Annotated in this window: 103 protein-coding genes and 2 riboswitches (1 of these 105 running past the window's edge); of the genes, 68 read left to right on the top strand and 35 right to left on the bottom strand. The window is 73.3% G+C overall.

Going from position 1 to position 115343, the window contains the following annotated elements; genetic code table 11:
- Positions 1–288, top strand: partial view of a PspA/IM30 family protein gene (locus IE305_RS05680; protein ID WP_190128329.1) — the 3' portion only. It extends 510 nt beyond the left edge of the window; only the last 288 of its 798 coding nucleotides appear in the window; its start codon lies off the left edge, out of view; it ends in the stop codon at positions 286–288.
- A gap of 35 nt (positions 289–323) precedes the next feature.
- A complete protein-coding gene (pspAA, locus tag IE305_RS05675) occupies positions 324–602 on the top strand; it encodes a PspA-associated protein PspAA (RefSeq protein ID WP_190128328.1) in 279 nt (92 codons plus the stop codon).
- 75 nt (positions 603–677) lie between these two features.
- Here the strand turns inward: pspAA and nadA are convergent, their stop codons facing one another.
- Positions 678–1856 (bottom strand): quinolinate synthase NadA, encoded by a 1179-nt coding sequence (gene nadA / locus IE305_RS05670; protein WP_190128327.1) that lies wholly within the window; start codon positions 1854–1856, stop codon positions 678–680.
- A 260-nt stretch (positions 1857–2116) separates the two neighbouring features.
- On the opposite strand from nadA, the gene erpA reads away from it, so the two are divergent.
- Positions 2117–2473 carry an iron-sulfur cluster insertion protein ErpA gene (gene erpA / locus IE305_RS05665; protein ID WP_190128326.1) on the top strand — a complete coding sequence of 119 codons (357 nt, stop codon included), beginning with the start codon at positions 2117–2119 and terminating at the stop codon, positions 2471–2473.
- A 73-nt stretch (positions 2474–2546) separates the two neighbouring features.
- Here erpA and IE305_RS05660 read toward each other — a convergent pair whose 3' ends face one another.
- Entirely contained in the window at positions 2547–4142 is a 1596-nt protein-coding gene (locus IE305_RS05660; protein WP_190128325.1) for a hypothetical protein, read from the bottom strand.
- 108 nt (positions 4143–4250) lie between these two features.
- Positions 4251–4499 carry a hypothetical protein gene (locus tag IE305_RS05655; protein WP_190128324.1) on the bottom strand — a complete coding sequence of 83 codons (249 nt, stop codon included), beginning with the start codon at positions 4497–4499 and terminating at the stop codon, positions 4251–4253.
- Between the two features lie 197 nt (positions 4500–4696).
- Here IE305_RS05655 and IE305_RS05650 point away from each other — a divergent pair, with 197 nt between their 5' ends.
- Positions 4697–5671: a carbohydrate kinase family protein gene (locus IE305_RS05650; protein ID WP_190128323.1), complete on the top strand. Its 975-nt coding sequence runs from the start codon at positions 4697–4699 to the stop codon at positions 5669–5671.
- 25 nt (positions 5672–5696) lie between these two features.
- On the opposite strand, the gene IE305_RS05645 is transcribed toward IE305_RS05650, so the two are convergent.
- A complete protein-coding gene (locus tag IE305_RS05645; RefSeq protein WP_190128322.1) occupies positions 5697–7091 on the bottom strand; it encodes a cysteine desulfurase/sulfurtransferase TusA family protein in 1395 nt (464 codons plus the stop codon).
- A 267-nt stretch (positions 7092–7358) separates the two neighbouring features.
- Here IE305_RS05645 and ctaC point away from each other — a divergent pair, with 267 nt between their 5' ends.
- From ctaC to IE305_RS05625, 4 genes are all read left to right on the top strand, one after another.
- On the top strand, positions 7359–8330 hold the full coding sequence (gene ctaC / locus IE305_RS05640) for an aa3-type cytochrome oxidase subunit II (RefSeq protein WP_190128321.1): 972 nt from the start codon (positions 7359–7361) through the stop codon (positions 8328–8330).
- On the top strand, positions 8327–10060 hold the full coding sequence (gene ctaD / locus IE305_RS05635) for an aa3-type cytochrome oxidase subunit I (RefSeq protein WP_190128320.1): 1734 nt from the start codon (positions 8327–8329) through the stop codon (positions 10058–10060). Before ctaC ends, ctaD begins: the two co-directional genes overlap by 4 nt.
- Positions 10057–10455, top strand: coding sequence for a cytochrome c oxidase subunit 4 (locus IE305_RS05630; RefSeq protein ID WP_190128319.1), 399 nt, complete (start codon positions 10057–10059; stop codon positions 10453–10455). Before ctaD ends, IE305_RS05630 begins: the two co-directional genes overlap by 4 nt.
- A 120-nt stretch (positions 10456–10575) precedes the next feature.
- Positions 10576–11820: a L,D-transpeptidase gene (locus IE305_RS05625; protein WP_190128318.1), complete on the top strand. Its 1245-nt coding sequence runs from the start codon at positions 10576–10578 to the stop codon at positions 11818–11820.
- Positions 11821–11842: 22 nt separating this feature from the next.
- On the opposite strand, the gene IE305_RS05620 is transcribed toward IE305_RS05625, so the two are convergent.
- Entirely contained in the window at positions 11843–12259 is a 417-nt protein-coding gene (locus IE305_RS05620; protein WP_190128317.1) for a hypothetical protein, read from the bottom strand.
- 224 nt (positions 12260–12483) lie between these two features.
- Between IE305_RS05620 and ctaE the strand changes: the two genes are divergently transcribed.
- From ctaE to IE305_RS05590, 6 genes are all read left to right on the top strand, one after another.
- Positions 12484–13104: an aa3-type cytochrome oxidase subunit III gene (gene ctaE, locus IE305_RS05615; RefSeq protein ID WP_190128316.1), complete on the top strand. Its 621-nt coding sequence runs from the start codon at positions 12484–12486 to the stop codon at positions 13102–13104.
- A 68-nt stretch (positions 13105–13172) separates the two neighbouring features.
- Positions 13173–13982 carry a cytochrome bc1 complex diheme cytochrome c subunit gene (gene qcrC / locus IE305_RS05610; protein WP_190128315.1) on the top strand — a complete coding sequence of 270 codons (810 nt, stop codon included), beginning with the start codon at positions 13173–13175 and terminating at the stop codon, positions 13980–13982.
- A complete protein-coding gene (qcrA, locus tag IE305_RS05605) occupies positions 13979–15031 on the top strand; it encodes a cytochrome bc1 complex Rieske iron-sulfur subunit (protein ID WP_190128314.1) in 1053 nt (350 codons plus the stop codon). The genes qcrC and qcrA overlap by 4 nt, the downstream gene beginning before the upstream one ends.
- Positions 15028–16659 (top strand): cytochrome bc1 complex cytochrome b subunit, encoded by a 1632-nt coding sequence (gene qcrB / locus IE305_RS05600; RefSeq protein ID WP_190128313.1) that lies wholly within the window; start codon positions 15028–15030, stop codon positions 16657–16659. Before qcrA ends, qcrB begins: the two co-directional genes overlap by 4 nt.
- A gap of 166 nt (positions 16660–16825) precedes the next feature.
- Positions 16826–17890 carry an anthranilate phosphoribosyltransferase gene (gene trpD / locus IE305_RS05595; protein WP_190128312.1) on the top strand — a complete coding sequence of 355 codons (1065 nt, stop codon included), beginning with the start codon at positions 16826–16828 and terminating at the stop codon, positions 17888–17890.
- Positions 17891–17974: 84 nt separating this feature from the next.
- Positions 17975–18092: riboswitch (SAM riboswitch) on the top strand.
- A gap of 136 nt (positions 18093–18228) precedes the next feature.
- Positions 18229–19542 carry an aminotransferase class V-fold PLP-dependent enzyme gene (locus IE305_RS05590; RefSeq protein ID WP_190128311.1) on the top strand — a complete coding sequence of 438 codons (1314 nt, stop codon included), beginning with the start codon at positions 18229–18231 and terminating at the stop codon, positions 19540–19542.
- A gap of 7 nt (positions 19543–19549) precedes the next feature.
- Here IE305_RS05590 and IE305_RS05585 read toward each other — a convergent pair whose 3' ends face one another.
- Both IE305_RS05585 and IE305_RS05580 read right to left on the bottom strand, forming a co-directional pair.
- Positions 19550–19831 (bottom strand): Lrp/AsnC family transcriptional regulator, encoded by a 282-nt coding sequence (locus IE305_RS05585; RefSeq protein ID WP_190128310.1) that lies wholly within the window; start codon positions 19829–19831, stop codon positions 19550–19552.
- Positions 19828–20559: a rhomboid family intramembrane serine protease gene (locus tag IE305_RS05580; protein WP_190128309.1), complete on the bottom strand. Its 732-nt coding sequence runs from the start codon at positions 20557–20559 to the stop codon at positions 19828–19830. The genes IE305_RS05585 and IE305_RS05580 overlap by 4 nt, the downstream gene beginning before the upstream one ends.
- Before the next feature lie 171 nt (positions 20560–20730).
- Between IE305_RS05580 and IE305_RS05575 the strand changes: the two genes are divergently transcribed.
- The 3 genes from IE305_RS05575 (at position 20731) to IE305_RS05565 (ending at position 24707) form a co-directional block, all read left to right on the top strand.
- On the top strand, positions 20731–22083 hold the full coding sequence (locus IE305_RS05575) for an NYN domain-containing protein (protein ID WP_229890720.1): 1353 nt from the start codon (positions 20731–20733) through the stop codon (positions 22081–22083).
- A gap of 233 nt (positions 22084–22316) precedes the next feature.
- A complete protein-coding gene (locus IE305_RS05570; protein WP_229890612.1) occupies positions 22317–23366 on the top strand; it encodes a C40 family peptidase in 1050 nt (349 codons plus the stop codon).
- 117 nt (positions 23367–23483) lie between these two features.
- The gene (locus tag IE305_RS05565) at positions 23484–24707 is read left to right on the top strand and encodes a hypothetical protein (RefSeq protein ID WP_190128942.1); all 1224 of its coding nucleotides are present in this window, start codon (positions 23484–23486) and stop codon (positions 24705–24707) included.
- On the opposite strand, the gene IE305_RS05560 is transcribed toward IE305_RS05565, so the two are convergent.
- Positions 24704–25948 (bottom strand): glycosyltransferase 87 family protein, encoded by a 1245-nt coding sequence (locus tag IE305_RS05560; protein WP_190128308.1) that lies wholly within the window; start codon positions 25946–25948, stop codon positions 24704–24706. The genes IE305_RS05565 and IE305_RS05560 overlap by 4 nt on opposite strands.
- Before the next feature lie 163 nt (positions 25949–26111).
- On the opposite strand from IE305_RS05560, the gene IE305_RS05555 reads away from it, so the two are divergent.
- On the top strand, positions 26112–27254 hold the full coding sequence (locus IE305_RS05555) for a glycosyltransferase family 4 protein (RefSeq protein WP_190128307.1): 1143 nt from the start codon (positions 26112–26114) through the stop codon (positions 27252–27254).
- 51 nt (positions 27255–27305) lie between these two features.
- Here IE305_RS05555 and IE305_RS05550 read toward each other — a convergent pair whose 3' ends face one another.
- Positions 27306–29126, bottom strand: coding sequence for an AMP-dependent synthetase/ligase (locus tag IE305_RS05550; protein WP_190128306.1), 1821 nt, complete (start codon positions 29124–29126; stop codon positions 27306–27308).
- A gap of 280 nt (positions 29127–29406) precedes the next feature.
- Between IE305_RS05550 and IE305_RS05545 the strand changes: the two genes are divergently transcribed.
- From IE305_RS05545 to IE305_RS05520, 6 genes are all read left to right on the top strand, one after another.
- On the top strand, positions 29407–30168 hold the full coding sequence (locus tag IE305_RS05545; protein WP_190128305.1) for a metallophosphoesterase family protein: 762 nt from the start codon (positions 29407–29409) through the stop codon (positions 30166–30168).
- Positions 30169–30238: 70 nt separating this feature from the next.
- Entirely contained in the window at positions 30239–30685 is a 447-nt protein-coding gene (locus IE305_RS05540; RefSeq protein WP_190128304.1) for an SRPBCC family protein, read from the top strand.
- 41 nt (positions 30686–30726) lie between these two features.
- Positions 30727–31947, top strand: a complete 1221-nt coding sequence (locus IE305_RS05535) for an ArsA family ATPase (RefSeq protein ID WP_190128303.1) — start codon at positions 30727–30729, stop codon at positions 31945–31947.
- A gap of 123 nt (positions 31948–32070) precedes the next feature.
- Positions 32071–32616, top strand: coding sequence for a DUF5304 family protein (locus tag IE305_RS05530; protein WP_190128302.1), 546 nt, complete (start codon positions 32071–32073; stop codon positions 32614–32616).
- 92 nt (positions 32617–32708) lie between these two features.
- Positions 32709–33650 (top strand): ROK family glucokinase, encoded by a 942-nt coding sequence (locus IE305_RS05525; RefSeq protein ID WP_190128301.1) that lies wholly within the window; start codon positions 32709–32711, stop codon positions 33648–33650.
- Between the two features lie 50 nt (positions 33651–33700).
- A complete protein-coding gene (locus IE305_RS05520) occupies positions 33701–34456 on the top strand; it encodes an endonuclease/exonuclease/phosphatase family protein (RefSeq protein ID WP_229890610.1) in 756 nt (251 codons plus the stop codon).
- A 46-nt stretch (positions 34457–34502) separates the two neighbouring features.
- On the opposite strand, the gene IE305_RS05515 is transcribed toward IE305_RS05520, so the two are convergent.
- Complete coding sequence (locus tag IE305_RS05515) at positions 34503–35072, bottom strand: hypothetical protein (RefSeq protein ID WP_190128300.1); 570 nt, start codon at positions 35070–35072, stop codon at positions 34503–34505.
- Positions 35065–35844 carry an alpha/beta hydrolase gene (locus IE305_RS05510; RefSeq protein WP_190128299.1) on the bottom strand — a complete coding sequence of 260 codons (780 nt, stop codon included), beginning with the start codon at positions 35842–35844 and terminating at the stop codon, positions 35065–35067. The genes IE305_RS05515 and IE305_RS05510 overlap by 8 nt, the downstream gene beginning before the upstream one ends.
- Positions 35845–36010: 166 nt before the next feature.
- Here IE305_RS05510 and IE305_RS05505 point away from each other — a divergent pair, with 166 nt between their 5' ends.
- Genes IE305_RS05505 through IE305_RS05490 form a run of 4 tightly spaced genes read left to right on the top strand, consistent with a single transcriptional unit; the run spans position 36011 to position 39724 of the window.
- Positions 36011–36760 (top strand): lysophospholipid acyltransferase family protein, encoded by a 750-nt coding sequence (locus tag IE305_RS05505; RefSeq protein WP_190128298.1) that lies wholly within the window; start codon positions 36011–36013, stop codon positions 36758–36760.
- 8 nt (positions 36761–36768) lie between these two features.
- Positions 36769–37983: a MacS family sensor histidine kinase gene (gene macS / locus IE305_RS05500; RefSeq protein WP_229890609.1), complete on the top strand. Its 1215-nt coding sequence runs from the start codon at positions 36769–36771 to the stop codon at positions 37981–37983.
- Entirely contained in the window at positions 37980–38645 is a 666-nt protein-coding gene (locus tag IE305_RS05495) for a response regulator (RefSeq protein WP_190128297.1), read from the top strand. Before macS ends, IE305_RS05495 begins: the two co-directional genes overlap by 4 nt.
- A gap of 47 nt (positions 38646–38692) precedes the next feature.
- Positions 38693–39724: a 6-phosphofructokinase gene (locus IE305_RS05490; protein ID WP_190128296.1), complete on the top strand. Its 1032-nt coding sequence runs from the start codon at positions 38693–38695 to the stop codon at positions 39722–39724.
- Positions 39725–39743: 19 nt separating this feature from the next.
- Here the strand turns inward: IE305_RS05490 and IE305_RS05485 are convergent, their stop codons facing one another.
- Positions 39744–41678 (bottom strand): anthranilate synthase family protein, encoded by a 1935-nt coding sequence (locus IE305_RS05485; RefSeq protein ID WP_190128295.1) that lies wholly within the window; start codon positions 41676–41678, stop codon positions 39744–39746.
- A 369-nt stretch (positions 41679–42047) separates the two neighbouring features.
- Between IE305_RS05485 and IE305_RS05480 the strand changes: the two genes are divergently transcribed.
- Both IE305_RS05480 and IE305_RS05475 read left to right on the top strand, forming a co-directional pair.
- Positions 42048–43397, top strand: coding sequence for a class II 3-deoxy-7-phosphoheptulonate synthase (locus tag IE305_RS05480; protein WP_190128294.1), 1350 nt, complete (start codon positions 42048–42050; stop codon positions 43395–43397).
- Between the two features lie 150 nt (positions 43398–43547).
- On the top strand, positions 43548–43760 hold the full coding sequence (locus tag IE305_RS05475; protein WP_190128293.1) for a (2Fe-2S)-binding protein: 213 nt from the start codon (positions 43548–43550) through the stop codon (positions 43758–43760).
- A gap of 24 nt (positions 43761–43784) precedes the next feature.
- On the opposite strand, the gene bfr is transcribed toward IE305_RS05475, so the two are convergent.
- Positions 43785–44273 carry a bacterioferritin gene (gene bfr, locus IE305_RS05470; RefSeq protein WP_190128292.1) on the bottom strand — a complete coding sequence of 163 codons (489 nt, stop codon included), beginning with the start codon at positions 44271–44273 and terminating at the stop codon, positions 43785–43787.
- A 162-nt stretch (positions 44274–44435) separates the two neighbouring features.
- On the opposite strand from bfr, the gene IE305_RS05465 reads away from it, so the two are divergent.
- On the top strand, positions 44436–45068 hold the full coding sequence (locus IE305_RS05465) for a sulfite oxidase-like oxidoreductase (RefSeq protein ID WP_190128291.1): 633 nt from the start codon (positions 44436–44438) through the stop codon (positions 45066–45068).
- 17 nt (positions 45069–45085) lie between these two features.
- Here the strand turns inward: IE305_RS05465 and IE305_RS05460 are convergent, their stop codons facing one another.
- The 5 genes from IE305_RS05460 to thiO form a co-directional block, all read right to left on the bottom strand.
- Positions 45086–45982 (bottom strand): deoxyribonuclease IV, encoded by an 897-nt coding sequence (locus IE305_RS05460; RefSeq protein ID WP_190128290.1) that lies wholly within the window; start codon positions 45980–45982, stop codon positions 45086–45088.
- Between the two features lie 3 nt (positions 45983–45985).
- Complete coding sequence (gene pknB / locus IE305_RS05455) at positions 45986–47998, bottom strand: Stk1 family PASTA domain-containing Ser/Thr kinase (protein WP_190128289.1); 2013 nt, start codon at positions 47996–47998, stop codon at positions 45986–45988.
- 102 nt (positions 47999–48100) lie between these two features.
- On the bottom strand, positions 48101–48904 hold the full coding sequence (locus IE305_RS05450; RefSeq protein WP_190128288.1) for a thiazole synthase: 804 nt from the start codon (positions 48902–48904) through the stop codon (positions 48101–48103).
- A gap of 8 nt (positions 48905–48912) precedes the next feature.
- Positions 48913–49155: a sulfur carrier protein ThiS gene (gene thiS, locus IE305_RS05445; RefSeq protein ID WP_190128287.1), complete on the bottom strand. Its 243-nt coding sequence runs from the start codon at positions 49153–49155 to the stop codon at positions 48913–48915.
- The gene (thiO, locus tag IE305_RS05440) at positions 49152–50387 is read right to left on the bottom strand and encodes a glycine oxidase ThiO (protein ID WP_190128286.1); all 1236 of its coding nucleotides are present in this window, start codon (positions 50385–50387) and stop codon (positions 49152–49154) included. Before thiO ends, thiS begins: the two co-directional genes overlap by 4 nt.
- Positions 50384–50497: riboswitch (TPP riboswitch) on the bottom strand. (Overlaps the previous gene by 4 nt.)
- A gap of 148 nt (positions 50498–50645) precedes the next feature.
- On the opposite strand from thiO, the gene IE305_RS05435 reads away from it, so the two are divergent.
- The 5 genes from IE305_RS05435 (at position 50646) to IE305_RS05415 (ending at position 55128) form a co-directional block, all read left to right on the top strand.
- Positions 50646–51872, top strand: coding sequence for an NAD(P)/FAD-dependent oxidoreductase (locus IE305_RS05435; RefSeq protein ID WP_190128285.1), 1227 nt, complete (start codon positions 50646–50648; stop codon positions 51870–51872).
- An 88-nt stretch (positions 51873–51960) separates the two neighbouring features.
- Entirely contained in the window at positions 51961–52326 is a 366-nt protein-coding gene (locus IE305_RS05430; protein ID WP_190128284.1) for an Rv2175c family DNA-binding protein, read from the top strand.
- 108 nt (positions 52327–52434) lie between these two features.
- Positions 52435–53109: a thiamine phosphate synthase gene (gene thiE / locus IE305_RS05425; RefSeq protein ID WP_190128283.1), complete on the top strand. Its 675-nt coding sequence runs from the start codon at positions 52435–52437 to the stop codon at positions 53107–53109.
- 123 nt (positions 53110–53232) lie between these two features.
- Positions 53233–54150 (top strand): methylenetetrahydrofolate reductase [NAD(P)H], encoded by a 918-nt coding sequence (gene metF / locus IE305_RS05420; protein WP_190128282.1) that lies wholly within the window; start codon positions 53233–53235, stop codon positions 54148–54150.
- 42 nt (positions 54151–54192) lie between these two features.
- Positions 54193–55128: a hypothetical protein gene (locus tag IE305_RS05415; protein ID WP_190128281.1), complete on the top strand. Its 936-nt coding sequence runs from the start codon at positions 54193–54195 to the stop codon at positions 55126–55128.
- Between the two features lie 73 nt (positions 55129–55201).
- Here the strand turns inward: IE305_RS05415 and IE305_RS05410 are convergent, their stop codons facing one another.
- Together IE305_RS05410 and IE305_RS05405 are read right to left on the bottom strand one after the other, a co-directional pair.
- Positions 55202–56704: a phytoene desaturase family protein gene (locus IE305_RS05410; RefSeq protein ID WP_190128280.1), complete on the bottom strand. Its 1503-nt coding sequence runs from the start codon at positions 56702–56704 to the stop codon at positions 55202–55204.
- Between the two features lie 344 nt (positions 56705–57048).
- Positions 57049–57675 carry a TetR/AcrR family transcriptional regulator gene (locus IE305_RS05405; RefSeq protein WP_190128279.1) on the bottom strand — a complete coding sequence of 209 codons (627 nt, stop codon included), beginning with the start codon at positions 57673–57675 and terminating at the stop codon, positions 57049–57051.
- Positions 57676–57812: 137 nt separating this feature from the next.
- Here IE305_RS05405 and IE305_RS05400 point away from each other — a divergent pair, with 137 nt between their 5' ends.
- Complete coding sequence (locus tag IE305_RS05400) at positions 57813–58568, top strand: methyltransferase (protein ID WP_190128278.1); 756 nt, start codon at positions 57813–57815, stop codon at positions 58566–58568.
- Between the two features lie 268 nt (positions 58569–58836).
- Positions 58837–59238: an SCO2097 family morphological protein gene (locus tag IE305_RS05395; protein WP_190128277.1), complete on the top strand. Its 402-nt coding sequence runs from the start codon at positions 58837–58839 to the stop codon at positions 59236–59238.
- 171 nt (positions 59239–59409) lie between these two features.
- Here the strand turns inward: IE305_RS05395 and IE305_RS05390 are convergent, their stop codons facing one another.
- The 4 genes from IE305_RS05390 to IE305_RS05375 form a co-directional block, all read right to left on the bottom strand.
- Complete coding sequence (locus IE305_RS05390; protein ID WP_190128276.1) at positions 59410–61797, bottom strand: transglutaminase TgpA family protein; 2388 nt, start codon at positions 61795–61797, stop codon at positions 59410–59412.
- Positions 61794–63158 (bottom strand): DUF58 domain-containing protein, encoded by a 1365-nt coding sequence (locus IE305_RS05385; RefSeq protein WP_190128275.1) that lies wholly within the window; start codon positions 63156–63158, stop codon positions 61794–61796. The genes IE305_RS05390 and IE305_RS05385 overlap by 4 nt, the downstream gene beginning before the upstream one ends.
- Positions 63158–64159, bottom strand: coding sequence for an AAA family ATPase (locus IE305_RS05380; RefSeq protein WP_190128274.1), 1002 nt, complete (start codon positions 64157–64159; stop codon positions 63158–63160). The genes IE305_RS05385 and IE305_RS05380 overlap by 1 nt, the downstream gene beginning before the upstream one ends.
- A gap of 202 nt (positions 64160–64361) precedes the next feature.
- The gene (locus IE305_RS05375) at positions 64362–64916 is read right to left on the bottom strand and encodes a beta-class carbonic anhydrase (protein WP_190128273.1); all 555 of its coding nucleotides are present in this window, start codon (positions 64914–64916) and stop codon (positions 64362–64364) included.
- Positions 64917–65208: 292 nt separating this feature from the next.
- On the opposite strand from IE305_RS05375, the gene rsmH reads away from it, so the two are divergent.
- From rsmH to IE305_RS05295, 16 genes are all read left to right on the top strand, one after another.
- On the top strand, positions 65209–66168 hold the full coding sequence (gene rsmH / locus IE305_RS05370; RefSeq protein WP_190128272.1) for a 16S rRNA (cytosine(1402)-N(4))-methyltransferase RsmH: 960 nt from the start codon (positions 65209–65211) through the stop codon (positions 66166–66168).
- Complete coding sequence (gene ftsL, locus IE305_RS05365) at positions 66165–66803, top strand: cell division protein FtsL (protein ID WP_190128271.1); 639 nt, start codon at positions 66165–66167, stop codon at positions 66801–66803. Before rsmH ends, ftsL begins: the two co-directional genes overlap by 4 nt.
- Positions 66804–66844: 41 nt before the next feature.
- Complete coding sequence (locus IE305_RS05360) at positions 66845–68752, top strand: peptidoglycan D,D-transpeptidase FtsI family protein (protein ID WP_190128270.1); 1908 nt, start codon at positions 66845–66847, stop codon at positions 68750–68752.
- Between the two features lie 12 nt (positions 68753–68764).
- Positions 68765–70459 (top strand): UDP-N-acetylmuramoyl-L-alanyl-D-glutamate--2,6-diaminopimelate ligase, encoded by a 1695-nt coding sequence (locus IE305_RS05355; RefSeq protein WP_190128269.1) that lies wholly within the window; start codon positions 68765–68767, stop codon positions 70457–70459.
- Positions 70460–70524: 65 nt separating this feature from the next.
- Complete coding sequence (locus IE305_RS05350; RefSeq protein ID WP_190128268.1) at positions 70525–71946, top strand: UDP-N-acetylmuramoyl-tripeptide--D-alanyl-D-alanine ligase; 1422 nt, start codon at positions 70525–70527, stop codon at positions 71944–71946.
- Complete coding sequence (mraY, locus tag IE305_RS05345; protein ID WP_190128267.1) at positions 71946–73010, top strand: phospho-N-acetylmuramoyl-pentapeptide-transferase; 1065 nt, start codon at positions 71946–71948, stop codon at positions 73008–73010. The genes IE305_RS05350 and mraY overlap by 1 nt, the downstream gene beginning before the upstream one ends.
- Positions 73007–74464 carry a UDP-N-acetylmuramoyl-L-alanine--D-glutamate ligase gene (murD, locus tag IE305_RS05340; RefSeq protein ID WP_373311521.1) on the top strand — a complete coding sequence of 486 codons (1458 nt, stop codon included), beginning with the start codon at positions 73007–73009 and terminating at the stop codon, positions 74462–74464. The genes mraY and murD overlap by 4 nt, the downstream gene beginning before the upstream one ends.
- A gap of 54 nt (positions 74465–74518) precedes the next feature.
- Positions 74519–75904, top strand: a complete 1386-nt coding sequence (gene ftsW, locus IE305_RS05335) for a putative lipid II flippase FtsW (RefSeq protein WP_190128265.1) — start codon at positions 74519–74521, stop codon at positions 75902–75904.
- A 6-nt stretch (positions 75905–75910) separates the two neighbouring features.
- Positions 75911–77005, top strand: coding sequence for an undecaprenyldiphospho-muramoylpentapeptide beta-N-acetylglucosaminyltransferase (gene murG / locus IE305_RS05330; RefSeq protein WP_190128264.1), 1095 nt, complete (start codon positions 75911–75913; stop codon positions 77003–77005).
- A gap of 249 nt (positions 77006–77254) precedes the next feature.
- Complete coding sequence (locus IE305_RS05325; RefSeq protein WP_229890718.1) at positions 77255–77995, top strand: cell division protein FtsQ/DivIB; 741 nt, start codon at positions 77255–77257, stop codon at positions 77993–77995.
- 240 nt (positions 77996–78235) lie between these two features.
- Positions 78236–79483 carry a cell division protein FtsZ gene (gene ftsZ / locus IE305_RS05320; protein ID WP_190128262.1) on the top strand — a complete coding sequence of 416 codons (1248 nt, stop codon included), beginning with the start codon at positions 78236–78238 and terminating at the stop codon, positions 79481–79483.
- Between the two features lie 44 nt (positions 79484–79527).
- The gene (gene pgeF / locus IE305_RS05315) at positions 79528–80289 is read left to right on the top strand and encodes a peptidoglycan editing factor PgeF (RefSeq protein ID WP_373311543.1); all 762 of its coding nucleotides are present in this window, start codon (positions 79528–79530) and stop codon (positions 80287–80289) included.
- Positions 80286–81017: a YggS family pyridoxal phosphate-dependent enzyme gene (locus IE305_RS05310; protein ID WP_190128260.1), complete on the top strand. Its 732-nt coding sequence runs from the start codon at positions 80286–80288 to the stop codon at positions 81015–81017. Before pgeF ends, IE305_RS05310 begins: the two co-directional genes overlap by 4 nt.
- A gap of 121 nt (positions 81018–81138) precedes the next feature.
- The gene (locus IE305_RS05305; protein ID WP_190128259.1) at positions 81139–81750 is read left to right on the top strand and encodes a cell division protein SepF; all 612 of its coding nucleotides are present in this window, start codon (positions 81139–81141) and stop codon (positions 81748–81750) included.
- A gap of 72 nt (positions 81751–81822) precedes the next feature.
- Entirely contained in the window at positions 81823–82107 is a 285-nt protein-coding gene (locus IE305_RS05300) for a YggT family protein (RefSeq protein ID WP_190128258.1), read from the top strand.
- A 61-nt stretch (positions 82108–82168) separates the two neighbouring features.
- A complete protein-coding gene (locus IE305_RS05295; protein WP_190128257.1) occupies positions 82169–83317 on the top strand; it encodes a DivIVA domain-containing protein in 1149 nt (382 codons plus the stop codon).
- Positions 83318–83408: 91 nt separating this feature from the next.
- On the opposite strand, the gene IE305_RS05290 is transcribed toward IE305_RS05295, so the two are convergent.
- Entirely contained in the window at positions 83409–84395 is a 987-nt protein-coding gene (locus IE305_RS05290; RefSeq protein WP_190128256.1) for a DMT family transporter, read from the bottom strand.
- Between the two features lie 166 nt (positions 84396–84561).
- Positions 84562–85938, bottom strand: a complete 1377-nt coding sequence (locus IE305_RS05285) for a cation:proton antiporter domain-containing protein (RefSeq protein ID WP_190128255.1) — start codon at positions 85936–85938, stop codon at positions 84562–84564.
- Between the two features lie 297 nt (positions 85939–86235).
- On the opposite strand from IE305_RS05285, the gene IE305_RS05280 reads away from it, so the two are divergent.
- From IE305_RS05280 to IE305_RS05265, 4 genes are read left to right on the top strand one after another with little or no spacing between them, the layout of a single operon-like run.
- Positions 86236–87813, top strand: coding sequence for an amino acid adenylation domain-containing protein (locus IE305_RS05280; protein WP_229890607.1), 1578 nt, complete (start codon positions 86236–86238; stop codon positions 87811–87813).
- Complete coding sequence (locus IE305_RS05275; protein WP_190128253.1) at positions 87810–88091, top strand: acyl carrier protein; 282 nt, start codon at positions 87810–87812, stop codon at positions 88089–88091. The genes IE305_RS05280 and IE305_RS05275 overlap by 4 nt, the downstream gene beginning before the upstream one ends.
- Before the next feature lie 5 nt (positions 88092–88096).
- On the top strand, positions 88097–89050 hold the full coding sequence (locus IE305_RS05270) for a chlorinating enzyme (RefSeq protein WP_190128252.1): 954 nt from the start codon (positions 88097–88099) through the stop codon (positions 89048–89050).
- A gap of 13 nt (positions 89051–89063) precedes the next feature.
- Complete coding sequence (locus tag IE305_RS05265) at positions 89064–89789, top strand: thioesterase II family protein (RefSeq protein WP_190128251.1); 726 nt, start codon at positions 89064–89066, stop codon at positions 89787–89789.
- A 71-nt stretch (positions 89790–89860) separates the two neighbouring features.
- Here IE305_RS05265 and ileS read toward each other — a convergent pair whose 3' ends face one another.
- Positions 89861–92995: an isoleucine--tRNA ligase gene (ileS, locus tag IE305_RS05260; RefSeq protein WP_190128250.1), complete on the bottom strand. Its 3135-nt coding sequence runs from the start codon at positions 92993–92995 to the stop codon at positions 89861–89863.
- 431 nt (positions 92996–93426) lie between these two features.
- Between ileS and IE305_RS33425 the strand changes: the two genes are divergently transcribed.
- The 4 genes from IE305_RS33425 to IE305_RS05240 all read left to right on the top strand — a co-directional run bounded on the left by IE305_RS33425 (position 93427) and on the right by IE305_RS05240 (position 99040).
- On the top strand, positions 93427–95739 hold the full coding sequence (locus IE305_RS33425) for a TraR/DksA family transcriptional regulator (RefSeq protein ID WP_268255858.1): 2313 nt from the start codon (positions 93427–93429) through the stop codon (positions 95737–95739).
- A gap of 64 nt (positions 95740–95803) precedes the next feature.
- A complete protein-coding gene (gene lspA / locus IE305_RS05250) occupies positions 95804–96364 on the top strand; it encodes a signal peptidase II (protein WP_190128249.1) in 561 nt (186 codons plus the stop codon).
- A gap of 51 nt (positions 96365–96415) precedes the next feature.
- On the top strand, positions 96416–97357 hold the full coding sequence (locus IE305_RS05245; protein ID WP_190128248.1) for an RluA family pseudouridine synthase: 942 nt from the start codon (positions 96416–96418) through the stop codon (positions 97355–97357).
- A gap of 90 nt (positions 97358–97447) precedes the next feature.
- Positions 97448–99040 carry a Na+/H+ antiporter gene (locus tag IE305_RS05240; protein ID WP_190128247.1) on the top strand — a complete coding sequence of 531 codons (1593 nt, stop codon included), beginning with the start codon at positions 97448–97450 and terminating at the stop codon, positions 99038–99040.
- A 5-nt stretch (positions 99041–99045) separates the two neighbouring features.
- Here IE305_RS05240 and IE305_RS05235 read toward each other — a convergent pair whose 3' ends face one another.
- Positions 99046–100149 carry a mechanosensitive ion channel family protein gene (locus tag IE305_RS05235; protein WP_190128246.1) on the bottom strand — a complete coding sequence of 368 codons (1104 nt, stop codon included), beginning with the start codon at positions 100147–100149 and terminating at the stop codon, positions 99046–99048.
- Between the two features lie 99 nt (positions 100150–100248).
- Between IE305_RS05235 and IE305_RS05230 the strand changes: the two genes are divergently transcribed.
- The gene (locus IE305_RS05230) at positions 100249–100839 is read left to right on the top strand and encodes a dienelactone hydrolase family protein (protein ID WP_190128245.1); all 591 of its coding nucleotides are present in this window, start codon (positions 100249–100251) and stop codon (positions 100837–100839) included.
- 17 nt (positions 100840–100856) lie between these two features.
- On the opposite strand, the gene IE305_RS05225 is transcribed toward IE305_RS05230, so the two are convergent.
- From IE305_RS05225 to IE305_RS05200, 6 genes are all read right to left on the bottom strand, one after another.
- A complete protein-coding gene (locus IE305_RS05225) occupies positions 100857–102536 on the bottom strand; it encodes an alkaline phosphatase D family protein (RefSeq protein WP_229890605.1) in 1680 nt (559 codons plus the stop codon).
- A gap of 121 nt (positions 102537–102657) precedes the next feature.
- Positions 102658–103515, bottom strand: coding sequence for a thioredoxin domain-containing protein (locus IE305_RS05220; protein WP_190128244.1), 858 nt, complete (start codon positions 103513–103515; stop codon positions 102658–102660).
- A gap of 84 nt (positions 103516–103599) precedes the next feature.
- Complete coding sequence (locus IE305_RS05215; RefSeq protein ID WP_190128243.1) at positions 103600–104265, bottom strand: hypothetical protein; 666 nt, start codon at positions 104263–104265, stop codon at positions 103600–103602.
- Positions 104266–104340: 75 nt separating this feature from the next.
- The gene (locus IE305_RS05210) at positions 104341–105183 is read right to left on the bottom strand and encodes a thioredoxin domain-containing protein (RefSeq protein WP_190128242.1); all 843 of its coding nucleotides are present in this window, start codon (positions 105181–105183) and stop codon (positions 104341–104343) included.
- A 73-nt stretch (positions 105184–105256) separates the two neighbouring features.
- The gene (locus IE305_RS05205; protein WP_229890603.1) at positions 105257–105919 is read right to left on the bottom strand and encodes a hypothetical protein; all 663 of its coding nucleotides are present in this window, start codon (positions 105917–105919) and stop codon (positions 105257–105259) included.
- 38 nt (positions 105920–105957) lie between these two features.
- On the bottom strand, positions 105958–107283 hold the full coding sequence (locus IE305_RS05200) for a DUF2252 domain-containing protein (protein WP_190128241.1): 1326 nt from the start codon (positions 107281–107283) through the stop codon (positions 105958–105960).
- 181 nt (positions 107284–107464) lie between these two features.
- On the opposite strand from IE305_RS05200, the gene dnaE reads away from it, so the two are divergent.
- Positions 107465–111016 carry a DNA polymerase III subunit alpha gene (gene dnaE / locus IE305_RS05195; protein ID WP_190128240.1) on the top strand — a complete coding sequence of 1184 codons (3552 nt, stop codon included), beginning with the start codon at positions 107465–107467 and terminating at the stop codon, positions 111014–111016.
- 81 nt (positions 111017–111097) lie between these two features.
- Here the strand turns inward: dnaE and IE305_RS05190 are convergent, their stop codons facing one another.
- A complete protein-coding gene (locus IE305_RS05190) occupies positions 111098–111256 on the bottom strand; it encodes a hypothetical protein (RefSeq protein ID WP_190128239.1) in 159 nt (52 codons plus the stop codon).
- A gap of 228 nt (positions 111257–111484) precedes the next feature.
- Between IE305_RS05190 and IE305_RS05185 the strand changes: the two genes are divergently transcribed.
- Genes IE305_RS05185 through IE305_RS05170 form a run of 4 tightly spaced genes read left to right on the top strand, consistent with a single transcriptional unit; the run spans position 111485 to position 115290 of the window.
- Positions 111485–112723 carry an NYN domain-containing protein gene (locus IE305_RS05185; RefSeq protein WP_190128238.1) on the top strand — a complete coding sequence of 413 codons (1239 nt, stop codon included), beginning with the start codon at positions 111485–111487 and terminating at the stop codon, positions 112721–112723.
- Between the two features lie 53 nt (positions 112724–112776).
- Positions 112777–113778: an ABC transporter ATP-binding protein gene (locus IE305_RS05180; protein WP_229890601.1), complete on the top strand. Its 1002-nt coding sequence runs from the start codon at positions 112777–112779 to the stop codon at positions 113776–113778.
- A 19-nt stretch (positions 113779–113797) separates the two neighbouring features.
- Positions 113798–114625: an ABC transporter permease gene (locus IE305_RS05175; RefSeq protein WP_190128237.1), complete on the top strand. Its 828-nt coding sequence runs from the start codon at positions 113798–113800 to the stop codon at positions 114623–114625.
- A 59-nt stretch (positions 114626–114684) separates the two neighbouring features.
- Positions 114685–115290: a hypothetical protein gene (locus IE305_RS05170; RefSeq protein ID WP_373311520.1), complete on the top strand. Its 606-nt coding sequence runs from the start codon at positions 114685–114687 to the stop codon at positions 115288–115290.
- Positions 115291–115343 lie beyond the last annotated feature (53 nt).

The raw sequence follows: 115343 nt of genomic DNA, 5'->3' as shown, positions 1-115343 counted from the left end.
ATCCAGCGGGCCGAGGACAAGACGGCGCAGATGCAGGCCCGTGCCGGCGCGATCGACGAGCTGCTGGCCTCCGGCGCGCTCGACGACCCCACCGGGCACGCCAAGGACGACATCCAGGCCGAGCTCGACCGGCTCTCCGGCGGCACGGACGTGGAACTGGAGCTCCAGCGGATGAAGGCGGAGCTGGCCGGCGGCCCGAGCGCCGGGCAGCAGGCCATCGAGAGCGGGCAGGGCGTCCAGGACCGCCGTCCGCAGGACCAGCAGCACCCGCGCTTCGACAAGAGCTGACCCTTCAGCCCTGACAGAGCCGACAGGAGGCCGACATGATTGTGCGGATCATGGGGGAGGGCCAGTGGAAGGTCGATGACAGCGGGTTCGCCGAGCTCAACGGGCTCGACGACGAGCTGCTCGACGAGATGGAGAGCGGCGACGAGACGGGCTTCCGCCGCACGCTCGGGGCGCTCCTCGACACCGTGCGGCGCCTGGGCGCGCCCCTGCCCGACGACGCGCTCGAACCCTCCGAGCTGATCCTCCCGGCCCCGGACGCCTCCCTGGAGGAGGTCCGCGCCATGCTCGGCGGCGAGGGCCTCATCCCCGGCTGAGCCCGGCACAGGGACGTACGAAGGCCCCGCCTCCCTTCCCGGGGGGCGGGGCCTTCGCGCGTCCGTGCGCCGTGGTTACGGCAGCGCCAGCATCCGCTCCAGCGCCAGCTTCGAGAAGCTCGCCACCTCGGGGTCCACCTCGATGCGGTTGACCACCTTGCCGTCGGCCAGCGACTCCAGCGCCCACACCAGGTGCGGCAGGTCGATACGGTTCATCGTCGAGCAGAAGCAGACCGTCTTGTCGAGGAAGACGATCTCCTTGCCCTCCGCAGCGAAACGGTTCGCCAGGCGGCGCACCAGGTTGAGCTCGGTGCCGATGGCCCACTTGGAGCCGGCCGGGGCGGCCTCCAGCGTCTTGATGATGTACTCCGTCGAGCCGACGTAGTCGGCCGCCGCCACGACCTCGTGCCGGCACTCGGGGTGCACGAGCACGTTGACGCCCGGGATGCGCTCGCGGACGTCGTTGACCGAGTCCAGCGAGAAGCGGCCGTGCACCGAGCAGTGGCCGCGCCACAGGATCATCTTCGCCGCGCGCAGTTCCTCGGCGGTGAGGCCGCCGTTCGGCTTGTGCGGGTTGTAGACCACGCAGTCGTCCAGGGACATGCCCATGTCGCGGACGGCGGTGTTGCGGCCCAGGTGCTGGTCCGGCAGGAAGAGGACCTTCTGGCCCTGCTCGAAGGCCCAGTTCAGCGCCCGCTCGGCGTTCGACGAGGTGCAGATCGTGCCGCCGTGCTTGCCGGTGAAGGCCTTGATGTCGGCGGAGGAGTTCATGTACGAGACGGGGACCGTCACGTCGGCGACGCCCGCCTCCGTCAGCACGTCCCAGCACTCGGCGACCTGCTCGGCGGTGGCCATGTCGGCCATCGAGCAGCCGGCCGCCAGGTCGGGGAGGATCACCTGCTGCTCGTCGGAGGTGAGGATGTCCGCCGACTCGGCCATGAAGTGCACGCCGCAGAAGACGATGTACTGCGCGTCCGGCCGGGCGGCCGCGTCGCGCGCCAGCTTGAACGAGTCGCCGGTCACGTCCGCGAACTGGATGACCTCGTCGCGCTGGTAGTGGTGGCCGAGGACGAAGACCTTGTCCCCGAGCTTCGCCTTGGCCGCCCGGGCGCGCTCCACCAGGTCCGGGTCGGACGGTGCCGGCAGGTCGCCGGGGCACTCCACGCCGCGCTCGCTGCGCGGGTCGGCCTCGCGGCCGAGCAGCAGGAGGGCGAGCGGGGTGGGCTGGACATCCAAGGGCTGGGCGGTGGTCACGACACGCACCCTTTCTGTTCTGCGGGCGACCCCGGTGCGACAGGGCCTTTAATCGTCAATTTGACGCTATCTATCATAGCTGCTTCACGTCACTTTGACGATGGCCATCGCGTCGATGTGACGCATTCCCGGCCCGGCCGCCGGTGTGCGAGCATGAAAGGCGGAAGTGACAGTCCAGGCCCGGAATGAATCCGGGACGACGTCGGTTGCTGGCGAGAGCAAGCAGTCCGCACCCGCACCAAGACCCGGGAGTGAAGCAGATGTCCGTTCAGGACGAGAAGACCACGGTGAGCGACGGCATCATCCTGTCCGACGCCGCTGCTGCGAAGGTCAAGAGCCTGCTGGAGCAGGAGGGTCGCGACGACCTCGCCCTGCGCGTCGCCGTCCAGCCCGGTGGCTGCTCCGGTCTGCGCTACCAGCTCTTCTTCGACGAGCGCTCGCTCGACGGCGACGTCGTGAAGGACTTCGACGGCGTCAAGGTCGTCACCGACCGCATGAGCGCCCCGTACCTGGGCGGTGCGTCCATCGACTTCGTCGACACCATCGAGAAGCAGGGCTTCACGATCGACAACCCCAACGCCACCGGCTCCTGCGCCTGCGGCGACTCCTTCAGCTGACAGCCGGGCCAACCCGCGTGCCGAGGGCGGCACCCGTTCCGACGGGTGCCGCCCTCGCGCATGTCCTACGGGGCTACTTGCCCTGCTGCTCCCGCACCGTCTCCCCACTGGAGACGTCCACGACCTTCCGGTCGCCCAGCGGCCCGTCCAGCGACACCGTCCGGTCGAAACGCTTCAGCATCATCACGCAGGGCCGGCCCGGCTCCTTCTCCGTCCCCGTCACCTTCACCGTGACCGCCGCCGCCGACTGCTCCGGCACGGACGCCGACCACTCACTGCACACGCCGCCCCAGAAGTGCAGCACCAGCTGCTTGTCGTCCGCGCCACGGGACCAGGACTCCACCCGGGCCGGGCCCGACACCGGCGCCGTGCCCGGCGACGCCGTACCGCCCGGCTCCTGCGTCACCCCCGGCCGCCGCGCGATGAACCTCGGGTCGATCGCCGGCTGCGCCACCGTGACCGTGCCGTCCCCGGCCCCCGTACCCGGCAGGGCCACCTCGAACAGCCACGACGGTACGAGCGCCTGCCGCCCGCCCACGGTCTGCGCCGACAGCCCGAAGGCCGCACTCCGCACCGCCGCCGGCTCCGGCGTCCCGGCCTTGCCGGGGCAGGGCCCGTCCGCCCGGTCCGCGCCGTCCCCGAACGGCACCGCCGTCGCACAGCCGGCGAACGACGGCCGGCCCGTGCCCGCGCCACGGTTCAGCTGGTCCAGCGCCTGCCGCGCGGTCACCAGCGGGTACGTCGCGCCCTTCACCGGCAGCCGCAGCATCCCGCTGCCCGACGCCACCTGGCCGTCCGCGGCCACCTGGATCGTGGTCTGCCATCCGTACGTCCGCACGGAATCCACCACCGGGTCCGCCGTGACGGTCCGCAGCGCACCCGTGACCTTGCTCGCGTCCGTCCTCGCCCCCGCCTGGCCCAGCGCCTTCAGCACCGGTGCCGCCGCACTCCGCGCGCGGTCCTCCGACACCGGCCCCGTACCGTCCCCGCTGTTGCCAGTGCCGTCCCCGCTGCCGTTCCCGCTGCCGTCGCGGAACGACGGGCAGCCCGGCGACGGCGGCACCGCCGTGTCCTTCGGCCCCGGCTCCGGAGTGCCGCCCGGCTTGACGCAGTGAGCCGCCCCCGGCACGCCGTAGCGCGTGTACGACCACAGGCCCGGCCCGTCCTCGGCGACCTGGAGCGTGGGGCCCGCGCCGTCGCGGTCGCCGCCCACCGTCCACGTGCCGCCCTTCAGCCCGGGCGTGCCCTGCACGTCGAGCGCCTTGGCCAGCGCGGCCACCTGCTCCTTGGTCACCTCCCGTTCCGGGAGGTACACGGCCGCGGTGCGCGGCCCCTCGGGCAGCGTGCCGCGCAGCACGTACCGCACCCCGTGCGGGTCGGGCTCGCCCACGGCGATGCCCTGCGACGAACCGCCCGGCCCGGAGCCCGGGCCGCCGCCGACGTACTCGTCCAGCTGCAACGGGGGAGGGGTGCCGTCCCCCGCGGGCGAGGACGAGGGCGCGCCGCCCCCGCCGCCGTCCGACGCCGTGGCCGCCCAGTACGCCCCGCCGCCCCCGGCGAGCAGCACGGCCGCCGCCACCGAAGCCACGGCCAGCGGCCTGCGCCTGCGCCGCCGCTCGCCGGAAGTGCTCCCCCCGGCCTCCGCCGGGCGCTCCGACTCGGTGCCCACCGCATCGCTCCTTCGTTCGGTTCAGCAGGTGACGCCGCTTGGACGGAACGGAGGAGCGAACGGTTCCCGTGTGTCGTCAGGGACGAGGCCGCGGGCCCTGCAGGGCGCTCAGTCGCCGTACTCCGACATGCCGTCCAGCAGCCGCGCGGACCGGTCCGGCACCGAGATGCCGTGGATCAGCGACCACGCCGTGCCACACGTGCCGCCCGTACCTCCGGCGCCGACGTCCCTTCCCGTCCCGGCCGGGACCGCCCAGTGCGGCGCCATCCGGGCGCAGTCGCGGCGCAGCCCCGCCAGCGGGTCCGCGGAGGAAGGAGGGGAAGCGAAGGAAGTGACGTCGTTCACAGTCTTCGGCATACGGGCACCGTAGACACGGGAGCGCGCCGGGCGAAAGACCTACGATCAGGTAGATTACCGGTGGATTCGGCCACCGAGTGGCGAGAACAGGACCTGAACCGGACCCTGGGCGCACCCCCGTACCGGGTAGCGTGGTGTGGCTCTTCTTGCCCCCGCCCACCGGCCGCCCGTACCTCGTCCCAGGGAGCACACCCGCCGTGCGTATCGCTGTCACCGGCTCCATCGCCACCGACCACCTGATGACCTTCCCCGGCAGGTTCGCCGATCAGCTCGTGGCCGACCAGCTGCACACGGTCTCGCTCTCCTTCCTCGTCGACGAGCTCGACGTCCGCCGCGGCGGCGTCGGCCCCAACATCTGCTTCGGCATGGGCCTGCTCGGCCTCCACCCCGTGCTGGTGGGCGCCGCGGGCGCCGACTTCGCGGACTACCGGGCCTGGCTGGACCGGCACGGCGTCGACACCGCCTCCGTGCACATCTCCGAGGTGCTGCACACCGCGCGCTTCGTGTGCACCACGGACACCGACCACAACCAGATCGCGTCCTTCTACACCGGCGCGATGAGCGAGGCCCGCCAGATCGAGCTCCAGCCGGTGGCCGACCGGGTCGGCGGCCTGGACCTCGTCCTCATCGGCGCCGACGACCCCGAGGCGATGCTCCGCCACACGGAGGAGTGCCGCACCCGCGGCATCCCCTTCGCCGCCGACCCCTCCCAGCAGCTGGCCCGCCTCGACGGCGACGACATCCGCGTGCTGGTCGAGGGCGCCGCGTACCTGTTCACCAACGAGTACGAGAAGGCGCTCATCGAGTCCAAGACCGGCTGGACCGGGGAGGAGATCCTCGCCAAGGTCGGCACCCGCGTCACCACGCTGGGCTCCCGCGGCGTGCGCATCGAGCGCGCCGGCGAGCCCGTGATCGAGGTCGGCTGCCCGCAGGAGGAGGCCAAGGTCGACCCCACCGGCGTCGGTGACGCCTTCCGCGCCGGCTTCCTCGCCGGCATCACCTGGGAGCTGTCCCTGGAGCGCGCGGCCCAGCTCGGCTGCATGCTCGCCACGCTCGTCATCGAGACGCTCGGCACCCAGGAGTACGAGCTGCGCCGCGGCCACTTCATGGAGCGCTTCACCAAGGCCTACGGCCACGAGGCCGCCGCCGAGGTCCAGGCGCACCTGGCCTGACCCGCGCCGGGGTGCGGCGCGGGCCCTACGCCCGGCGCCGCACCCGGTAGGCCGTGCCGCGCTCGGCCGGTGCCTCGCCCACGTACTCCTGGCCGCGCATGTCGCACCACGCCGGGATGTCCAGGCGGGCCGCCTCGTCGTCCGACAGGACCGTGACCAGGCCGCCGACCGGTACGTTCCCGATCACCTTCGCCAGCTCGATCACCGGGATCGGGCACCGCTTGCCCAGCGAGTCGACGACCAGCTCCCCGGCCTCCGGCTCCTCCGTCCGCTCCTCCACCGGTTCCGCCGCGGGCGCCTCCATATGTGCCCGGACCTCCGCCACCACCCGCGGCAGCACCCCGAGGAAGTCCTCCACGTCCTGCTCCGCCGTACCGCGCGGCAGGGACACCCGGACGTTCCCCTCCGACAGCACCCCCATCGCCTTCAGCACATGACTGGGCGTCAGCGTGCTGGACGTGCACGACGAGCCCGACGACACCGAGAAGCCCTCCCGGTCCAGCGCGTGCAACAGCGCCTCCCCGTCCACGTACAGGCAGGAGAACGTCACCACGTGCGGCAGCCGGTGCGCCGGGTCGCCGGTCACCTCCACGTCCGGGACCAGGGCCGGGACCCGGTCCCGGATGCGGTCCACCAGGGCCCGCAGCCGCGCCGCCTCCGCCGCGGCCTCCGCCCGTACCGCCCGCAGCGACGCGGCCGCCGCCACCACCGCCGGCAGGTCGGGGAAGCCCGGCGCCCGGCCGCCCTCGCGCTCGTCCACCGGGCCCTGCGGCGCGTACCGCGTGCCCTTCCGCACCGCCAGCAGGCCCACGCCCGACGGGCCGCCCCACTTGTGCGCGCTCGCGGCCAGCAACGACCACGGCCCCTCCACCGGGCCCCAGCCCAGCGACTGCGCCGCGTCCACCAGCAGCGGCACCCCCGCCGCCCGGCACGCCTCCGCCACCTCCGCGACCGGCTGCTCCGTGCCCACCTCGTGGTTGGCGGACTGGAGCACGGCCAGCGCCGTGTCCGGCCGGAGGGCCGCGGCGTACGTGCCCGGGTCCACCCGTCCCGTACGGCCCACGGCCACCTCGGTGACCTCGCCGCCCGCCGCCTTCAGTACGTCCGCCGAGTGGAGCACCGCCGAGTGCTCCACCGCCGACACCACCAGGTGGCGGCCCACCCGGCGGCGGCCGGCGAGCGCGCCGGCCATGCCGTCGTGCAGGGCGCGTGTCCCCGAAGGAGTGAACACGAGCTCGTCCGGGCGGCAGCCCACCGCCTCGGCCGCGGCCTCGCGCGCGGCGTCCAGCAGCAGCCGGGCCCGGCGGCCCTCCCGGTGGAGCCGGGCCGGGTCGGCCCAGCCCTCGTCGAGGGCGGCCAGCAGCGCCTGGCGCGCGACGGGGTGCAGGGGAGTGGCGGAAGCGGCGTCGAAGTAGGGCACGTACGAACGCTAACCCTCGCGGGCGGCCGCCGTCGGCAAGGGCCCGCGCTCACCCGGACGGAGGCGCGGAAGCCCGTATTCCCTAGGGATTCCATCCCTTCGGGGAGCGGCCCGGCGCGTTGGGTACCCTCCCCGCGCGACCTCAAATAGCGTCCAGTAGGGTTTGGTCCGCATAAACATCCAAACCCCTGCCCGCAGCGGGCCGGCGACCGACCAGCGAGACGGCCGCAGCCGGCCGCACGGGCGAGACTCTCGGGAAGGCGCTACGTGAGTCCCAACGGCTCCGACCGCTCGTCGCGGCGCCCGGTGCGGCGGAAGCTGCTGCAGGCGCTGGCCGCGGGCGCTGTCCTGACGACCGCAACCGGTTGTACATACAAGGACTTCCCCCGCCTCGGTATGCCCACTCCCGTCACGGAAGAGGCGCCGCGGATCCTCTCCCTCTGGCAGGGCTCCTGGGCCGCCGCTCTGGCGATCGGCGTCCTGGTGTGGGGCCTGATCATCTGGAGCGTCATCTTCCACCGGCGCAGCAGGTCGAAGGTGGAGATTCCCACGCAGACCCGGTACAACATGCCCATCGAGGCGCTGTACACCGTGGTCCCGATCCTCATCGTGTCGGTGCTCTTCTACTTCACCGCGCGTGATGAGAACAAGCTTCTGGCCAACCCTGACAAGCCGCAGCACGTCGTGAACGTGGTCGGCTTCCAGTGGAGCTGGGCGTTCAACTACATGGAGAACGTCGACGGCAACGCGGCCACCCCGGCCAAGCCGCTCCGCGAGAACAAGGACCTGGCCGCGATCCCGGACCGCTTCCTCACCAAGGCCCCGGCCGGTGCCGAGGGCGTCTACGAGGTCGGCGTCCCGGGTGACCGCAACCCGCAGACCGGCAACCCCGGCCCGACGCTGTGGCTGCCCAAGGGCGAGACGGTGCAGTTCGTCCTGACCTCCCGGGACGTCATCCACTCCTTCTGGGTCGTGCCGTTCCTGATGAAGCAGGACGTCATCCCCGGCCACACCAACAGCTTCACGGTGACCCCGAACCAGGAGGGCACCTTCCTGGGCAAGTGCGCCGAGCTCTGCGGCCAGGACCACTCCCGGATGCTCTTCAACGTCAAGGTCGTCTCTCCCGAGCGGTACCGGGCGCACCTGAAGGAGCTGGCGGACAAGGGTCAGACCGGTTACCAGCCGGCGGGCATCGCGCAGACGGATCACGCGAAGAACGCGGAGACCAAGAACAAGTGAGCATCCTCAACGAACCCCAGGGTGCCGCCGCCGCAACGGCCACGGCAGCACCGCCCGTACGCCAGAAGCAACCCGGCAGTCAGGTCGTCAAGTGGCTCACCACCACCGACCACAAGACGATCGGCACGCTCTACCTGGCCACGTCGTTCGCGTTCTTCTGCATCGGCGGCCTCATGGCGCTCCTCATGCGCGCCGAGCTGGCCCGTCCCGGCACGCAGATCATGTCGAACGAGCAGTTCAACCAGGCGTTCACGATGCACGGCACGATCATGCTGCTGATGTTCGCGACGCCGCTGTTCGCCGGTTTCGCGAACTGGATCATGCCGCTGCAGATCGGCGCGCCCGACGTGGCGTTCCCGCGGCTGAACATGTTCGCCTACTGGCTGTACCTCTTCGGCTCGCTCATCGCGGTGGCCGGCTTCCTCACCCCGCAGGGCGCGGCCGACTTCGGCTGGTTCGCGTACTCCCCGCTGTCGGACGCGGTCCGCTCGCCGGGTGTGGGTGCCGACATGTGGATCATGGGTCTGGCCTTCTCCGGCTTCGGCACGATCCTCGGTTCGGTCAACTTCATCACCACGATCATCTGCATGCGCGCCCCGGGCATGACGATGTTCCGCATGCCGATCTTCACCTGGAACGTGCTGCTGACCGGTGTGCTGGTCCTGCTGGCCTTCCCGGTGCTGGCCGCCGCGCTGTTCGCCCTGGAGGCGGACCGCAAGTTCGGGGCCCACGTCTTCGACGCGGCCAACGGCGGAGCGTTGCTCTGGCAGCACCTCTTCTGGTTCTTCGGCCACCCCGAGGTGTACATCATCGCGCTGCCGTTCTTCGGCATCATCTCCGAGGTCATCCCGGTCTTCTCCCGTAAGCCGATGTTCGGCTACTGGGGCCTGATCGCGGCCACGATCTCGATCGCGGGTCTGTCCGTGACGGTGTGGGCGCACCACATGTACGTCACCGGCGGTGTGCTGCTGCCGTTCTTCTCCTTCATGACCTTCCTGATCGCGGTCCCGACCGGTGTGAAGTTCTTCAACTGGATCGGCACCATGTGGAAGGGCTCGCTGTCCTTCGAGACCCCGATGCTGTGGGCCGTCGGCTTCCTGATCACCTTCACCTTCGGTGGTCTGACCGGCGTCATCCTGGCCTCGCCGCCGATGGACTTCCACGTGTCCGACTCGTACTTCGTGGTGGCCCACTTCCACTACGTCATCTTCGGCACCGTGGTCTTCGCGATGTTCTCCGGCTTCCACTTCTGGTGGCCGAAGTTCACCGGCAAGATGCTGGACGAGCGGCTCGGCAAGATCACCTTCTGGACGCTGTTCGTGGGCTTCCACGGCACGTTCCTGGTGCAGCACTGGCTGGGCGCCGAGGGCATGCCCCGCCGCTACGCGGACTACCTGGCCGCCGACGGCTTCACCACGCTGAACACCATCTCGACCATCGCCTCGTTCCTGCTGGGCCTGTCGATCCTGCCGTTCTTCTACAACGTCTGGAAGACCGCCAAGTACGGCAAGAAGGTCGAGGTCGACGACCCGTGGGGCTACGGCCGTTCGCTCGAGTGGGCGACGTCCTGCCCGCCGCCGCGGCACAACTTCCTCACCCTGCCCCGGATCCGTTCCGAATCCCCGGCGTTCGACCTGCACCACCCGGAGATCGCGGCGCTGGAGCTGGAGGAGAACCTCGCCGGCACCGGTGACAAGGCCCTCGCGGGTGGTAAGGAGGCCGGCAAGTGAAGATCCAAGGCCGGATGTTCATCTGGCTCTCCGTCTTCATCCTCGCCATGGCGGTCGTCTACGGCGTGTGGTCGAAGGAGGCGGCCGGTACGACCGCCCTCTTCATGGCCTTCGGCCTGTGCGTCATGGTCGGCTACTACCTGGCGTTCACCGCGCGCCGCGTGGACGCCGGTGCCCAGGACGACAAGAACGCGGACATCGCGGACGAGGCCGGTGAGCTGGGCTTCTTCGCCCCGCACAGCTGGCAGCCGCTGTCCCTGGCCGTCGGTGGTGCCCTCGCCTTCATGAGCATCTGCTTCGGCTGGTGGCTCATGTACTTCTCGGCACCGATCATCCTGGTCGGCCTCTTCGGCTGGGTGTTCGAGTTCTACCGCGGCGAGAACCAGAACCAGTAGGACCCGCAGCAGAGCAGTACGGGCCCCGCGCACTCCGGTGCGCGGGGCCCGTCGCCGTACGGCCACCCGTTTGCAGGCGCAGCACGGGCCGTACGGGCTGATTTTTCCTACCGTATGACCATGAGTCACTCACCACGACGCCGCAGGGCGCTGCTCCACGCCCTGCCGCTGGCCTCCCTGCTGCTGGGGGCCACCGCGTGCGGCGGCTCGGACAACCCGCTGGCCGACCGGCCCTACGACGCCGCCGGCCAGGTGGGGCTGAACGTCCAGCAGGGCCACAAGGCCGACCCGAGCAAGCCCGTGGAGGTGACGGCCCGGGGCGGCGAGCAGATCACCGACGTCACCATGACGGACGCCGCCGGGCGCTTCATCAAGGGCGAGCTGGCCCCCGACGGCTCCCGCTGGCACAGCACCGGGGCCCTGTCCGCCGGCGCCCACTACACCGTGCGGGTGAGCACCGAGGACGAGGACGGCGCCCAGGGCCGCCGGACGGCGGGCTTCGACACCAGCCCCGCCGACCGGCTGCTGCGGGTCGCCTTCGGGCCCAAGAGCGGCACCTACGGGGTCGGGCAGCCCGTCACCGCGGAGCTCAGCGAGCCCGTCCAGGACCCGGCCGCGCGCGCCGTCGTCGAGCGCACCCTGCGGGTCGACGCGGCCCCGGCCGTCCAGGGCGCCTGGCACTGGGTGGACAACCGCACCCTGCACTACCGGCCGAAGGAGTACTGGCCCGCGCACACCGTCGTGGACGTGCACGCCAACCTGGAGGGCATCAAGGTGGCCGGCGGCCTCTACGGCGGCCCGTCCCGGCCCGTACGGCTCACCATCGGCGACCGCGTGGAGGCCGTCACCGACGCCGGCGCCCACTCCATGACGGTGTTCAAGAACGGCGAGGCCGTCCGCTCCATCCCCGTGACGACCGGCAAGCCCGGCTTCGCCACGCGCAACGGCATCAAGGTGGTGCTGGGCCAGGAGGCGTTCGTCCGGATGCGCGGCACCAGCATCGGCATCGCCGAGGGCAGCTCCGACGCCTACGACCTGCCGGTCTACTGGGCCACCCGCGTGACCTGGAGCGGCGAGTACGTGCACGCCGCCCCCTGGTCGGAGGGGTCGCAGGGCTGGGAGAACGTCAGCCACGGCTGCACGGGCATGAGCACCGCCAACGCCAAGTGGTTCTTCGACAACGTCCGGGTGGGCGACATTGTCAAGGTCGTGGGCAGCGCCGGCGCCACCATGACGCCGTTCGACAACGGCTTCGGCGACTGGAACATGTCCTGGGAGCAGTGGCGCGAGGGCAGCGCCCTGGCGGCCGGCAAGCGCGAGGGCACCGGCCCCGCGGACACCGCCCGGCTCCGCCCCCGCCTCTGAACCGCGCCCGCCCCGGCGGCGTTCAGGCGCCCTGGGCGGCCGGCCGCGGGTCGTCCGCCGCGCGCAGCAGACCGGCCAGCGCACCGGCCAGGGCCACCGGGTCGACCGGATGCGTCACGGCGGCGTCCGCACGGCTCCAGGTGGCCAGCCAGGCGTCCTGCGGGCGGCCGATGAGCAGCAGCACGGGCGGGCATTGGAACACCTCGTCCTTCAGCTGCCGGCACACCCCCATGCCGCCCGCGGGCGACGTCTCGCCGTCCAGCACGCACACGTCCACCCGGCGCTCCTGCAGGGTCCGCAGCACCGCGGGGAGCGTCGCGCACTCCACGTACTCCACGGCGGGCGCGTCCGGCGCCGGCCGCCGCCCGCCCGCCAGCCGCACCTGTTCGCGCGTGTGCGCGTTGTCGCTGTACACCAGCACCGTGGCGGTCGGCTGCATCGTTCCTCCAGGCTTGTGCGTACGGGTGATCCGGGTGGTTCGTGGGCCGGATGCTACTCCCGCAGTACTGCCCCGGAGGAGGGTCCCGCAGGCCCCCGCGCCCCGGCCCGGCGGCCCTTCCCTCCTTCGGGGGACGCGGGCACTCCGCCGTCCGGGCAGCGCACACGGGCTTGACACACCGAACGGCACCCCCCGGAGTGAGCGCGAGATAAGCGACCGACATAATGTCGGTCGTGGCGACAGCAACAGCAACAGATACCGGGCACGCGCACCCGTCGGTCAATCGACCGAACCTCACCAGCGTCGGAACCATCATCTGGCTGAGTTCCGAGCTGATGTTCTTCGCGGCCCTCTTCGCGATGTACTTCACCCTGCGATCGGTGACCGGTGCCGACCACTGGAAGGAAATGGCGTCCGCGCTGAACCTTCCGTTCTCGGCCACCAACACCACGATCCTGGTGCTCTCCTCCCTCACCTGCCAGCTCGGCGTGTTCGCCGCCGAGCGCGGCGACGTGAAGAAGCTGCGCACCTGGTTCGTGATCACCTTCATCATGGGTGCCATCTTCATCGGCGGCCAGGTCTTCGAATACACCGACCTCGTGAAGGAAGAGGGCCTGTCCCTCTCCTCGGACCCCTACGGCTCGGTGTTCTACCTGACGACCGGCTTCCACGGCCTGCACGTGACGGGCGGTCTCATCGCCTTCCTGCTGGTCCTGGGCAGGACGTACGCGGCCAAGAGGTTCACCCACCACCAGGCGACGGCGGCCATCGTCGTGTCCTACTACTGGCACTTCGTCGACGTGGTCTGGATCGGCCTCTTCGCCACGATCTACTTGATCAAGTAATCGGTCCTGTCCCGCACCGGACCATCAGTCCAGCATCGACGCAGAAGATCCTGACACCGGGGTAATCCGTGAAAAAGCTCTCCGCACGACGACGCCATCCGCTGGCGGCGGTCGTCGTCCTACTCTTCGCGCTGGCGGTAACTGGGGGGCTGTACGCCGCGTTCGCGCCGGCGGACACGGCCAAGGCCGATGACTCCGCCCAGTCCCTCGCCATCGAGGAGGGCAAGAAGCTGTACTCCGTGGGCTGCGCAAGCTGCCACGGAACCGGCGGTCAGGGCACCTCCGACGGGCCGAGCCTGATCGGCGTGGGCGCCGCCGCCGTCGACTTCCAGGTCGCCACCGGCCGCATGCCGCTGCAGCAGCAGGGCGCGCAGGCGCCCCGCAAGAAGGTGATCTACTCGCAGGCCGAGATCGACCAGCTCGGCGCGTACATCGCCTCGCTCGGCGCGGGCCCGGCGGTCCCCTCCAAGAGCCAGTACAGCCCCGACGGTGCCGACATCGCCAAGGGCGGGGAGCTCTTCCGTACGAACTGCGCCCAGTGCCACAACTTCACCGGCAAGGGCGGCGCGCTGTCGAACGGCAAGTACGCCCCGACGCTCGAGGGCGTGAAGCCCAAGCACATCTACGAGGCCATGCAGACCGGCCCGCAGAACATGCCTTCGTTCCCCGACACCACGATGTCGGAGAAGAACAAGAAGGACATCATCGCGTACCTCGGCGAGGTCAACAGCGACAAGACCAAGAGCCCGGGCGGCCTCGAGCTGGGCGGGCTGGGCCCCGTCAGTGAGGGCCTGTTCGCGTGGATCTTCGGTCTGGGCGCGCTGGTCGCCGTCGCCATCTGGGTCGCCGCCCGGACCGCAAAGGCCAAGAAGTCATGAGTAGCCAAGACATTCCCGAAGAGACCCTGCCGAGCGCGCAGGGCGCGCACGAAGGTGCCGTAGCCACCGCCGGCGACCCGTTCGCCGACCCGGGGCTGCCCCCGCACGAGCACCGCATCCAGGACATCGACGAGCAGGCCGCGCGGCGTTCCGAGCGCGTCGTCGCGATGCTGTTCACCCTGTCGATGCTGGCGACGGTGGGCTTCATCGCCTCCTACGTCACCCTCCCGGTCGACAAGAACATCTACGTCTTCCCGATCGGCCACATCAGCGCGCTGAACTTCGCCCTGGGCCTCACCCTGGGCGTGGCGCTGTTCTGCATCGGCGCGGGCGCGGTCCACTGGGCCCGCACCCTGATGTCGGACGTGGAGGTCGCCGACGACCGGCACCCCATCGAGGCCTCCCCGGAGGTCAAGGCCAAGGTCATGGACGACTTCCGGCAGGGTGCCGAGGAGTCCGGCCTGGGCCGCCGCAAGCTGATCCGCAACACCATGTTCGGTGCGCTGGCCCTGCTGCCGCTCTCCGCCGTGGTGCTGTTCCGCGACCTCGGACCGCTCCCGGGCACCAAGCTCCGGAAGACCGCCTGGTCCGAGGGCAAGATGCTGATCAACCAGAACACGATGCAGCCGCTGCGTCCCGAGGACGTCCAGGTCGGCTCGCTCACCTTCGCCATGCCCGAGGGCATGAAGGAGGAGGACCACGACTTCCAGCAGGAGATCGCCAAGGCGGCCCTGATGATCGTCCGGCTCCGCCCGGAGAACATCAAGGACAAGCGCTCCCTGGACTGGTCCGCGGACGGCATCGTCGCGTACTCCAAGATCTGCACCCACGTCGGCTGCCCCATCAGCCTCTACGAGCAGCAGACGCACCACGTGCTCTGCCCGTGCCACCAGTCCACCTTCGACCTCTCCGACGGTGGCCGCGTGATCTTCGGCCCGGCCGGCCACGCCCTTCCGCAGCTGCGGATCAAGGTCAATGACAAGGGCTACCTCGAGGCCATGGGCGACTTCAGCGAGCCCGTCGGTCCTGCCTTCTGGGAGCGCGGATGAGCACTGCAAGCGCAAGCGACAACCGCCGCAAGGCGCCCGCCGGCGAGCGGGTCGCCGACTGGGCCGACGGCCGGCTGGGCATCTACAGCCTGGCCAAGGCCAACATGCGGAAGATCTTCCCGGACCACTGGTCCTTCATGCTGGGCGAGGTCTGCCTCTACAGCTTCGTGATCATCATCCTCACGGGTGTGTACCTCACGATGTTCTTCCACCCCAGCATGAACGAGGTCGTCTACCACGGCTCCTACACGCCGCTCCAGGGCGTGCAGATGTCCGAGGCGTTCCGGTCGACCCTGAACATCAGCTTCGACGTCCGCGGTGGTCTGCTCATCCGGCAGATCCACCACTGGGCCGCGCTGATCTTCCTGGCCGGCATGTTCGTGCACATGATGCGCGTGTTCTTCACCGGCGCGTTCCGCAAGCCGCGTGAGGTCAACTGGCTGTTCGGCTTCCTGCTGTTCGTCCTCGGCATGTTCACCGGCTTCACCGGTTACTCGCTGCCGGACGACCTGCTGTCGGGCACCGGTGTCCGCTTCATGGAGGGCGCCATCCTGTCCGTGCCGATCGTCGGCACGTACATCTCGATGTTCCTCTTCGGCGGCGAGTTCCCCGGCTCGGACTTCGTGCCGCGGTTCTTCTCGATCCACGTCCTGCTGCTGCCGGGCATCATGCTCGGCCTGCTGGTGGCGCACCTGATCCTGGTCTTCTACCACAAGCACACGCAGTTCCCCGGCCCCGGCAAGAAGAACGAGAACGTGGTCGGCATGCCGCTGCTGCCGGTCTACATGGCCAAGGCCGGAGGCTTCTTCTTCCTGGTCTTCGGTGTCATCGCGGCCATCGCGGCCATCGCCACGATCAACCCGATCTGGGCGATGGGCCCCTACCGTCCGGACCAGGTGTCCACCGGCGCCCAGCCCGACTGGTACATGGGCTTCGCCGAGGGCCTGATCCGTGTCATGCCGGGCTGGGAGATCAACGTCTGGGGCCACACGTTCGTCCTGGGCGTGTTCATCCCGCTGGTGATCTTCCCGCTGGTGCTGGGCGCGATCGCGGTCTACCCGTTCATCGAGTCCTGGGTCACCGGCGACAAGCGGGAGCACCACCTGCTGGACCGCCCGCGCAACGCCCCGACCCGCACGGCCTTCGGTGCCGCGTGGATCGCCGCGTACTTCGTGATGCTGGTCGGTGGTGGCAACGACCTGTGGGCCACCCACTTCCACCTGTCGATCAACGCCATCACCTGGTTCGTCCGGGTCGGCTTCTTCGTGGTGCCGGTGCTGACCTTCATCGCCACCAAGCGCATCTGCCTCGGCCTGCAGCGCCGTGACAAGGACAAGGTGCTGCACGGTCGCGAGACCGGCATCATCAAGCGCCTGCCGCACGGCGAGTTCATCGAGGTGCACGAGCCGCTCTCGCAGGACCAGCTGCACACCCTCACCTCCCACGAGCAGCCCAAGCCGCTCGAGCTGGAGCCCGAGGTCGACGAGAACGGCGTGGCCCGCAAGGCGTCCGCCACCCAGCGCCTGCGCGTGAAGCTCTCCAAGGGCTACTACGGCGAGGGGAACCAGATCCCCAAGCCGACCGTGCAGGAGTACGAGGAGATCACCAGCGGCCACGGCCACCACTGATCCCCCAGCTGATCACTGATCGCCACGGCGAGAGCCCCGTCCACCCGGTGGACGGGGCTCTCCGCCGTTCCGGGGCTGGATAGGCTGGAGGCCGAGGAGCGGGCCCCCGGACGAGCGACCGGGCGAGCGAACGGCCCGCCAGGGACGACCACCAGGAGCGTGGACCATGAACGTTGCGACCCCGGCAGGCGGCGAGCGTACGGTGGCCCACTCCTGGCCCGCCGTCCTCGACGCCCTCCTGGCCGGCCGGGACCTGACGGCGGACGACACCGCCTGGGCCATGGACCGCATCATGCGCGGGGCCGCCACCGACGCGCAGATCGCCGGCTTCGCCGTGGCGCTGCGCGCCAAGGGCGAGACGGTGGCCGAGATCTCCGGCCTGGTCCGGGCGATGTACGCGCACGCCAACCTGATCGACGTGCCCGGCCCCAGTGTGGACATCGTGGGCACCGGCGGCGACGGCGCGAAGACCGTCAACATCTCCACCATGTCGTCGATCGTCGTGGCCGGCACGGGCGCGAAGGTCGTCAAGCACGGCAACCGCGCCGCCTCCTCCGCCAGCGGCGCCTCGGACGTGCTGGAGAAGCTGGGCGTCAACCTCGACCTGACGCCGCGCCGGGTGGTGGAGGTGGCGCACGAGGCGGGCATCACCTTCTGCTTCGCCGTGAAGTTCCACCCCGCGCTGCGGCACGTCGCGGCCGCCCGCCGCGAGCTGGGCATCCGCACGACGTTCAACGTGCTCGGCCCGCTGACCAACCCGGCGCGGGTACGGGCCCAGGCCACCGGCGTGGCCGATGCCCGCATGGCGCCCATCCTGGCCGGCGTCCTGGCCGAGCGCGGCTCCTCCGCGCTGGTGTTCCGCGGCGACGACGGCCTGGACGAGCTCACCACGACCGCGCCCTCCACGGTGTGGACCGTCCGCGACGGGCAGGTGCGCGAGGAGCGCTTCGACCCGCGCGACGTGGGCGTCGACCTGGTGCCCGTCGAGGCGCTGCGGGGCGCGGACGCCTCGTACAACGCGGACGTGGCGCGCCGGCTGCTGGCCGGGGAGCGCGGGCCGGTGCGGGACGCGGTGCTGCTCAACTCGGCGGCGGCGCTGGTGGCGCTGGCGCCGGGGGACGCCCCGCTGGCGGAGCAGATCCGCGCCGGCATGGAGCGGGCCGCCGAGTCCGTCGACTCCGGTGCGGCGCGCCGGGTGCTGGAGCGCTGGGTGGCCGCCAGCAACGCGTGACGTGCGGACGGGCGTTGTCCGGTGGGTGGGATTCTCCCCGCCCACCGGGCCGCGGCCCGGACCGATGTGCCATACTCCTGGCCAGGTCACGAGTGACAGCGTGATGGGCCCCGGCCCGCTGTCCGGCAACCCTCCGTCCGTGGCGGGGTGCCCCGGGTGATGACCGGGCCGCAGGTGCGAACGCCTGCGGCAAGCGCGGATCCCTCGCCAGGGATCCTGGTCGTCGAGGGAGTCTTTTTCCGTGATGCAGCGAATGCGCTAGGGCCTGTCGGCCCCTCCTCCGGTCCGGTTCTTCTTCACGCTTTCAGGCTTTCGAATCCCCGCCGGGAGAATTTGCCATGTCCGCATGCACTGTTGACATCGTTTCCACCGCCCCTGCCGCTCTCGACCCGCTGCCCGTCCTGGGCCACGACGTGCGCGTCCCGCTGGCCACCGGGGAGGAGGTGACGTACGCGGCGCTCGACTACGCCGCCAGCGCCCCGGCCCTCCAGCGGGTCTGGGACGACGTCGCCGCCTACGCCCCGTACTACGGCAGCGTGCACCGCGGCGCCGGGTACCTGTCGCGGCTGTCGACCGAGCTGTTCGAGAACAGCCGCGCCGAGGTCGCCTCGTTCCTCGGCTGCCGCGCCGACGACCAGGTGCTCTTCACCCGGTCCACGACCGACTCGCTCAACCTGCTGGCGTCCGCGCTGCCGCACGGCTGCGAGGTGTTCGTGTACGAGACCGAGCACCACGCCGCCCTGCTGCCCTGGGGCAGCCACGGGCACCGGGTCCGGGTCCTCGACGCGCCGGCCTCCCCGGCGCTCGCCGTCGAACTGCTGGAGCGGGCCCTCGCCGCGCGCGATCCCTACGGGCCGGCGCTGGTGTGCGTCACCGGGGCGTCCAATGTGACGGGGGAGTTGTGGCCGGTGCGGGAGCTGGCGGCCGCGGCGCACGCGCACGGCGCGCGCATCGTCCTGGACGCCGCCCAGCTGGCCCCGCACCACCCGGTGGACATCTCCGCGCTGGACGTCGACTGGGTCGCCCTCTCCGGGCACAAGCTGTACGCGCCGTTCGGCGCCGGCGTGCTGGCCGGCCGGCCCGACTGGCTGCGCGAGGCCGAGCCGTACCTGGCGGGCGGGGGCGCGAGCCGTCACGTGGTGCGCGGCGCGGACGGCGGCGTGGCGGTGGAGTGGCACACCACCGAGGCCCGGCACGAGGCGGGCTCGCCCAACGTCATCGGTGCGTACGCCATCGCCGCGGCCTGCCGGGCGCTGCGGGACGCCGGTTTCGACCGGCTGGTGGAGCGGGAGCGGCAGTTGGTGCGCCGGGTGCGCGAGGGCCTGGCGGCGGTGCCCGGGGTGCGGGTGCTCTCGCTGTTCGGGGCGGACGCGCCGCGGGTGGGCGTCCTCTCGTTCGTCGTGGACGGCTGGGACAGCTCGCGCCTGGCGGCGGCGCTGTCCGCGGAGTACGGCATCGGCGTGCGCGACGGGCTGTTCTGCGCCCACCCGTTCGTACGGCGGCTGGCGGGCGAGGCCGGCGAGGCCGGCGACGGGGCGCGGGGGCCGCGGAACGCGGTGCGCGTCAGCTTCGGCGCGGGGACGCCGGACGAGCACGTGGAGCGGTTCCTGCGGGCGGTGGGGGAGCTGGTCGCGCGCGGCGACCGGCCGTAGCCGCGGCCTAGCTGTCGAGGCCGATCGCGAACGCGGCCTCCAGGTCGTGCTGCGAGTACGTGCGGAACGCGATGTGGGTCTCGGTCGACGCGACGCCCGGCACCTTGCTGATCCGGCCCGGGATGACCTCCGCCAGGTCGTCGTGCCGGGCCACGCGCACCATGGCGATCAGGTCGTAGGCCCCCGTCACGGAGTAGACCTCGCTCACCCCCTCCAGGGCCGCGATCTCCGTCGCGATCTCGGGGATGCGGTCCACGTCGGTCTTGATGAGCACGATCGAGGTGATCACGTCGGTTTGTCTCCTTCGGCGGACCCGGCTGCGTCCTTCACTCTAACCGCACGGGTGGTCAGGACCCAGGCGCAGCCGAAGCCGAGTGCGAATCCCAGGACGTGCGCCAGGTAGGCGATCTCGGGCCGGCCGCCGCCCGTGCCCGCCGCCAGGTACTGCAGGACGAACCAGAACAACAGCACCGCCCAGGCGGGGAAGCGCAGCGGCAGGAAGAAGAGGAAGGGGAAGAGGCTGGTCACCCTGGCCCGGGGGAAGAGATAGAGGAACGCCCCGAGCACCCCGGAGACCGCGCCCGAGGCGCCCACCAGGGTGCGGCCGGACTCCGCGTGCGCGGCGGCGTAGCCGAACAGGGCCAGGGAACCGGTCAGGAGGTAGCAGAGGGCGAACGGCACGCGGCCCAGCCGGGCCTCGGTCATCGCGCCGAAGACGTGCAGGAAGAGCATGTTGCCGAGCAGGTGCGGCCAGCTGCCGTGCACGAACAGTGCGGTGAGCGGGGTGAGCAGGGCCGCCGGGGAGCCGTGCCACAGCTCCCGCGGGACCACGCCCCACCGGGCGAAGTAGGCGGCCTGGGCGGCCGGCAGGCCGTCGCCGGAGCCGTACGACGCGTTGAGGCCGGAGGCGGGGCCGGCCAGGAAGACCACGCCGCACACGGCCAGGACGGTCCAGGTCACCCAGGGGGCGCCGGTCCGGGCCGGCGCGGCTGCCTCGCTGCTCACGGTCCAGATCATGGCGTACCGGGCGCAACCGGCACAGAGTGCCTCGCCGGGGCGGCGCGGGGGCCCCATGCCGCCCCGCCCGGCGACCACCAGGCCGTAGGGTTACGGGAAGCACGAAGACCGGCCGGGCGCGAGCCGCCCGAGGAGCGGGAGCGAGAAGCGGTGGTGGAGCACACAGACGGCGTGGAGGCGGCCGGTGACGCCGGCGGGGCCGACGACGGCGTCAGCGAGGTGCTCGACCGGCCGCTGCCGGAAGGGATCAGGCGCCGGGTGATCGGGCTGGTCGCCGAGGCGTTCGGCGGCCTGACCGTGTCGGAACTCCCCCCGCAGCTGCGCCAGTACGCGCGCTTCACGCCCACCCGCCGCGCCCGCTTCGCGGGCAACGCGATGGCCGCGGCCGTCGAGTCCGACCCCGCCTTCCGGCAGCGGATCTCCGCCCGGCTGCGCGAGTCCGGCTCCGAGCTGGCCGAGGCGCTGGCCGCCGGTTCCCCGCCGGCCGCCGCGGACCCCGAGGACGTGGCCGCCATGGCCTTCCTGCTGCGGCCCGCCGGCTGGGTCAAGCTCGTCACCGCCGCCGGCGAGGAGGCGCAGCGGGCCAGCGCCGAGCGGGCCGGCGAGGAGGCACGGCAGGAGCTGCGCCGGCTCGGCGAGGAGCTGGCCGCCGCCCGCGCCGAGGCCCGCACCGAGGCCGCCCGGGCCCGCGCCGAACTGGACGCCGCCCGCAAGGAGAACGAGACGCTCCAGCGCAAGCTGCGCAGCGCCCTCAGCGACGTGCGCCGCGGCGAGGCCGCGCTGCGCAAGGCGCAGGCCGAGCTGGAGGCGGTCCGTGCCGAGAGCGCGGCGGAGAAGGCGGCGGTGTCCGGCGAGACCCGGCGCGTCAAGGCCCGGCTGGCGGAGGCCGAGGCGGCCCTGGAGGCCAGCCGGCGCGCCGCCCGCGAGGGCCGCAGCGTGGAGGACATGCGGCTGCGCCTGCTCCTGGACACCGTCCTGGACGCCGCCCAGGGCCTGCGCCGCGAACTGGCGCTGCCGCCCGTGTCCATGCACCCCGCCGACACCGTCGAATCGGTTCGCCCGGGCACGATGACGCCGAAGGACATCGCGACGCGGGCCCTGTCGGAGACCGACCCCGCGCTGCTCGACCAGCTGCTGGCGCTGCCCCAGGCCCACCTGGTCGTCGACGGCTACAACGTCACCAAGACCGGTTATCCGACGATGCCGCTGGACAAGCAGCGGCTGCGGCTGCTGGGCGGCCTGTCGATGCTGGCGGCCCAGACGGGCGCCGAGGTGACGTGCGTCTTCGACGGCGCCGAACTGGCCGCGCCGGTGCTGCTCGCGCCGCCGCGCGGCGTCCGCGTGCTGTTCAGCAAGCCGGGCGTGACGGCCGACGAACTGATCCGGCAGCTGGTGCGCGCCGAGCCGCCCGGCCGCCCCGTCGTCGTGGTCTCCACCGACCGCGAGGTGGCCGACGGCGTCGCCAAGGCCGGGGCCCGCCCGGTCGCCTCCGCCCTGCTGCTCAAGCGTCTCTCCCGCACCTGACACCTCCCGGCGGAGGGGCGCGGCGCGCCCGCGCCTTACCCGTTCGGGGGAATCACCTTCGCCCGGACGGCCGTACGCCGCCGCCGGTGACCTGCGCCTTGGACGGCGGCGTGCCGTCCGTACGGCGTCCTGACCCGGCGAGGTCTTTGAACACGGAGTGAACACGCCACTACTGTCTGCCGCGCGATTCCCGTGCATCCCGTGCACCGACAGTGGAAGGAGAACGGCTCCTCGTGGCGTCCCATCGCCGTTCCGCGCAGTCCGGTCCCCACCGGAGCGTCCGGGTCACCGTGCTGTCCGCCGCCGTGGCCACCGCCGCGGCCGCCCTCTCGGCCGCGCCGGCCACCGCCCGGCCCGGCGACGTGGACGAGCCGCCGGCCACCGGGACGGTGAAGGCCCGGCTCGACCAGCTCTACGCGCAGGCCGAGCGGGCCACCGAGAAGTACAACGCGGCCGGCGAACGCGTCGGCGAGCTGCGGCAGGAGGTGGAGCGGGCCACGGGCCGCGTCGCGCGCGGCCAGGAACGCGTCAACCGGATGCGTACCGCCCTCGGCATGATCGCCGCCGCCCAGTACCGCAGCGGCGCCGTCGACCCCGCCCTCGAACTGCTGCTCTCCTCCGACCCCGACGGCTACCTCGACCGGGCCTCCACCCTCGAACACCTCACCGGCCGGCAGGCCGAACAGCTGCGCTCCCTGCTGGCCGCGCAGCGCGCCCTGCGGCAGCAACGGCTGGAGGCCGCCCGCACCCTCACCGAGCTGGAGAACAGCCGCAAGGCCGTCGAGAAGCACAAACGCGAGGTCGAGGGGCGCCTCACCGCCGCCCGGCGGCTGCTGGACGCCCTGCCGCAGCCCGAGCGCGAGGCGTACACGCGCTCCTCCCGCTCCGAGGACCGGCCCGTCGTCCCCGCGCAGCTCGCGCAGCTGCCCGTCGGCTCCGGCCGGGGCGCGGCAGCGGCGATGGCGGCCCGCTCCGCGGTCGGCCTCCCCTACGTCTGGGGCGCCACCGGCCCGAGCGCCTTCGACTGCTCGGGCCTGATGCAGTGGGCCTACGGCCGCGCGGGCGTCGGCCTCCCCCGCACGTCCCAGGCCCAGCGCAACGCCGGCCGCCACGTCCCCCTCTCCGAGGCCCGCCCCGGCGACCTCGTCATCTACCGCGACGACGCCAGCCACGTGGGCATGTACGTCGGCAACGGCCAGGTGGTGCACGCCCCGTACCCGGGCGCACGGGTGCGCTACGACCGGGCGGACATGATGCCGATCTCGTCGGTGACGCGCCCGTAGCCCGCACGGCGCTCAGCCGAATCCAGCCTCGCTGGGGGCACCTCCCAGCGGTAGCTGGGGGAGGTTGAGGACACCTGCGCGGTAGCGCAGGCAAGGGCCCGTACGATGCGGGGCGTGATGCGCGGGCGGCGAGGTGGGCGGTGGGCGGCGGGCCTCGCCGCATCGCTGATGCTGCTCACCGCCTGCGGCAGCACCGCCGCCCCGCGCGCCGACGACCAGGCCCTCCGCCGCCTCCTCGACCGCTGGTCCACCGCCGTGCGCGACCACGACGAACACGCCTACCTCGCCGCCGTCGACCCCGCCTACCGCCCCGACCGCCGCCGCGTCTTCGCCGGTCTCGCCGAGGTGCCCCTCGCCTCGTGGGAGTACCGCCTCGTCCGCACCGGCACACCCCAGCCGCAGCGCGGCGGCGGGCGCCGCGTCGAGGCCGATGCCGAGCTGCGCTACCGCCTGGCGGGGTACGACACCGCGCCGGTCGTCGTCCCCGTCGGGCTGACGCTCGTGCGGCGCGGCGGCGGCCACTGGTACGTCGCCGGGCAGCGGATCCGCGGCGCCGTACCGCTGTGGGAGCAGGGCCGTGTCACGACTGTCACCGGCCGGTACAGCCTCGTGCTGGGCGTCGGCCAGGACGAGGCGCGGCTGCGGGCCGTCGCCGGGCTCGCCGACCGCGCGGTGCCGGACGTGGACCGGGCCTGGCACGGCGGGGCGTGGGCGCGGCGCGTGGTCGTGGAGGTGCCGGCCTCGCTGGACCGCATGGCGGCACTGCTGGGCGCCCCCGCCGCCCGCTACCGCGGCATCGCGGCGGTGACCACGGGCGAGACCGGCGGCGGCCGGGGCGCGCCCGCCGACCGCGTGGTCGTCAATCCGGAGGCCTACGGCACGCTCGGCGACTTCGGCCGGGGTGTCGTGCTCACGCACGAGACGGCGCACGTGGCGACGCGCGAGCAGACCTCGGCGGCCACCCCGCTGTGGCTGTCGGAGGGCTTCGCCGACTGGGCGGCGTACCGCGGCAGTGGCCGCACCCCGGCGCAGGCGGCGCCCGAGCTGGCGCGGGAGGTCGTGGCGGGGCGGGAGCCGGAGGGGCTGCCGGACGACGCGGAGTTCTCGTTCTCCGGCGAGGCCGGCCGGCTGTCGCGCGCGTACGAGGAGGGCTGGCTGGCCTGCCGCATGATCGCCGACCGGTGGGGCGAGGACCGGCTGGTCGCGTTCTACCGCGCGGTGGGCGCGCACGCGGGGCGCGCCGGCGCGGTGGAGGGCGCGGTGCGCGAGGTGCTGGGCACGAGCCCGGAGGAGTTCACCGCGCGCTGGCGCACGTACGTCACGGACGCGCTGACGGCCTAGGTGCCGGTGACGAGCGTCGACTCGCGTTCCGCCGGCGGTTCCGGCTCCTGCTGCGGCGGCTTCGCGGCGGTGACCGTCTCGCGCCACAGCCGGACGCAGGAGATGACGGTGGCCGTCACGAGCAGGGCGTTGCGCAGTGTCAGCGTCGCCACGCCCAGCTTGTCGCTGGCGATGACGTGGGAGAACCACAAGGGGAACTCCAGCTGCGTGAGGGGTGCCGCGAGCAGCACCAGCAGCACCGGCAGGCCCTGCCGGGGCGTGCGGACGGTCACGCAGACCGCGGCCAGCCCGATCAGCCACACCATGTACTGGGGGCTGATCACCCGGCTGGTGGTGGTGAACAGGAGCACGGCGGCGAACGCCGCGTCGTGCGGGGTGGTCGGGGTGAAGCGGCGGGCGCGCAGCCGCCACACCAGCAGCCAGGCGAACGCCAGCACGCTCAGGCCCAGCGCGAGGGCGCTCACCGCGTGCACATGCCGGCCGAGGAACTCGACCGAGCCGTAGTTGAGGCGGGCCTTGCCGTGCCAGCCGAAGTGGCGGGCCAGGTGGAAGACGAGGGAGCCGAGAGACTCCACTTCCGTGCCGCGGTCGCGCTGGAAGGTGAGGAAGGCCAGCGCGCCCGGCATCGCGGCGGTGAACAGGGCGGTCAGCACGAGCCCGGTGACCAGCGCGGAGCCCCACACCTGGCGGGTGCGGGTGCCGCGGGGCGTGCCCATGAGGAGCAGCAGCGGCCACACCTTCAGGAGCGCCCCGAAGCCGACGAGGGCGCCCGCCAGGCGCGTGCGCCGGCCGGCGGCGAAGAGCGCCGCCACGGCCACGGCGGTCACCATCACGTCGTAGCGGGCGTAGACGATGGGGCCGAGCAGCGGCACCCCGATCACCCACACCCACACGCCCAGGGGGCTGCGGCGCCGGTCGCGGGCCGCGTACAGCAGCATGCCCATGACGGCGGTGTCGGCGAGGAGGCACAGGACGAAGAAGGCGGGGGCGTAGCCGAGGAAGGGCAGCAGGCCGGGGGCGAGCACGGCGAGCGCGGCGGCCGGCGGGTACTGCCAGGTGACGTCGTCGTACGGGAAGACGCCGGTGCGCAGGACGCCGTACCAGCCCTGGTAGATCACCTCGATGTCGACGGACACGTCCGAGCCGGGCATGTGCCACACCCGGAAGACGCACAGCATCAACACGGCCCGGGTGACGGCCCACACCACGATCGAGAGCCGTAGACCAGTGCCCGCCACCATCTTCCACCTCGTTCGTCGCGGTTTCCGTACCCGAGCCGTCACTGCAAGGAATGATGCCGCCCCGGGCCCTCCGCGCGCGCGATGACGTGGCGGGTGGCCGGTGTGCCGGTCACCGCCGGGGGCGCGGGGGCCTGCGGTGCGGCACGGGGTACTGTCGGCGGCGATGCACAAGACCCTCATCGTGACCAACGACTTCCCGCCCCGCCCAGGGGGCATCCAGGCATTCCTGCACAACATGGCGCTGCGGCTGGATCCGGCCGAGATCGTCGTCTACGCCTCGACGTGGAAGCGGGGCGCGGAGGGAGCCGCGGCCACGGCCCGGTTCGACGCGGAGCAGCCGTTCACGGTGGTGCGCGACCGCACCACGATGCTGCTGCCCACCCCGCGGGTGACGGCCCGTGCGACGGCGCTGCTGCGCGAGCACGGCTGCGAGTCCGTCTGGTTCGGTGCGGCCGCGCCGCTCGGCCTGATGGCGCCCGCGCTGCGGCGCGCCGGCGCCCGGCGGATCGTGGCGACGACGCACGGGCACGAGGCGGGCTGGGCGCAGCTGCCGGCGGCGCGGCAGCTGCTGCGGCGCATCGGCGAGGGCGTGGACACCATCACCTATCTGGGTGAGTACACGCGGTCGCGGATCGCGTCGGCGCTGACGCCGGCCGCGGCGGCGCGCATGGTGCAACTGCCGCCGGGCGTGGACGAGAAGACCTTCCACCCGGACTCGGGCGGCGTGGAGCTGCGGGCGAAGCTGGGCCTGGCGGACCGGCCGGTGGTGGTGTGCGTCTCGCGGCTGGTGCCGCGCAAGGGGCAGGACACGCTGATCGAGGCCATGCCGCGGGTGCTCGCGGCGGTGCCGGACGCGGTGCTGCTGGTCGTGGGCGGTGGCCCGTACGCCGCGGACCTGGCGAAGCTGGCCGACACCACGGGGGTGGCGCACGCGGTGCGCTTCACCGGCCCGGTGGGATGGGAGGAGCTGCCCGCGTACTACGGCGCGGGCGACGTCTTCGCGATGCCGTGCCGGACCCGGCGCGGCGGGCTGGACGTGGAGGGCCTCGGCATCGTCTACCTGGAGGCGTCGGCCACGGGCCTGCCGGTGGTGGCGGGCGACTCGGGCGGCGCCCCGGACGCGGTGCTCCAGGGGGAGACGGGGTACGTGGTGCGCGGCGGTTCCGCGGCGGAGACCGCGGACCGCGTGGTGGCGCTGCTGCGCGACCCGGAGCTGCGCGAGCGCATGGGTGCGCGGGGGCGCGAGTGGGTGGAGGAGCGGTGGCGGTGGGACCTGCTGGCCGACCGCCTGCGGGAGCTGCTGTAGCCCGCGCCGCCGTGCCGCGGCGCGGGGTCCGGGGGCCGCGGCCCCCGGGCGTCAGCCGTGGTAGATCGCCTCGATCTCGTCCGCGAAGTCCTTGGCGACCACGTTCCGCTTGAGCTTCAGCGACGGCGTGACGTGGCCGGAGGCCTCCGTGAACTGGCCCGGCAGGATGCGGAACTTCCGCACCGACTCGGCCTTGGACACGGCCGCGTTGCCGTCGTCGACGGCCTTCTGCACCTCGGCCAGCAGCTCCGGGTCGTCCGTCAGCTCGGCGGGCGTGAGCCCGGCCGGCTTGCCGTTCCGCTCCAGCCAGCGCGGCAGGAAGTCCTCGTCGAGGGTGACGAGCGCGCCGACGAAGGGGCGGCCGTCGCCGACCACCATGCACTCGGCGACCAGGGCGTGCGCCCGGATGCGGTCCTCGATGACGGCGGGGGCGACGTTCTTGCCGCCGGCCGTGACGATGATCTCCTTCTTGCGGCCGGTGATGCGCAGGTAGCCGTCCTCGTCGAGGGTGCCGAGGTCGCCGGTGTGGAACCAGCCGTCGGACAGCGCGTCGGCGGTGGCGGCGTCGTTGTTCCAGTAGCCGGAGAACAGGTGCTCGCCGTGCAGCAGCACCTCGCCGTCGTCGGCGATGCGCACCACCGAGCCGGGCAGCGGCTGCCCGACCGTGCCCATCTTCTGCCGCTCCACGGGGTTGAACGCGGTGGCCGCGCACGACTCGGTGAGGCCGTAGCCCTCCAGGACCGTGAGGCCGATGCCGCGGTAGAAGTGGCCGAGACGCTCGCCCAGCGGGGCGCCCCCGGAGATGGCGTGGGTGGCGCGGCCGCCGAGGACCGCCCGCAGCTTGCTGTAGACGAGCCTGTCGAAGACCTTGTGCTTGATGCGCAGGCCGAAGGACGGGCCGGCCGGGTCGTCGAGGGCGCGGCTGTAGGCGATGGCGGTCTCCGCCGCCTTGTCGAAGATCTTGCCCTTGCCGTCCGCCTGGGCCTTGGCCCGGGCGCCGTTGTAGACCTTCTCGAAGACGCGCGGCACGCCGAGGATCAGCGTGGGCCGGAAGCCCTGGAGGTCGTCGGTGAGGTTCTTGATGTCGCCGACCATGCCCAGCTTGATGGGCGCCAGCACCGCGGCGACCTCCACCAGCCGGCCGAAGACGTGCGCGGCGGGCAGGAACAGCAGGACGGACGAGTCGCCGGTGTTGAACAGCGGCTTGAGCCGCTCGACGGCGTTGCCGCACTCGGCGAAGAAGCTGCGGTGGGTGAGCACGCAGCCCTTGGGCCGGCCGGTGGTGCCGGAGGTGTAGACGATGGTGGCGGGGGAGTCGGCGGTGGCCAGCGAGCTGCGCGCGTCGACCTCCTCGTCGGTGACGTCCCGCCCGGCCTCGCGGAGCCGCTCGACGGCCGAGGTGGCGGCGTCGCCGCCGGTCTCCTCGATGCGCCAGACGTGCGCCAGCTCCGGCAGCCGGTCCCGTACGGACTCCACGGCCTCCTCGTGCGCGGCGGTCTCCACCAGGCACGCCACGGCACCGGAGTCGCCGAGGATCCACTGGATCTGCTCGGGCGAGCTCGTCTCGTACACCGGCACGGTGACCGCGCCCGCGCTCCAGATCGCGAAGTCCAGCAGCCCCCACTCGTAGCGGGTGCGCGACAGCAGGCCCACGCGGTCGCCCGGCCGGACGCCCGAGGCCATCAGGCCCTTGGCCGCGGCCCGCACCTCGGCGAGGAAGCCGGCCGCGGTCACATCCTCCCAGCCGCCCTGCGGGGTCTTGCGCCCGATGACGGCCACATCGGGGTGGACCGAGGCGTTCCGGCGGATGAGATCCGTCAGGTTGCCCTCGGCAGGGACCTCGTAAAGGGCCGGAAGGCTGAACTCGCGCAAGACTGCTGCTCCTCGTCGGGCGCCGGCGCCGCCGCGTCGTCGAGGGGCGCTGCGTCGGCTGCGGTCCATGTATCGGGCATGTGGATCGTCAGCGGGGTGGGACGAGCCCGGACGTTACCCACCAGTACAGATTTCGAACAGAGGGTCACGCCCAGATGTTCTGCGCGTCACATGCCACGGGACTGCTCCCCGAACCCTAGCCCCTCGCCCCGGTGACCCGGAAGTAACCGCAGGTCGGGGCCCTTCCGGAGGTCCCGCCGCAGCACCTAGGGTGATCCGTATGCGAGTGCATGTGGTCAGTGACGTACACGGGAACGCCGAGGGACTGGCACGGGCCGGGGACGGCGCCGACGCCCTGGTCTGCCTGGGTGACCTGGTGCTCTTCCTGGACTACGCCGACCACTCCCGCGGCATCTTCCCCGAGCTCTTCGGCGTCGAGGCCGCCGACCGCATCGTCGAGCTGCGCACCGCCCGCCGCTACGACGAGGCCCGCGAGCTCTCCCGCGCCCTGTGGGCCGGCGTCGACCGCGCCTCCGCCGTCGACCAGGCCGTCCGCAAGCAGTACGCCGAGCTCTTCGCCGCCTTCCCCACCCCCACCTACGCCACCTACGGCAACGTGGACGTGCCCCCGCTCTGGCCGGAATACGCCCACGACGGCGTCACCGTCCTCGACGGCGAGCGCGTCGAGATCGGCGGCCTCGTCTTCGGCTTCGTCGGCGGCGGCCTCCCCTCCCCGCTGCGCGGCCCCTACGAGGTCGACCACGAGACGTACGCCGCCAAGATCGCCGCCCTGGGCGAGGTCGACGTGCTCTGCTCCCACATCCCGCCCGACGTGCCCGAACTCTGCTACGACACCGTCGCCCGCCGCTTCGAGCGCGGCAGCGCCGCCCTGCTGGACGCCATCCACGCCGTCCGCCCCCGCTACGCCCTCTTCGGCCACGTCCACCAGCCGCTGGCCCGCCGCATGCGCATCGGCGCGACGGAATGCGTCAATGTCGGCCACTTCGCCTCCACATCCGCACCCTGGGTGCTGGAGTGGTGACGCGCGGCGCGAGGTAGCCTTCAGCGGCAGACAACCCAGGCCGACGGACCGGTACGGAGGAGCCCCGCAGATGGCGGAACACACCAGCTCGAGCATCACGATCGAGGCCACGCCGGCCGAGGTGATGTCGGTGATCGCCGACTTCGACCGCTACCCGGAGTGGACCGGCGAGGTCAAGCAGGCCGAGGTCCTCCAGCGCGACGAGCAGGGCCGCGCCTCCGAGGTGCGCCTCGTCCTCGACGCCGGCGCGATCAAGGACGACCACACCCTCGCCTACAGCTGGCCGGAGGAGGGCGTCGTCGCCTGGTCCCTGGTCAAGTCCCAGATGCTGCGGCAGCTCGACGGCTCCTACAGCCTCCGGCCCCTCGCCGGCGGCGCGCAGACCGAGGTCACCTACCAGCTCACCGTCGACGTCAAGATCCCCATGCTCGGGATGATCAAGCGCAAGGCGGAGAAGGTCATCATCGACCGCGCCCTCGACGGCCTCAAGAAGCGCGTCGAGGGCACCGCCTCCTGAGCCTCCCCACCCCCCAGAACCACCAGCCGGAGGCTCCCCCCTTGCGTACGGTCCTCGTCACCGGTCCCGGCGGCGCGGGCCGCACCACCGTCGCGGCGGCCACGGCGCTGGCCGCCGCCCGCGCCGGCCACCGCGTGCTGCTCCTCACCACCGACCGCGGCCCCGTGCCCGACGCCGTGCTCGGCACCCCCCTCACCGCCGCCGGCGGCGACGCCCGCACCCCGTGGGCGCCGCCCGTCGAGGCCGCCCCCGGCCTGTGGGCCGCGCGCGTCGCCACCGGCGAGCACTTCCGCGCCGTCGCCGCCGACCTCCAGAGCCGCGGCACCTCCCTCTTCGACCTCCTCGGTGCCGCCCCCCTCGACCCCGAGGAGCTCACCGAACTCCCCGGCGCCGAACACCTCGCCCTCCTCGCCGCGCTCCGCGCCGCGCACACCGACGCCCCGGCCGGCCTGCTCGTCGTCGACATGCCGCCCGCCCACGACACCGTGCGCCTCCTCGGCCTGCCCGAACAGCTCCGCCGCTACCTGCGCCGCCTGCTGCCCCCCGAACGACAGGCCGCCCGCGCCCTGCGCCCCATGCTCGCCCAACTCGCCGGCGTCCCCCTGCCCGCCCAGCGGCTCTACGAGACCGCCGAGCGCTGGCAGGCGGAGCTCACCGCCGTCGAGGAGATCCTGAACGCCGACGGCACCACCGTCCGCCTGGTCGCCGAACCCGGCCCCCTGGCGGCGGACACCCTGCGCACCGTCCGCGCCGGCCTCGCCCTGCACCGCTGCCGCATCGACGCCCTCGTCGCCAACCGGCTGCTGCCCGGCACCTCGCCCGACGCCTTCCTCGCCGCCCTCGTCGACGCCCAGCGCACCGCGCACAAGGACCTGTGCGAGGAGTACCTCGCCGACGGCATCACCGTCCGCGAACTGCCCCACCTCGGCCGTGCCCCCCGCGGCCCCCAGGACCTCGCGGCCCTGGCCGCCGGCGCCACCCTGCCCGCCGAGGCCGCGCCCGCCCCCGACTGGCCCGTCGAGGACCACCGCAGCACCGACGGCATCCTCGTGTGGCGGATACCCCTGCCCGGCGCCGGCCGGGAGACCCTGGGCCTGGTCCGCCGCGGCGACGAACTCGTCGTCTCCACCGGCCCCTTCCGCCGCGTCCTGCCCCTGCCGTCCGCGCTGCGCCGCTGCACCGTCTCCGGCGCCGGGCTGCGCGAGGGCGAGCTGCGGATCCGCTTCACGCCCGACCCGGACCTGTGGCCCCGCAACTCGTGAGCAGCTTGTGAGCGGCCTCTGAGCACCTCCCGGGCACGCCCTCGGCCCTCAACGGACGGAAGGCGTTCCGGTAACGTCGGAGAGAAGCCCAGGGAGACGAAAAACGGTCCGCAGGAGTCCGACATGAGCGAAGCCACCGAGCGCCCCGGCCCCGGCCCGGCGCCCGATCCCGACGCCTGGGCCCGCGCCTGCGCCGAGGACCTGGCCGCCGAGAACGCCCGGCGCCACCAGCGGGACGAACAGCCCGGCACCGCCGCCGAGGAGCTGCGCAAGCTCGTCGACGCCGTGGCCGAGAAGGTCTCCGCCCTCCAGCTGCCGCTGGCCGGCGCGGCCGCGCAGGACGCCGTACGCCAGGTCGTCGACCGGGCCCGCGCGGCGGCCCAGCCCGTCATCGAGCGCAACCCCGAGGTCTTCGGCCACCTCGCCTCCGCCGGCTCCGAGCTGCTGGCCGCCTACCGGGCCGCCGTGCACCGGCAGGAGGCCCGCTGGACCCGCGACGAGCCCGCCCGCGGCGCCCACGGCGAGGACGGGCCGGCGAGACCGGCGGACCCCGGCGCCGACAGCACCGGCAACGGCACCGGTAACGGCACCGGTAACGGCACCGGTAACGGCACCAGTAATGGCAAGGACCGGCCGGCCGGCGGCAGCGAGCACATCGACCTCGACTGACGCCCCGGGCCCTTGACCGGCCCGGCGTGGGCGCCCTCCCGTCTCCGGTACGGTTGGTCCCGGCGGGGTTCGAGCGGAAATCTGAGGGACACATGGGACTCACCATCGGCGTCGACATCGGCGGCACGAAGATCGCGGCCGGCGTGGTCGACGAAGAGGGCTCGATCCTCGCGACGTGCAAGGTGCCGACCCCGGGCACCCCGGAGGGCGTCGTCGACGCCATCGCGGACGCCGTGCGGACCGTCAGCGAGGGCTTCGAGGTCGACGCCGTGGGCATCGGTGCCGCCGGCTACGTCGACGACAAGCGCGCCACGGTGCTGTTCGCGCCCAACATCAACTGGCGCCACGAGGCGCTCAAGGACAAGGTCGAGCAGCGCGTCGGCCTCCCGGTGGTCGTGGAGAACGACGCCAACGCCGCGGCCTGGGGCGAGTACCGCTTCGGCGCCGGCCAGGGCCACGACGACGTCGTCTGCATCACCCTGGGCACCGGCCTGGGCGGCGGCATCATCATCGGCGGCAAGCTGCACCGCGGCCGCTTCGGCGTGGCCGCCGAGTTCGGCCACATCCGCGTCGTCCCCGACGGCCTGCTGTGCGGCTGCGGCAGCCAGGGCTGCTGGGAGCAGTACGCCTCCGGCCGCGCCCTCGTCCGGTACGCCCGGCAGCGCGCGCAGGCCACCCCGGAGAACGCCGCGGTCCTGCTGGGCCTGGGTGACGGCACCCCCGAGGGCATCGAGGGCAAGCACATCAGCGACGCCGCCCGCCAGGGCGACCCGGTGGCCATCGACTCCTTCCGCGAGCTGGCCCGCTGGGCCGGCGCCGGCCTGGCCGACCTGGCCTCCCTCTTCGACCCCTCGGCGTTCATCGTCGGCGGCGGCGTCTCCGACGAGGGCGACCTGGTCCTGGACCCGATCCGCAAGTCGTTCCGGCGCTGGCTGGTCGGCGGCCGCTGGCGGCCGCACGCCCAGGTCCTCGCCGCCCAGCTCGGCGGCCGGGCCGGCCTCGTGGGCGCGGCCGACCTGGCCCGGCAGGGCTGACACCGGCACCGGGGACCGCTGAGGAGCACCGAGGAGCAGGGAGGGACGTCGTGGTGAAGGAGCTGCCGGACCTCCCGGCCTCGCGCACCGGGCCGGACGGCTCGGCGGTGGTACGGGTCCTGAGTTACAACGTCCGCTCGCTGCGGGACGACGTCGCGGCGCTGGGCCGGGTGATCCGGGCCTGTGCGCCCGACGTCGTGTGCGTCCAGGAGGCGCCCCGGTTCTTCCGCTGGCGCAAGAAGCTGGCCCGGCTGGCCCACGAGGTGGACCTCGTGCACGTCACCGGCGGCGCCACCACCTCCGGGCCGGCCGTCCTCACCTCGCTCCGCGCCCACGTGGAGCACGCCGAGGACGTCCTGCTGCCGCGCCGCCCCGGCCTGCACCAGCGCGGCCTGGCAACGGCCGTGCTGCGGTTCGGCGGCGCCCGGCTGGGCGTCGTCAGCTGTCATCTCAGCATCAACGACGAGGAGCGGTACGGCCAGGGCCGGCTGGTGCTGGACCACCTGGCGGCGCTGGGCGTGCCGCACGGCGTGGTGGCCGGCGACCTCAACGACCGGCCCGAGGGCCGTACGTTCGGCCTGCTCGCCGCGGAGCTCCAGGACGGCTGGGCCGTCCGGCCCTGGGGGCGGGAGAACACCACGCGGCTGGGCGACCCCGAGAAGCGCATCGACGCGGTGTTCGCCACCCGGGGCGTCGAGGTGCTGGGGTGCGGGGTGCCGATGGGGCTGCGCGGGGTGGCCGAGGCCGACCTGCGCGCCGCCACCGACCATCTGCCGGTCCTGGCGGCCCTGCGCATCGGCGCCTGACGGGCCTCACGGGTCCTACGGGGCCGGGCAGCGACGGCCGGCGGGGTCAGACCACGGCGCCGCGGCCCGGGTCGTCGTCGTCCTCGTCGTCGTCCTTCATCCGCAGCACCAGCGTGGCGAAGCCGCCCAGGAAACCGCCGACCCCCACCGTGGTCATCCACCACGTCAGCTCCTGCTGCAACAGCACCATCACCAGCAGCAGCAACGGGCCGCCCAGCACCGCGATCCACGCGAACCGCGACGTCACGTCACCGGCCGGCAGCGGCGGCGGCTCCGGCGGCACGAAGTGACCCTCGTCGTCAGGGAAGTCCGGGGCGTCCGCAGCGTCCCGGCCGTCCGGGCCCTTCGCGTCGTCCTCGCGCCCGGGAGTCCGCTCCTCGGCCCGCCGCGCGGGCGTGGCGGCGTCGGCCGGGGCGGAGGCGGCGGGTGCCGCGGGCGTGGCGGCCGGCGCGGTGGGCTCGGCCAGGTCGCCCGTGGCCGGCCAGCGGCCCTTCTCCGGGTCCGGCTGCTCGCCGTAGGCGGCCACCAGCTCGGCCCAGGCCCGCTCCTCGTCCAGCGGCTCGCGGCCCTCCTCCCGGTCCTTGTCCCGGTCGCGGTCCGCGTCGCGCTCAGCCACCGGGGGCCGTCCCCAGCTCGGCCAGGCCCTTCGACAGCCGGCCGATGAACGCGTACGTCTCCTCGAAGACCGTCTCCGCGTCGTGGTCGAGCGTCGCCACGTGATAGCTGCGCTCCAGCAGCCGCTCGGTGACGTCGAGGGAGGAGACACGGGAGAGGATGCGGGCCGAGTCGGCCGGCGGCACCACATGGTCCTGGGGGCTGTGCATCAGCAGCAACGGCTGGGTCACCTGGGGCAGTTCGGCGTCCAGCATGCGCAGGAAGCGCCGGAAGGAGTGCGCGCTGTGCAGCGGCACACGGTCGTAGCCGACCTCGACGGCACCGGGGAGCGCGATGTCGCTGGCGATGCCCTTGGTGGACGGCATCAGGTGGCGCAGCACCGGCAGCGCCCGCGCCGCCACGCCGTGCACCTTGTTGGCCGGATTGACCAGCACGATGCCGGAGACCGCGGTGCCGTGCCGGGCCGCCAGCCGCAGCGTGAGCGCGCCGCCCATGGACAGCCCGCACACGAAGACCTCCGAGCAGCGCTCGCGCAGCGCCCACAGCTCGCGGTCGACCTCCGCGTACCAGTCCTGCCAGCCCGTGACCGCCATGTCCTGCCAGCGCGTGCCGTGGCCGGGCAGCAGCGGGAGCGAGACGGTCAGCCCCCGTTCCGCGAGATAATCGGCCCAGGGGCGGACGGACTGCGGCGAGCCGGTGAAGCCGTGGCACACGAGGACGCCGACCTCTCCGCCGTCGTGGCGGAACGGCTCGGCTCCGGGGAGGAGCTGCACCGGGATCTCCGATCGGTGGGTGCGGAACAGCGGGACGACGGAAGGCGGCGACGAAGGGCGACGACGGAAGGCGGGACCTCCGGGCCTACGGCCCTCAGCCTACGCGGAGCGCCGCACGGCGGGTAGGCAGGTTAAGGTCTCCTCGTCACACACAGGAGGTTGTCGGTTGTTCTACGGCGCAATGAAGCTGTCCATCGGCGGGTCGCTGAAGCTTGCCTTCCGGCCGTGGGTGGAGGGCCTGGAGAACGTCCCCGCCGAGGGGCCGGCGATCCTGGCGAGCAACCATCTGTCCTTCTCGGACTCCTTCTTCCTGCCCGCGGTCCTGGACCGGAAGATCACGTTCATCGCCAAGCAGGAGTACTTCACCTCCCCCGGCGTCAAGGGCAAGCTGACGGCCGCCTTCTTCAAGGGCGTCGGCCAGCTCCCGGTGGACCGCTCCGGCGCCCGTGGCGCCGGCGAGGCCGCCATCAAGAGCGGCATCGAGGTCCTGGAGCGCGGTGAACTCTTCGGCATCTACCCCGAGGGCACCCGCTCGCCCGACGGCCGCCTCTACCGCGGCAAGCCCGGCGGCCTCGCGCGCGTCGCCCTGGCCACGGGCGCCCCGGTGATCCCGGTGGCGATGATCGACACGGAGAAGATCCAGCCCCCGGGCAAGGTCGTGCCCAAGCTCATGCGGCCGGGCATCCGCATCGGCAAGCCCCTGGACTTCAGCCGCTACCACGGCATGGACAACGACCGCTTCATCCTCCGCTCCGTGACCGACGAGGTCATGTACGAGATCATGAAGCTCTCCGGCCAGGAGTACGTCGACATCTACGCCACCGCCGCCAAGCGGCAGATCGCCGAGGAGGCGAAGCGGAAGGCCGAGGAGGAGAAGGCGGCCAAGTCCGCCGGCCTGGACGCCACCGAGAAGTAGGCGACCGGATGAACCGGAGCACCGGGCGGAAGCCCCGCGCGGTGCGGATGTCGGTCGAGCTGCCCCTCTGGCGCGCCCTGGCCGGCTACCGCATCCTCACCCTCGGCTACGCCCTCGCGCTCTTCCTGCTCAACCGGCGGGAGTACGCCCACCCCCTCGGCGCCGCCCTCTACATGGGCGTCCTCACCGTATGGACGCTGGCGACCTGGAACCGGGTGACCTCCGCCGAGCGCTGCACCAAGCCGTTCCTGGCCGCCGACCTGACGATCGCGCTCACCGGCATCCTGCTCACCGCCGCGGTGGACACCCCCGAGCGCATCGCCGGAGGCTCGGCGACCCTGCCGTCCATCTGGGCCGGCGGCGCGGTACTGGGCCTGGCCATCAAGTCCGGCTGGCGGTGGGCGGCGGTCGGCTCCACGCTGGTGGCCGTCGCCAACCTCGCCGAGCGCGGCGGCCCCGCCCGCGACACCGTGCACAACGTCGTCCTGGTGTGGGTCTCCAGCATCGCCATCGGCTACATCGTCGAGGTCGCCCGCGCCAGCGAGCGCACCCTCGCCCGCGCCCTGCGCATCGAGGCCGCCACCCGCGAACGCGAGCGGCTCGCCCGCGACATCCACGACAGCGTCCTCCAGGTCCTGGCCATGGTGCAGCGGCGCGGTGCCGCGCTGGGCGGCGAGGCCGCCGAGCTGGGCCGGCTGGCCGGCGAGCAGGAGATCGCGCTGCGCACCCTGGTCGCCGGCGGCCTGGTGCGGCAGCGGCGCTCCGCCGAGGAGGAGGCGCAGGACGTCCTCCGGGCGCCGGCCGTACCGGCGGACGCCCCGCCGGAGGGCCCCTGCGACCTGCGCGCGCTGCTGTCGCCGTACGCCGGGTCCGCCGTGACCCTCTCCGCGCCCGGCACGCCCGTCCTGCTGGAGGCGGCACGGGCCGCGGAACTCGCGGCCGCCGTCGGCGCCGCCCTGGACAATGTCGACCGGCACGCCGGCCCGGACGCCCGGGCCTGGGTGCTGGTCGAGGACGAACCGGACGAGGTGATCGTCACCGTGCGGGACGACGGCCCCGGCATCCCCGAGGGCCGCCTCGCGGACGCCGAGCGCGAGGGCCGCATGGGCGTCGCCCTGTCCATCCGCGGCCGCCTGCGCGACCTGGGCGGCAGCGCCGAGCTGATGTCCGTGCCCGGCCAGGGCACGGAGGTCGAACTGAGAATTCCCCGGGGGAGCGCATGACCGACGTCGTGAAGGTGATGGTGGTCGACGACCACCCGATGTGGCGGGACGCCGTCGCCCGCGACCTGGCCGAGAACGGCTACGAGGTGGTGGCCACCGCCGGCGACGGCCCGCAGGCCGTGCGCCGCGCCAAGGCCACCGCACCCGACGTGCTGGTCCTCGACCTCAACCTGCCCGGCCTGCCCGGCGCGGCCGTCTGCAAGGAGGTCGTGGCCGACAACCCCGCCCTGCGCGTCCTCGTGCTCTCCGCCAGCGGCGAGCACGCCGACGTGCTGGAGGCCGTGAAGTCCGGCGCCACCGGCTACCTGGTGAAGTCCGCCAGCACCGGCGAGCTCCTCGACGCCGTACGCCGCACCGCCGCCGGCGACCCCGTCTTCACCCCCGGCCTGGCCGGGCTGGTCCTCGGCGAGTACCGCCGGCTGGCCGCCGACCCGGCGCCGGCCGCGGCCGAGGACGACAGGACGCCGCGGCTCACCGACCGGGAGAAGGAGGTCCTCCGCCTGGTCGCCAAGGGCTTGTCGTACAAGCAGATCGCGGAACGGCTGGTTATTTCCCACCGCACGGTGCAGAACCATGTGCAGAACACCTTGGGCAAGCTCCAGCTGCACAACCGCGTGGAGCTCGTCCGCTACGCGATAGAGCGAGGTCTCGACGACGCCTGACCCTGCCGCGGCCGGGCGCGCGTCGTCCGGGCGGGAGGGAAGGTGTCATGCGGATCGGAGTGCTGACCGGCGGAGGCGACTGCCCCGGCCTCAACGCGGTCATCCGCGCGGTCGTCCGCAAGGGCGTCCAGGACCACGACTACGGCTTCACCGGCTTCCGGGACGGCTGGCGCGGCGTGCTGGAGGGGCGCGCCGTACCGCTGGGCATCCCGCAGGTGCGCGGCATCCTGCCGCGCGGCGGCACGATCCTCGGCTCCTCCCGCACCAACCCCTTCCGGGAACGGGACGGGGTGGAGCGCATCACCGGCACGCTGGAGCAGCAGGGGATCGACGCGCTGATCGCCATCGGCGGCGAGGACACGCTGGGCGTGGCCGCCCGGCTCGCCGAGGAGCACGGCGTCCGGTGCGTCGGCGTGCCCAAGACCATCGACAACGACCTGTCCGCCACGGACTACACCTTCGGCTTCGACACCGCCGTCGGCATCGCCACCGAGGCCATCGACCGCCTGCACACGACCGCCGAGTCGCACATGCGGGTGCTCGTCGTCGAGGTCATGGGCCGGCACGCCGGCTGGATCGCACTCCACTCCGGCCTGGCCGGCGGCGCCAACGTCATCCTCGTCCCCGAGCAGCGCTTCGACGTCGACGAGGTCTGCGCCTGGGTGACCTCCCGCTTCCGCGCCAGCTACGCGCCCATCGTCGTCGTCGCGGAGGGCGCGATGCCGCGCGACGGCGAGCTGGTGCTCAAGGACCCGCAGACGCTGGACGCCTTCGGGCACGTCCGGCTGTCGGGCGTGGGGGAGTGGCTGGCCAAGGAGATCGAGAAGCGCACGGGCAAGGAGGCCCGCACGACGGTCCTGGGCCACGTCCAGCGCGGCGGCACGCCCAGCGCGTTCGACCGGTGGCTGGCGACGCGGTTCGGGCTGCACGCGATCGACGCCGTGCGGGAGGGCGACTACGGGAAGATGGTCGCCCTCCGCGGCACGGACGTCGTCCGCGTACCGCTGCGCGAGGCGACGGCGAGCCTGAAGACGGTGCCGATGTCTCTGTACGAGGAGGCCAAGGTCTTCTTCGGCTGAGCGCCACCGGCCCGCGCCGTCAGGCGCGGGCCACCGCCCGGCTGAGGAGCTCCGCCACGATGGCGGGGCCGTTCAGCGTCAGCACCGATTCCGGGTGGAACTGGACGCCCGCGAAGCCCGGCCCGCGGAGACCGTGGACCTCGCCGGTCGAGACGTCGCGGCTCACCTCCACCCCGTGGAGCGCCAGCTCACCCACCGCCCCCGCATCGCACCGCGCAGCAAACGTGTTGTAGAAGCCCACCGTCTCCTCCCTCCCGAAGAAGTCGATCCGCTCCTGCGCCCCCTGGAACGGCACGTCCTTGCGGACGATCTCCAGCCCCAGCTCCGCCGCGATCAGCTCGTGCCCCAGGCACACCCCCAGCACCCCGTGCCGGTGCCCGGCCAGCAGATCCGCCGCCAGTCCGCGCAGCACCCGCATCTTGGGGCCGGACGCGTCCGACGGGTTGCCGGGCCCGGGGCCCAGCACCACCGGGCCGGCATGGCCCAGCACCGCGGACCGCAGCCCGGGATCGTCGTAGCGGCGCACCGTCACCGTGAGGCCCGACATCCGCAGCAGGTGCGCGAGCATCGCGGTGAACGTGTCCTCGCCGTCCACCACGAACGCGTGACCGTTCATGGGCGCGGCGGCCGGGCCGCCGGCGTGCATCCGGAGCCAGAAGGGGGCCAGGTCCGCGCGGCGGGCGTCCAGCGCGGCGCGTACCCGGGGGTCGTCGCCGAGGCGTACGGGCGGGGCGCCCGCCGGGCGTACGGGGCCCGGGCGCACGCCCAGCGCGGCGAGGACGCCGGCCGCCTTGGCGTGCGTCTCGGCGACCTCCGCGCGCGGGTCGGAGCGGCGCACGAGCGTGGCGCCCACGCCCACCCGCAGCAGGCCGCGCCGGTCGATGTCGGCGGTGCGGATGAGGATCGGCGAGTCGAGGGTCTGCGCGCCGCCGGCGTCGCGGCCCAGCAGGGCCAGCGCACCGGCGTAGTAGCCCCGGCCGCGCGGCTCGTACCGCTCGATGACGCGGCAGGCGTTCTGCACGGGCGAGCCGGTGACCGTCGCCGCGAACATCGTCTCGCGCAGCACGTCCCGCACGTCCAGCGAGGAGCGGCCGCGCAGCTCGTACTCGGTGTGGGCGAGGTGCGCCATCTCGCGCAGCCGGGGGCCGACGACGACGCCGCCGCGGTCGCCGACCGTGCACATCATCTTCAGCTCCTCGTCCACGACCATGGACAGCTCCTCGACCTCCTTGCGGTCGTGGAGGAAGGTCAGCAGGCCGTCGGCGGAGGGGCCGGCGGCGGGGTAGCGGTAGGTGCCGCTGATGGGGTTCATCACGACCGTGCCGCCGGCCATGCGCACGTGCACCTCGGGGCTGGCCCCGACGAGGGTGCGGTCGCCGGTGTGCACCACGTACGTCCAGTACGCGCCGCGCTCGCCGGCGAGGAGCCGCCGGAAGAGGGCGAGGGCGTCGGCCGGGCCGAAGCCGTGGATCTCGCCCTCGAAGGTGCGCCGCACGACGAAGTTGGCGCCCTCGCCGGTGCCGATCTCGTGTTCGACGACGCGCCGGACGATGTCCGCGTACGCGTCGTCGGCCAGGTCGAACGCGCCGCCCTCGACGCGCACCTCGTGGTCCGGGAGGGCGGCGAGCATCTCGTCCAGCGGCAGCTCGTGGGCCTCGTCGGGGTGCAGGGCGAGCAGCGGGGTGCCGTCGTCGCGGACGTCGAAGCCGCGCTCGCGGATCTGGCGGAAGGGGACGAGCGCCAGCGCGTCGTGGGCGGGGCCGCCGTGGGCGGGCGGGCCGGCCGGCAGCGGGATGTCGGTGAGGCGCTCGTACTCCCGTACGGGGCCGGTGAGCAGCTCGACGGTGTCGCCGGCCCGGCCCGGGGTGCGGCGGTGCAGCAGGGCGAACGGCGGGGCGGCCGGGCCGCTGGGCGCGGTCAGGCGGGCGAGGAGGTCGGTCGCGGTGACGGTCATCGGTGGGGTGTTCCTTCCTGGCGTGTGTGCCGGAGGAGGAACGGCCCTTCGTTGCCGGTTTCACCCGTCGGGTGGACCGAAGGCCGCCCCTCGGGGCGGCCTTCGCGGTCGGTGGTACGCGCGATCAGTGGGCCGCCCGGGGAGCGGTCCACCACCAGTTCTGCTTGCAGTCGGCGAGCACGTACATGCGTGGCACAGTACCGCACCCGGGCGGCGGGCGCCCGGGATTTCCCGGCTCCTCCGCATCCGTACGGTTCGCGTCCGCCACTTGGCCGTCCACCGTCACCCGCCCGGAAATTGTCTCGTGTTTTGTCTCATATTCCGGTCGGGCCGCCGGGGCGGCGGTGGCGACCCCGTAATGTTGAGGGCGTGACCGTGAACGCTGACATCCACGCCGGTGGCAACACCTGGCGCTCCCTGCCCGCGGCGCAGCAGCCCGAATGGCCGGACCACGAGGCTCTGCGCGATGTGATCGCCGAGCTCGAGTCCTATCCGCCGCTCGTCTTCGCGGGCGAGTGCGACCAGCTGCGCCAGCGCCTGGGAGCCGTCGCCCGTGGTGAGGCGTTCCTGCTCCAGGGCGGTGACTGCGCCGAGGCGTTCGACGCGGTCGGCGCCGACCAGATCCGCAACAAGCTGAAGACGCTCCTCCAGATGGGCGCGGTGCTGACCTACGCCGGCCAGGTGCCGGTGGTCAAGGTCGGCCGCATCGCCGGCCAGTACAGCAAGCCGCGCTCGAAGCCGACCGAGACCCGCGACGGCGTGACCCTGCCGACCTACCGCGGCGACTCGGTGAACGGCTTCGCCTTCACGCCCGAGGCCCGTACCCCGGACCCGCAGCGGCTGAAGCGCATGTACCACGCGTCGGCGTCCACGCTGAACCTGGTGCGTGCCTTCACCACCGGTGGCTACGCCGACCTGCGCCAGGTGCACGCCTGGAACCAGGACTTCGTCCGCTCCTCGCCCTCCGGGCAGCGCTACGAGCAGCTGGCCCGGGAGATCGACCGGGCGCTGAACTTCATGAACGCCTGCGGGGTGGACCCGGAGGAGTTCCGGACGGTGGAGTTCTTCTCCTCGCACGAGGCGCTGATCCTGGACTACGAGTCGGCGCTGACCCGCGTCGACTCGCGCACCGGCCGGCTCTACGACGTCTCGGGCCACATGGTGTGGATCGGTGAGCGCACCCGGCAGCTGGACGGGGCGCACATCGAGTTCGTGTCGAAGATCCGCAACCCCATCGGGGTGAAGCTCGGTCCGACGACGACGCCCGAGGAGGCGCTGACGCTCATCGAGCGCCTGGACCCCGAGCGCGAGCCGGGCCGCCTCACCTTCATCACCCGGATGGGTGCCGACAAGATCCGCGACCGGCTGCCCACCCTGGTGGAGAAGGTCACGGCCTCCGGCGCCCAGGTGGCGTGGGTCTGCGACCCGATGCACGGCAACACCTTCGAGGCGGCCTCGGGCCACAAGACCCGCCGCTTCGACGACGTGCTCGACGAGGTCAAGGGCTTCTTCGAGGTGCACAAGGGCCTGGGCACCCACCCGGGCGGCATCCACGTGGAGCTGACCGGTGACGACGTCACCGAGTGCGTGGGCGGCGGCGACGAGATCTTCGTCGACGACCTGCACCAGCGGTACGAGACCGCGTGCGACCCGCGCCTGAACCGCAGCCAGTCGCTGGACCTGGCGTTCCTGGTCGCGGAGATGTACCGGGACCAGTAGCACCGGCAGTTGTCCGTATATGTCCACGCCGTGGGGCGCGCATCCGGGTGATGCGCGCCCCACGGCGTTGTTTTTCGGCCACCGTGACCGGTAAGGTAAGGGTTACCTTATTGATCGACTCGGCCCCCGGGCCGGCAAGGCGGTGACGGCGTGTACGTCTGCTCGTGCTTCGGCATCACGGAGCAGCAGGTGCGCGAGCACGCCGGCAACGGGGCGTGCACGCCCCGCAAGATAGCCTCGGCCTGCAAGGCGGGCACCGACTGCGGCAGCTGTGTGCGCCGTATCCAGCAGCTCCTCGGCCGGGACGCCTGCCCGCGCCGCGAGGCGGCCGACCGGGGCGGGGCCGGCGTTCTGGCCGCCTAGTCGCCGTGGCCCGGTCGCCGTGGCCTAGTCGCTGTTGCCGTTGTCCTGCTCGATGTACTGGGCCAGGTAGAGCGGCTCGCCCAGCTTCTCGATCAGCTCCAGCTGCGTGTCGAGGTAGTCGATGTGGTCCTCCTCGTCGGCGAGGATCGCCTCGAAGATGTTGGCCGAGGTGATGTCGCCCTTGGCGCGCATGACCTCCACACCGCGCCGCAGCCGGTCGATGGCCTCCACCTCCACCTGCCGGTCCGCCTGGAACATCTCCGTGATCGTCTGGCCGACCCGCACGTGGAACAGGCGCTGGTAGTTGGGGAGCGCCTCCAGGAAGATGATCCTGTCCGTCAGCGTCTCCGCGTGCCTCATCTCGTCGAACGACTCGGCGCGGGTGTGCGAGGCGATCTTCGTCCAGCCGTGGTGCTCCTGCAGCTTGGCGTGCAGGAAGTACTGGTTGATCGCGGTCAGCTCGGCGGTGAGCTGCTCGTTGAGGAACTCGATGACCTCGGGATCGCCCTGCATCGCGTGAGGCTCCTTCCGGGCGTGCGGCGGTTGCGCGCGCATCCTCGCACCAGCATGGCGCACGTTCCAGTAAGTGCACACTTAGTGTGATGTGCCCGGATTGCCGGGATGGCTGGGAACCCCTGGTCATCACCATCCGGCAGCGTCTGACACCATTGAGCCATGGGCCCCTCCAAAGACACCGAAAGCCGCGAAGGAGACGCTCTCCCGCTGCCCCCGGGGCAGCGGATCCAGCGCGGCTGGCCGGTGACGCACTACGGCCCGGTGCCGCGGTTCAAGCCGGACCGCTGGGAGTTCCGGGTCTTCGGGACCACCGCCGACGGCGACAAGCACACCTGGCGGCACGAGGAGTTCTGCGCCCTGCCGTATGCCACCGTCGTGGCCGACCTGCACTGCGTGACCAAGTACAGCGTGCTGGGTGCCGAGTGGGGCGGCGTGCCCGCCCGGACGATCCTGGAGCTCGCGCCGCCGGCCCCCGGCGTCACGCACGTGATGGTGTGGGCCGAGTACGGCTTCAGCTCCAACCTCCGGCTGGCCGACTTCGCCGCCGACACCACCATCTTCGCCACCCACAAGGACGACGAGATGCTCACCGCCGAGCACGGCTTCCCCGTGCGCCTGGTGGTGCCGCACCTCTACGCCTGGAAGGGCCCCAAATGGGTGCGCGGCGTGGAGTACATGACCGCCGACCGCCGCGGCTTCTGGGAGGAGCGGGGCTACCACAACCTCGGTGACCCCTGGCGCGAGCAGCGCTACTCCTACCAGGAGAACCCCGGCGAGGGCCCCGAGCTGTAGCCGCCGGCAAGGACCCCTCAGCCGTCCCGCCAGCCGTCCCGCAGGGCCTTCAGCCGCGCCACGTCCGCCGCGTGCCCCGCCGTACCGCCCGGCGTCTCGATCGTCAGCGGCACGCCCTCGGTCGCCGGGTGCGAGAACAGCTCGGCGAACGGCTCCGCCCCGATGTGCCCGGCGCCGATGTTCTCGTGCCGGTCCTTGTGGGCGCCCACCACGTCCTTCGAGTCGTTGGCGTGGATCAGCCCCAGCCGGCCCTCGCCGACCACGTCCACCAGCTCGTCCAGCGTCCGCTTCACCCCGCCCGGCGCCGCCAGGTCGTGCCCGGCCGCGAACAGGTGGCAGGTGTCCAGGCACACCCCGAGCCGCGGGTGGTGCTCCAGCGCGTCGAAGTACGGGCCCAGGTCCTCGACCAGCGAGCACAAGGACGCGCCCTGACCGGCCGTCGGCTCCAGCAGCAGCGCCGGGTCGTCGTCGTGCACCAGCTCCGCCAGCAGCGGCAGCAGGCGCTCGTGCACCTGCGCCAGTGCCGCCGCCCGGTCCCGGCCGCCCGTCGCCGAGCCGGTGTGCACCACCACACCGCGCGCCCCGATCTCCCGGCCCCGGCGCAGCGAGTGCCGCAGCGACTCCACCGACCGGTCCACCGTCGCCGCCGTGTGCGAGCCGAAGTTGATCAGGTAGGGGGCGTGCACGTAGACCGGCAGGCCCTCCTCCGCACAGGCCGCGCGGAACGCCTCGCTCTGCGCCGGGTCGCCCGCGGGCGTGGCCCAGCCGCGCGGGTTGGCCACGAAGACCTGGACGGCCTCGGCGCCCATCGTGCGCGCGTACGGCAGGCCCACCCGGGCCAGGCCGCCGGCCACGGGGATGTGCCCGCCCACGGGGTTGCGCAGCGCGCCGTCACTCGTACCGGTACTGCTCATGCCTCAGAACCCGCTCTTCATGCGGATGACGATCGTGTCGCCCTTCGGCGCCTGCGTGCCGCCGCGCACCGACTGGCTCTCCACCGCGTCGCGCGGGAAGAAGAAGGGCCGCTCCACCTTCACCTGGAAGCCCGCGGCCTGGAGCGCCTGCTTGGCGTCGGCCTCGGTGCGGCCGGTGACGTCCGGGACCGCGGCCATCTCCCGGCCCTTGGACAGCGTCAGCGACACCGTGTCGCCCTCCCCGGCCTTCGTGCCGACGGCCGGGGACTGCTGCGCCACCGTGCCCTTGTCCCGGGTGGAGAACACCTGCGTGTCGGAGACCTCGGCCTTCAGCCCCAGCTTGCCCAGCGCCGCCGTCGCCGCCTCCGGGGTCATGCCGCTCACGTCCGGCACGGCGATCTGCCTGCCCTTGCTGACGACGACCGCGACCGACGTGCCCGGCCGGCGCGAGGAGCCCGGCGCCGGGTCGGTGGACAGCACGGCGTCCTTCGGCGTCTCGTCGCTGAACTGCCGCGTGACGTCACCGACCGCCAGGCCCGCCTTCTCGATCTTCTGCTTGGCCTCGTCGAAGGGCATGCCGGTGACGTTGGGCACCTCGGCCTTCTCCGGGCCGCGCGAGACCGTCAGCGTCACCTTGCCGTTCCTGCGGATGCGCTGCCCCGGCTCCGGATCGGTGGACAGCACGTGGCCGCGCTCGACCGTGTCGCTGTACGCCTCCGTGGTCCGTACCGCCAGGCCCGCCTTGTCCAGCTCCTGCTCGGCCTTCTCCTGCGGCATGTCCAGCACCGCCGGCACCGCAGTGAACTGGCCCGAGTTGATGTACCAGACCCCCGCGCCACCGCCCAGCACCAGCAGCAGGGCGGCCACGGCCGTGACGATCCAGCGCCGCCGCGGCAGCCGCCCGGCGAACCCGCCGCGGCCCCCCGCGCCGGGCCCGTCCGCGAAGCCCGCGTCCCGGTGCGCGGCCGGCGGCCCCTGCGGGGGCGCGGCCGGCACCCGGTCCAGGACCGTCGTACGGTCCAGGTCCTCGGCCGGCGCCGGCCCCGCCACGGCGACCGGGCGCGGGATCACACTCGTACGGTCCTCCGGGCCCACGCCCGCCGCAGCCGGCACGCCCAGGGCGGCGGCGCCGGCCCGTGCGTGCGGCGGCACCGCGTCCAGCTGCTCGTCCGACAGCGCCGCGCGGGCCTGCCGGACCAGGCCCAGCAGCTCCGCCGCGTCCACCGGCCGCCGCTCCGGGTCGCGCGCGGTGGCACCGGCCACCAGCGCGTCCAGCTCCGGCGCCAGCCCCGGCACCGCCGCCGACGGCGGCGGGACGTCCTCGTGCAGGTGCTGGTAGAGCACCTGCGCCGGGGTGCCGCCGGTGTGCGGCTTGCCGCCCGTGAGCATCTCGTACAGCACCACGCCGCACGCGTACACGTCCGCGCGGGTGTCCGCCGTGCCGTGCTCGATCTGCTCCGGCGCCAGGTACGAGACGGTGCCCAGCACCGCGCCCGTGCTGGTGCCGGTGGCGGTGTCCACCGCCCGCACCAGGCCGAAGTCGGCGACCTTCACCCGGCCGTCGTCCCCGATGAGGACGTTCTCCGGCTTCATGTCGCGGTGCACCAGACCCGCGCGGTGCGCCGCCCCCAGGGCCGCGAGCACCGGCTCGGCCACGTCCAGCGCGGCCCGCGGCGACAGCGCCCCGCGCTCGCGCAGCACGTCGCGCAGCGTGCACCCCGCCACGTACTCCATCGCCAGGTACACGTAGTGGCCGTCCGTGCCCTGGTCGAACACGCCCACCACGTTCGGGTGGTCCAGCCGGGCCACCGACTTGGCCTCGCGGATGAAACGCTCGACGAACGCGCCGTCGGCGGCGAGGGAGGGGTGCATCACCTTCAGGGCGAGGATGCGGTCGAGCCGGGTGTCCAGGGCCCGGTAGACCGTGGCCATGCCGCCCACGGCGATCCGCGCCTCGACGCGGTAGCGCCCGTCCAGCAGCTGGTCGACCAGGGGGTCCGGCAGGGTGGTGTCCACGGCGACGAGTTTACGGGCGGGTCCCGGCGCCCCGGCCGGCCCCGCCACCCGCCCGGCCCTTCTGCAGCCGAACAGTGACAGCCGGGCCGGCCGGGGCGCGCCTCACGGACCGGTGAAGGCCGGACGTTCCGGGTCGAACACCGCCCTGCCCTGCACCGGCGACGACGCCTCGGCGAAGTGGCGGCGCGGGATGCGGCCCGCCCGGTGGGCCAGCCGGCCCGCCTCCACCGCGTGCCGCATCGCCTCCGCCATGATCACCGGCTCCTGCGCCCGGGTCACCGCCGAGGCCAGCATCACCGCGGCGCAGCCCAGCTCCATGGCCAGCGCCGCGTCCGAGGCCGTGCCCGCGCCGGCGTCCAGGATCACCGGCACGCCCGCGCGCTCGGTGATCAGCTGGAAGTTGTGCGGGTTGCGGATGCCCAGGCCCGAGCCGATGGGCGAGCCCAGCGGCATGATCGCCGCGCACCCCACGTCCTCCAGCTTCCGGGCCAGCACCGGGTCGTCGTTGGTGTACGGCAGCACCGTGAACCCGTCGTCGACCAGGATCTCGGCGGCGTCCAGCAGCTCGACGGGGTCCGGCAGCAGGGTCCGCTCGTCGGCGATGACCTCCAGCTTCACCCAGTCGGTGCCCAGCGCCTCGCGGGCCAGGCGTGCGGTGAGCACCGCCTCGCCGGCGGTGAAGCAGCCCGCCGTGTTGGGCAGCACCCGGATGCCGTGCTTCTCCAGCACGGACAGCACCGAGCCGCGGACGCCGGGGTCCAGCCGCCGCATGGCGACGGTCGTGAGCTCGGTGCCGGAGGCGAGCAGGGCGCGCTCCAGGACCTCCAGGCTGGGCGCACCGCCCGTCCCCATGATCAGGCGGGAGGTGAAGGTGGTGTCGGCAATGGTGAGCAGGTCGTCTGCCATGGCGCGGATCAGCCTCCCTGCACGGCGGTGAGGACCTCGACGCGGTCGCCCTCGGCGAGCGCGGTGCGCGGCCATGCGCCGCGCGGCACCACGGCCTCGTTGACGGCGGCGGCCACCCCGCCGGGGGCGGTGGTGAGCGTCGCCACGAGCCCCTCCAGGGTCGTCCCCGCGGGGATGCTGCGCCGTTCGCCGTTGAGGCTGATGGAGACGGTGACATCGGTACGGACGTTGCTGACGTCGCTGCCGGTCATACGGACTGCTCCTGGGGTGCGTGGGGGTCGGGGTCTGCCAGGACGACGGGGGCTTCGGAGCCGGCGGCGAACCGCCGGGGCGAGAACGGACGGACCTGCTCGGGCAGCTCTCCCGTGGTCAGCGCCTCCGCCATCACCTCACCCGTCAGGGGCGCCAGCAGGACGCCGTTGCGGTGGTGGCCGGTGGCCGCGAGCAGGCCCGGCAGTCTCGTCGGGCCGAGCAGCGGGCCGTTGTCGGGCGACGTGGGCCGCAGCCCCGCGCACGTCTCCACCAGCGGCAGCTCGGTGATGCCGGGCACCAGCTCGTGCGCGTCGCGCAGCAGCTCGTAGACGCCGCCCGCGGTGACGGTGGTGTCCCAGCCCAGCTCCTCGCTGGTCGCGCCCACCACCAGCTCGCCGTTCTCCCGCGGCACCAGGTAGACGTGGCCGCCGCGCACCACCGCCCGTACCGTCCGGGACAGGAAGGGCGCGTACGAGGGCGGCACCCGCAGCCGCAGGATCTGCCCCTTCACCGGCCGCACCGGCGGCAGGACGTCCTCCGGCAGCCCCTCCAGGCGGCCGCTGCGGCTGCCCGCCGCCAGCACCGTCTGCCCGGCCGTCACCGCCGTGCCGTCGGCGAGCACCGCGCCCGTCATGCGGTCCCCGGACAGCTCCGCGCGCACCACGGCCGAGCGCAGGAAGCGCACCCCCGCCTGTTCGCACGCCGTGAGCAGCGCGTGCGCCAGGCGCCGGGGGTCGGTCTGGTGGTCGCCGTCCACGCGCAGCCCGCCGCGCACGCCCGGCGCGAGCATCGGCTCCAGCCGGCGGCACTCGCGCCCCGTCAGCCAGTGCGGCTCCAGCCCGCAGCGCAGCTGGAGGTCGTGCAGCTGCCGCAGGTACTCCCGGTCGTCGGCGTCCAGCGCCACCGCGAGCGTGCCGCAGGCGCGGTAGCCCGTCGACAGGCCCGTCGTCTCCTCCAGCTCGGCGGTGAACGCCGGATAGCGGCGTGCCGAGGCCAGGTTGAGGGCCAGCAGCCGCTCCTCGCCGTGGTACAGCTCGGTGACCGCGGCCAGCATCCCGGCCGCGACCCGCGCCGCGCCACCGCCCGGCGCCGGGTCGGCCACGCTCACGCGCAGCCCGCGCTGGGCGGCGCGCCAGGCCGTGACCAGGCCGATGACGCCGCCGCCGATGACGAGGACGTCGCACAGATGGAACGCCCGGACCCAGTGGGCCGGGCCAGATCGCCCAGGCATGGGCTTCCCGCTCCTCCCTTCGCCGGCATGACCCGGATCAGGTTCGTACGGTCGGAGGCCGTCCAGCCTCCCTCTCAGCCCGGTGCGTCCGGGCTCCCGCGAGTGCTTGCACCGGCCACCCTAGTACGCGCCGAGGACCGGCCGGAAGGCGGCGGCGCCGCCGTGCCGCGGCCGGGGACCCCCACACCGGTGACGCTGTGTCAGAGGTCTCCTCCCGGGGACGGAGCGGCCGGGGCCCGGCCGCCTACAGTGGACCGGGTGAGCGAGCAGACGAAGACCTCCCCCGGGCGGCGCGTGGTCGTCGCCGGCGCGGGCATGGCCGGCGTGCAGACCGCCGTCGCCCTGCGCGAACAGGGCTGGACCGGCGCGATCGTGCTGCTGGGCGCCGAGCCGCACCCGCCCTACGACCGGCCGCCGCTGTCCAAGGCCGTGCTGCTCGGCAAGGCCGAGGGCGCCGCCTTCGACGTGGACTTCGCCTCCCTGGACATCGACCTGCGGCTCGGCGTCGAGGCCACCGGCCTGCGCCCGGCCGAGCGCCTGCTCGACACCACCGCCGGCCCCGTCGCCTACGACGTGCTGGTCGTCGCCACCGGCGCCGACCCCGTCACCCTGCCCGGCACGGCGGACGTCCCCGGCGTGTACGTGCTGCGCACCCTCGACGACGCCGTACGGCTGCGCCCGGTGCTGGCCGCCGGGCGCGACGTGGTGGCCGTCGGCGCCGGCTGGATCGGCGCGGAGGTCGCCACCGCCGCCCGCGAGGCCGGCTGCCGCGTCACCGTGGTCGAGGCGTCCGGCCGGCCGCTGGCCGGCGCCCTGCCCGCCGAGGTCGCCGCGCACATGGCCGGCTGGTACGAGCAGGCCGGCGCCCGCCTCCTGACGCACGCCAAGGTGACCTCCGTGGCGGAGGGCGCCGTGGTGCTCGACGACGGCTCGCGCCTCCCGGCGGACGCCGTGGTCGTGGGCGTGGGCGCCCGGCCCGCCACCGGCTGGCTGGCCGGCTCCGGCGTGGAGCTCGCCGCCGACGGCTCGGTGGCCGCCGACGAGCGGCTGCGGACGTCCGTGCCGGACGTCTGGGCGGTCGGCGACTGCGCCTCCTTCCCCTCCGCCCGCTTCGGCCGGCGGCTGCTCGTCCACCACTGGGACAACGCCCTCCAGGGGCCGCGGACCGTCGCCCAGAACCTCGTGCTGGGCCCCGAGGAGGGCCCGGTCTACGACCCGGTGCCCTACTTCTGGTCCGAGCAGTTCGGGCGGTTCGTGCAGTACGCCGGCCACCACGCGGACGCCGACGAGCTGCTGTGGCGCGGCGACCCCGAGGGCGCGTCCTGGTCGGTGTGCTGGCTCCGCTCGGGCGTGCTGCGCGGCCTGCTGGCCGTGGGCCGGCCGCGCGACCTGGCGCAGGGCCGCAGGCTCATCGAGCAGGGCACGGCCCTCGACCGGACCCGGGCCGCCGACCCCTCCGTACCGCTGAAGGCCGCCGTCCTCTGAGCCGGTGGGGTGACCCGCGCGGGGCACACCGGCCCGGCTCGGGTCAACCCGGCTACCGGCTGTCAGTCCCGGATGGCAGGCTTGTCCCGTGACCGAGATTGACGCAAAGATCGATGCTCTCGTCCCCGCCTGGCTCAACCTCCCCGACATCGCCGAGATGCTCGGCGTCGAGGTGACGCGCGTCCGGCAGCTGGTCAAGGAGGGCCAGCTGATCGCCGTCCGCCGTGGCGAGAACCGAGTGCTCATGGTGCCCGCCGCCTTCATCGGCGAGGGCAAGGTCGTCAAGGGCCTGGCGGGGACCCTGACGCTGCTGCGGGACGACGGCTTCAGCGACGAGGAGATGCTGGAGTGGCTGTTCACGCCCGACCCGACCCTGCCGGGCACCCCCGCGGAGGCGCTGCGTGAGAATCGCGGTACGGAGGTGAAGCGGCGCGCCCAGGCGCTCGCCGTCTGACCGTCCGGCCCGTACCGTCCGCCGACACACCGTTTCCGGTGCCACGGGCGGGGCCCCGCACGCCGCGGGGCCCCGCCCGTGCACCACCCGACCCGGGGGGAGAACCCGATGCCCGAGACCGCGCGCGAGCGGCTGGCCGACGCCCGGCTGTACCTGTGCACCGATGCGCGGACGCGGCAGGGTGATCTGCCCGAGTTCCTGGACGCCGTGCTGGCCGCCGGCGTGGACGTCGTCCAGCTGCGCCAGAAGGGCATGGAGGCCGCCGAGGAGCTGGAGCACCTCGCCGTCTTCGCCGAGGCCGCCCGCCGCCACGGCCGGCTCCTCGCCGTCAACGACCGCGCCGACGTCGCGCACGCCGCCCGCTCGCACGTGCTGCACCTGGGCCAGGGCGACCTGCCGGTGCCCGCCGCCCGCGCGATCCTCGGCCCGGACGTGATCATCGGCCGTTCCACGCACGCCGAGGCCGAGGTCGACGCCGCCGTCGCCGAGCCCGGCACCGACTACTTCTGCACCGGCCCCTGCTGGCCCACCCCCACCAAGCCCGGCCGGCCCGCCCCCGGCCTCTCCCTTGTGCGGTACGCCGCCTCGCTGCGGCCCGCGCGGCCCTGGTTCGCCATCGGCGGCATCGACGCGGCCAACGTCGAGCAGGTGCTGGAGGCCGGCGCCCGGCGCGTCGTCGTGGTCCGGGCGATCACCGAGGCCGACGACCCGGCCGCCGCCGCGGCCGACCTGGCCCGCCGCGTCCGCGCGTACGACGACGTACCGGCCCCGGCCGCCGTCTGACCCGGCCCGGCCGCCCGCCGCCGGTGTCCAGGAAATGAGACGCGAGCGCACTCTTTCACGGGTGAAAGGGGCAAAACCCCGAACCGGTTGGAGGGCCCACACCGGCGCTGGTTAACTGCCGATATGGCCCTTGGTACCGCGTCAACCAGGACGGACCACGCGCGCACGGTGCGTGAACTGCTCGCCTCGGGCGAGCGTTCGTACTCCTTCGAATTCGCCGCCCCCCGGTCGGAAAAAGGCGAGCGGACGCTCTGGAACGCCATCCGGCGGATCGAGGCCGTCGGCCCCACCTTCGTCTCCGTGACCTACGGCGCCGGCGGCTCCTCCCGCGAGGGCACCGTCCGCGCGACCGAACGCATCGCCACCGACACCACCCTCACGCCCGTCGCGCACCTCACCGCCGTCAACCACTCGGTGGCCGAGCTGCGCAACGTCATCGGGCAGTACGCCGACGTCGGCATCCGCAACATGCTGGCGCTGCGCGGCGACCCGCCCGGCGACCCCATGGGGGAGTGGGTGCGGCACCCCGAGGGCGTGCTCTACGCGGCCGAGCTGGTGCGCCTCATCAAGGAGTCCGGCGACTTCTGCGTGGGCGTGGCGGCCTTCCCCGAGATGCACCCGCGCTCCACGGACTGGGAGACGGACGTGCGCCACTTCGTCGACAAGTGCCGGGCCGGCGCCGACTTCGCCATCACCCAGATGTTCTTCCACGCCGAGGACTACCTGCGGCTGCGCGACCGGGTCGCGGCGGCGGGTTGCACCACACCGATCATTCCGGAAATCATGCCGGTCACCAATGTGCGTCAGATCGAACGATTCGCACAGCTCAGCAACGCGGCGTTCCCCCCGGAGCTGGCCGAGCGGATCCTCGCGGTGAAGGACGACCCGGCCGCTGTACGCTCGGTCGGGATCGAGTACGCAACGGACCTGTGTGCCCGGTTGATGGCCGAGGATGCTCCGGGGCTGCACTTCATCACCCTGAACCACTCCACGGCGACACTGGAAATCTACGAGAACCTGGGGCTGCACCAGCGGTCCTGAAAAACCGGCCGGCGGACCGGCGGCCGGACGAGAGGGGCGTTAATGGGCTGGACGGTCCTCTACATCGCGTTCGCCGTCGTCGCGCTGTGGCTGCTCGGCGAGGTCCTCCTGCAGTACAAGGCGCGGCTGCGCTGGCGGCTGCTGGCCTTCGCCGGCTTCCTCGGCGTCGTCGCGGGCGTCGTCATCCCCTCGGTGGCCGTCATCGTCGCCGGCACGCTCGCCTTCGGCGTCGGCCAGACCTTCGTCACGCTCTCCTTCCGCCGCGGCTTCTCCCGCGGCTGGGCGCTGCGCCGCAAGCCGGACGCCGAGGAGGCGCCGGACGCGACGCAGGGCGGCCGCGGCAGGCGCGCCGGCCGGGGCGGCAAGGGCGGCAAGAGCGGCGCGAAGAGCAGTGCGCCCGCTGCCGGGCCGCGCTCCTCGGGGCGCCGCCGCAAGGGCGGCGACCGCCCGGCCACGCCCCCGCCGCCCGCCGCCGACGCCACCCTCCCGGTCTCCGGCCCGGACGCCCTGGCCGCCCTCTCCGCCGACGGCCCCGCACCCGGCGTGCCCCAGCAGCCGCTGAGCGACGAGGACCGGGCCGCCGCCCCGGCCACGGACCCCGGCTTCCCCGCCCACGACCCGTACGGCATGCCCGCCGGCACTCCCGCCCAGGGCTACGCCGCGCCCTACGACGACTACGGCCACGGCCAGGGCCAGTACGCGGCCTACTCCGACCCCTACATCGGCAACCGGCCGCCGTCCTACGAGACCTACGACCCGTACGGCCGGCAGCAGCAGCCCGCCGCCCCGCAGCAGTACGGCGGCAACGGCGCCTGGGCGAGCACCGACCCGTACGCGCCGCACCGCTACGACACGGACACCCCGCCCGGCGGTATCTGGGTGCCGCAGCAGCGCGACACCGACCAGCCCGGCCAGCAGCCGTACCCGCCGCAGCAGTTGCCCGGCCAGGGCTACGACGACCAGCAGCGCCGCTACTGACGCGGACGTACGAGGGGCTGGCCGCCCAGCAGGGCGGCCGGCCCCTCGTGTCGTTCACCGGAAGGTCACCGGCTCACTGCGAGCCGCGGAAGTCCGCGCCCTCCACGACCAGTCCGGCGACCAGCGCGCCCGACATCCCGGCGTGCGCCAGCCCGCCCCCGGGGTGGGAGAAACCGCCCACCAGGTACAAGCCGGGCATGCGCGTGGTGTTGGCGGGCCGCAGGTACGCGCCGCCCGCACCGGCCAGCACCGGCGCCGGCACGCCGCCGCCCTCCGCGCCGGTCTCCGCCTCGGTGTGCGCCGGGGTGCGCACCTCCCGCCACAGCACCCGCTCCGGCAGCCCCGGCACCGCCGCCGCGGCGGCCCGCACCATGCGCTCCGCGAACTCCGCGGCCACGCCGTCGTCCGCCCAGTCCACCCGGCCGTGCGGCGCCACCGTCGCGGTGAGCGTCACCGCCTCGTGCGCGTCGTCCGGGCGCGTCGTGGGATCGTCGGGGCGCAGTACCGTCACCGTCGGCCGGTAGGAGCCCGTACCGGGCGCTCCCGTGCCGAACACGGCGTCCAGCTCCGCCAGCCGGTCGCCATGCACCACCGTGCGGTGCACGGTGCCCTCCGGCCGCGCCCCCGACAGCGCCAGCAGCACGCTCACCCGGCCCGGCGGCACCGGCACCGCCGACGGGCCCGTCGCGCCCGGCGCGAGCGCGGCCAGCCGGCCGGGGGAGACCCCGGCCACGACGAGGTCCGCCCCGGCCGTGTCGCCGTCCGCCAGCCGCAGCCCCGCCGCGCGGCCGTCCTTCTCCACCACGCCCACGGCCTCGGCACCGAAGAAGAACTCGACCCGCCGCTCCAGGCACCGCTCGTACAGCGCGTATGCGAGGGCCCGCAGGCCCCCGCGCACGTACCAGCTCCCGAAGGTCTGCTCCATGTACGGCAGCACCGTCGCGCTCGCCGGTGCCACACGCGGGTCCAGGCCGTACGCCAGCGCGTGGCTCTCCAGCAGCGCCACCAGTCGCGGGTCCTTCAACTCCCGTGCCGCCACGGCCTCCAGGGTCCGCGGCGCGGCCCGCCGGAACAGGCCCCGTCGCGCGGCACCCGGGTACGGGTCCCGGCGCAGGCGCTCCACGCCGTCCTCGCGCAGCGGTTCCTCCAGCAGCGGGCGGCGCGTGGCGTCCCACACCTCCCGGCCCCGGTTGACCAGGTCGCTCCACCGCTCGCCGGCGCCGGGCCCGGCGGCCGCGTCCAGCGCCGCCACGACGCCGGCCCGCGAGGCGTTGGGCAGCGCCACGTCCGTGCCGTCCGCGAAGACGTGCCGCACGGCCGGGTCGACCTGCGTCATCTCCACGCACTGCTCCAGCGGCCGCTTGCCCGTCTTTACGAACAGGTCGCGGTGGACCGCCGGCAGGTGCAGCAGCCCCGGCCCGGTGTCGAAGGCGAACCCCTCCCGCGCCAGCCGCCCGACCCCTCCGCCGTGGGTCCGGGAGCGCTCGTACACCGCCACCCGGTGGCCCGCGACGGCGAGCCGGGCGGCGGCTGCCATCGCGCCCATTCCTGCGCCGATCACCGCAATCCGTGCCATGCGCACGACTCTAGCCGCACCCGTACGGGGCGGCTGAGTACCCGTACTCAGGGCGGCAGATGAGTAGCCGCGCGGATGGGGCGGACCCGGCCCGCACGGAAGAGTGGGGGACGTGAAGGGGACGCCGGTGCCGGCACCGCCGATACGGGGCGGCGGAACGGCGCGGCGGCCCTGACACGACCGGGGGGACGGGGGCTCCACGGAGCCCGGGGGGAACGACGGGGGGACACACACCGGGGAATCCCCGGTGGGGTGTTGGGGGAAGCGGGGGACGAGGAGCGCCGTGCGGCGCGGGCCGGCGGGGGACGTCGGGGCCCGCGCCGCACGGCGCCCGCCCGCCGCCGTCACCGCGCGGCGGCCTCCGCACCGCCGACGGTCCGGCCGCGCACCAGCCGCGACAGCGCCGCGTGCACCTCCTCCACGGACCGGTCCGGCTGGAAGGACCGCCAGTCCAGCGCCGCCACCAGCACCATCCCGAACAGCGCCGACGCCGTCAGCGGCACGTCCACGTCGTCCCCCAGCTCGCCCGCCGCCACCGCGTCCCGCAGCACCTCCTCGATCACCGCGACCGCCTGCTGCCGCGCCCGCGTCAGCGTGGGCCGCCAGGCCCGGTTGGTGCGCCACAGCTCCGCCACGTACAGCTGCGCCAGCGACGGGTAGCGGGTGATGAAGTCCAGCCCCGCCCGGATCATCCCGTCCAGCGCCTCCGCACCGTTCCCGCCGCGCTCGGCCGTCTCCCCGGCCGCCGCCCGCAACGCGTCGGTCAGCAGCTCCACGCCGTCGCGCAGCAGCTCCTCGAACAGCTCGGTCTTGCTGGCGAAGTTGTAGTAGACCGTGCCCTTGGCCACCCCGGCGCGCTCGGCGATCTCGTCCACCGTCGTGGAGGAGAAGCCCTGTTCGGCGATGAGGGTGACCGCCGCGTCGAAGAGCTTGCGCCGCGTGTTCCGCCGTCGCGTGCTGCTGCTGTCCATGAGAGTGATTCTCCCTGTACCCGGCGTGTTCGTGTGACCGGATGGGGGCCCGGCCGCGGGCCGGGTGCGGGCCGCGTGCGCGGGGCCGCACTAGGCTGGGGGCGCCGACGTCCCAGCGCACCGAGGAGCCACCCGCCGTGTCCGACCCCCTGCGCCCCCGGGCGTCCCTCCGTACCGCCGTGGTCTGGGAGGTCCTCCGGGACGCCCTCGGCCGCCGGGTCAAGGCCGCGGGCAGGGACGCACTGGACGTACTCGACACCGGCGGCGGCTCGGGCAAGTTCGCCGTGCCGCTGGCCCGGCTCGGCCACCGCGTCACCGTCGTCGACCCCAGCCCCAACGCGCTGTTCGCGCTGGAGCGCCGCGCCGCCGAGGCGGGCGTCGCCGACCGGGTGCGCGGCCTGCAGGGCGACGCGGACGGGCTGTTCGACGTGGCCGAACGCGGCGGCTACGACCTGGTGCTGTGCCACGACGTCCTGGAGTACGTCGACGAGCCGGCCGACAGCGTCCGCAACGCGGCGGCCGCGCTGCGGCCCGCCGGCACGCTCAGCCTGCTCGCGGCCGGCCTGGGCGGCGCGGTACTGGCCCGTGCCCTGTCCGGCCGCTTCACGGAGGCCCGGCAGGCCCTGACCGACCCGTCGGGCCACTGGGGCCCCGGCGACCCCGTCACCCGCCGCTTCACCGCCGAGCAGCTGTCGGGCCTGGTCACGGGCGCCGGCCTGGAGGTGTCCGCCGTGCACGGCGTCCGGGTCTTCGCCGACCTGGTGCCGGGCGTGCTGGTCGACACGGAGCCGGGTGCGCTGGACGCCCTGCTGAAGCTGGAGCTCTCCGCCGCCGAACTGCCGGCGTTCCACTCCGTCGCCACCCAGCTGCACGTGCTCGCCGAGCGCGACTGAGCACGGACCCGGGGGAGCCGCCCGCCGCGCCCTCCGCGCGGCCGGTGCGGAGGCCACCCGATCAGGCCGTTCGCCCCGTATGATCGGGGGACACCGTCCGGCATGGTCGTTCGGCGAGCAGGGAATGTACGTCCCGACGGAACCGGTCGCGCGCCGGGGCCGGTGGTCGAATTGGCGCAGAGGGGCGGGTTTCACGGGGGCGATTCCCTGCCTATCCTGAAAGGGTCGCACCCGGTCGCCCCTCGCGACCGACGAGTAGGAGGACTCCGTGCCGCTCTCGGAGCACGAGCAGCGCATGCTCGAGCAGATGGAGCGAGCGCTGTACGCCGAAGACCCCAAGTTCGCGACAGCGCTCGAGGGCAGCGGCCTGCGCACGTACACCCGGCGACGGGTCTACCAGGCGGTCGCGGGTTTTCTGGTGGGCATCGCGCTCCTCATGGCCGGAATGGTCGCCCAGCGCGTCTGGATCGGCGTCGCCGGCTTCCTCGTGATGCTGGCCTGCGCGGTCCTCGCGGTCACGGCGTGGCGCAAGGCGCCGCGTCCCGGAGTGCAGCGCGGCCCCGTGGGCCCCGGCGGCCTGGGCCGCCACCCCATGGGCGGCCGGCGACGCAGCATGATGGACCGCATCGAGCAGCGCTGGCAGCGCCGCCGCGACGAACAGGGCCACTGAGCCCGGCACTTCGCACCGAGGCACTTCACACCGAGCAGACGGCCGTGGGGCCAGGACCGGCGTCCTGGCCCCACGGCCGTTTCCGCTTGCGTACGGGCCGCGGCGGGAGCCACGGGCGCGGGGCCCGTCGTTCCCGCCGCGGCGGCGCCGCCCATGTGTCCGTACGCGGCCCTACGCGTCCGGCTTCCCGCGGCGCGGCACGGAGCTCCGCACCCGGGTGACGGCCCGGGCGCGCGCGGCCGTCCAGGCGGTGCCCCAGGCGGACAGCCGCCGGCGGAGCGAGGCCGGGGCCAGCAGGGCGCGGAGCCGGGCCGGGCGGCCGGCCGCCGCGCGGAGGCCGGTACGGACCAGCGTCACGTCCTCCGCCAGGCCCTGCACGGGCGCCTGAGCGGGGCCCGGGGCGTACAGGTCCTGTTCCACGGCGGTCGCCAGGCGCGTCACCGCGTCCGCCGCGGCGCCCTGGAGGGCGCCCGCGGCCGTGATGCGGGCCGCGGCCATCCTGGGGGTCCGGGACCCGTCGGGCGGTATGCCGTAGTCCCAGGCCGTGTCGGTCAGCTCCTGCCAGGCCGCCGGTACGCCCGCGCCGGGCGCGAGCCGGCGGGCCCGGACGCGGGTCCGCCACGCCAGCGGCAGCAGCGGCAGCGCCAGCACGGCCAGCGCGCCCGCGGCGATGCCGGTCACCAGCAGCGGTGAGGGGCCGTCGGCCCGGGCGGGCGCCTGGGCCTGCGGCGTGTGCTTCCCGCAGCCGCCGCTCTTGCGGAGCTCCGCCGGGCAGCCGGAGCCGGTGGACGGTGCCGGGCGGGGCGCCGCCGAGCGGCTGGGCCGCGGCGAGGGCGCCGCCGGGTCGTCGGGGGCGGGGCCCGGCGCGAGCGTGTAGTCGGGCTGCGTGCCCCGGCTGGGGGTCGGCTCGAACCGCGTCCAGCCGGCGCCCTCGAAGTACAGCTCGGGCCAGGCGTGCGCGTCCTTGGAGCCCACCGACACCGAGCCGTCCGACTGCGGGGTGCCCGGTGTGAAGCCGACGGCCACGCGGGCCGGGATGCCCAGGGTGCGGGCCATCGCCGCCATGGAGAAGGAGAAGTGGACGCAGAAGCCGCGCTTCTCCTCCAGGAAACGGGCGATGGCGTTGCTGCCGCTGCCGGAACCGACCTCCGTGTCGTAGCGGAAGCCGCCGCCGACGGCGAACCAGTCCTGGAGCTTCACCGCCTGCTCGTACGGGTTCGCCGCGCCCGCGGTGACCTTGCGCGCCGTGTCCGCCACGACCGGCGGCACCGTGGAGGGCACCTGCGTGTACTCGCGCAGCACCTTCTCGGGCGGGGCGGGGGCGGCCGCGAGCTGGGCCGCCGTGGGCTCCACGACCAGGCTGGTGACCTGGTAGCGGGCGCCGCGCGTGGTCTGCCCGTGGTCGCCGACGAGCGTGCGGCCCTCCGGCTCGTACCGCCAGCGCCCCTCCACGCGCACGCTCTGCGCGGGGTAGGGCATCGGCAGGTAGTTCTGCGCGTAGCCGTCCGCCGCGGCGACGGACGTGATGGCCTCCTCGGTGCGGACCGCGCCGGGCGCCAGGCCGGCCGGCGCGGGCAGCGGCACGGGCACATCGGTGATCTTCCGGTCCGAGGCCCGCCATGACGAACCGTCGAACCGGTCGAGGGCGACGATGCGCAGGTACAGGTCCTGCGGGGAGCCGGCGGAGGTGCGGTAGCGCATCACCTCGCGGTTCTGCGGCTGGTTGAGGTTGTTCTGGAGCGACACCAGCGGGTTGACCGCCGAGATGGTGCCGCCGCCGGCGCCCTCGCCCTTGCCCGGGGTGCGGGGCCGCAGCAGGCCGCCGTCGATGGACGGCAGCACCAGCGGGGCGGCCAGGGCGAGGCCCAGCACGAGCACGCCGATGCGGCGGCCCGTGCGGACGGGCGCCACCGCGGGGCCCTGCCCGGGTGCCAGGACGGCGGCGCCCCCGGCCGGGCCCTGCCCGCCGCCGAAGACGCGGCCCCAGCGGGAGAGCCGGTCGCGGCCCTCGGCGAGGAGCAGCAGCAGGTAGCCCGCGGCGGCCGTCAGGAACCACAGCCAGTCGGTGCGGCCCTGGGCCAGCCCGGCCCCCACCGAGTACAGCGCGAGCAGCGGCAGGCCCGCCGGGGCGGCGCCGCGGAACGTGACGGCGACGACGTCGACCACCAGGCCCACCAGCAGCACCCCGCCGACCAGCAGCAGCCGTATGGCCGTGGTGGCGGGGGCGGGGGCGGCGTACCGCCCGACGTCGTCCGTGCCCTCGGCCACGAGCTGCGCGAACTCGTGCAGGACGTCCGGGCCCGGCAGCAGCCCGCCGATCGCCTGGGCGCGGGCGAAGACGACGGTGAGCAGCAGCAGCCCGGTCAGGGCCTGGAGCAGCACCGTCAGCCAGACGGCGAGCGGTACGCGCCGCGCCACGACGCCGACGGCGGCCTGGACGGCCAGCAGCAGCGCGGCCTGGAGCAGCCAGGTCGTTTTGTCGACGAGCGGCACCATGGCGCAGGCCGCTCCCAGGGTGGCCAGCACCCCGCACACGGAAAGACGCGTACGCCCGCTCACCGGACCACCCCGTCCCCCGGCACGCCGGCCGCCGGCTCCGCGACACGCCCGGCCGCGCCGGGCGTCATCGTGCCCTCGGGGGCCGCCGCCCAGCGCCACAGGTCCGGCAGCGCCACCCCCGGCGGCACCGGGAGCGCCGTCCAGCCGGCCTCGCGCAGCCGGGCGGCGGCCGCCGCGGCCCAGGCGCCGGGTGGCGCGCCCATCCAGGCGGGGCCGTCGAGCAGGAACGCGATGGCGGTGCCGCCGCGCGGCCGCATGCGGCTCGCCAGCAGCGCCTGGTGTTCGTCGAGGTCGCCGAAGAAGGCCACGAGCAGGCCCTCCGGGGCCGCGGCGAGTGCCTGCTGGGCGCCCGCCAGGGTGTCGTTGAACGAGTGGTCCAGTACCGCCAGGTCCTCCAGCACCGGGTCCAGGGCGTCGGAGGGGCTGTGGGAGGCGGTAAGGGGGCCGGCGTCGGTCACCACGCGGGTGGCGAAGCCGCGCCCCAGTAGGTGCGCGGTCACCGAGGCCGCGCCGGACACCGCCCATTCGAAGGGCGAGCCGGGGCCCGCGCCCGCGTAGGCGAGGGCCCGGGTGTCGAGCAGCACCGTGGCGCGGGAGCGCCGGGGCTGCTCCTCGCGGCGCACCATGAGCCGGCCGTGCCGGGCGGTGGAGCGCCAGTGCACGCGGCGCAGGTCGTCGCCCTGCCGGTAGCCGCGGGGGATGATGTCGTCCTCGCCGGCCAGGGCGAGGGAGCGCAGCCGGCCGTCGCCCTCCCCGGCGCCCTGGCCGCCCAGCCGTACGGCGGGCAGCGGGTCGACGCGCGGCACCACGGTGAGCGTGTCCTGCGCGCCGAAGCCGCGGGTCAGCTCGCACATGCCGAAGGGGTCCGTCAGCCGCAGCTGGAGCGGCCCCAGCGCGTAGCGGCCGCGCAGGTCGGCCCGCACCGTGTAGGACACCTCGCGGTGCCCGCCCGGCTCGATGCGGTCCAGCACGAAGCGGGGGCGCGGCCCGAGCAGGTAGGGCACCCGGTCCTGGAGCATCAGCAGGCCGGTGGGCAGCCGGGAGACGTTCTGCACGCGCAGGCCCACATGGGCCTCCGCGGAGGCCGGCACCCGGCCCGGGGTCAGCAGCCTGCTGCCCGTGACGCGGTGCCGGGTGGCGTAGAGCACGAGCACGCACACCAGCGGCAGCAGGGCCAGCAGCAGCCCCACGCGCAGCAGGTCCTCCTGGCCCAGCACGTAGGAGCAGGCCGCGGCGGCCGCGCCGGCCGCCAGGAACGAGCGGCCGCGCGTGGTGAGCCCGCCGAGGGCGGCCCACAGGCCGCCCCGCGCCCCGTCCTCGCCCGCGGAGAAGTCCTCCGCCGCCGGAGCGCCGTACGCCATCACAGGCCCCCCGGGACCGGCGGGCCGCTGTGGGCGTACGGGTCGGGCACCGGGGTGCGCTGCAGGATGTCGAAGACGATCTGCTCGGCGGTCCGCCGGTTCATCCGGGCCTGCGCCGTGGGCATCAGCCGGTGCGCCAGCACCGGCACCGCCAGGGCCCGCACGTCGTCCGGCAGGACGAACTCGCGGCCGGCCAGCGCCGCCCCCGCCCGGGCCGCCCGCACCAGGTGCAGCGTGGCGCGGGGGGACGCGCCGAGGCCCAGCTCGGGGTGGTGCCGGGTGGCGGCGACCACGTCCACCGCGTACCGCCGGACGGGCTCGGCGACGTGCACCGCGCGGACCGCCTCCACCAGCTTGACGATCTCGTGCGCGTGCGCCACGGGCTGGAGGTCGTCCAGCGGCGACGGGCCGCCGTGCACGTCCAGCATCCGCAGCTCCGCCTCGGGGGAGGGGTAGCCCATCGACACCCGGGCCATGAAGCGGTCGCGCTGGGCCTCCGGCAGGGGGTAGGTGCCCTCCATCTCCACCGGGTTCTGCGTGGCCACCACCATGAAGGGGGCCGGCAGCTCGTACGTGCGCCCGTCGACCGTGACCTGGCGCTCCTCCATGGACTCCAGCAGCGCGGACTGGGTCTTCGGCGAGGCACGGTTGATCTCGTCGCCGATCACCACCTGGGCGAAGATCGCCCCGGGCTTGAACTCGAACTCGCGGCGCTGCTGGTCGTAGACGCTCACGCCGGTGATGTCCGAGGGCAGCAGGTCGGGCGTGAACTGGATGCGCCGCACCGAGCAGTCCACCGACCGCGCCAGCGCCTTGGCGAGCATGGTCTTGCCCACGCCCGGCACGTCCTCGATCAGCAGATGGCCCTCGGCCAGCAGTACGGTCAGCGCCAGCCGGACGACCTCGGGCTTGCCCTCGATCACCGACTCCACCGACCGCCGTACGCGGTCGGCGGTCCCGGCCAGAGCGCTCAGCCCCGCTCGTTCGTCATAGGTCGTCACCAGGCCCTCCTCGGCCCATCAGCAGGGCCGTGGTCCGCCAGGGACCGGCCCACCCCTTCGCCTGCCCGCCGCTCCCGGCGGGGGAGCGGCGCACCACCGCATTCTGTCCGGGTGCGCCGCACGACGTCACCGCCTGTGGAAAACCCCCCTGTGGAAAACCCCCCGGGGTGCGCGGATCTCCGCGCGGCGGCCCCCGCCGCCGTCACGAGTGCGGTTCGATCTCGCGCAGCAGGCCCGTGTGCACGTCGAAGACGAACCCGCGCACGTCGTCGCGGTGCAGCAGGAACGGCGAGGTGCGCACCCGCTCCATGGACTGGCGCACGTCCTGGTCGAGGTCCTTGAACGCCTCCACGGCCCAGGCCGGGCGCTGGCCGACCTCCTCGGCGATCTCGTGCCGGAAGTCCTCGGTGAGGTTGAGCAGACCGCAGCCCGTGTGGTGGATGAGCACGACGGAGCGGGTGCCCAGCGCACGCTGGCTGATGGTGAGCGAACGGATCACGTCGTCGGTGACCACGCCGCCGGCGTTGCGGATGGTGTGGCAGTCGCCCAGCTCCAGGCCGAGCGCGGCGTGCAGGTCCAGGCGGGCGTCCATGCACGCCACCACGGCGACCTTGAGGACCGGGCGCGCGTCCATGCCCGGGTCGGTGAACGCGTCGGCGTACGCGGCGTTCGCCGCCACCAGGCGGTCGATCACCGCCCCGCCCGTGCTCTGCTGCTCTGAACTGGGACCTTGCGGCTGCTGTGCAGATATCGGCATAGGGATGAAGGTAGTCGTCAACCGGCCGCGACGCACCCGACGGCGGGACGCACCGGCCGGTTGGTTGACCGAGGGGACGAGTGCACTAAAGTGGCGCGAAGTGGGAGGCGTGACGCTCCCCTTGGAACCGAAGAACCCCCCTGTGCGCGACGCGTACGTGCCCCTCGGCCTCCTCCCGCTCTCCGGTCGCCCCGCGTCACCACCACGACGCCCGGCGGCCGCTTCCCCTTCGAGCGGGCGGGGACCCGGCGGTACGCACCGCCCGCACCCGGCCGCCGTGACAGAAGGGCGCATGAGCAGCAACGCGCGACACGTCCCCGTCATGCTCCAGCGCTGCCTGGACATGCTCGCCCCCGCCCTGACGGAGCCCGGAGCGGTCGTGGTCGACTGCACCCTGGGCCTGGGCGGCCACAGCGAGGCGCTGCTCACGCGGTTCCCCGAGGCCCGGCTGGTCGCCCTCGACCGCGACCCGGCCGCGCTGAAGCTCGCCGGGGAGCGCCTGGCGCCGTTCGGCGACCGCGCCACCCTGGTCCAGGCCGTCTACCACGAGCTGCCGGACGTGCTGGCGCGGCTGGGCATCCCGCGCGTCCAGGGCGTCCTGTTCGACCTCGGCGTCTCCTCCATGCAGCTCGACGAGGCCGGCCGCGGCTTCGCCTACGCGCAGGACGCCCCCCTCGACATGCGCATGGACCAGACGACCGGCGTCAGCGCCGCCGAGGTCCTCAACGAGTACCCGCCCGGCGAGCTGGTGCGCATCCTGCGCGCCTACGGCGAGGAGAAGCAGGCCAAGCGGATCGTCTCCGCCATCGTGCGGGAGCGCGAGAAGGAGCCCTTCACCAACAGCGCCCGGCTCGTCGAGCTCATCCGCGACGCCCTGCCGCAGGCCGCCAAGCGCCACGGCGGCAACCCCGCCAAGCGCACCTTCCAGGCCCTGCGCATCGAGGTCAACGGGGAGCTGGCCAGCGTGGAGCGGGCCATTCCCGCCGCCGTCGCCGCTCTCTCCGTGGGAGGCCGGATCGTCGTGTTGTCGTACCAGTCGCTGGAGGACCGCATCGTCAAGCAGGTCTTCGCCGCCGGTGCCACCAGCACCGCGCCGCCCGGCCTGCCCGTGGTGCCCGAGCAGTACCAGCCGCGGCTGAAGCTGCTCACCCGCGGCGCCGAACTGCCCACCGACGAGGAGATCGCCGAGAACCGGCGCGCCGCGCCGGCCCGGCTGCGTGCCGCCGAGCGCATCCGCGAGGACGTGCCGTGACGCCCCCGGCCCGCCGCGGGGCCCGGCTGGGCCGGTTGCTGCCGGCCGGGCCGGGCGGTGCCCGCCGCACCCCCTTCGTGCTGCTCGTGGTGGTGCTGCTCGGCTCCGGGCTCATCTCGCTGCTGCTGCTCAACTCCGCGCTGAACCAGGGGTCGTTCGAGCTGAGCCGGCTCCAGCGCAAGACCACCGAGCTGACGGACGAGCAGCAGGAGCTCCAGCAGGAGGTCGACCGGCTCGCCGCCCCCGACGCCCTGGAGCGGCGCGCCCGCGAGCTCGGCATGATCCCCGGCGGCAGCCCCGCCTTCCTCAACCCCGACGGCAGCGTCAGCGGCTCCCCGGCCCCCGCCGGCTCCGACGGCCCCGCCGAGCCCGCCGCCCTCGTCGCCCCGCGGCCCCGGCCGCCCCGTACCGTCGCGGTGCCGCCCGTCCTGGCCGTACCGCCCGCCGCCGGCGTGCCCGCGCCCGTCCCCGGCGCGCCCGTCCCGGCGCTCCCCGCCGGTGGTGCGTACGTCCCGGCCCGTACCGCCCCCCTCGCCGGCCCGCGCGTCCACCACGGCCCGGCGGCACCCGCAGCACCCCTTCCGACGGTCCCGCTGCCTTCCGCGGGCGGGACCTCCGACCGGCCAGGCAGGTGAGGAACCCCCGTGGACCACACTGACCACCGGGTGAGGGCGGCGTGACGGCGCCCCGGCAGACCCGGCGCCCCTTCCCGGCCCCCGCGCGCCCCTCCGCACGGCCCGCACGCCCCCGCCCGGGGTCGCAGGCGCTGCGCCTGGGCAGCCCCCGCCCCCGGCTGCGCATGATCGGCGCCGGGTTCACCGTCGTCCTGCTGGTCTTCACCGTGCGGCTGCTCCAGGTCCAGGCCGTCGACGCCGACGCCTACGCGGCCCGCGCCAACCTCAACCGCTACATCCCCGTCACCCTGGCCGCCGAGCGCGGCGCCATCACCGACCGCTCCGGCGTCGCCCTGGCCAGCACCGTCGACGCGTACGACATCACCGCCGCCCCCGACCTGCTCACCCCCGAGCGGACGAAGACGGAGGGCGCCGCCCACCAGGCCGCCGCCCTGCTCGCGCCCGCCCTGGGCGAGGAGCCGGCCGTCCTGGAGCAGAAGCTCACCGCCAACCCGAAGTCCAAGTACGTCGTCCTCGCCCGCCGGCAGAGCCCGCAGGTCTGGAAGAAGGTCGCGGCGCTGAAGAAGGCCCAGGCCGAGCGGGCCGCCCGCAAACAGGGCCCCAATGTCCTCGCCGGCGTCAACCGCGAGACCCACCGCAAGCGCGTCTACCCCAACGGCGAGCTGGCCGCCGGCCTGCTCGGCTTCGTCAACGCCGAGGGCCGCGGCGCCGGCGGCCTGGAGGCCCAGCTCGACCGGGTCCTCGCCGGCCAGGACGGGCGGCGCGTCTACGCCCAGTCCGGCGGCCGCCAGGTGCCCACCGGCGACGTCAAGGAGCAGGCCGCCGTCCCCGGCTCCGCCGTCGAGCTCACCATCGACCGCGACATCCAGTGGGCCGCCCAGAGCGCCATCAGCCGCCAGGTCCGCGAGTCGCACGCCGACCGCGGCTACGTCGTCGTCCAGGACACCCGCACCGGCGAGATCCTCGCCATGGCCAACGCCCCCGGCTACGACCCCAACGACCTGTCCTCCGCCGACCGCTCCGCCCTCGGCAACTTCGCCCTCCAGGACGCCTACGAGCCCGGCAGCGTCAGCAAGGTCATGACCATGGCCGCCGTGCTGGAGGAGGGCGTCGCCACGCCCGGCACCCGCGTCGAGGTGCCCAACCGGCTGCCGCGCGCCGACCGCGCCTTCGCCGACGACATCGACCACCCCACCTGGCACCTCACCCTCAACGGGGTGCTCGCCAAGTCCAGCAACATCGGCACCATCCTCGCCAGCGAACAGCTGGGCAAGACCCGCGAGCAGGCCAACGAGGTCCTCTACGGCTACCTCCGCAAGTTCGGCATCGGCCGCCCCACCGGCCTCGGCTTCCCCGGCGAGACCCCCGGCATCCTGGCCAAGCCCGAGCAGTGGACCGCCTCCCGGCCCTACACCATCCCGTTCGGCCAGGGCCTGTCCCTCAACGCCGTACAGGCCGCCTCCGTCTACTCGACCATCGCCGGCGGCGGCGAGCGCGTCCAGCCCTCTCTCGTCCGCGGCACCCGCGGCCCCGACCACCGCTTCGTCCCCGCCCCCGAACCCCCGCGCACCCGCGTGATCAGCGAGAAGACCGCCCGCGAGCTGTCCGCCATGCTCGAGTCCGTGGTCGACGACCAGGAGGGCACCGGCACCAAGGCCAAGATCCCCGGCTACCGCGTCGCCGGCAAGACCGGCACCTCCAACCGGGTGGACCCGCGCACCGGCCGCTACCAGGGCTACACCGCCTCCTTCGCCGGCTTCGCCCCCGCCGACCAGCCCCGCGTCACCGTCTACTGCGCCGTGCAGAACCCGACCAGCGGCAACTACTTCGGCGGCCAGGTCTGCGGCCCGGTCTTCAAACAGGTCATGGAGTTCGCCCTCAAGACGCTCCAGGTGCCCCCCTCGGGCTCGCAGCCGCCCCGGCTGCCGGTGAGCTACGACGACCGGTGAGCCGGGCCCGCCGTGACGACGATCACTCCCGACCCGGGGAACCACGGCCCGGCGCGCCCCTCGCTTCGCGGCGAGGCGGGTGCGCCCGGTACGCTCACCGCCGTGCCCCACGCTGATCAGTCCCACACCACCCCGAAGGACGCCCCCGCCGCGACGCCGGGAGCGCCCCGCCCCACCCGGGTCGTCCCCGTGCCCCTCACGGAGCTGGCCGGTCAGCTGGGCATCACCGCGCCGGCCGGAGCCGCCGGTGCCGCCGTGACCGGCATCACCCACGACTCCCGGGCCGTCCGCCCCGGAGACCTGTACGCCGCGCTGCCCGGCGCCCGCTTCCACGGCGCCGAGTTCACCGCCCAGGCCGCCCGCCTCGGCGCCGCCGCCGTGCTCACCGACCCCGACGGCGCCGAGCGCGCCGCCGCCGCCGGCCTGCCCGTGCTCACCGTCGCCGACCCGCGCGCCCGCATGGGCGCCCTGGCCGCCACCGTCTACGGCGACCCCGGCCGCGACCTGCTGCGCATCGGCATCACCGGCACCTCCGGCAAGACCACCACCGCCTACCTCGTCGAGGGCGGGCTGCGTGCCCTGGCCGGCCCCACCGGCCTCATCGGCACCGTCGAGTCCCGCATCGGTGACGAGCGCATCAAATCCGAGCGCACCACCCCGGAGGCCACCGACCTCCAGGCGCTGTTCGCCGTGATGCGCGAGCGCGGCGTGCGCTCGGTCGCCATGGAGGTCTCCAGCCACGCGCTGCGCCTGGGCCGCGTCGACGGCTGCCTCTTCGACGTCGCCGTCTTCAACAACCTCAGCCCCGAGCACATGGAGTTCCACTCGGGCATGGAGGACTACTTCGCCGCCAAGGCCGAGCTCTTCACCAAGGAGCGCAGCCGCCTGGGCGTGGTCAACCTCGACGACGAGTACGGCCGCCGGCTCGCGGAGGGCGTCTCCGAGGTCCCCGTGACCACCTTCTCCGCCGAGGGCCGCCCCGACGCCGACTGGCGCGCCACCGACGTGGAGAGCGGCCTGTTCGACTCCACGTTCACGATCCTCGGCCCGGACGGCGTCTCCGTGCGCGCCCGCTCGCCGCTGGCCGGCCCGTTCAACGTGGCCAACACCCTCGCCGCCGTGGTCGCCCTCGTCGCCGCCGGCGCCGACCCGCAGCAGGCCGCCGACGGCGTCGCCGCCGTGCCCGGCGTCCCCGGCCGCCTGGAGCGCGTCGACGCCGGCCAGCCCTGGCTCGCGGTCGTCGACTACGCCCACAAGACCGACGCCGTAGAATCGGTTCTCCGCGCGCTGCGCAAGGTCACCCCCGGCCGGATCCACGCCGTCCTCGGCTGCGGCGGCGACCGCGACACCACCAAGCGCGCCCCCATGGGCGCCGCGCTGGCCCGGCTCGCCGACACCGCCGTACTGACGTCGGACAACCCCCGCTCCGAGGACCCGCTCGCGATCCTCGCCACCATGCTTTCGGGCGCCGCCGAGGTGCCCGCCGCCGAGCGCGGCACGGTCCTCCTCCTCGAGGACCGCGCCGCCGCCATCGCCGCCGCCGTCGCCCGTGCCGAACCCGGCGACACCGTCCTGGTCCTCGGCAAGGGCCACGAACAGGGCCAGGACATCGCCGGAGTGGTACGCCCCTTCGACGACCGCCAGGTGCTGCGCGAGGCCATCGAGCACGACCGGACGGCCACCCCGCACCGGAACGACCAGGGATGACAGACCGCCATGCGCGCACAACCCTCCCCACGGCAGCTCTCCCGCACGGCGGGAGGTGACAGGTCGTGACCCCCCTGTCCCTCGCCGAGATCGCCGCAGCCGTCGGCGGACGCCCGTACGACATACCGGACCCCGGCGCCCTCGTCACCGGGCCCGTCGTCATCGACTCCCGTGAGGTGCGCCCCGGCGCCCTCTTCGTGGCCATCGCCGGGGAGCGCGCCGACGGGCACGACTTCGCGGCCGGCGCCGTGGCGTCCGGCGCGGTCGCCGTGCTGGCCACCCGGCCCGTCGGCGTCCCCGCCATCGTGGTCGACGACGTCGTGGCCGCGCTCGGCGCGCTGGCCCGCGCCGTCGTCGGCCGGCTGGGCACCACCGTCGTGGCGCTGACCGGCTCGGCCGGCAAGACCAGCACCAAGGACCTGATGGCCCAGCTGCTCCAGCGGCAGGGCCCCACGGTGTGGACGCCCGGCTCCCTCAACAACGAGATCGGCCTGCCGCTCACCGCGCTCAAGGCCGAGGCCGGCACCCGCCACCTGGTGCTGGAGATGGGCGCCCGCGGCATCGGGCACATCCGCTACCTCACGGAGATCACCCCGCCGCACGTCGGCGTCGTGCTCAACGTGGGCACCGCCCACCTCGGCGAGTTCGGCGGCCGCGAGCAGATCGCGATCGCCAAGGGCGAGCTCGTGGAGGCCCTGCCCGCGGCCGGCGAGGGCGGCATCGCCGTCCTCAACGCCGACGACCCGCTCGTCCGCGCCATGAGCGCGCGCACCAAGGCCCGCGTCGTCTTCTTCGGCGAGGCCGCCGATGCCCACGTACGGGCCGAAAAGGTCCGCCTCGACGACCTCGGCCGGCCCGCCTTCACGCTCCGCACCCCCACCGGGTGCGGCGAAGTGACCATGCGGTTGTACGGTGAGCACCACGTGTCGAACGCGCTTGCCGCCGCCGCCGTCGCCCACGAGCTGGGCATGCCCGCACAGGAGATCGCCGACGCGCTCTCCGGCGCGGGCCAGCTCTCCCGCTGGCGGATGGAGGTCACCGAGCGCGCGGACGGCGTGACGATCGTCAACGACGCCTACAACGCGAACCCCGAATCCATGCGAGCGGCGCTGCGCGCGCTGGCCGCGATGGGCGAAACCGCCCGGGCTAGGGGTGGACGGACGTGGGCAGTACTCGGTCGGATGGCCGAGCTGGGCGAGGAGTCACTCGCCGAGCACGACGCGGTCGGACGGCTGGCCGTCCGGCTCAATGTCGGCAAGCTCGTGGCAGTCGGGGGCAGGGAAGCGGCCTGGTTGCAGATGGGCGCCTATAACGAGGGTTCGTGGGGTGAGGAGTCGGTGCACGTGTCCGACGCGCAGGCGGCGGTCGACCTGTTGCGCAGCGAGCTGCGCCCGGGAGACGTCGTACTGGTGAAGGCGTCCAGGTCGGTGGGGCTGGAGAAGGTGGCCGAGCAGCTGCTCGCGGCCGACGGTGAGGTCGCCGGCTGATGAACCAGATCCTCTTCGCGGGTGTCATCGGTCTGTTCCTGACCCTCATCGGCACCCCGCTGCTGATCAAGTTCCTCGCCCGCAAGGGCTACGGCCAGTTCATCCGCGACGACGGCCCCCGTACCCACGGCAGCAAGAAGGGCACGCCCACGATGGGCGGCATCGCCTTCATCCTGGCGACCCTCATCGCGTACGCCGTCACCAAGGTGATCACCAGCAAGAGCCCGACCACGTCCGGCCTGCTGGTGCTGTTCCTCACCGCCGGCATGGGCCTGGTCGGCTTCCTCGACGACTACATCAAGATCGTCAAACAGCGGAGCCTCGGTCTGCGGGCCAAGGCGAAGATGGCCGGCCAGCTGATCGTCGGCATCGCGTTCGCCGTCCTCGCGCTCCAGTTCGCGGACGTCCGCGGGCAGACCCCGGCCTCCACGCGGCTGTCCTTCACGCAGGACTTCGGCTGGTCCATCGGCCCGGTGCTGTTCGTCGTCTGGGCGCTGTTCATGATCCTGGCGATGTCGAACGGCGTGAACCTCACCGACGGCCTCGACGGCCTGGCCACCGGCGCCTCCGTGATGGTCTTCGGCGCGTACGTCTTCATCGGCACCTGGCAGCACGGCCAGTGGTGCGGCAACTCGGTCACCGCCGGCGCCGCCTGCTACGAGGTGCGCGACCCGCTCGACCTCGCCGTCGTCGCCTCCGCCCTGATGGGCTCCTGCTTCGGCTTCCTGTGGTGGAACACGTCCCCCGCCAAGATCTTCATGGGCGACACCGGCTCCCTCGCCCTGGGCGGCGCGCTGGCCGGCCTGGCGATCTGCTCCCGCACCGAGCTGCTGCTCGCCCTCCTCGGCGGCCTGTTCGTGCTGATCACCATGTCGGTGATCATCCAGGTGGGCTCGTTCCGCCTCACCGGGAAGCGCGTCTTCCGGATGGCCCCGCTCCAGCACCACTTCGAACTCAAGGGGTGGAGCGAGGTCCTGGTCGTGGTCCGCTTCTGGATCATCCAGGGCCTGTGCGTGGCCGTCGGACTCGGAATCTTCTACGCCGGATGGTTGGCCATCAAGTGAGCACCGCAGAGTCCAGCGAGTTCAGCGGCAAGCACATCACCGTCGCCGGCCTCGGCGTGAGCGGCGTCAGCGCCGCCCGCGCCCTGGCCGGCCTCGGCGCGCACGTCACCGTCGTCGACGGCGGCGACAGCCCGAAGCTGCGCGAGCGCGCCGCGGGCCTGGAGGCCGAGGGCGTCACCGTGCGCCTCGGTGACGCGGCCACCCTGCCCGCGGGCACCGGCCTGGTCGTCACCTCGCCCGGCTGGCGCCCCGACAGCGCGCTGTTCGCCGCGGCCGCCGAGGCCGGCGTCGAGGTCGTGGGCGACGTCGAGATCGCCTGGCGGCTGCGCGCCCTCAAGCACGGCAGGGCCGCCACCTGGCTCGCCGTCACCGGCACCAACGGCAAGACCACCACCGTGCGGATGCTGGCCTCCATCCTGAAGGCCGCCGGACTGCGCACCGCCGCCGTCGGCAACATCGGCACGCCGATCATCGACGTGGTGCTCGGCGAGCAGGAGTACGACGTCCTCGCCGTCGAGCTCTCCAGCTACCAGCTGCACTGGGCGCCCTCGCTGCGCGCCCACTCCGGCGCCGTCCTCAACGTCGCCCCCGACCACCTCGACTGGCACGGCTCCCTGCGCGCCTACGCCGCCGACAAGGGCCGGATCTACGAGGGCAACACCGTCGCCTGCGTCTACAACGTCGCCGACCCGGCCACCGAGCGCCTGGTCATGGCGGCCGACGTCGAGGAGGGCTGCCGCGCCATCGGCTTCACCCTCGGCGCTCCCGGCCCGTCCATGCTCGGTGTCGTCGACGGGCTGCTGGTGGACCGCGCCTTCGTGGAGAACCGGCACCAGCAGGCGCAGGAGCTCGCGGAGATCTCCGACATCGCCCCCGAGGCCGGCCCGCCGGCCCCGCACAACATCGCCAATGCGCTCGCCGCGGCCGCCCTGGCCCGCGCCTACGGCGTGCCCGCCACGGCGGTCCGCGAGGGCCTGCGCGCCTTCCGGCCCGAGGCGCACCGCATCGCCCACGTCGCCGACGTCGCCGGGGTGGCGTACGTCGACGACTCCAAGGCCACCAACCCGCACGCCGCCCAGGCGTCGCTGGCCGCCTACGAGCCGGTGGTGTGGATCGCCGGCGGCCTGGCCAAGGGCGCGACCTTCGACGAGCTGGTCGAGGCGTCGGCGAAGCGGCTGCGCGGCGTGGTGCTGATCGGGGCCGAGCGGGCGCTGATCAGGGAAGCCCTCGCGCGACACGCCCCGGATGTCCCGGTGGTGGACCTCGACCGGACCGACACTGGGGCGATGGCCGCGGCGGTCGGCGAGGCGGCGCGGCTGGCCCGCGCGGGGGACACCGTCCTGCTGGCCCCGGCCTGTGCCTCGATGGACATGTTCACCGACTACAACCAGCGTGGCGAGGTCTTCGCCGAGGCGGTACGGGCCCTGGCGGCGGGCCCCGGCACGGACCAGTAGCCGCCGGTCCCTCCGCGGGCCGGCGGCGCGGAGACCAGCGGAGGGGACACCCGGATGCACGCCGACGACAGCGTGGTGCCAGGGCGGCCGCCGGCGGCCGCGTGGACGGCCCTGCGCGGGTCCGCCGCGCGCCCCCGGCCCGTACGGACGCCCCGGCCGCCCGTCCGCGGCGGCACGGGCCGGGCCCGCCCGCCGCGCCGCGGCCCCGGCGGGCTGCGCGGGCTGCACCTGCGCGCCAAGCGCGCCTGGGACCGCCCGCTGACCGCCTACTACCTGGTCCTGGGCGGCTCGCTGCTGATCACTGTGCTGGGCCTGGTGATGGTCTACTCGGCCTCCCAGATCAAGGCCCTGCAGAACGGCCTGGCGCCCAGCTACTTCTTCCGCAAGCAGCTGCTGGCCGCCGCCATCGGCACGGTGCTGCTGCTGGCCGCCGCCCGTACGCCCGTACGGCTGCTGCGCGCGCTGGCCTACCCGCTGCTGGCCGTCTCCGTCTTCCTGCTCTGCCTGGTGCAGGTGCCCGGCATCGGCGAGACCATCAACGGCAACACCAACTGGATCTCGCTCGGCGGCCCCTTCCAGCTCCAGCCCAGCGAGTTCGCCAAGCTGGCGCTGGTGCTGTGGGGCGCGGACCTGCTGGCCCGCAAGCAGTCGAAGAAGCTGCTCACGCAGTGGAAACACCTGCTGGTGCCGCTGGTGCCGGTGACCTTCCTGCTGCTGGGGCTGATCATGCTCGGCGGCGACATGGGCACCACCGTGGTGCTCACCGTGGTGCTGCTGGGGCTGCTGTGGGTGGCGGGCGCCCCCACCCGGCTGTTCGCCGGCGTCTTCGCCGTCACCGCGGCGCTGGCCATGCTCTTCATCAAGACCAGCGCCAACCGCATGTCCCGGCTGGAGTGCATCGGCGCCACCGACCCGGGCGTGAACGACCAGTGCTGGCAGGCCGTGCACGGCATCTACGCGCTGGCCAACGGCGGCTGGTTCGGGGCCGGCCTCGGGGCGAGCGTGGAGAAATGGGGCGAACTGCCCGAACCGCACACCGACTTCATCTTCGCCATCACCGGCGAGGAACTGGGCCTGGCGGGGACGCTGTCGGTGCTCGCCCTGTTCGCGGCTCTAGGCTATGCGGGTATCCGCGTGGCCGGACGCACGGAGGACCCCTTCGTGAGGTACGCCGCGGGAGGTGTGACCACCTGGATCACGGCCCAGGCCGTGGTCAACATCGGTGCGGTGCTCGGCCTGCTGCCGATCGCCGGCGTCCCGCTCCCGCTGTTCTCCTACGGAGGGTCCGCCCTGCTGCCGACCATGTTCGCCATCGGGCTGCTGATCGCCTTCGCGCGCGACGAACCCGGTGCGCGGGCTGCGCTGGCCATGCGGCAGCCTGGGGTGAGATGGAAGACGATGAGACGGCGCGTCAAGAAGCGACCGTCCGGAGAGCGGTGAATTTCGGTGCATGTCGTACTCGCCGGTGGGGGGACCGCCGGCCACATCGAGCCCGCGCTCGCCCTCGCGGACGCCCTGCGCAGGCAGGACCCGACCGTGGGCATCACGGCGCTCGGCACGGAGCGGGGTCTGGAGACCCGCCTGGTGCCCGAGCGGGGCTACGAGCTGGGACTGATCCCCGCCGTCCCGCTGCCCCGCAAGCCCACGCCGGAGCTGATCACCGTCCCCGGCCGGCTGCGGGGCACGATCAAGGCCGCCGAGCAGATCCTGGAGCGCACCAAGGCCGACTGCGTCGTCGGCTTCGGTGGTTACGTGGCCCTGCCCGGCTACCTGGCCGCCAAGCGGCTCGGCGTGCCGATCGTCGTCCACGAGGCCAACGCCCGCCCCGGCCTCGCCAACAAGATCGGCTCGCGGTACGCCTCGGCCGTCGCGGTCTCCACCCCGGACAGCAAGCTGCGCAACGCCCGCTACGTGGGCATCCCGCTGCGCCGGACGATCGCCACCCTGGACCGGGCCGCGGTCCGCGCCGAGGCGCGCGCCGCCTTCGGGCTCGACCCCAACCTGCCGACGCTGCTGGTCTCCGGCGGTTCGCAGGGCGCCCGGCGGCTGAACGAGGTCGTCCAGACCGTCGTCCCGTTCCTCCAGCGCGCCGGCGTCCAGGTGCTGCACGCGGTCGGTCCGAAGAACGAACTGCCGCACGTCGACAACATGCCCGGAATGCCGCCCTATGTCCCGGTATCGTATGTAGACCGGATGGATCTCGCGTACGCCGCGGCCGACATGATGCTCTGCCGCGCGGGCGCGATGACCGTCGCGGAACTGTCCGCCGTCGGCCTCCCGGCCGCCTACGTCCCGCTGCCCATCGGCAACGGCGAGCAGCGGCTCAACGCCCAGCCGGTGGTCAAGGCGGGCGGCGGCCTGCTGGTCGACGACGCCGAGCTGTCCCCGCAGTGGGTGCAGAACAACGTGCTCCCGGTGCTCACCAACCCGCACCGGCTGTACGAGATGTCCCGTGCCGCCGCCGAGTTCGGCCGGCGGGACGCCGACGAGCTGCTGGTCGGCATGGTGTACGAGGCGATTGCCGCACACAGGGCGGGCTGAGCGCCCGTAGAGCAGGAGGCTGGGAGCGTGGCCGGACCGACGACCGCCCGGCGCGGCGGCGAGGGCAAGGGCAGGTCCGGCTCGTCCGGCCGGGCGGGAGCCTCCGGCCCGGCCCGGCCGGGCAAGGGCACGGGCAGGGCCGCCGGTACGGGCAAGGCCGCGGCCACGGGCAAGGGCACCGGCAAAGACGGTGGCAAGGGCAGCGGCAAGGGCAGCGGCAAGGCCAAGGCCGCCGGGCCCGCCCGCCGGCTGCGCCCGGCCCGGCCGGCCCGGCCCGCCTCCCGCACGGGTTTCCGGCGCCGGCTGCTGCTGTGGGCCGTGGCCGGCGCGCTCCTCACGGCGGGCGGCGGCTGGCTGCTCTACGGCTCCTCCTGGCTGCGCGTCACCCGTGTGGAGGTCAGCGGCACGCACGTCCTGACACCCGATGAGGTGCGCGAGGCGGCCGAGGTGCCGCTCGGCGAACCCCTCGTCTCGGTGGACACCGACGCCGTCGAACAGCGGCTGCGCCGCCGGGTGCGGCGGATCCGGTCCGTCGACGTGGTCCGGTCCTGGCCGCACGCGATCGGTCTGGAAGTGACCGAGCGACAGCCCGAAGCCGTCCTCGAAAGGGGCGGAAGGTATATCGAAATCGACACCGCAGGAGTGCGGTTCGCCACAGTCGATCACGCTCCCGCCGGAGTGCCCCGGCTCGTGCTGGAGATGGACGAGACGCCCTCCAACAACCGTTTCGGCCGGGAACGCCTGGAGGCGGAGGCCGCCCGGGTGCTGGGCGACCTCCCGCCGGCGGTGCGCAAGGACACCCGCGCCGTCCGCGTACGCTCGTACGACTCCATCACCGTCGAGCTGACGGGGGGTCGGACCGTGGTCTGGGGCAGTGGCGAACGGGGGGCGGCCAAGGCGCGTACTCTCACCGCGCTGCTGAAGGCCGGCGGGGGCGCCCGGCGCTTCGACGTCAGCGCTCCGGGTGCCCCCGCGGCGTCCGGGAGTTGACGCCGGGACGGCACGGCCAGCACCCTGGTTGGCTACGGCTATGGGTGATCACATAGGGTGAAAAGAAAAACGGGAGGTTCGGCGTGTTCGTTGAAGACGCGCCGCTTGTCGACCTAGTGTCCTGCTTCAGAGAACCCAGGGAACAGTGGCACCGGTAACCCTAAACTTGAACGTTAGGGTTCGGGTCGGCATTGAGAACCGCCCCCAGGCATACGTAACTCGAGGCGAGAGGCCTTCGACGTGGCAGCACCGCAGAACTACCTCGCAGTCATCAAGGTCGTCGGTATCGGCGGCGGTGGCGTCAACGCCATCAACCGGATGATCGAGGTCGGTCTCAAGGGCGTCGAGTTCATCGCGATCAACACCGATGCACAGGCCCTGCTGATGAGCGACGCCGACGTGAAGCTCGACGTCGGCCGTGAGCTCACCCGGGGTCTCGGCGCCGGCGCGAACCCGGACGTCGGCCGCAAGGCCGCCGAGGACCACCGCGAGGAGATCGAGGAGGTCCTCAAGGGGGCCGACATGGTCTTCGTGACCGCGGGCGAGGGCGGCGGCACCGGCACCGGCGGTGCGCCCGTCGTCGCCAACATCGCGCGCTCCCTGGGCGCCCTGACGATCGGTGTGGTGACCCGCCCGTTCACCTTCGAGGGCCGGCGCCGCGCCAACCAGGCCGAGGACGGCATCGCCAGCCTGCGCGACGAGGTCGACACCCTCATCGTCATCCCCAACGACCGGCTGCTGTCCATCTCGGACCGCCAGGTGAGCGTGCTCGACGCGTTCAAGTCCGCGGACCAGGTGCTGCTCTCCGGCGTCCAGGGCATCACCGACCTGATCACCACCCCGGGCCTGATCAACCTCGACTTCGCCGACGTCAAGTCCGTGATGTCCGAGGCCGGCTCGGCCCTCATGGGCATCGGCTCGGCCCGCGGCGACGACCGTGCGGTGGCCGCGGCCGAGATGGCCATCTCCTCGCCGCTGCTGGAGGCGTCCATCGACGGCGCCCGCGGTGTGCTGCTCTCCATCTCCGGCGGCTCCGACCTCGGCCTCTTCGAGATCAACGAGGCCGCGCAGCTCGTCAGCGAGGCCGCCCACCCCGAGGCCAACATCATCTTCGGTGCCGTCATCGACGACGCCCTGGGCGACGAGGTCCGCGTCACCGTCATCGCGGCGGGCTTCGACGGCGGCCAGCCGCCGGCCAAGGGCAGCCGCGACAAGGTCCTCGGCTCCTCCTACGGCTCCGGCCGGGACGAGAGCACCGCCTCCGCCCCGTCCGCCGGCCGCCCGGCGCCCGCCCCGGCCGACCCGCCCCGCCCCGCCTTCGGCGGCCTGGGCAGCGTGACCCCGCGCACCGAGGAGCCCGCGCCGGCCGACCCGGCGCCGGTCGCCGAGGTGCCGCCGCCCCCCTCCGGCCAGCCGCAGGTCCCCGCGCCCACCCGCTACCAGGACTCCACGGCCGAGGAACTGGACGTCCCCGACTTCCTGAAGTAAGTCCTGAAGCAAGCGACCCGCGAGGAACGGTGAGCGGCCCAACAGTGATAGGGCAACAGCACACGGTGCCCACCGTGGAACACGTGGCACACGCGAGCGGCGCGCACTTCGCCTCCACCACCCGGTGGGGCGGAGTGAGCGCCGCTCCGTATGCGGAGCTCAACCTCGGCGGCGCGGTCGGTGACGAACCGTCCGCCGTACGGACGAACCGGGCACGGGCGGCCGGGGCGCTGGGCCTGGACCCGGCGGACGTCGTCTGGATGCACCAGGTGCACGGCGCGGACGTCGCGGTGGTCGACCGTCCGTGGGCGACCGGCGAGGTCCCCCCGGTCGACGCGGTCGTGACGGCCCGTCGGGGCCTGGCCCTCGCGGTGCTCACCGCCGACTGCACCCCGGTGCTGCTGGCCGACCCGGTCGCCGGGATCGTGGGCGCGGCCCACGCCGGCCGGCCCGGCCTGGTCGCCGGGGTCGTCCCCGCGCTGGTCGGCCGGATGACCGAGCTCGGCGCCGAGCCCGGCCGGATGCTCGCCCACATCGGGCCCTCCGTCTGCGGCCTCTGCTATGAGGTGCCCGAGGAGATGCGGGCCGACGTCGCCCGCGCGGTGCCCGAGGCGTGGGCCACCACCCGCGGCGGCACCCCGGCGGTCGACGTGGCGGCCGGCGCCGCGGCCCAGCTGGGCCGCATGGGTGTCGGGGTCGCCTCCCGGTCCGGGATCTGCACCCTCGAATCACCCGACCACTTCTCCTACCGGCGCGAGCGCACCACCGGGCGGCTCGCGAGCTACGTGTGGCTGGACGCATCGTGACGGATCGCAGGACCCAGTTGGCGGACAACCTCGCCCGGGTGGAGGAACGTATCGCCTCGGCCTGCGCGGCAGCCGGCCGGCCGCGCGAGGAGGTGACCCTCATCGTGGTCACCAAGACCTACCCGGCGAGCGACGTCCGCCTCCTCAGCGAGCTGGGCGTCCGTCACGTCGCCGAGAACCGCGACCAGGACGCCGCCCCGAAGGCGGCCGAGTGCACGGATCTGCCCCTCAGCTGGCACTTCGTCGGTCAGTTGCAGACAAACAAGGTGCGCTCGGTGGTGAAATACGCCGACATGGTGCACTCCGTCGACCGGAAGCGACTGGTCACGGCGCTCTCCACGGCGGCCGTCCGGGCCGGCCGGGAGCTCGGCTGCCTCATCCAGGTGGCTCTTGACACGGAGTCGGGTGCGGCGGAGGGAACCACCGGACCCCGTGGCGGCGTCGCCCCCGAGGGGGTGCTCCCCCTGGCCGACGCGCTGGCCGCGGCCGAAGGCCTGCGACCGGCCGGACTGATGACGGTCGCTCCGCTGACCGGCCCGTACGCCGGCCGGCCGGGGGCCGCCTTCGACCGGCTGATGGAAATCGCAACGGACCTGCGCGCGGCCCATCCGACTGCGAACATGGTGTCCGCAGGGATGAGCGCGGACCTCGAGGAGGCCGTCGCGGCCGGTGCGACACATGTACGCGTCGGCTCGGCGGTACTCGGAGTCCGACCCCGGCTCGGGTAACGTCGCCAAGAAGTCGGACCACAGCAGAAAATATGGTCATTCCCGCCACAAGGCGGGCAGACCGCGTGGATCCGGGCGCCGTTGACGGAGCCGATCCACCACAGAGCGGAGGACGCAGAGAATGGCCGGCGCGATGCGCAAGATGGCGGTCTACCTCGGCCTCGTGGAGGACGATGGGTACGACGGCCCGGGGTTCGACCCCGACGACGAGTTCGAGCCCGAGCCGGAGCCCGACCGGCGCCGGCAGCAACACCAGTCACACCAGGCACAACAGACGCAATCGGACGAACCGGTTCGAGTCGCCCAGCCCCCCGCGCAGCGTGAACCCGCTCCGCTGACAGCGGAAACGGGACGACCCGCCCGAATCGCTCCCGTGTCGTCCATCACACCCGAACGCCACTCTCTGGAGAAGAACGCACCGGTGATCATGCCCAAGGTTGTGTCCGAGCGGGAGCCCTACCGCATCACGACGTTGCACCCTCGGACCTACAACGAGGCCCGTACCATCGGGGAACACTTCCGCGAGGGCACCCCGGTGATCATGAATCTCACCGAGATGGACGACACCGACGCCAAGCGGCTGGTGGACTTCGCGGCCGGTCTCGTCTTCGGGCTGCACGGGAGCATCGAGCGGGTGACGCAGAAGGTGTTCCTGCTGTCTCCTGCTAACGTCGATGTCACGGCGGAGGACAAGGCCCGCATCGCAGAGGGTGGGTTCTTCAACCAGAGCTGAGACGCAAGTCCGGGCAATCCGGACAACGGCCAGTCAGGCCGTGGTACGAGCAAGGGGAGAGGGAAGCGCGAGATGGGCATCGCACAGCAGGTGATCTACATCGCGCTGTACGTCTTCCTCATCGTGCTGATTTTCCGTTTGGTGATGGATTACGTCTTCCAGTTCGCCCGCTCGTGGCAACCCGGTAAGGCGATGGTGGTGCTCCTCGAGGCCACCTACACTGTCACTGATCCGCCACTCAAGCTTCTGCGGCGGGTCATCCCGCCGCTGCGTCTCGGGGGCGTGGCGCTAGACCTGTCCTTCTTCGTACTGATGATCATCGTCTACATCCTGATCACCGTCGTGAGCCGGCTGTGAACGCGGCTGTGAACGATACGGTCTTGCCGATTGCCGACGACTACGTTGAGGTGAAGAAGAGATGCCGCTGAGCCCCGAGGACGTGCGGAACAAGCAGTTCACGACCGTCCGTCTCCGAGAAGGCTATGACGAGGACGAGGTCGACGCCTTCCTCGACGAGGTCGAGGCAGAACTGACCCGCCTGCTCCGCGAGAACGAGGACCTGCGCGCCAAGCTGGCCGCCGCCACGCGCGCCGCCGCGCAGAACCAGCAGCAGGCCATGCGCAAGCCGGAGCCCCAGGAACAGCGACCCGGGGCCCCCGTGCCCGCCGCCATATCAGGACCGCAGCCGGTGCCGCCGAACCAGCAGCAGATGGGCGGTCCGCCGCAGCTTCCGGGGGGTGCCCCGCAGCTGCCGGCCGGTCCGGGCGGTCACGGCCACGGTCCCCAGGGCCCGCAGGGCCCCGGTCCGATGGGCCAGAACGGTCCGATGGGTGGTCCGCTGGGCGGACCCATGGGGCAGAACGGACCGATGGGACAGAACCCCATGCAGCAGGGCATGGGTCCGGGCGGCCCCATGGGCGGCCCGCAGCTGCCCCAGCCGGGCCAGGGTCCGGGCGGCGACAGCGCGGCCCGCGTCCTGTCGCTCGCGCAGCAGACGGCCGATCAGGCGATCGCGGAGGCCCGCTCCGAGGCCAACAAGATCGTCGGCGAGGCGCGCAGCCGCGCCGAGGGCCTGGAGCGGGACGCCCGCGCCAAGGCCGACGCCCTGGAGCGGGACGCGCAGGAGAAGCACCGCGTGGCGATGGGCTCGCTGGAGTCCGCGCGCGCCACGCTGGAGCGCAAGGTCGAGGACCTGCGCGGCTTCGAGCGCGAGTACCGCACCCGTCTGAAGTCCTACCTGGAGAGCCAGCTGCGTCAGCTGGAGAACCAGGCGGACGACTCGCTGGCCCCGCCGCGCACCCCGGCCACCGCGTCGCTGCCGCCGGCCCCCTCGATGAGCGGGTCGATGGCCTCGGCCGGTGCCGGCATGGGCGGTCACAGCATGGGCGGCAACCAGTCCATGGGCGGTCACGGCGGTCCGTCGAGTGGCGGTCCCTCGTACGGCGGTCAGCAGCAGATGTCGCCGGCGATGACGCAGCCGATGGCGCCGGTGCGGCCGCAGGGGCAGCAGCCGATGCAGGCTCCGTCCCCGATGCGCGGGTTCCTCATCGACGAGGACGACAACTGACGGCCGACAGGTAGCCGTCGGACATACGGGCCGGGGCCCCTGGATCATCCAGGGGCCCCGGCCCGTTTCCGTACGCCGTACCGTGTCCGGCTCAGCCGGCCGACCCGGAGGTGCGGGGCTCGGGCGCCGGTTCGGTCGCCTGGGCCGTACGGGTGGAGCGGCGGCCGGGGAGCTTGCCCTGGGTGACGGCCAGCACCGCGCCGGACAGCAGGACCACGGCGCCCACCGTCTGGACCACGCCGAACGACTCGCCGAGGAAGAGGGTCGAGCAGAGCGTGCCGAAGACCGGGACCACGAACATCATGATCGAGGCGGAGGACGGGCCGACCGCGCCGATGCCCCGGTAGTAGAAGAGGTAGGCGACGGCCGTCGGGCCGATCGCCACATAGACGACATTCAGCCACACGGACCCGGGCAGCCCGCTCCAGTGGACGTCCGTGGCCTGCGGGGCGGCGTACAGGGCGAGCAGTACCGAGCCGGCCAGGGTGGCGTACGTGGTGGCCTTCAGCGGCTCGATCCCGGCGAGCACCTTGGGCCCCGTCAGGGTGTACGCCGCCCAGCTCACCGCGGCGAGCAGGAAGAGGAAGTCGCCCAGGAGCCGGTCGTGGCCGGAAGAGGTGTCCCCGCCGGCGCCGATGAAGAAGATCACCGCACCGGCGATGCCCAGGCCGAGCCCCGCCAGCCGGGCGGAGGACGCCTTCTCCTTCCGTGTCAGCAGCAGGAACGAGGTGGTGAGGACGGGGCTCATCACGGGGATGATCGTGCTGCCGTCCATGGACGGCGCCAGCGAGAGGCCCCAGAAGAAGAACACGTTGTAGGCGAAGACGCCGAGGAGGCCGGCCGCCGCGGCGCGCGAGGCGTCCCGGGTGGTGGTCTTTCCGCCGCGGCCGAAAAAGGGCAGTGCGACGAGGAGGCAGAGTGCGCCACCGCCGAACCGGAGCACCGCGGCCACTTCGTGCGGGAGGTGCTCGACCACCCCCTTGGAGCTGCTGAAACCGCTTCCCCACAGCACCATCGTGGTGGTGAGAAGGAGATACGGGTTGGTCTTCCCGCTCTCCGCCGCCGCTGTGCCGGACATGTGGTTCTCCTTGCGCATGGGTCGATCCGGGGGTCGGCTCAGTCTGGACGCTGGTGTGTGTGGGGTGCAACGAGCAGTAAGGGAAAGGAGTGGCAAGGGAGATGACTTTGCGTCAGATAGCTGGGCGCGCCTTCTTCCGGTCCACCATGCGGACGCCGTAAGGCAGTCAGCGTCCCGTCCCCTGCAATTCAGGTTGTTTTCCCGCCTGTTGTTCCGCCGCGCTCTGCTGGAGCCGGCCGAGCCGGAGGGCCTTCAGCAGGGGTGTCGTCATCACCGTCGTCACCAGCGCCACGATGGTGAGCATGCTCAGCATCCGCTGGTCGATGACATGGGCCTCGTAGCCGATCTGCAGCACCACCAGCTCGGTCAGCCCGCGCGCGTTGAGCAGGACGCCCAGCGTCAGCGCCGTCCTCGGGGGCAGCCCGGTGAGCCAGGCGCACAGGCCGGGACCGGCGATCTTGGCCACGACGGCGACGAGGAGCAGCGCGCCCAGGGTCAGGACGGTCGCCGTGTCGAGGCCGATCGAGCGGAGGTCGGCCGTCAGCCCGAAGCCCAGGAAGAAGAACGGCAGCAGCACCGTCTTCGACACGGTGGCCAGCGGTGCCGCCGCGGCTGCCGCGCCCCGGTGCCGGGCCGGCCAGACCAGGCCCACGAGCAGTGCGCCGATGAGCTGGTGGATGCCGAGCAGGGCGGTCAGCGTGGCGGTCGCCGCCACGCCGACGACCAGCAGCGTCATCACCGTCGCGGCGCCCGGGCCGCGGCCCGGGCGGTCCGGCCACCGGTTCAGCAGCGCCCGTACCGGGCCGAGGAAGAGTCCGGCCACCGCCAGGGTGCACACGGCGTTGACCAGCAGCTGGGCCGGGTCGCCGCCGTGACTCAGGGCGAGGACCGCGGCCAGCAGCAGCCAGCTGCCGCCGTCGCCCACGGCCGCCGCGAACAGGCTGAGCTGCCCCGGCTCCGTCCGGGTGATGCGCAGGTCGTCCAGGATGCGGGCCAGGACGGGGAACGCGGTGATGCTCAGCGCGCAGCCCAGGAACAGGACGAAGGGGAGCGACCCGGTGTCCCGCCCCGCGTAGCGCCCGGCCAGCGGGACCGCCACCGCGACGCCGGCCGCCATGGGGACCAGTAGCGAGGCGCCGCTGACCAGCAGCGCGCGCTGGGCCGCACCCCGGAGGGGCATGGCGCCGAGCTCCTGCCCCACGCCGAACATGAAGAGCACCAGCCCCGCCTGGGCCAGGCCCTGGAACATCGGGGTGACGGAGGAGGGGAACAGCCAGTGCGCCGTACCCGGGCTCAGGCTGCCGAGCAGGGAGGGGCCGAGGGCGATGCCGGCGGCGATCTCGCCGATGACCCGGGGCTGCCCCAGCCGCGCGGCGAGCGCGCCGGTCAGGTGCGAGGCGCCCAGAACCACGGCAACGCCGAGGAAGAAGTGACCCGTGGTGTCCAGGGTGAAGCCGGCCGGAGCGGCCCGCGCCCCCCGGGACGCGTCGCCGCCGCCGGTCGCGACGACCACCGCGACGATCACCACGGCGGGGAGGGCCACCGTGGCCGCGACCCCTGCCCAAAGCCTTCTGCCTGCGGAAACGGGTCTTCGCGACGGTGCTGCCACAGCGATCAACTCCCCCTGGGCTGACGCGCATTGATGGCCTTGCGCGTTGAGGAGCCAAGCGCACGGCAGGCGGTCATGTCCATGCAGTGTGACGAAGCGCACACTTGAGCGAGTCTCTTCCGGAGTGGCATGTGCGACTGGCAGAGTCCTGACCCGGATCCGATCTTCCCGCCACCCAGGAAGCGCCGGCTCGACGCCGGTCCGCTCCGCTTTCAGGGGGAACTCGCTGACGTGCAGCTTCACTCCACCACCGTCGAAGAAGCCGCCTCCACCACCGATCTCATCACTCTCTTCACGACCTCGGCCCGGGCCGCACCCGACCGCACGGCCCTCACCGCCGACGGAACATCCCTGACTTACAAGCAACTTGACGAATGGTCAGGCGTCTTGGCCGGCGAACTGTCGGCCCGTGGCGTGCAGCGCGGCGACCGCGTCGCCTTACGCATGCCGGCCGGCGCCGAAGCCGTCGTCACCATGCTGGGCATCCTCAAGTCCGGCGCCGCGTACGTCCCCCTGGACGTCCGCAACCCGCCCGAGCGCAACGCCTACGTCCTCGCCGACAGCGGCGCCACACTCGCCGTGGGCGACTTCGCCGAGCTGCCCGCCGGGCTCGGCGCGCTGCCCACCGAGGAGGTCACCGCGCTCCGCGGCCGGCCGCCCGCGGCGGACCCGCCCGCCGGCCGGGGCCCCGGCCCCGGCGACCTCGCGTACGTCATCTACACCTCCGGCACCACCGGCCGCCCCAAGGGGGTTCCCGTACGCCACGGCAACGCGGCCGCGCTGTTCGCGGCCACGCCCGCCGTCTTCGACTTCGGGCCGCAGGACCGGTGGCTGCTGTTCCACTCGATCGCCTTCGACTTCTCCGTCTGGGAGATCTGGGGCGCCTTCACCCACGCCGCCACCCTGGTCGTCCTGGACCACTGGTCGGCCCGCACCCCCGAGCAGTATCTGGCGGTACTCGCGGACGAGGGCGTGACCGTCCTCAGCCAGACGCCCACCGCCTTCACCGCACTCGCCGAGGCGGCGCTGCGCACCGGACGCGACCTGCCGGACCTGCGGTACGTGGTGTTCGGCGGCGAGAAGGTGGTGCCGGCGGCGCTGCGGCCCTGGGCGAAACGATTCGGGCTCGACCACCCCCAGCTGGTGAACGGATACGGGATCACGGAGACCACCGTGTTCACGACGTTCCACCGGATAGGTGAAGAGGACCTGGAGGGGGAGGCGTCCGTGATCGGGGTGCCGCTGCCCGGGTTCCGGATCCGGGTGGTCGACGACGCCGGGGAGGACGTCCCGGACGGCACCGTCGGCGAGCTGTGGCTCGCCGGACCGCAGGTCACCGACGGCTACCTCGGCCGGGAGGAGCTGACCGCCGAGCGCTTCCCGCGCGCCGCGGACCCCGCCGACGGGCGGACCCTGCGCTACTACCGCTCGGGCGACCTGGTCGCGCGGGCGCCCGACGGCAGCCTCCACTACGAGGGCCGCGCCGACCTCCAGGTCAAACTGCGCGGCCACCGCATCGAGCTCAGCGACGTCGAGGCGGCCGTCCGCCGGCACGACGCCGTCGCCGACGCCGTCGTCACCGTCCGCCGGTTCGCCGCCGGCGACGACCGGCTGGTGTGCGCGTACGTCCCGCGCGCCGGCCACGACCCGCAGACCCGGGAGCTGCGCGCCCACGTCAAGGCGCTGCTGCCCTCGTACATGCACCCGGCCCGCTACCTGCGGCTGCCGGACCTACCGATGACCGTCAACGGAAAGGTCGACCGGGCCGCCGTCGCCCGGTCGTGGGAGGAAGGGGTGGAAACCGGATGACGGAGACCACGCACACCGTCGTGGAACCGGCCGAGGCCGAGCGACTGATCGTCGGCTGGGCCGCCGAGATCCTGGAAGAGCCGGAGACCACCGCCGGCGACAACTTCCTCGACCTGGGCGGGCACTCGATGCTCGCCCTGGAGCTCAACCAGCGCGTCCTCGAGAAGTTCGGGGTCGAGTTCGACATGCAGGTCCTCTTCGAGCGCAGCCTCGGCGAGGTGGCCGCCCACGTGGCCGAACGCAGCGTACCCACCGAGTCCCCCCGGCAGAGCGGATGACTGACATGACGACGGCCAGCGAGCGCACCGGTTTCCACCTGAGCGACGCGGAGCTCCAGCAGTGGGAGCGCGACGGCTACCTCGGCCCCTTCAAGGTCTTCGAGCCGGAGGAGATGACGGAACGCTGGAACACCATCCGGCGCCAACTGCCCGACCGCTCCCTCGCCGTGTACCCCGAGGGCGGCAAGGCCGGCAGCATCTCCAACTACGACCGCCACCTCGACATCGACCTGCTCTCCGAGCACATCCTCCGAGCCGAGATCGTCGACCGGGTCGCCTCGATCCTGGGCCCCGACGTGCTCTGCTGGCGCAGCGAGTTCTTCCCCAAGTTCCCCGGCGACGAGGGCACCGACTGGCACCAGGCGGCCACCTTCGCCCACGCCAGCGGCGTGCCGCAGATCGTCTGGCCGCAGGAGGAGGACAGGCCCACCTTCGGCGGCACGGTCACCGCCTGGACGGCGTTCTCCCACTCCACCAAGGAGAACGGCTGCCTCCAGCTGATGCCCGGCACCCACAAGGAAATGAACTACGACGAGTCCAAGGGCATGGAGTACGACGCCGAGGCCCGCAACAACACCGAGAAGGACGGCATCAAGCGCGGCTTCTTCGGCTACGACTACCGCCAGCTCCAGAAGGACCCGAACTGGCGGCCCGACGAGTCCAAGGCGTTCCCGCTGGTGATGAAGCCGGGCGAGTGCGTCCTCTTCTGGTCGACGCTCATGCACGCCTCCCTGCCGCACACCGGCGGCAAGAAGGACTACCGCATGGGCTTCGCCTCCCGCTTCGTGCCCACCAAGGTGCGGATCTACCCCGACACCGACGAGATCATGGAGTACGGCGGCGGCATCTCGCTGGAGCACTACGGCGCCGTGCTGGTGTCCGGCGAGGACACCTACGGGCACAACCGCCTCGTCACCGAGAGCCGGCGCGGCTACCGGTTCACCCCCCGGTCCGCCTGACCCGGGCACCGGAATGTCCGCGCTTCCGCTGGTCCTGCTGCACCACGCGGGCGGATCCGCCGGCGTCTTCGCCCCCTTCGTCAAGGCCCTGCCCGCCGGCATCGAGCCCGTGCCCCTGGAACTCCCGGGGCGCGGCCGCCGGTGGCGGGAGCCGCTGCTGACGACGGTGGACGAGGCCGTCGACGACCTGGTCCGGGCCGTGGCCGGGCTCGATGGCGAGTTCGCCGTGCTCGGCCACAGCCTCGGCGCCTACCTGGGCCTCGCCCTCGCGGCCCGGCTGGAGAACGACGGGGCGGTGCGCTGCACCACCCTGTTCGCCTCCGCCAACGCCGGCCCGGTGGGGGCCCGGCTGCCCTTCGAGGGGTCGCCGCTGGCCACCACCGACGAGGAGATCTTCACCATCGCCGAGGCGTCGGGCGGCACCGTGTCCCGGCAGGTCCGCGACCACCCCGTGCTGCGCGGCCGCACGGCGGACCTGCTGCGCGCCGACTTCTCGCTGTCGGAGACCTTCCTCCGCCACCGGCGGCGCACCGTCACCGAGGCCCGCATCGTCGTCTGCTGCGGCACCGACGACGTCTTCACCCCGGCCCAGCTGGAGCAGTGGCGGTACAACTCGGCGGCCGGCGCCGAGACCGTCCGCTTCCCCGGCGGCCACTTCTACCTCGAACACGAGGGCCCGGCCCTGGCCCGGGCGGTCGCCGAGCGACTGCTCGAGCCGGCACCGGCCGGAGGCATCTGATCCCCGCCTCTCCGGTACGCCGGTGGGCGGCACCCCCATAAGGGATACCGCCCACCGGCCTCTTCGCGTGGTTACGCCTTACGGAGGCGGAAGGCCAGCGACAGGCCCTCGTCCGTGAACGGCTCGCCGTAGGAGCCGTCGCCCTCGCCCTGCGCGAAGTCCACGGCCAGGACCTCGTCCGCGATGAGCCCGGCGTGCTCGGTCAGCGCCGTCACCGTCTCCTCGTCCGTCGCGGACCAGCGCAGCGCGATCCGGTCGGCGACGTCCAGGCCGCTGTTCTTCCGCGCCTCCTGGATGAGCCGGATCGCGTCCCGGGCCAGGCCCGCGCGCCGCAGCTCCGGCGTGATCTCCAGGTCCAGGGCCACCGTGGCACCCGAGTCGGACGCCACCGACCAGCCCTCGCGCGGCGTCTCCGTGATGATCACCTCGTCGGGCGCCAGCGCCACGGTCTCGCCCTCGACGACCACCGAGGCGTTGCCCTCGCGCAGCGCCAGCGACAGCGCGGCGGCGTCGGCGGCCGCAATGGCCTTGGCCACCGCCTGCACGCCCTTGCCGAAGCGCTTGCCCAGCGCACGGAAGTTCGCCTTCGCCGTGGTGTCCACCAGCGAACCGCCCACCTCCGACAGCGAGGCCAGCGACGAGACATTCAGCTCCTCGGCGATCTGCGCCCGCAGCTCCTCGCCCAGCGCCTCGAAACCGGACGCCGCGACCAGCGCGCGGGACAGCGGCTGACGCGTCTTGACGCCCGACTCGGCCCGCGTGGCGCGGCCCAGCTCGACCAGCCGCCGCACCAGCACCATCTGCCGCGACAGCTCGGGGTCGGTCAGTGCCTTGTCGGCCACCGGCCACGAGGCCAGGTGCACCGACTCCGGCGCCTGCGGGTCGACCGGCACGACCAGGTCCTGCCACACCCGCTCGGTGATGAACGGCACCAGCGGCGCCATCAGCCGCGTCACCGTCTCGATGACCTCGTGCAGCGTGCGCAGCGCGGCCGCGTCGCCCTGCCAGAACCGGCGGCGCGAACGCCGCACGTACCAGTTGGACAGGTCGTCGACGAAGGCCGACAGCAGCTTGCCGGCGCGCTGCGTGTCGTACGCCTCCAGGGCCTGCGTGACCTGGTCGGTGAGCGTGTTGAGCTCGCCGAGCAGCCAGCGGTCGATCAGCGGCCGGTCCGCCGGCGCCGGATCGCCCGCGCCGGGCGCCCAGCCGGACGTACGCGCGTACAGCGCCTGGAAGGCGACGGTGTTCCAGTAGGTGAGCAGCGTCTTGCGCACCACCTCCTGGATCGTGCCGTGGCCGACGCGGCGCGCCGCCCAGGGGGAGCCGCCGGCCGCCATGAACCAGCGGACGGCGTCCGCGCCGTGCTGGTCCATCAGCGGGATGGGCTGGAGGATGTTGCCCAGGTGCTTGGACATCTTCCGGCCGTCCTCGGCCAGGATGTGACCGAGGCAGACCACGTTCTCGTACGACGACTTGTCGAAGACGAGCGTGCCGACCGCCATCAGGGTGTAGAACCAGCCACGCGTCTGGTCGATGGCCTCGGAGATGAACTGCGCCGGGTAGCGCTGCTCGAACAGCTCCTTGTTCTTGTACGGGTAGCCGTACTGGGCGAAGGGCATCGACCCGGAGTCGTACCAGGCGTCGATGACCTCGGGCACACGCACGGCGGTGTGGTCGCAACCGCCGGTGGTGCACGGGAAGGTCACATCGTCGATGAAGGGCCGGTGGGGATCGAGCCCGCTCTGGTCGGCGCCGGTGAGCTCGGAGAGCTCGGCGAGGGAGCCGACGCAGGTGAGGTGGCCCTCCTCGCAGCGCCAGATGGGCAGCGGGGTGCCCCAGTAGCGGTTGCGGGAGAGGGCCCAGTCGATGTTGTTGTTCAGCCAGTCGCCGAAGCGGCCGTGCTTGACCGACTCGGGGAACCAGTTGGTCTTCTCGTTCTCCTCCAGCAGCCGGTCCTTCACCGCGGTGGTGCGGATGTACCAGGACGGCTGTGCGTAGTAGAGGAGCGCGGTGTGGCAGCGCCAGCAGTGCGGGTAGCTGTGCACGTACGACTCGTGGCGGAACAGCAGGCCGCGCTCGGCGAGGTCCTTCAGGACCGTCTCGTCGGCCTTCTTGAAGAACTGCCCGCCGACGAGGTCCAGGGACTCGTCGAAGGTGCCGTCCGGGCGGACCGGGTTGACCACCGGCATGCCGTACGCCTTGCAGATCTTGAAGTCGTCCTCACCGAAGGCCGGGTTGGTGTGCACCAGACCCGTACCGTCCTCGGTGGTGACGTAGTCGGCGTTGACGACGTAGTGCGCGCCCTCCAGCGGCACCAGGTCGAACGGCGGCCGGTACGTCCAGCGCTCCATCTCGCGGCCGGTGAACGTCTGCCCGGTGGCCGTCCAGCCCTCGCCGAGGGCCTTCTCCACGAGGGCCTCGGCCACGACGATCTTCTCGCTGCCGTCGGTGGCGACGGTGTAGACGACGTCGGGCCCGGCCGCCACGGCCGTGTTCGACACCAGCGTCCACGGGGTGGTCGTCCACGCCAGCAGCGACGCCTCGCCGGCGAGGGGGCCGGAGGTCAGCGGGAAGCGGACGAAGACGGAGGGGTCGGCGACCGTCTCGTAGCCCTGGGCCAGCTCGTGGTCGGACAGACCGGTGCCGCAGCGGGGGCACCACGGGGCGACGCGGTGGTCCTGCACGAGCAGGCCCTTGTCGAAGATCTGCTTCAGCGACCACCAGACGGACTGGACGTAGTCCGGGTCCATGGTGCGGTACGCGTCGTCCAGGTCGACCCAGTAGCCCATGCGGGTGGTGAGCTCGGCGAACGCGTCGGTGTGCCGGGTGACGGACTCGCGGCACTTGGCGTTGAACTCGGCGATGCCGTACGCCTCGATGTCCTGCTTGCCGGAGAAGCCGAGCTCCTTCTCGACGGCGAGCTCCACGGGCAGGCCGTGGCAGTCCCAGCCGGCCTTGCGGGCGACGTGGTAGCCCTGCATGGTGCGGAAACGGGGGAAGACGTCCTTGAAGACGCGGGCCTCGATGTGGTGGGCGCCGGGCATGCCGTTCGCCGTGGGCGGGCCCTCGTAGAACACCCACTCGGGGGAGCCCTCGGACTTCTCCAGCGTGCGCTCGAACGTCTTGTGCTCCCGCCAGAACTCGAGCACGGCGTGCTCCAGGGCTGGCAGGTCCACCTGGGCGGGTACCTGGCGGTACTGCGTCATCGGCTCCTCCGGCGGGACGTGGTGCGGTGTCCGTCTCCGGAGGGACGAGAGCGCCGCTCTGCGCTGCGGCTCCCGCGGTACCACCCTCCTTGACCGCAGACGCTGTCGCGCCGACGGCCCCCTCATTGGGTTCGCGGCCGGTTCTACTCACCCGTGGGCTTTCTTCCGGCGGCTCCGGGCTGATCTTCACTCACGCGCACACCCCCGGGCTCACACCGTCCCCGGGTCGCTCACGGCTGCGTACGGAGCTACTCGTCCCTTCCACGCCTTTCGCTGCGCCCAGTGTACGGGGCCGGGACGCCGCCGGCCGACCGAATAGACGTGGAGGGGAGGGGGGAGACCGGCGTGCCCCGTTGCCGCGTGGTCTGTGCCGATTTATCGTTCCCGCACGATGTGCGCGCAAGATCATAAAATGTGAAGGGAACGCGCCCGTGGCGGAAAAACCGGCGAAGAGGCCGACGGCGCGGGGGCCCGCCGCTGCGGCCAAGAAGGCCGCCGGTGCGCGGGCGGCCAAGGCGTCGGCGGAGCCGACAGCCGCGAAGAAAGCCGCCCCGGCACCGCGCACCGCAAAGGCGCCCGCCGGCGGGGCCCGCGCGGCCGCGAAGAAGGCCGCGCCCAAGCGCGCCGCCGGGGCGGGGCCGGCGCCGGCGAAAAAGACGGCTGCCAAGGCCGCCGTACCGGCGAAGAAGGCACCGGCGAAGGCCGCCCCGGCCAAGCGGGACGCCACGGCGCCAGCGTCCAGGAAGGCGGCCGCCGCCCGCGCAGAGGAGGCGCCTCCCGCACCCGCGAAGAAGGCTTCCGCCAAGAAGACGACCGCCGGCACCCACGCCGACGAGGCGCCTCCGGCCCCCACGAAGAGAGCCGCCGCCAAGGCGGGGCCGGCCCCTGCGAAGAAGGCGGCTGCCAAGCGGGCTGCTCCGGCGAAGAAGACCCCCGCCAAGCGTGGCGCGGCCAAGGCGCGGGCCGGCGCGGCCGCCAAGCGCGCCGCAGCCACTGGGGCCGCCGCCGCGAAGAAGACGGCCACCAAGCGGGCCGCCCTGGCCGCTGCCGCCGAGGCTGGCGCCGGCCCTCGCGCCGATGAAGCGCCGCCCACCCCTGCGAAGAAGGCCCCTGCCAAGCGCAGCGCCGCCAAGGCGCCGGCCGGCGTGGACGCCAAGCGCGCCGCCGCCGCTGGCCCTCGCGCCGCCGAGGCGCCGCCCGCCCCCGTGAAGAAGGCCGCTGCCAAGCGCAGCACTGCCAAGAAGTCGGCCGACGTGAGCGCCGGGCCCGCCGCCGCGAAGAGGACGGCCGCCAAGCGCAGCACCGCCAAGGCGTCGGCCGGCGCGGGCGCCAAGCACGCCGCAGCCACCGGGGCTGCCGCCGGCCCCCGCGCCGACGAAACGCCCCCCGCCCCCGTCAAGCGCAGCGCCGCCAAGGCGTCAGCCGACGTGAGCGCCGAACCTGCACCCGCAGCGGAAGCCGCCGCCGACGCCCGGGCCGCCGAGGCGCCCCCCGCCCCCGCGAGGAAGGCCGCCGCCAAGCGCAGCGCCGCCAAGGCGTCGGCCGGCGTGGACGCCAAGCGCGTCGCAGCCACCGGGGCCGCCGCCCCCGCCAAGAAGGCCGCCGCCGGCCCCCGCGCCGACGAAGCGCCCGCCGCCCCCGTCAAGCGCAGCGCCGCCAAGGCGCCGGTCGACGTGAGCGCCGAGCTTGCCCCCGCAGCGGAGGGCGCAGCCGCCGCCGAGGCGCCGCCCGCCCCCGTGAAGAAGGCCCCCGCCAAGCGCCGCACCGCCAAGGCGCCGGCCGACGTGAACGCCGAGCCCGTCCCAGCCGCCGAAGCCGCCGCCCCCCGCGCCGCCGAGGCGCCCCCCGCCCCCGCCAAGCGTTCCGCGCCCTCCGCCCCCGCCAAGCGGGCTGCTGCCAAGCGTCGTACCGCCAAGGCCGCCGCCGAGGCGCAGGCCCGGTCCGATGCTGCCGCGGAGGCGCAAGGCCGGTCCAGTGGTGCCGTCGGTGGGGAAGCGCAGTCCGTTCCCGGTGAGGGGGCTTCCACCTCCGGTGTCGTCGAGCCCGTGCCCGCCGTGCAGCGCCCCGCTCGGCCCGCCTCCGTGCGGAAGGGAGCCGCCGCCTCCGCCCCCACCCCCAGCGCCGATGCCCCCTCCCTGGCCGAAAACGCCGGTCCCGTCGGACCCAGTGCCGGTGCGTCGGCCAAAAGGGGTGGGGGGGCGGGGAAAGGGCGTTCCGCGGGGAAGACTGCCTCGGTGGCGGCGTCCGCGGCCGCGCCCGACGCATCACGTGACGAGACGGGAGCCCAGACCGTGGCTGCTAAGAAGACGATGGGGAAGGTGCCGGGCGCCCGCACGGCCGCTGCCGAGGCCGGGGCGCTGGCCGTGCGGCCGGGGGAGGAGCCGTGGTCACCGGCCGAGGTGGCCGGGGCGCGGGACGCGCTTCGCGCGGAGGCGGAGCGGCTGCGGGCCGAGATCGCCGCTTCCGATGCCGCGATCAGCGGGCTGATGCGCGACTCGGGCGACGGCGCCGGCGACGACCAGGCGGACACCGGGACGAAGAACATCACCCGGGAGCACGAGCTCGCCCTGGCCCACAACGCACGCGGCATGCTGCACCAGACGGAGCGCGCGCTGGAGCGCATCGAGGCGGGCACGTACGGCCTGTGCGAGAACTGCGGCAAACCCATCGGCAAGGCCCGGATGCAGGCGTTCCCTCGCGCCACCCTGTGCGTGGAGTGCAAGCAGCGGCAGGAACGCCGCTGACCCGTCCCCCGTCGCGTGCCGTACCCTGCCAGCAAGCAGAGCGGCACGACTCACAGGGACTCACGTGACAGAGGCGGAACAGGCCGGGGCGCCCGCCGGGGCGACGGCGACGGCCGACGGCAAGGGCGGTACCGGCGGCAGGCGGCGGCGCATCGGCGTGCTGCTCGGCGTGGCCGCCTTCGCCTATCTGCTCGACCTCGGCAGCAAGCTGCTCGTGGTCGCCCAGCTGGAGCACCACGACCCGATCCAGGTCATCGGCACGTGGCTCCAGCTGGAGGTGATCCGCAACCGTGGCGCGGCCTTCGGTCTCGGCGAGGCCATGACGATCGTGTTCACGCTCATCGCCACCGCTGTGATCATCGCCATCGCCCGGATCGCCCGCAAGCTGTACAGCCTGCCCTGGGCCGTGGCCCTCGGCCTGCTGCTGGGTGGTGCCTTCGGTAACCTCACCGACCGCCTGTTCCGTTCCCCGGGCGGCTTCCAGGGCGGCGTCGTCGATTTCATCGCGCCCGCGCACTTCGCCGTCTTCAACCTTGCCGACTCCGCGATCGTCTGCGGCGGCTTCCTGATCGTGATTCTGTCCTTCCGTGGGCTGGACCCCGACGGGACCGTCCACCAGGACTGACGGACCAGGCTGACGGACAGGACCGGCCGAGCCGTCCGGCATACTCGACAGGTGAGCACGATTCCCGAGATCCGCGCCCTTCCCGTACCCGACGGCCTGGAGGGTGAGCGCGTCGACGCCGCGATCGCCCGCATGTTCGGTTTCTCCCGCACCAAGGCGGCCGAGCTGGCCGCAGCGGGCAAGGTCCAGCTCGACGGGGCCGCCGCCGGGAAATCCGACCGGGTGACCGGCGGTGCCTGGCTGGAGGTCGAGATGCCGGCTCCGCCGGCGCCGGTGCGGATCGTCGCGGAGCCCGTCGAGGGCATGGAGATCGTCCACGACGACGACGACATCGTCGTGATCGTCAAGCCGGTCGGTGTCGCCGCCCACCCCAGCCCCGGCTGGACCGGCCCCACCGTCATCGGCGGTCTCGCCGCCGCCGGCTACCGCATCTCCACCTCCGGCGCCGCCGAGCGCCAGGGCATCGTGCACCGCCTCGACGTCGGCACGTCCGGCCTGATGGTCGTCGCCAAGTCCGAGCGCGCCTACACCCTGCTCAAGCAGCAGTTCCGCGAGCGCACCGTCGACAAGCGCTACAACGCGCTGGTCCAGGGCCACCCCGACCCGATGAGCGGCACCATCGACGCCCCCATCGGCCGGCACCCGAACCACGACTACAAGTGGGCCGTCACCGCCGAGGGCAAGCCCTCGGTCACGCACTACGACCTCATCGAGGCGTTCCGTGCCGCCAGCCTGCTCGACATCAAGCTGGAGACGGGCCGCACGCACCAGATCCGGGTGCACATGTCCGCCCACCGGCACCCCTGTGTCGGTGACCTGACCTACGGCGCCGACCCCACCCTCGCCAAGCGCCTGAAGCTCACCCGCCAGTGGCTGCACGCCGTGCGGCTGGGCTTCGAGCACCCGTCCGACGGCCGCTGGGTCGAGTTCGAGAGCGCCTACCCCGACGATCTCCAGCACGCCCTGGACACCGTCCGCGCCGAAAGCGCGTAACGCACGAGGGCCCGTGGGGCGGGCCGGGCGCGGTTGAGGCAGGCTGGAAGCCTGTTCGACCGCACCGCACCGACCCGCCCGGGGGCCTCCGTGGACCAGCTCGCCCTGCTGTTCGTCCTGCTGCTCGGTGCCCTGGTCACCGTGCCGCTGGGTGACCGGCTGGGCCTGCCGCCGCCGGTCCTGATGACGATCGGCGGCATCGTCCTCGCCCTGCTGCCGTTCGTCCCCAACATCGACATCCCGCCGGAGTACATCCTCCCGCTGGTGCTGCCGCCCCTGCTGTACGCCACGGCGCAGCGCACCTCGTGGCGCCAGTTCGCCGCCAACCGGCGGCCCATCTTCCTGCTGGCGGTGGCGCTGGTCTTCGTCACCACCGCGGCCGTCGCCGCCGTCGCCAACGCGATCGTGCCCGGCATCTCGGTCGCCGCGGCGGTCGCCCTGGGCGCGCTCGTCGCACCGCCCGACCCCGTGGCCGCCACCTCCGTCGCCGGTGCGCTCGGCCTGCCGCGGCGCCTGGTGTCCATCCTGGAGGGCGAGGGCCTCTTCAACGACGTCACCGCCATCGTGCTCTACCACGTGGCCATCGCCGCCGCCGTCGGCGGCAGCTTCTCCCTCCCGCGGGCGGCCGCCGAGCTCGTGCTGTCCGCCGTCGTGGCCGTCGCCGTCGGCCTGGGGCTCGGCTGGGCCGCCCGCCGGCTGATGAACGTCCTCGGCGACGCGACCCTCCAGATCGGCCTCACCCTGCTCGTGCCGTTCGTGTCCTACGTCCTGGCCGAGGAGTTCAAGGGCTCCGGCGTCCTCGCGGTGCTGACCACCGCCCTCTACCTGGCCGAGTACATCCACGACCCCGACGACGTCCTCGGCCGGCTGGCCGGGCACACCTTCTGGGAGGTCGTCGACACCCTCGTCACCGGCGTGGCCTTCGGCCTGGTCGGCCTGGAGCTGCACAACGCCATCAGCACCGCCTCCGGCCGCTGGGCCGAGATGCTCGGCATCGGCGGCATCGTCGTGGCCGTCGTCGTCGGCGTACGGCTGCTGTGGCTGCTGCCCGCCGCCTGGGTCACCAAGAAGCTGCACAAGCGCCTCGACGTCGACGAGGAAATCCTCATGAGCTGGCGCGAGACGGTGGTCACCTGGTGGTCGGGGATGCGCGGCGTGGCCACGGTGGCGCTCGCCCTGGCCATCCCGCTGCACAAGGAGGACGGGACGGGCTTCCCGGCCCGCGGCGAGATCCTCTTCATCGCGTTCGCCGTCATCATCGTCACCCTCGTCGCGCAGGGCCTCACCCTGCCCTGGCTGGTGCGGGTGCTGGGGGTGAGCGCCGACACCGACGAGAGCCGCGAGCTGGAACGGCAGCTGGCCGCCCGCGCCGCCCGGGCGGCCCGCCACCGGCTGCTGGAGATCGTGGAGGCCGAGGACCTCCCCGAGGACATGATGGAGATGCTGGGCCGCCGCGCCTACGACATCGGCGCCCGCATCAGCCCCGACATGGTCGACGAGGAGCGCCGCGAGGCGCACGCCCAGCGCGTGGAGCGGCTCCGCATCCTCCACCGCGTACAGGCCGAGCTGCTGTCGGCGGCCCGCCGCGAGGTCATCGCGGCCCGCAGCGAACCCGGCACCGACCCCGAAGTGGTCGACCGGGTCCTGCGGCACCTCGACGAACGCACCCTCCGCGGCATCTGACGCGGCTACGTGGTGCCCGGCCCCGGCCCGATGTCGCCCGACGTCGGCGGGGCCTGCCGCCGGTCCGGCGCGTCGTCCAGGCCCGGCGCCGGCGCGGTGTTCACCCGCGGCAGCGCGTACGGGTGCTCCCGGCGCAGCCACGCCAGCAGCTCCTCCCGCACCACGCAGCGCAGCGTCCAGATGTCGTCGGCGTCCTTCGCCGTCACCAGCGCCCGCACCTGGATCGTGGTGGGCGTCGTATCGGTGATCACCAGGCTCCAGGCCCGGCCGTCCCACTCCGGGGCCTTCATCAGCACCTCGCGCAGGTGCTCCCGCATCAGGTCCATCGGCGCCGTGTGGTCCAGGTGGAGGAAGACCGTGCCGGTCATCCGCGGATTGCCGCGCGACCAGTTCTCGAACGGCCGGCCCGTGAAGTACGACACCGGCATCGTGATGCGCCGCTCGTCCCAGGTCGCCACCACGATGTACGTCAGCGTGATCTCCTCGACGGTGCCCCACTCGCCGCCGACCACGACCGTGTCGCCGATGCGCACCATGTCGCCGAAGGCGATCTGCAGCCCCGCGAAGAGGTTGCCCAGCGTCGACTGCGCGGCCACACCGGCGACGATGCCGATGAGGCCCGCCGAGGCCAGCACCGACGTGCCGACCGTCCGCATCCCGGGGAACGTCAGCAGCATCGCCGCCACCGCAACCACGCCGATCACCGCCGTGACGACCCGGCGGATCAGCGTCACCTGCGTCCGCACACGGCGCATCCGGGCCGGGTCGCGCTGCCCGGCGGCGTAGCGCGCGTACCCGGCCTCCACTATCGCCGTGGCCAGCCGTATCGCCAGCCACGCGCAGGCCCCGATCAGCACCAGCGTCAGCACCTGCCCGACCACCTCGTCGTGGTCGCCGGCCAGCTCCGCCGACGGGTAACCCGCCCGCAGCAGCGCCGCGCACAGCACCACTCTCAGCGGCACCCGGCAGCGCCGCAGCAGCCGCCACAGCACCTCCTGCGGCCGCCGCCGGGCCACTTCGCGGACCACCCGGTCCGCGGCCCACCCGGCCACCAGCGTGATCAGCAGCGCGCCCCCGGCCACGGCCAGGGGACGTACCACGTCCTCCATCGGGCACCAGCTCCTTCCGGCGACTGCCGGTGCGCGCCCCTTCCGACCGTAACTGGCACGATGGGGGACAGCGATCCAGCAATAAGGAAGTGACCTCCAGTGCCGTCCCCTACCACGATTGTGCTGTTCCATTCGGCCTACGGGCTGCGGCCCGCGGTCCACGCCGCGGCCGGCCGGCTGCGCGAGGCCGGGCACGAGGTGCACGTCCCCGACCTCTACGAGGGCCGCACGGCGGACACCGTCGAGGACGGCATGGCCATCAAGGACGAGATCGGCCGGGACGAGCTGCTGCGCCGCGCCGTCGCCGCCGCGGCCCCGCTGTCGGACCGCGGCCTGGTGTACGCCGGCTTCTCGCTCGGCGGCTCGATCGCCCAGAACCTCGCCCTGAACGACGAGAAGGCCCGCGGCCTGCTGTTGCTGCACGGCACGTCCGACCTGCCGGAGGACGCGGCCGTGGACGAGCTGCCGGTGCAGCTGCACGTCGCCGACCCCGACCCGTTCGAGCCGCACGACTGGCTGAACGCCTGGTACCTGCGCATGGGCCGGGCCGGGGCGGACGTGGAGGTCTACCGCTACCCCGGCGCCGGGCACCTGTTCACCGACCCGGACCTGCCCGACCACGACGCGGAGGCCGCCGGGGCCGTCTGGACGACGGCCCTCGGCTTCCTCGACGACATCGCCCGGGGCTAGACCCTGCTGGACCCCGCTCAGCGCACCGGCGCGTCCGCGCGCTCCAGCCGCTGGCTGCCCGACCGGGTGCGGTACGAGCGGGTCCAGGACGACGTGGCGGCCGGGTCGGCCTTGTCCGACAGCACGTAGTAGTCCATCTGCGCCTGGTCCGCCGTCACGTCCAGCACGCCGTAGCCGTGGCCGTCCATGTCCAGCCACTTCACGTGCCGGTTGGCGGCCTTCAGCGCGCCCGCCGCGGCCACCGACACGGTGTGCGGCGGCACGTGCAGCAGGTCGTCGAGGTTGTCGGACGTCACCGAGGTGACGACGAACTCGATGGCGGCCGACTCCGACAGCGGGTACGTGGCGGCCGTCACCGGCACGTCGTTGGCCCACGCCATGTGGATGTCGCCGGTGAGGAAGACGGTGTTGCGGATGCCCCGGCCCACGAGGTGGTCGATCAGCTCCCGGCGGTCGTGCGTGTAGCCGTCCCACTGGTCGGTGTTGATCGCGATGCCGCCCGAGGGCAGCCCCAGCAGCTTCGCCACCGGCTCCAGCAGGTACGCGGGCAGCGCGCCGAAGGCCACCGGCGAGATCATCACCGGGTTGCCGACCAGGCGCCAGGTGGTGTCGGAGGCGGCCAGGCCCTCCTTCAGCCAGTCCAGCTGCACCCGCCCGGTGATGGTGCGGCCGGCCTCGTCGACCTTGCCGCTGCCCGGCTTGACCTGCTCCGAGCGGAACGACCGCAGGTCCAGCAGATGCAGGTCGGCGAGGCGGCCGAAGCGCAGCCGGCGGTACGTGGTGCCCTGCACCGACGGCCGCACCGGCATCCACTCGAAGTACGCCTGCTTGGCCGCCGCGACGCGCGCCGCCCAGTCGCCCTCGGTGCCGGGCGTGTGGTTCTCCGCACCGCCCGACCAGGCGTCGTTGGCGAACTCGTGGTCGTCCCAGATCGCCACCATCGGGTGGGCGTGGTGCACGGCCTGGAGGTCCGGGTCGGTGCGGTAACGGCCGTGCCGGGTGCGGTAGTCGGCGAGGGTGATGATCTCGTGCGCGGGGGAGTGCGGCCGCACCACGTACTTCTCCGCGGGGTACTGGCCGGTGCCGTACTCGTAGATGTAGTCGCCGAGGTGGAACACCGCGTCCAGGTCCCGGCGCTCCGCCAGGTGGCGGTACGCGGCGAAGTGGCCGGCCTCCCAGTTGGCGCAGGACACCACGCCGAAGCGCAGGCCGGTCACGGCGGCGTCGTGCGCGGGGGCGGTGCGGGTGCGGGCCGTGGGGGAGGTGACGCCGCCGGCGGTGAAGCGGAAGTGGTAGGCGGTGGCGGGGCGCAGGCCCCGGACGTCGACCTTGACGGTGTGGTCGGTGGCGGCCGTCGCGGTGGTGCTGCCCTGGGCGACCACCTTCGCGAAGCCGGCGTCCTCGGCGACCTGCCAGGCGACGTCCACGGCCGGGCCGCGGCCGGAGCCGGGCACCGCGTCGGGGGTGGGCGTGACGCGGGTCCACAGCAGGACGCCGTCGGGCAGCGGGTCGCCGGAGGCGACGCCGTGCAGGAAGGCGGGGGCCGCGGTGCCGTTGCCCGGCGGGTCCGAGTCGGCGACGGCGGCGGCCGCGGCGCCCAGCGGGAGGAGGGCGGCGGTCGCGCCGGCGGCGACGGCCTGCACGGCTCTGCGGCGCGTGATGTCTCGTGATATGTCGTCGGATGCGTGTGATGTCACGGACCGTCACTGTACTGCCCAGTAGCACCAGAGGTAAGCCGGAGGACGGACGCTCACCGACTGTTCGTCCGCCCTTCGGCCACCCGTCACCCGCGACGCGTCAACGCACCCACGTCACGGGCTACTTCTGGAGCCCCTTGTCCACCAGCGCCGTGAACTGCTCGGCGTTGCGCGGCGCCCGGCCCTGCTCGTCGCCCAGCACCTTGCCGTTCAGCTTGAAGCCCGGCGTGCCCTGGAGGTCCTTGCCCTGGCCCACGCGCTGGTCGAAGGCGCCCGACAGCTCCAGCGCCCACTTGTCGAACGTGCCGTCCTCCACGGCCTTCTTGAAGGCGTCGTTGCCCTTCAGGGCCGGCACCTCCTGCGCGATCTTCAGCAGCTTCGCGTCGTCGGAGTAGGCGTCGTCCCGCTCGTCGGGGTGGTTGTCGGCCGAGAACAGCGCCTTCTTGTACGCGAGGAACGCGTCCGGGCTCACGTCGAGCGCCGCACCGAGCGCGCTGAGCGCGTTCTTCGAGCCCGAGCCCTTGATCATGGGGTTGCGGTCGAGGAACGTGCCGATGAAGTACTGGGCCTTGTACTTGCCGTCCTTGATGTCCTTCACGACCACGTCGCCCGCGGCCTGCTCGAACTGCGCGCAGATGGGGCAGCGCATGTCCTCGTAGACCTCGAGGGTGTTCTTGGCGTCCTGCTTGCCGATGACGACGACGGTGCCCTTGTCACCGGTGGTGTTCTTCGGCTGCCGGAAGGCCGCCTTCTTCGCCGCCGCCTCCCAGTCCTCGCTGCTGACCTTCGTGTTCTTGCCGCCGTCGGACATCTTGGTGACGGCGACGCCGATGCCGGCGGCGGCGCCCAGCACGGCCACGACCGAGACGCCCACCAGCAGCTGGCGGCGCGTCTTGGCCTTCTTCGCCTGCCGTTCGCGTTCCGCGCGCAGCCGTTCGCGGGCGCTGGTCGGGGACGGCGGGGTGTTGCGGTTGCTCATGGGGGTCTCCGCGTGCGATGAGGAGGGACGGGGAGCGGCGGGCCGCGCGGTGGCGCGGGCCCCGGCCGCGGAATGCCGGAGTGCTCAGGCGTGGGCCCGGCACGACGGCGGCCCCCGCCGCACGACGGAGTGGGTGAGCGACGGCAGTGGCCGGGTCGGTCCGGTCGCGCGCCGTGGCCGCGGCCGGGGCCGGGCCGGGCGGACCGGGGCGCGGAGCGCGGCCAGGGCCAGCAGCAGCAGCGGGCGGAAGGCCACGGCGGCCAGCGTGCGCAACAGGCCGCCCAGCGCGGCCTCGCCGCGGCGCAGCCAGGCGGCGGCCAGCAGGCCCACCGCGACGTGCGCGGCGAGCAGCAGCCAGGGAGCGGCCGGGCCGCCCAGGAAGCCCTGGTACGTGCCCGGCGCCAGCGGCCCGCCCACGTCGCCGCGGCAGACCAGGTCGACGCCCATGGAGTGCAGCGGCCCCGCCAACGGGCCCTTCGCCGGGCCGTAACACGCGTCCTGGCCGGTGGTGAAGAGGGTGTCGGCCGCCAGCTCCAGCGGCACGAGCAGCGCCGCGATGGCCCCGTAGCCGCGCTCCCGCCCGGCCAGCGCGTAGGCGAGCGTGAAGAAGGCGCCCGCCACGGCGGCGACGGTGAACAGGGGCAGCGGTACGTGCGACAGCAGGACGTGGGACGCCGCGGACAGCGTCACGCACAACGCCGAGAACAGCGCGGCACGCACCGCCCTGTAGCGCCCTGCCGTCCCCTCCATGGGCGGAAGTGTGCCACGGGCCGGTGCGGCCGCGGTGTCTCGATTCGGTTACTTCGGCTCGTTAGTCCGGCCCGGTCACTTCAGCTGGGCGGCCATCACGGAGGTGAAGGACTCCAGGGTGGTCGGGGCGCCCTTGCCGTAAGGGGTGTCGACGGTGAGCTTCTTGCCGTCGAGCTTGAGAGTGGGGGTGCCGGTGACGTCCTTCGCCTTGTCGAAGGCGTCGGAGACCTCCAGCGCCCACTTGTCGTAGGTGCCGTCCTTGACGTTCTTCTCGAACTCGGCGTTGTTCTTCAGCGCCGGGACCTCCTGGGCGACCTTCAGCAGGACGTCGTCCTTGGCGAACTCGTCCTTGGTCTCCTCGGGGTGGTTGGCCTTCGAGTACAGCGCCTTGTTGTACGCGGCGAACGCGTCGGTGCTCACGTTGAGGGCCGCGCCCAGCGCGCTCAGCGCGTTCTTCGAACCGGTGCCGGCGATCTGCGGGTTGCGGTCGAGGAACGTGCCGATGTGGTACGAGACCTTGTACTTGCCGTCCTTGAGGTCCTTGTCGATGGTGTCGCCGACGTTCTGCTCGAAGGACGAGCAGATGGGGCAGCGCATGTCCTGGTAGATCTCCAGGGTGTGCGGGGCGTCCTTCTTGCCGAGGACGATCTCGGTGCCCTTGTCGCCGCCGGTGTTGGCGGGCTTGACCAGGGGCTTGTCGGCGGCGGCCTTCCAGGAGGCGTCGGTGCTGCCGCCGCCGTCCTTGCCCATGGTGGTCACGGCGACGCCGATGCCGGCGGCGACGGCCAGGATGGCGACGACGGCGCCGCCGACAAGCAGCTGGCGGCGGGTCTTCTCCTTCTTGGCCTGCCGCTCCCGCTCGGCGCGCAGCCGCTCGCGGGCCGTCTGCTTGTGCTCCCAGGTGTTGCGCTTGCTCATGGTGGGTGGTCTCTCCGTGGATGCGTGGTGGCTCGGTCGGTGCGGGTACGCAGCCCCCGGCGTGACGGCGGCGTCAGGCGAGGGCGGCGGCACCGGCCGGCGGGCCGCGCCGGACCACGGAGTGCAGGAAGAGACCCGGCCGGGGCCGGGCGGAGGGATCGCGGCGTACGGCCCGGGGGGCCGCGCCGGGCGGCAGGCGCAGGGGGCGCGCGGCCGCCGCGGCCAGCCGCAGCGGGCGGACGGCGGCCGCAGCCGCGGCGGCCAGCAGCCGGACCAGAGCGGCCTCGCCGCGCCGCAGCCACAGCGCGCCCAGCAGGGCCACGACGACGTGCCCGGCCAGCAGCACCCAGGGGGCCGCGCCGGGCGCGGCGACGCGGGCGAGCGGCCCGCCCACGCCGGCCCCGCACAGCCAGGTCAGGGGGGTGGACGCGGGCGGGTGCCCGCCGGGGCCGCCGCCGCAGGTGTCCTGGCCGGCCCTGAACAGCGCGCCGGCCGCCAGCTCCAGCGGGACCAGCAGGGCGGCGATGTGCCCGTAGCCCCGCTCCCGGCCGGCCAGGGCGTAGGCCAGGGCGAAGACGCCCGCGCAGGTCGCGGCGACGGTGGGCGCGGGCAGGGGCATGCCGGACAGCAGCACGTGGGAGGACGCGGACAGCAGCACGCAGAGCGCCGTGAAGAGCGCCGCGCGCAGGGCCCGCGGGCGTGCTGCCGATATGTCCATGGCTGCCGAGTCTGTCATGGCCGGAGCTAAGGGCTGCCTAAAGCCGCGGGGCCGGGCTAGAGGCCGGGGATGCGGCCGTTGCGGAACAGGTCGACGAAGATCTGGTGGTCCGCGCGGGCCCGGGCGCCGTAGGTGTGGGCGAAGTCCACCAGCAGCCCGGCGAAGCCGTCCTCGTCGGCGGCGATGGCCGCGTCGATGGCGCGCTCGGTGGAGAACGGCACCAGCGAGTGGCCGCTCTGGTCGTCGGCGGCGGCGTGCATCGCGGCGGTGGCCCGGCCCAGGTCGGCGACGACGGCGGCGATCTCCGCCGGGTCGTCGATGTCGGACCAGTCGAGGTCGACGGCGTACGGCGACACCTCGGCGACCAGCTGCCCGGCGCCGTCCAGCTCGGTCCAGCCGAGCCACGGGTCGGCGTGCGCCTGGAGGGCGCGCTGGGAGATCACCGTGCGGTGGCCCTCGTGGTGGAAGTACTCCCGCACCCGGCGGTCGGTGACGTGCCGCGACACCGCCGGGGTCTGGGCCTGCTTCATGTAGATGACGACGTCGTTCTCCAGGGCGTCGCTGTTGCCCTCCAGGAGGATGTTGTACGAGGGCAGGCCGGCGCTGCCGATGCCGATGCCCCGGCGGCCCACGACGTCCTTCACGCGGTAGGAGTCGGGGCGGGACAGGCTGGTCTCGGGGAGCGTCTCCAGGTAGCCGTCGAAGGCGGCGAGGATCTTGTACCGGGTGGCCGCGTCCAGCTCGATCGTGCCGCCGCCCTCGGTGAAGCGGCGCTCGAAGTCGCGGATCTCCGTCATCGTCGCCAGCAGCCCGAAGCGGGTCTGCGCCCGGGCCTCGCGGAGGGCGTCGAGGAGGGGGCCCTCGGCCGTGTCCAGCGTGAAGGGCGGAAGCTCGTCGTCCTTCGCACCCGTGGCCAGGGCGTGGATGCGCTCGCGGTAGGCGCCGGCGTAGATCCGGACCAGCTCGGTGATCTTCTCGTCGCTGAGCGCCTTGGCGTGGCCGAGGAGGGCCACGGAGGCGGCGAAGCGCTTGAGGTCCCAGGTGAAGGGGCCGACGTACGCCTCGTCGAAGTCGTTGACGTTGAACACCAGGCGGCCGCCGGCGTCCATGTACGTGCCGAAGTTCTCCGCGTGCAGGTCGCCGTGGATCCACACGCGGGAGGTGCGCTCGTCCAGGTAGGGGCCGGTGTCGCGGCCGTGCGCCAGGTCGGAGTAGAAGAGGCACGCGGTGCCGCGGTAGAAGGCGAAGGCGGAGGCGGCCATCTTCCGGAACTTGACCCGGAAGGCCGCGGGGTCGGCCGCCAGCAGCTCGCCGAACGCCGTGTCGAAGACGGCGAGGATCTCCTCGCCGCGGTCCGTGGCCCGGTCGTGCTCGAGCGCCATCGCAGGTCCTCCTGGGGTTCCCCCCGGCGGCCGGGGGAGGGTGGGTCATGAGGCGTACACACGTTCTGCCGCCTTCAACGCGGAAGGCTACCGGCGCGTGCCCGCGCCTGTCGGTGGGGGCCGGTAACCTTCGAGACTGTCCCGCCCGCCCCATGGAAGTCCTGCCGGAGGTCTCCCCACCGTGTCCGCCTCGTCCAGGCCCCCCTTCACGCACCTGCACGTCCACACCCAGTACTCGCTGCTGGACGGCGCGGCGCGGCTGAAGGACATGTTCGCCGCCTGCAATGAGATGGGCATGACGCACATCGCCATGACCGACCACGGCAACCTGCACGGCGCCTACGACTTCTTCCACCAGGCCAAGGGCGCCGGCGTCACGCCGATCATCGGCATCGAGGCGTACGTGGCGCCCGAGTCGCGGCGGAACAAGCGGCGCATCCAGTGGGGCCAGCCGCACCAGAAGAAGGACGACGTCTCGGGTTCGGGTGGTTACACCCACAAGACGATCTGGGCGGCGAACAAGACGGGTCTGCACAACCTCTTCCGGCTCTCCTCCGACGCCTACGCCGAGGGCTGGCTGACGAAGTGGCCCCGTATGGACAAGGAGACCCTCGCCCAGTGGTCGGAGGGGCTGATCGCCTCCACCGGCTGCCCCTCGGGCGAGCTCCAGACCCGGCTGCGGCTGGGCCAGTACGAGGAGGCCCGCAAGGCCGCCGGCGAGTACCAGGACATCTTCGGCAAGGACCGGTACTTCCTGGAGCTGATGGACCACGGCATCGAGATCGAGCGCCGGGTCCGCGAGGACCTGCTGAAGATCGGCAAGGAGCTGGGCATCCCGCCGATCGTCACCAACGACTCGCACTACACCTACGCGCACGAGGCCGGCGCGCACGACGCCCTGCTCTGCATCCAGACCGGCAAGAACCTCTCCGACCCCGACCGCTTCAAGTTCGACGGCTCCGGCTACTACCTGAAGTCGACCGACGAGATGTACGCCGTCGACTCCTCCGACGCCTGGCAGGAGGGCTGCCGCAACACCCTCCTGGTCGCCGAGCAGGTCGACACCACCGGCTGGTTCGAGAAGCGCGACCTGATGCCGAAGTTCGACGTGCCCGACGGCTACACCGAGGTCACCTGGTTCCAGGAGGAGGTCCGGCGCGGCATGGCCCGCCGGTACCCCGGCGGCGTCCCCGAGGACCGGCAGAAGCAGGCCGAGTACGAGATGGACGTCATCATCCAGATGGGGTTCCCGGGCTACTTCCTCGTCGTCGCCGACTTCATCATGTGGGCGAAGAAGAACGGCATCGCGGTCGGCCCCGGCCGTGGCTCGGCGGCAGGCTCGATCGTCGCGTACGCCCTCGGCATCACCGACCTCGACCCCATCCCGCACGGCCTGATCTTCGAGCGGTTCCTCAACCCCGAGCGCGTCTCCATGCCCGATGTCGACATCGACTTCGACGAGCGCCGGCGCGCCGAGGTGATCCGGTACGTCACGGAGAAGTACGGCGCCGACAAGGTCGCCATGATCGGCACCTACGGCACCATCAAGGCCAAGAACGCGATCAAGGACTCCGCGCGCGTCCTGGGCTACCCGTACGCCATGGGCGACCGCATCACCAAGGCGATGCCCGCCGACGTCCTCGGCAAGGGCATCCCGCTCTCCGGCATCACCGACCCGAACCACCCGCGGTACAGCGAGGCGGGCGAGGTCCGCGCGATGTACGAGAACGAGCCGGACGTGAAGAAGGTGATCGACACCGCCCGCGGCGTCGAGGGCCTGGTGCGGCAGATGGGTGTGCACGCGGCCGGCGTGATCATGTCCAGCGAGACGATCACCGACCACGTCCCCGTCTGGGTGCGGCACACCGACGGCGTGACCATCACGCAGTGGGACTACCCGAGCTGCGAGTCGCTCGGCCTGCTGAAGATGGACTTCCTGGGCCTGCGCAACCTCACCATCATGGACGACGCCGTCAAGATGGTGAAGGCCAACAAGGGGACCGAGATCGATCTCCTGGAGCTGCCGCTGGACGACCCCACGACCTTCGAGCTGCTCCAGCGCGGCGACACCCTCGGCGTCTTCCAGTTCGACGGCGGCCCCATGCGGTCCCTGCTGCGGCTGATGAAGCCCGACAACTTCGAAGACATCTCCGCCGTGTCCGCGCTCTACCGGCCGGGCCCGATGGGCATGAACTCGCACACCAACTACGCCCTCCGCAAGAACGGCCAGCAGGAGATCACCCCGATCCACCCGGAGCTGGAGGAGCCGCTCAAGGAGGTCCTGGACGTCACCTACGGCCTGATCGTCTACCAGGAGCAGGTGCAGAAGGCCGCCCAGATCGTCGCCGGCTACTCGCTCGGCGAGGCCGACATCCTCCGCCGCGTGATGGGCAAGAAGAAGCCCGAGGAGCTGGCGAAGAACTTCGTCCTCTTCCAGAAGGGCGCGCGGGAGAAGGGCTACTCCGACGAGGCCATCCAGGCGCTCTGGGACGTGCTGGTGCCCTTCGCCGGCTACGCCTTCAACAAGGCCCACTCCGCCGCGTACGGCCTCGTCTCCTACTGGACCGCCTACCTCAAGGCCAACTACCCGGCCGAGTACATGTCGGCGCTCCTCACCTCGGTGCGCGACGACAAGGACAAGTCGGCGATCTACCTCAACGAGTGCCGGCGCATGGGCATCAAGGTGCTCCCGCCGAACGTCAACGAGTCCGAGGCCAACTTCGCGGCCCAGGGCGACGACGTGATCCTCTTCGGCCTCACCGCCGTCCGCAACGTCGGCCAGAACGTCGTCGACTCGATCATCCGCTGCCGCAAGTCCAAGGGGAAGTACACCTCCTTCCCCGACTTCCTCGACAAGGTCGAGGCCGTCGTCTGCAACAAGCGCACCGTCGAGTCGCTGATCAAGGCCGGTGCCTTCGACACGATGGGGCACACCCGCAAGGGCCTCGTCGCGCACTACGAACCGATGATCGACAACGTGGTGCAGGTCAAGCGCAAGGAGGCCGAGGGCCAGTTCGACCTCTTCGGCGGCATGGGCGACGACGGCGCCGACGAGGGCCCCGGCTTCGGCATGGACGTGGAGTTCTCCGACGTCGAGTGGGAGAAGTCCTACCTGCTCGCCCAGGAGCGGGAGATGCTCGGCCTCTACGTCTCCGACCACCCGCTGTTCGGTATCGAGCACGTCCTCAACGACAAGGCCGACGCCGCGATCTCCCAGCTCACCGGCGGTGAGCACGCCGACGGTGCGATCGTCACCATCGGCGGCATCATCTCCGGCCTCCAGCGGAAGATGACCAAGCAGGGCAACGCCTGGGCCATCGCCACCGTCGAGGACCTGGCAGGCTCCATCGACTGCATGTTCTTCCCCGCCACCTACCAGCTGGTCTCCACCCAGCTCGTCGAGGACGCCGTCGTCTTCGTCAAGGGCCGGCTCGACAAGCGCGAGGACATCCCGCGCCTCGTCGCCATGGAGCTGATGGTGCCCGACCTGTCCAACGCGGGCAGCAACGCGCCGGTGTTCATCACCATCCCCACGGTGAAGGTCACCCCGCCGCTGGTGGAGAAGCTGGGCCAGGTGCTCAGCCACCACAAGGGTTCCACCGAGGTCCGCATCCGCCTCCAGGGCGCCCGGAAGACCACCGTGCTCCGGCTCGACCGGCACCGGGTCACCCCCGACCCCGCCCTCTTCGGCGACCTCAAGGCGCTGCTCGGTCCGTCCTGCCTGGCCGGCTGACGCACGCCGCCCGCACCGCCCACGTCAAGGGGCGCGCCCGTCGGACGACGGACGCGCCCCTTCGTCCATCCACACGCCCCCTCAGTTGTGGCCGAAACGCCGCTCGCGGTGCTTCCGCGCCACATCACCCGGGGTGGGCTGGACGGCGCTCTTCGACTGCGACTCCATCGCCGAGCTCCGGGCCTTCTCCGACGACTGCGTCGAGCTCTTCTGCTGCTTGCGGTCCTTGTTCTTGGCCATGCTGGTGTGCCTCCCGTGGGACAACGCGACGACCCCCGGCAACCACGCTCGCACGCGCCGGTCAATCGCGCATTTCGGGTCATTACCGTCCGTGAAGGGGGCGCGGGGAGCACGCCCGGCCCGAATCCGCCACGCCGATGATCCAGTTCCGACTGATAACCCCCGCCGGGTCGGGCAGACTCCTGGGCAAGCCGACCGCTGGGAAGACCCGTTGAAAGAGGGTGGAACGTGGACCGCTGCGTCGTCCTGGTGGACGCCGGGTACCTGCTGGGCGCCGCCGCGAGCCTGCTGGCGGGCGAACCCGCCCGCTCCCGCATCACCGTCGATCACGCCACCCTCATCCAGGGCCTGCGCGAGCGCGCCGAGTCCGACACCCAGCGCCCGCTGCTGCGCATCTACTGGTTCGACGGCGCCCCCGACCGCGTACCGCAACCCGAACACCGCCGGCTGCGCGTCATGTCCCGCGTCACCGTCCGGCTCGGCGCCCTCACCCGCAGCGACGGCCGCTGGGCACAGAAGGGCGTCGACGCCGCCATGCACGCCGAGCTCACCGAGCTCGCCCGCAACCGCGCCTGCTCCGACGTCGTGCTCGTCACCGGCGACGGCGACCTGCTGCCCGGCATGATGGCCGCCAAGGAACACGGCGTGGCCGTGCACCTGTGGGCCGTGCAGGCCGCCGACGGCGACTACAACCAGTCCGAGGACCTGGTCGCCGAGGCCGACGAACGGCGGGTCCTGGACCGCGCCTGGATCACCCGCGCCGTACGGGCCCGGGAACAGGCCGGCGCCTGCCCGCCGGCGCCCGCGCCCCGCCCCGAGATCGCCGCCATCCTCGCCGCGCCGCTGCCCGAGACCACGGCCGAGACCCACTCCCACTCCGAGGCCGAGGGCGACACCGCCCGGCCCGCCCCCGCCAACGGCAGCGACACCACCCCCGCCGCGCCCCGCACCGTGCCCACCCCCAAGGACCTCGCCGGCCTCGGCAAGGGCCCCGCCCCGGTGCCCGCCCCGCCCGCCGCCCCGGCCGGCGTCTCCGCCAACGCCACCCTCCGCTGGTCCTCCGACCGTGGCTGGATCGAGCGCCCCGGCAACGGCACCGCCCCCGAACCCCCGGAGATCGCGGCCCTGCCCACCCTGGCCCAGCTGACCAGCGCCGAGCAGCGCTGGGCCGACCGCGAGGAGGACATCACCACCGTCGGCGGCGACCCCTTCGAGGTGGGCCAGGTCTTCGCGCGGCGCTGGGTCGAGCGCATCACCGACACCGCCCACCTGCAGAGCCTGTCCACCCAGTACCCCCGTATCCCGCACCGCATCGACGGGGAGCTGCTGCGCTACGCGGCCCGGTTCGGGCTGCTCGCCCACAAGGACGACCAGATCGACGAACGCGACCGGTACGCGATCCGGGCGGGCTTCTGGCGCGAGATCGACGCGCGCACCGCGGCCGAGCACGCCCCCGCGGGGGACTGAACACCCGGCCCCTGCGGCGAGCCGCCCGCCGGGGGCGCGTACCCTCATAGCTCGTGAGAACGGAGCAGGCCGCAGGCCACACGGTGTGCACCGTGCGCGGCCTGGTCAAGACCTACCCCGCCGCGCGCGGCCGGCGCGGCACCCCCGCCGCGCCCCCCGTCCGCGCCACCGACGGCATCGACCTGGAGGTACGGCGCGGCGAGATCTTCGGCCTGCTCGGCCCCAACGGCGCCGGCAAGACCACCCTCGTCCGCCAGCTCACCGGCCTGCTGCGGCCCGACGCCGGCAGCGTGCAGCTGCTCGGCCACGACCTCGTACGGCACCCCGAGCGCGCCGCCCGCCTCGTCGGCTACCTGGGCCAGCAGTCCACCGCCCTCGACGAGCTGACCGTCGCCCTGGCCGCCGAGACCACCGGCCGGCTGCGCGGCCTGCCGCTGGCCGCGGCCCGCGCCGAGCGCGACGCCGTCCTCGACGAGCTCGGCCTCGCCCCGCTCGCGGACCGCCCGCTGAAGAAGCTCTCCGGCGGCCAGCGCCGCCTCGCCTGCTTCGCCGCCGCCCTCGTCGGCGAACGCCCCCTGCTCGTCCTCGACGAGCCGACCACCGGCATGGACCCGGTCGCCCGGCGCGCCGTGTGGGCAGCCGTCGACCGGCGGCGCGCCGAGCACGGCACCACCGTGCTGCTGGTCACCCACAACGTCATCGAGGCCGAGACGGTCCTCGACCGGGTCGCCGTGCTGGAACGCGGCCGGATCATCGCCTGCGACACGCCGGCCGGGCTGAAGCGCCTGGTGGGCGACGAGGTCCGGGTCGACCTGGTGTGGCGCGACGGGCCCCCGCTGGACGTGCCCGAGGTCGCCGCGCTGCGCGCGGCGGCCCACGAGACCGGCCGCCGCTGGTCGCTGCGGCTGGACCCGGAGCGGGCCCGCGCCGCCGTCGCCGCCGTCACCGGCGGCCCGGCCTTCGCGGCACTGGACGACTTCACGCTCACCACCCCGAGCCTGGAGGACGTCTACCTGGCGCTGGGCGGCGCCGACCGGGGGCTGGTCAAGGGATGAGGAAGAGGAGCCGTACCGCGTGAGTGCCGTGTCCGCAGAGGCGGTGTCCGGAGGACAGACCCGGGCGCCGGGCCCGGCCCGGCCCGTGGAAGGAGCGCCGCTGGCGCCCGCGCCCCGGCTGCTGCCGGCCCTGGCGGCCGTCTACCGCGCCCAGCTCTCCCGCGCCCGCGTCGCCCGGATACCGCTGCTGTTCGTGGCCACCTTCCAGTCCGTCGGCATCATGGTCCTCATGCGGGGCGTCGTCGACGGCGGCGAGGCCGCCCGGGCCGTCGTGGCCGGCTCCAGCGTGCTGGTCGTCGCCTTCGTCGCGCTGAACCTGCTCGCCCAGTACTTCGGCCAGCTCCGGGCCGGCGGCGGCCTCGACCACTACGCGACGCTGCCCGTGCCGCCCGCCGCCGTGGTGCTGGGCGCCGCCGGGGCGTACGCGTCGTTCACCGTGCCCGGCACGGCCGTCACCGCGGTCACCGGCAGCGTGCTGTTCGGGCTGCCGATGGCCCACCTGTGGGTGCTCGCGGCGGTCGTCCCGCTGGCCGGCGCGGCCCTGGCCGGCCTCGGCGCGGCCATCGGCCTGCTCGCCCCCCGCCAGGAACTGGCCACCCTCGGCGGCCAGTTGGGCATGTCGGCGGCGCTGCTCCTCGGCGTCCTGCCGGCCGGCCACCTGCCACAGCCCGTGGCCTGGGCCCGGGACCTGCTGCCCTCCACCTACGGCGTGGAGGCCCTCGCCCACAGCTACGACGCCCACCCCGACTGGCTGCGCGTCGTGGCCGACCTGGGGGTGTGCGCGGCCGTCGGCGTGGTGTCGCTGGCCGTCGCCACCTGGGCCTACCGCCGGGCCGCCGTCCGGTGACGCGCCGCAGCGACCGGCCTGGTGCCGCGCCGTCCGCGGCCACCTGGCACGATGACAAGGTGACCGCACCGCTGACGCCGCACGACCCCGAGCCCGACGCGGCCCCCGAGCTGCCCGTCGACGAGGACCTCACCCGCGTCCGCGCCGAGGAGACCGTGGCCGAGCTGCGGCAGGCGTCCGTCGTGACGGTGGCCGTCGCGGTGTGCGGCGTGCTGCTCGGGCTGCTGTGGGTGTGGCTGGCGCCGCGCGTCCCGCTGATCTCCGACGGCAAGGCTGTCTACCTGAAGAACACGGAAGGGGAGCAGGCCATCGGGGCGGACGGCTGGTTCGCCTTCCTCGGCCTGTTCCTGGGCGCGCTGAGCGCCGTCGCCGTTTTCCTGTGGCGCCGCGCGGGCGGCATCGCCCTCGTCCTCGGCCTGGCGGCCGGCTCCCTGCTGGCGTCGGTCGTCGGCTGGCGGCTCGGCGTGTGGCTGGGCCCCACGTCCGACGTGGTGGCGCACGCGAAGGCCGTCGGAAAGAACGTCGTCTTCGACGCGCCGCTGAAACTGGGCGCGAAGGGGATGCTCCTCGCGTGGCCGCTGGCCGCGATGGCCACCCACCTCGGCCTCACGGCGCTGTTCACGCCGCGAGACCCCGAGCCGCCGCTACCGCTGCCGCTGCCCTAGGTCGTTTCTTTCGGATCAGCGTGCTGACCAGAGGAAGATGCCTGCGAGGTGGA

It is taken from the genome of Streptomyces mashuensis (genome assembly GCF_014654785.1).
Lineage (GTDB): Bacteria > Actinomycetota > Actinomycetes > Streptomycetales > Streptomycetaceae > Streptomyces > Streptomyces mashuensis.
This window is presented reverse-complemented; position numbering and strand designations above follow the sequence as displayed.

Coding starts and splice junctions, on each gene's coding strand:
- pspAA (WP_190128328.1), top strand. CDS start 324: ATGATTGTGCGGATCATGGGGGAGGGCCAGTGGAAGGTCGATGACAGC.
- erpA (WP_190128326.1), top strand. CDS start 2,117: ATGTCCGTTCAGGACGAGAAGACCACGGTGAGCGACGGCATCATCCTG.
- IE305_RS05655 (WP_190128324.1), bottom strand. CDS start 4,499: ATGCCGAAGACTGTGAACGACGTCACTTCCTTCGCTTCCCCTCCTTCC.
- IE305_RS05625 (WP_190128318.1), top strand. CDS start 10,576: ATGAGTCACTCACCACGACGCCGCAGGGCGCTGCTCCACGCCCTGCCG.
- IE305_RS05620 (WP_190128317.1), bottom strand. CDS start 12,259: ATGCAGCCGACCGCCACGGTGCTGGTGTACAGCGACAACGCGCACACG.
- ctaE (WP_190128316.1), top strand. CDS start 12,484: ATGTCGGTCGTGGCGACAGCAACAGCAACAGATACCGGGCACGCGCAC.
- qcrA (WP_190128314.1), top strand. CDS start 13,979: ATGAGTAGCCAAGACATTCCCGAAGAGACCCTGCCGAGCGCGCAGGGC.
- qcrB (WP_190128313.1), top strand. CDS start 15,028: ATGAGCACTGCAAGCGCAAGCGACAACCGCCGCAAGGCGCCCGCCGGC.
- trpD (WP_190128312.1), top strand. CDS start 16,826: ATGAACGTTGCGACCCCGGCAGGCGGCGAGCGTACGGTGGCCCACTCC.
- IE305_RS05590 (WP_190128311.1), top strand. CDS start 18,229: ATGTCCGCATGCACTGTTGACATCGTTTCCACCGCCCCTGCCGCTCTC.
- IE305_RS05580 (WP_190128309.1), bottom strand. CDS start 20,559: ATGATCTGGACCGTGAGCAGCGAGGCAGCCGCGCCGGCCCGGACCGGC.
- IE305_RS05565 (WP_190128942.1), top strand. CDS start 23,484: ATGCGCGGGCGGCGAGGTGGGCGGTGGGCGGCGGGCCTCGCCGCATCG.
- IE305_RS05560 (WP_190128308.1), bottom strand. CDS start 25,948: ATGGTGGCGGGCACTGGTCTACGGCTCTCGATCGTGGTGTGGGCCGTC.
- IE305_RS05555 (WP_190128307.1), top strand. CDS start 26,112: ATGCACAAGACCCTCATCGTGACCAACGACTTCCCGCCCCGCCCAGGG.
- IE305_RS05545 (WP_190128305.1), top strand. CDS start 29,407: ATGCGAGTGCATGTGGTCAGTGACGTACACGGGAACGCCGAGGGACTG.
- IE305_RS05540 (WP_190128304.1), top strand. CDS start 30,239: ATGGCGGAACACACCAGCTCGAGCATCACGATCGAGGCCACGCCGGCC.
- IE305_RS05530 (WP_190128302.1), top strand. CDS start 32,071: ATGAGCGAAGCCACCGAGCGCCCCGGCCCCGGCCCGGCGCCCGATCCC.
- IE305_RS05525 (WP_190128301.1), top strand. CDS start 32,709: ATGGGACTCACCATCGGCGTCGACATCGGCGGCACGAAGATCGCGGCC.
- macS (WP_229890609.1), top strand. CDS start 36,769: ATGAACCGGAGCACCGGGCGGAAGCCCCGCGCGGTGCGGATGTCGGTC.
- IE305_RS05495 (WP_190128297.1), top strand. CDS start 37,980: ATGACCGACGTCGTGAAGGTGATGGTGGTCGACGACCACCCGATGTGG.
- IE305_RS05490 (WP_190128296.1), top strand. CDS start 38,693: ATGCGGATCGGAGTGCTGACCGGCGGAGGCGACTGCCCCGGCCTCAAC.
- IE305_RS05485 (WP_190128295.1), bottom strand. CDS start 41,678: ATGACCGTCACCGCGACCGACCTCCTCGCCCGCCTGACCGCGCCCAGC.
- bfr (WP_190128292.1), bottom strand. CDS start 44,273: ATGCAGGGCGATCCCGAGGTCATCGAGTTCCTCAACGAGCAGCTCACC.
- IE305_RS05465 (WP_190128291.1), top strand. CDS start 44,436: ATGGGCCCCTCCAAAGACACCGAAAGCCGCGAAGGAGACGCTCTCCCG.
- IE305_RS05460 (WP_190128290.1), bottom strand. CDS start 45,982: ATGAGCAGTACCGGTACGAGTGACGGCGCGCTGCGCAACCCCGTGGGC.
- IE305_RS05450 (WP_190128288.1), bottom strand. CDS start 48,904: ATGGCAGACGACCTGCTCACCATTGCCGACACCACCTTCACCTCCCGC.
- thiS (WP_190128287.1), bottom strand. CDS start 49,155: ATGACCGGCAGCGACGTCAGCAACGTCCGTACCGATGTCACCGTCTCC.
- thiO (WP_190128286.1), bottom strand. CDS start 50,387: ATGCCTGGGCGATCTGGCCCGGCCCACTGGGTCCGGGCGTTCCATCTG.
- thiE (WP_190128283.1), top strand. CDS start 52,435: ATGCCCGAGACCGCGCGCGAGCGGCTGGCCGACGCCCGGCTGTACCTG.
- metF (WP_190128282.1), top strand. CDS start 53,233: ATGGCCCTTGGTACCGCGTCAACCAGGACGGACCACGCGCGCACGGTG.
- IE305_RS05415 (WP_190128281.1), top strand. CDS start 54,193: ATGGGCTGGACGGTCCTCTACATCGCGTTCGCCGTCGTCGCGCTGTGG.
- IE305_RS05410 (WP_190128280.1), bottom strand. CDS start 56,704: ATGGCACGGATTGCGGTGATCGGCGCAGGAATGGGCGCGATGGCAGCC.
- IE305_RS05405 (WP_190128279.1), bottom strand. CDS start 57,675: ATGGACAGCAGCAGCACGCGACGGCGGAACACGCGGCGCAAGCTCTTC.
- IE305_RS05385 (WP_190128275.1), bottom strand. CDS start 63,158: ATGGCGTACGGCGCTCCGGCGGCGGAGGACTTCTCCGCGGGCGAGGAC.
- IE305_RS05375 (WP_190128273.1), bottom strand. CDS start 64,916: ATGCCGATATCTGCACAGCAGCCGCAAGGTCCCAGTTCAGAGCAGCAG.
- rsmH (WP_190128272.1), top strand. CDS start 65,209: ATGAGCAGCAACGCGCGACACGTCCCCGTCATGCTCCAGCGCTGCCTG.
- mraY (WP_190128267.1), top strand. CDS start 71,946: ATGAACCAGATCCTCTTCGCGGGTGTCATCGGTCTGTTCCTGACCCTC.
- ftsW (WP_190128265.1), top strand. CDS start 74,519: ATGCACGCCGACGACAGCGTGGTGCCAGGGCGGCCGCCGGCGGCCGCG.
- IE305_RS05305 (WP_190128259.1), top strand. CDS start 81,139: ATGGCCGGCGCGATGCGCAAGATGGCGGTCTACCTCGGCCTCGTGGAG.
- IE305_RS05300 (WP_190128258.1), top strand. CDS start 81,823: ATGGGCATCGCACAGCAGGTGATCTACATCGCGCTGTACGTCTTCCTC.
- IE305_RS05295 (WP_190128257.1), top strand. CDS start 82,169: ATGCCGCTGAGCCCCGAGGACGTGCGGAACAAGCAGTTCACGACCGTC.
- IE305_RS05290 (WP_190128256.1), bottom strand. CDS start 84,395: ATGTCCGGCACAGCGGCGGCGGAGAGCGGGAAGACCAACCCGTATCTC.
- IE305_RS05275 (WP_190128253.1), top strand. CDS start 87,810: ATGACGGAGACCACGCACACCGTCGTGGAACCGGCCGAGGCCGAGCGA.
- IE305_RS05270 (WP_190128252.1), top strand. CDS start 88,097: ATGACGACGGCCAGCGAGCGCACCGGTTTCCACCTGAGCGACGCGGAG.
- IE305_RS05265 (WP_190128251.1), top strand. CDS start 89,064: ATGTCCGCGCTTCCGCTGGTCCTGCTGCACCACGCGGGCGGATCCGCC.
- ileS (WP_190128250.1), bottom strand. CDS start 92,995: ATGACGCAGTACCGCCAGGTACCCGCCCAGGTGGACCTGCCAGCCCTG.
- IE305_RS05235 (WP_190128246.1), bottom strand. CDS start 100,149: ATGGAGGACGTGGTACGTCCCCTGGCCGTGGCCGGGGGCGCGCTGCTG.
- IE305_RS05220 (WP_190128244.1), bottom strand. CDS start 103,515: ATGAGCAACCGCAACACCCCGCCGTCCCCGACCAGCGCCCGCGAACGG.
- IE305_RS05215 (WP_190128243.1), bottom strand. CDS start 104,265: ATGGAGGGGACGGCAGGGCGCTACAGGGCGGTGCGTGCCGCGCTGTTC.
- IE305_RS05210 (WP_190128242.1), bottom strand. CDS start 105,183: ATGAGCAAGCGCAACACCTGGGAGCACAAGCAGACGGCCCGCGAGCGG.
- IE305_RS05205 (WP_229890603.1), bottom strand. CDS start 105,919: ATGACAGACTCGGCAGCCATGGACATATCGGCAGCACGCCCGCGGGCC.
- IE305_RS05200 (WP_190128241.1), bottom strand. CDS start 107,283: ATGGCGCTCGAGCACGACCGGGCCACGGACCGCGGCGAGGAGATCCTC.
- IE305_RS05190 (WP_190128239.1), bottom strand. CDS start 111,256: ATGGCCAAGAACAAGGACCGCAAGCAGCAGAAGAGCTCGACGCAGTCG.